Source organism: Staphylococcus borealis, from assembly GCF_001224225.1.
Lineage (GTDB): Bacteria > Bacillota > Bacilli > Staphylococcales > Staphylococcaceae > Staphylococcus > Staphylococcus borealis.
This window is the reverse complement of record NZ_CUEE01000001.1, coordinates 173,014-288,356: the sequence shown is the minus strand read 5'-3', so window position 1 is coordinate 288,356 and position 115,343 is coordinate 173,014. Positions and strand designations below refer to the sequence as shown.

Annotated in this window: 108 protein-coding genes and 2 pseudogenes (2 of these 110 only partly in view); 70 read left to right on the top strand and 40 right to left on the bottom strand. The window is 33.6% G+C overall.

Annotated features, from left to right (window positions below):
• Both AK212_RS01455 and AK212_RS01445 read left to right on the top strand, forming a co-directional pair.
• Positions 1 to 256: the final stretch of an acetylornithine deacetylase gene (locus AK212_RS01455; protein WP_053028764.1), read on the top strand. It extends 977 nt beyond the left edge of the window; the window shows 256 of its 1,233 coding nt (coding positions 978–1,233); the start codon falls outside the window, past its left edge; it ends in the stop codon at positions 254 to 256.
• A gap of 276 nt (positions 257 to 532) precedes the next feature.
• Entirely contained in the window at positions 533 to 1,672 is a 1,140-nt protein-coding gene (locus AK212_RS01445; protein WP_053028762.1) for a hypothetical protein, read from the top strand.
• A gap of 197 nt (positions 1,673 to 1,869) precedes the next feature.
• Here the strand turns inward: AK212_RS01445 and AK212_RS01440 are convergent, their stop codons facing one another.
• From AK212_RS01440 to AK212_RS01430, 3 genes are all read right to left on the bottom strand, one after another.
• On the bottom strand, positions 1,870 to 4,035 hold the full coding sequence (locus AK212_RS01440; RefSeq protein WP_053028761.1) for an RNA degradosome polyphosphate kinase: 2,166 nt from the start codon (positions 4,033 to 4,035) through the stop codon (positions 1,870 to 1,872).
• Positions 4,036 to 4,131: 96 nt separating this feature from the next.
• A complete protein-coding gene (ppx, locus tag AK212_RS01435; RefSeq protein ID WP_053028760.1) occupies positions 4,132 to 5,673 on the bottom strand; it encodes an exopolyphosphatase in 1,542 nt (513 codons plus the stop codon).
• Positions 5,674 to 5,886: 213 nt separating this feature from the next.
• Positions 5,887 to 7,431 (bottom strand): AbgT family transporter, encoded by a 1,545-nt coding sequence (locus tag AK212_RS01430; protein ID WP_053028759.1) that lies wholly within the window; start codon positions 7,429 to 7,431, stop codon positions 5,887 to 5,889.
• Between the two features lie 270 nt (positions 7,432 to 7,701).
• Here AK212_RS01430 and AK212_RS01425 point away from each other — a divergent pair, with 270 nt between their 5' ends.
• Positions 7,702 to 8,520, top strand: a complete 819-nt coding sequence (locus tag AK212_RS01425) for an SDR family oxidoreductase (protein ID WP_053028758.1) — start codon at positions 7,702 to 7,704, stop codon at positions 8,518 to 8,520.
• A 74-nt stretch (positions 8,521 to 8,594) separates the two neighbouring features.
• On the opposite strand, the gene AK212_RS01420 is transcribed toward AK212_RS01425, so the two are convergent.
• The gene (locus AK212_RS01420) at positions 8,595 to 9,671 is read right to left on the bottom strand and encodes a M42 family metallopeptidase (protein ID WP_053028757.1); all 1,077 of its coding nucleotides are present in this window, start codon (positions 9,669 to 9,671) and stop codon (positions 8,595 to 8,597) included.
• A gap of 160 nt (positions 9,672 to 9,831) precedes the next feature.
• On the opposite strand from AK212_RS01420, the gene AK212_RS01415 reads away from it, so the two are divergent.
• Positions 9,832 to 10,299, top strand: coding sequence for a YehR family lipoprotein (locus tag AK212_RS01415; RefSeq protein ID WP_231119743.1), 468 nt, complete (start codon positions 9,832 to 9,834; stop codon positions 10,297 to 10,299).
• Positions 10,300 to 10,359: 60 nt separating this feature from the next.
• Here AK212_RS01415 and AK212_RS01410 read toward each other — a convergent pair whose 3' ends face one another.
• Entirely contained in the window at positions 10,360 to 11,646 is a 1,287-nt protein-coding gene (locus AK212_RS01410) for an O-acetylhomoserine aminocarboxypropyltransferase/cysteine synthase family protein (protein ID WP_053028755.1), read from the bottom strand.
• A gap of 305 nt (positions 11,647 to 11,951) precedes the next feature.
• Positions 11,952 to 13,529, bottom strand: a complete 1,578-nt coding sequence (locus tag AK212_RS01405; protein ID WP_154392007.1) for an FMN-binding glutamate synthase family protein — start codon at positions 13,527 to 13,529, stop codon at positions 11,952 to 11,954.
• A 188-nt stretch (positions 13,530 to 13,717) separates the two neighbouring features.
• On the opposite strand from AK212_RS01405, the gene lnsB reads away from it, so the two are divergent.
• From lnsB to AK212_RS01385, 4 genes are all read left to right on the top strand, one after another.
• A complete protein-coding gene (gene lnsB / locus AK212_RS01400) occupies positions 13,718 to 14,500 on the top strand; it encodes a CPBP family lipoprotein N-acylation protein LnsB (RefSeq protein ID WP_053028754.1) in 783 nt (260 codons plus the stop codon).
• 51 nt (positions 14,501 to 14,551) lie between these two features.
• Positions 14,552 to 15,352, top strand: a complete 801-nt coding sequence (locus AK212_RS01395) for a CPBP family intramembrane glutamic endopeptidase (protein WP_053028753.1) — start codon at positions 14,552 to 14,554, stop codon at positions 15,350 to 15,352.
• A gap of 430 nt (positions 15,353 to 15,782) precedes the next feature.
• The gene (locus AK212_RS01390; protein ID WP_053028752.1) at positions 15,783 to 16,445 is read left to right on the top strand and encodes an ABC transporter ATP-binding protein; all 663 of its coding nucleotides are present in this window, start codon (positions 15,783 to 15,785) and stop codon (positions 16,443 to 16,445) included.
• Positions 16,438 to 17,223 (top strand): ABC transporter permease, encoded by a 786-nt coding sequence (locus AK212_RS01385; RefSeq protein WP_053028751.1) that lies wholly within the window; start codon positions 16,438 to 16,440, stop codon positions 17,221 to 17,223. Before AK212_RS01390 ends, AK212_RS01385 begins: the two co-directional genes overlap by 8 nt.
• A gap of 78 nt (positions 17,224 to 17,301) precedes the next feature.
• Here the strand turns inward: AK212_RS01385 and AK212_RS01380 are convergent, their stop codons facing one another.
• Positions 17,302 to 18,768 carry a sensor histidine kinase gene (locus AK212_RS01380; RefSeq protein WP_053028750.1) on the bottom strand — a complete coding sequence of 489 codons (1,467 nt, stop codon included), beginning with the start codon at positions 18,766 to 18,768 and terminating at the stop codon, positions 17,302 to 17,304.
• Positions 18,758 to 19,438, bottom strand: a complete 681-nt coding sequence (locus AK212_RS01375) for a response regulator transcription factor (protein ID WP_053028749.1) — start codon at positions 19,436 to 19,438, stop codon at positions 18,758 to 18,760. The genes AK212_RS01380 and AK212_RS01375 overlap by 11 nt, the downstream gene beginning before the upstream one ends.
• A gap of 151 nt (positions 19,439 to 19,589) precedes the next feature.
• Between AK212_RS01375 and AK212_RS01370 the strand changes: the two genes are divergently transcribed.
• Together AK212_RS01370 and AK212_RS01365 are read left to right on the top strand one after the other, a co-directional pair.
• Positions 19,590 to 19,820 (top strand): hypothetical protein, encoded by a 231-nt coding sequence (locus AK212_RS01370; protein WP_053028748.1) that lies wholly within the window; start codon positions 19,590 to 19,592, stop codon positions 19,818 to 19,820.
• 117 nt (positions 19,821 to 19,937) lie between these two features.
• On the top strand, positions 19,938 to 21,113 hold the full coding sequence (locus tag AK212_RS01365; protein ID WP_053028747.1) for an MFS transporter: 1,176 nt from the start codon (positions 19,938 to 19,940) through the stop codon (positions 21,111 to 21,113).
• A 242-nt stretch (positions 21,114 to 21,355) separates the two neighbouring features.
• Here AK212_RS01365 and AK212_RS01360 read toward each other — a convergent pair.
• Together AK212_RS01360 and AK212_RS01355 are read right to left on the bottom strand one after the other, a co-directional pair.
• A pseudogene (locus AK212_RS01360) lies at positions 21,356 to 22,708 on the bottom strand (carboxylesterase family protein).
• A 146-nt stretch (positions 22,709 to 22,854) separates the two neighbouring features.
• The gene (locus AK212_RS01355; protein WP_053028746.1) at positions 22,855 to 24,516 is read right to left on the bottom strand and encodes an APC family permease; all 1,662 of its coding nucleotides are present in this window, start codon (positions 24,514 to 24,516) and stop codon (positions 22,855 to 22,857) included.
• Positions 24,517 to 24,701: 185 nt separating this feature from the next.
• Here AK212_RS01355 and AK212_RS01350 point away from each other — a divergent pair, with 185 nt between their 5' ends.
• Positions 24,702 to 25,301, top strand: coding sequence for a YdeI/OmpD-associated family protein (locus AK212_RS01350; RefSeq protein WP_053028745.1), 600 nt, complete (start codon positions 24,702 to 24,704; stop codon positions 25,299 to 25,301).
• 173 nt (positions 25,302 to 25,474) lie between these two features.
• Here AK212_RS01350 and AK212_RS01345 read toward each other — a convergent pair whose 3' ends face one another.
• On the bottom strand, positions 25,475 to 26,518 hold the full coding sequence (locus AK212_RS01345) for a 2,3-butanediol dehydrogenase (protein ID WP_053028744.1): 1,044 nt from the start codon (positions 26,516 to 26,518) through the stop codon (positions 25,475 to 25,477).
• Positions 26,519 to 26,948: 430 nt separating this feature from the next.
• On the opposite strand from AK212_RS01345, the gene AK212_RS01340 reads away from it, so the two are divergent.
• Genes AK212_RS01340 through AK212_RS01325 form a run of 4 tightly spaced genes read left to right on the top strand, consistent with a single transcriptional unit; the run spans position 26,949 to position 30,549 of the window.
• Entirely contained in the window at positions 26,949 to 28,256 is a 1,308-nt protein-coding gene (locus tag AK212_RS01340) for a betaine/proline/choline family ABC transporter ATP-binding protein (RefSeq protein WP_053028743.1), read from the top strand.
• Positions 28,256 to 28,891: an ABC transporter permease gene (locus tag AK212_RS01335; protein WP_053028742.1), complete on the top strand. Its 636-nt coding sequence runs from the start codon at positions 28,256 to 28,258 to the stop codon at positions 28,889 to 28,891. Before AK212_RS01340 ends, AK212_RS01335 begins: the two co-directional genes overlap by 1 nt.
• 24 nt (positions 28,892 to 28,915) lie before the next feature.
• The gene (locus AK212_RS01330) at positions 28,916 to 29,863 is read left to right on the top strand and encodes an osmoprotectant ABC transporter substrate-binding protein (protein ID WP_053028741.1); all 948 of its coding nucleotides are present in this window, start codon (positions 28,916 to 28,918) and stop codon (positions 29,861 to 29,863) included.
• Positions 29,863 to 30,549 (top strand): ABC transporter permease, encoded by a 687-nt coding sequence (locus AK212_RS01325; protein WP_053028740.1) that lies wholly within the window; start codon positions 29,863 to 29,865, stop codon positions 30,547 to 30,549. The genes AK212_RS01330 and AK212_RS01325 overlap by 1 nt, the downstream gene beginning before the upstream one ends.
• A 282-nt stretch (positions 30,550 to 30,831) precedes the next feature.
• On the opposite strand, the gene lrgB is transcribed toward AK212_RS01325, so the two are convergent.
• The 4 genes from lrgB to AK212_RS01305 form a co-directional block, all read right to left on the bottom strand.
• Positions 30,832 to 31,533, bottom strand: a complete 702-nt coding sequence (gene lrgB / locus AK212_RS01320) for an antiholin-like protein LrgB (RefSeq protein ID WP_053028739.1) — start codon at positions 31,531 to 31,533, stop codon at positions 30,832 to 30,834.
• Positions 31,533 to 31,988, bottom strand: a complete 456-nt coding sequence (lrgA, locus tag AK212_RS01315) for an antiholin-like murein hydrolase modulator LrgA (protein WP_053028738.1) — start codon at positions 31,986 to 31,988, stop codon at positions 31,533 to 31,535. Before lrgA ends, lrgB begins: the two co-directional genes overlap by 1 nt.
• Before the next feature lie 275 nt (positions 31,989 to 32,263).
• Positions 32,264 to 33,031, bottom strand: coding sequence for a response regulator transcription factor LytR (locus AK212_RS01310; protein WP_053028737.1), 768 nt, complete (start codon positions 33,029 to 33,031; stop codon positions 32,264 to 32,266).
• Positions 33,032 to 34,786 (bottom strand): sensor histidine kinase, encoded by a 1,755-nt coding sequence (locus AK212_RS01305; RefSeq protein ID WP_053028736.1) that lies wholly within the window; start codon positions 34,784 to 34,786, stop codon positions 33,032 to 33,034.
• 429 nt (positions 34,787 to 35,215) lie between these two features.
• Here AK212_RS01305 and AK212_RS01300 point away from each other — a divergent pair, with 429 nt between their 5' ends.
• From AK212_RS01300 to AK212_RS01285, 4 genes are all read left to right on the top strand, one after another.
• The gene (locus AK212_RS01300) at positions 35,216 to 36,610 is read left to right on the top strand and encodes an MFS transporter (RefSeq protein ID WP_053028735.1); all 1,395 of its coding nucleotides are present in this window, start codon (positions 35,216 to 35,218) and stop codon (positions 36,608 to 36,610) included.
• 331 nt (positions 36,611 to 36,941) lie between these two features.
• Positions 36,942 to 37,874: a 2-dehydropantoate 2-reductase gene (locus AK212_RS01295; protein WP_053028734.1), complete on the top strand. Its 933-nt coding sequence runs from the start codon at positions 36,942 to 36,944 to the stop codon at positions 37,872 to 37,874.
• A gap of 276 nt (positions 37,875 to 38,150) precedes the next feature.
• Entirely contained in the window at positions 38,151 to 38,624 is a 474-nt protein-coding gene (locus AK212_RS01290; protein ID WP_053028733.1) for a DUF1440 domain-containing protein, read from the top strand.
• Between the two features lie 54 nt (positions 38,625 to 38,678).
• Positions 38,679 to 39,530, top strand: a complete 852-nt coding sequence (locus tag AK212_RS01285) for an NAD-dependent epimerase/dehydratase family protein (RefSeq protein WP_053028732.1) — start codon at positions 38,679 to 38,681, stop codon at positions 39,528 to 39,530.
• A 197-nt stretch (positions 39,531 to 39,727) separates the two neighbouring features.
• Here the strand turns inward: AK212_RS01285 and yidC are convergent, their stop codons facing one another.
• Both yidC and AK212_RS01275 read right to left on the bottom strand, forming a co-directional pair.
• Positions 39,728 to 40,561 (bottom strand): membrane protein insertase YidC, encoded by an 834-nt coding sequence (gene yidC / locus AK212_RS01280; RefSeq protein ID WP_053028731.1) that lies wholly within the window; start codon positions 40,559 to 40,561, stop codon positions 39,728 to 39,730.
• Between the two features lie 98 nt (positions 40,562 to 40,659).
• Positions 40,660 to 42,153, bottom strand: coding sequence for a serine hydrolase domain-containing protein (locus tag AK212_RS01275; protein WP_053028730.1), 1,494 nt, complete (start codon positions 42,151 to 42,153; stop codon positions 40,660 to 40,662).
• Positions 42,154 to 42,432: 279 nt separating this feature from the next.
• Between AK212_RS01275 and AK212_RS01270 the strand changes: the two genes are divergently transcribed.
• Entirely contained in the window at positions 42,433 to 44,259 is a 1,827-nt protein-coding gene (locus tag AK212_RS01270) for an APC family permease (RefSeq protein ID WP_053028729.1), read from the top strand.
• Between the two features lie 63 nt (positions 44,260 to 44,322).
• Here the strand turns inward: AK212_RS01270 and AK212_RS01265 are convergent, their stop codons facing one another.
• The gene (locus AK212_RS01265; protein ID WP_053028728.1) at positions 44,323 to 46,530 is read right to left on the bottom strand and encodes a cation:proton antiporter domain-containing protein; all 2,208 of its coding nucleotides are present in this window, start codon (positions 46,528 to 46,530) and stop codon (positions 44,323 to 44,325) included.
• Between the two features lie 333 nt (positions 46,531 to 46,863).
• Positions 46,864 to 48,264, bottom strand: coding sequence for an amino acid permease (locus tag AK212_RS01260; RefSeq protein ID WP_053028727.1), 1,401 nt, complete (start codon positions 48,262 to 48,264; stop codon positions 46,864 to 46,866).
• A gap of 309 nt (positions 48,265 to 48,573) precedes the next feature.
• Between AK212_RS01260 and AK212_RS01255 the strand changes: the two genes are divergently transcribed.
• Positions 48,574 to 49,392 (top strand): metallophosphoesterase, encoded by an 819-nt coding sequence (locus tag AK212_RS01255; protein ID WP_053028726.1) that lies wholly within the window; start codon positions 48,574 to 48,576, stop codon positions 49,390 to 49,392.
• Positions 49,393 to 49,454: 62 nt separating this feature from the next.
• Here AK212_RS01255 and AK212_RS01250 read toward each other — a convergent pair whose 3' ends face one another.
• Positions 49,455 to 50,066: a C39 family peptidase gene (locus AK212_RS01250; RefSeq protein ID WP_053028725.1), complete on the bottom strand. Its 612-nt coding sequence runs from the start codon at positions 50,064 to 50,066 to the stop codon at positions 49,455 to 49,457.
• 140 nt (positions 50,067 to 50,206) lie between these two features.
• On the opposite strand from AK212_RS01250, the gene AK212_RS01245 reads away from it, so the two are divergent.
• Positions 50,207 to 50,686, top strand: a complete 480-nt coding sequence (locus tag AK212_RS01245; protein WP_053028724.1) for a GyrI-like domain-containing protein — start codon at positions 50,207 to 50,209, stop codon at positions 50,684 to 50,686.
• Positions 50,687 to 50,957: 271 nt separating this feature from the next.
• Here the strand turns inward: AK212_RS01245 and AK212_RS01240 are convergent, their stop codons facing one another.
• The 5 genes from AK212_RS01240 to AK212_RS01220 all read right to left on the bottom strand — a co-directional run bounded on the left by AK212_RS01240 (position 50,958) and on the right by AK212_RS01220 (position 56,018).
• Complete coding sequence (locus AK212_RS01240; protein WP_244881399.1) at positions 50,958 to 51,713, bottom strand: class I SAM-dependent methyltransferase; 756 nt, start codon at positions 51,711 to 51,713, stop codon at positions 50,958 to 50,960.
• 20 nt (positions 51,714 to 51,733) lie between these two features.
• On the bottom strand, positions 51,734 to 52,402 hold the full coding sequence (gene scdA / locus AK212_RS01235; protein WP_053028722.1) for an iron-sulfur cluster repair di-iron protein ScdA: 669 nt from the start codon (positions 52,400 to 52,402) through the stop codon (positions 51,734 to 51,736).
• Positions 52,403 to 52,619: 217 nt separating this feature from the next.
• Positions 52,620 to 53,819 (bottom strand): putative multidrug effflux MFS transporter TcaB, encoded by a 1,200-nt coding sequence (gene tcaB, locus AK212_RS01230; protein WP_053028721.1) that lies wholly within the window; start codon positions 53,817 to 53,819, stop codon positions 52,620 to 52,622.
• A 235-nt stretch (positions 53,820 to 54,054) separates the two neighbouring features.
• Positions 54,055 to 54,855 (bottom strand): hypothetical protein, encoded by an 801-nt coding sequence (locus AK212_RS01225; RefSeq protein ID WP_053028720.1) that lies wholly within the window; start codon positions 54,853 to 54,855, stop codon positions 54,055 to 54,057.
• 17 nt (positions 54,856 to 54,872) lie between these two features.
• The gene (locus tag AK212_RS01220; RefSeq protein ID WP_053028719.1) at positions 54,873 to 56,018 is read right to left on the bottom strand and encodes a glycerate kinase; all 1,146 of its coding nucleotides are present in this window, start codon (positions 56,016 to 56,018) and stop codon (positions 54,873 to 54,875) included.
• Between the two features lie 138 nt (positions 56,019 to 56,156).
• Between AK212_RS01220 and AK212_RS01215 the strand changes: the two genes are divergently transcribed.
• The 3 genes from AK212_RS01215 (at position 56,157) to AK212_RS01205 (ending at position 59,130) form a co-directional block, all read left to right on the top strand.
• Positions 56,157 to 57,629, top strand: coding sequence for a hypothetical protein (locus AK212_RS01215; RefSeq protein ID WP_053028718.1), 1,473 nt, complete (start codon positions 56,157 to 56,159; stop codon positions 57,627 to 57,629).
• Between the two features lie 27 nt (positions 57,630 to 57,656).
• Positions 57,657 to 58,037, top strand: a complete 381-nt coding sequence (locus AK212_RS01210) for a GtrA family protein (protein ID WP_053028717.1) — start codon at positions 57,657 to 57,659, stop codon at positions 58,035 to 58,037.
• A gap of 211 nt (positions 58,038 to 58,248) precedes the next feature.
• Complete coding sequence (locus tag AK212_RS01205; protein WP_053028716.1) at positions 58,249 to 59,130, top strand: cation diffusion facilitator family transporter; 882 nt, start codon at positions 58,249 to 58,251, stop codon at positions 59,128 to 59,130.
• Positions 59,131 to 59,577: 447 nt separating this feature from the next.
• Here the strand turns inward: AK212_RS01205 and AK212_RS01200 are convergent, their stop codons facing one another.
• Positions 59,578 to 60,099, bottom strand: coding sequence for an aggregation-promoting factor C-terminal-like domain-containing protein (locus AK212_RS01200; protein WP_053028715.1), 522 nt, complete (start codon positions 60,097 to 60,099; stop codon positions 59,578 to 59,580).
• A 512-nt stretch (positions 60,100 to 60,611) separates the two neighbouring features.
• On the opposite strand from AK212_RS01200, the gene AK212_RS01195 reads away from it, so the two are divergent.
• On the top strand, positions 60,612 to 61,298 hold the full coding sequence (locus AK212_RS01195) for a 2,3-diphosphoglycerate-dependent phosphoglycerate mutase (RefSeq protein ID WP_011274961.1): 687 nt from the start codon (positions 60,612 to 60,614) through the stop codon (positions 61,296 to 61,298).
• A 94-nt stretch (positions 61,299 to 61,392) separates the two neighbouring features.
• On the opposite strand, the gene AK212_RS13305 is transcribed toward AK212_RS01195, so the two are convergent.
• Entirely contained in the window at positions 61,393 to 61,506 is a 114-nt protein-coding gene (locus AK212_RS13305; protein ID WP_107629047.1) for a putative metal homeostasis protein, read from the bottom strand.
• A gap of 167 nt (positions 61,507 to 61,673) precedes the next feature.
• Between AK212_RS13305 and AK212_RS01190 the strand changes: the two genes are divergently transcribed.
• The 4 genes from AK212_RS01190 to AK212_RS01175 all read left to right on the top strand — a co-directional run bounded on the left by AK212_RS01190 (position 61,674) and on the right by AK212_RS01175 (position 65,618).
• On the top strand, positions 61,674 to 63,125 hold the full coding sequence (locus AK212_RS01190) for an MDR family MFS transporter (protein ID WP_053028714.1): 1,452 nt from the start codon (positions 61,674 to 61,676) through the stop codon (positions 63,123 to 63,125).
• A 264-nt stretch (positions 63,126 to 63,389) separates the two neighbouring features.
• Positions 63,390 to 64,190 carry a transporter substrate-binding domain-containing protein gene (locus tag AK212_RS01185; protein WP_053028713.1) on the top strand — a complete coding sequence of 267 codons (801 nt, stop codon included), beginning with the start codon at positions 63,390 to 63,392 and terminating at the stop codon, positions 64,188 to 64,190.
• On the top strand, positions 64,171 to 64,890 hold the full coding sequence (locus AK212_RS01180) for an amino acid ABC transporter permease (RefSeq protein ID WP_053029051.1): 720 nt from the start codon (positions 64,171 to 64,173) through the stop codon (positions 64,888 to 64,890). Before AK212_RS01185 ends, AK212_RS01180 begins: the two co-directional genes overlap by 20 nt.
• Positions 64,887 to 65,618, top strand: a complete 732-nt coding sequence (locus tag AK212_RS01175) for an amino acid ABC transporter ATP-binding protein (protein WP_053028712.1) — start codon at positions 64,887 to 64,889, stop codon at positions 65,616 to 65,618. Before AK212_RS01180 ends, AK212_RS01175 begins: the two co-directional genes overlap by 4 nt.
• A 73-nt stretch (positions 65,619 to 65,691) precedes the next feature.
• On the opposite strand, the gene AK212_RS01170 is transcribed toward AK212_RS01175, so the two are convergent.
• Positions 65,692 to 66,936, bottom strand: coding sequence for an aminoacyltransferase (locus tag AK212_RS01170; protein ID WP_053028711.1), 1,245 nt, complete (start codon positions 66,934 to 66,936; stop codon positions 65,692 to 65,694).
• Between the two features lie 254 nt (positions 66,937 to 67,190).
• On the opposite strand from AK212_RS01170, the gene AK212_RS01165 reads away from it, so the two are divergent.
• The 19 genes and pseudogenes from AK212_RS01165 to AK212_RS01075 all read left to right on the top strand — a co-directional run bounded on the left by AK212_RS01165 (position 67,191) and on the right by AK212_RS01075 (position 87,827).
• Positions 67,191 to 67,550 (top strand): DUF4467 domain-containing protein, encoded by a 360-nt coding sequence (locus AK212_RS01165; RefSeq protein WP_053028710.1) that lies wholly within the window; start codon positions 67,191 to 67,193, stop codon positions 67,548 to 67,550.
• Positions 67,551 to 67,572: 22 nt separating this feature from the next.
• A complete protein-coding gene (locus AK212_RS01160; protein ID WP_053028709.1) occupies positions 67,573 to 68,166 on the top strand; it encodes a DsbA family protein in 594 nt (197 codons plus the stop codon).
• 384 nt (positions 68,167 to 68,550) lie between these two features.
• Entirely contained in the window at positions 68,551 to 70,101 is a 1,551-nt protein-coding gene (adcA, locus tag AK212_RS01155; RefSeq protein ID WP_053028708.1) for a zinc ABC transporter substrate-binding lipoprotein AdcA, read from the top strand.
• Between the two features lie 136 nt (positions 70,102 to 70,237).
• Positions 70,238 to 70,753 (top strand): YceI family protein, encoded by a 516-nt coding sequence (locus tag AK212_RS01150; RefSeq protein WP_053028707.1) that lies wholly within the window; start codon positions 70,238 to 70,240, stop codon positions 70,751 to 70,753.
• Positions 70,754 to 70,911: 158 nt separating this feature from the next.
• A pseudogene (locus tag AK212_RS01145) lies at positions 70,912 to 71,376 on the top strand (SRPBCC family protein); the annotation flags it as partial.
• Positions 71,377 to 71,450: 74 nt separating this feature from the next.
• A complete protein-coding gene (locus AK212_RS01140; protein WP_053028706.1) occupies positions 71,451 to 71,633 on the top strand; it encodes a hypothetical protein in 183 nt (60 codons plus the stop codon).
• Between the two features lie 142 nt (positions 71,634 to 71,775).
• Entirely contained in the window at positions 71,776 to 72,597 is an 822-nt protein-coding gene (locus AK212_RS01135) for a formate/nitrite transporter family protein (protein WP_053028705.1), read from the top strand.
• A gap of 206 nt (positions 72,598 to 72,803) precedes the next feature.
• Positions 72,804 to 73,520 carry a sirohydrochlorin chelatase gene (locus AK212_RS01130; protein WP_053028704.1) on the top strand — a complete coding sequence of 239 codons (717 nt, stop codon included), beginning with the start codon at positions 72,804 to 72,806 and terminating at the stop codon, positions 73,518 to 73,520.
• A 248-nt stretch (positions 73,521 to 73,768) separates the two neighbouring features.
• Positions 73,769 to 76,180 (top strand): nitrite reductase large subunit NirB, encoded by a 2,412-nt coding sequence (gene nirB, locus AK212_RS01125; RefSeq protein ID WP_053028703.1) that lies wholly within the window; start codon positions 73,769 to 73,771, stop codon positions 76,178 to 76,180.
• Between the two features lie 3 nt (positions 76,181 to 76,183).
• Positions 76,184 to 76,498 (top strand): nitrite reductase small subunit NirD, encoded by a 315-nt coding sequence (gene nirD, locus AK212_RS01120; RefSeq protein ID WP_011274977.1) that lies wholly within the window; start codon positions 76,184 to 76,186, stop codon positions 76,496 to 76,498.
• Positions 76,489 to 77,433, top strand: a complete 945-nt coding sequence (cobA, locus tag AK212_RS01115; RefSeq protein ID WP_053028702.1) for a uroporphyrinogen-III C-methyltransferase — start codon at positions 76,489 to 76,491, stop codon at positions 77,431 to 77,433. Before nirD ends, cobA begins: the two co-directional genes overlap by 10 nt.
• Positions 77,434 to 77,639: 206 nt before the next feature.
• Positions 77,640 to 81,323, top strand: coding sequence for a nitrate reductase subunit alpha (locus tag AK212_RS01110; protein ID WP_053028701.1), 3,684 nt, complete (start codon positions 77,640 to 77,642; stop codon positions 81,321 to 81,323).
• The gene (gene narH, locus AK212_RS01105) at positions 81,313 to 82,866 is read left to right on the top strand and encodes a nitrate reductase subunit beta (RefSeq protein ID WP_053028700.1); all 1,554 of its coding nucleotides are present in this window, start codon (positions 81,313 to 81,315) and stop codon (positions 82,864 to 82,866) included. The genes AK212_RS01110 and narH overlap by 11 nt, the downstream gene beginning before the upstream one ends.
• Positions 82,859 to 83,434, top strand: coding sequence for a nitrate reductase molybdenum cofactor assembly chaperone (gene narJ / locus AK212_RS01100; protein WP_053028699.1), 576 nt, complete (start codon positions 82,859 to 82,861; stop codon positions 83,432 to 83,434). Before narH ends, narJ begins: the two co-directional genes overlap by 8 nt.
• Positions 83,427 to 84,110, top strand: a complete 684-nt coding sequence (gene narI, locus AK212_RS01095) for a respiratory nitrate reductase subunit gamma (RefSeq protein ID WP_053028698.1) — start codon at positions 83,427 to 83,429, stop codon at positions 84,108 to 84,110. Before narJ ends, narI begins: the two co-directional genes overlap by 8 nt.
• A gap of 23 nt (positions 84,111 to 84,133) precedes the next feature.
• Positions 84,134 to 84,583: a nitrate respiration regulation accessory nitrate sensor NreA gene (gene nreA / locus AK212_RS01090; protein ID WP_053029050.1), complete on the top strand. Its 450-nt coding sequence runs from the start codon at positions 84,134 to 84,136 to the stop codon at positions 84,581 to 84,583.
• 9 nt (positions 84,584 to 84,592) lie between these two features.
• Positions 84,593 to 85,627 carry a nitrate respiration regulation sensor histidine kinase NreB gene (nreB, locus tag AK212_RS01085; RefSeq protein WP_053028697.1) on the top strand — a complete coding sequence of 345 codons (1,035 nt, stop codon included), beginning with the start codon at positions 84,593 to 84,595 and terminating at the stop codon, positions 85,625 to 85,627.
• Between the two features lie 21 nt (positions 85,628 to 85,648).
• The gene (gene nreC, locus AK212_RS01080; RefSeq protein WP_011274985.1) at positions 85,649 to 86,302 is read left to right on the top strand and encodes a nitrate respiration regulation response regulator NreC; all 654 of its coding nucleotides are present in this window, start codon (positions 85,649 to 85,651) and stop codon (positions 86,300 to 86,302) included.
• A gap of 367 nt (positions 86,303 to 86,669) precedes the next feature.
• Positions 86,670 to 87,827: a nitrate/nitrite transporter gene (locus AK212_RS01075; protein WP_053028696.1), complete on the top strand. Its 1,158-nt coding sequence runs from the start codon at positions 86,670 to 86,672 to the stop codon at positions 87,825 to 87,827.
• Between the two features lie 68 nt (positions 87,828 to 87,895).
• Here AK212_RS01075 and AK212_RS01070 read toward each other — a convergent pair whose 3' ends face one another.
• Both AK212_RS01070 and AK212_RS01065 read right to left on the bottom strand, forming a co-directional pair.
• Positions 87,896 to 88,312, bottom strand: coding sequence for an Hsp20/alpha crystallin family protein (locus tag AK212_RS01070; RefSeq protein WP_053028695.1), 417 nt, complete (start codon positions 88,310 to 88,312; stop codon positions 87,896 to 87,898).
• A 223-nt stretch (positions 88,313 to 88,535) separates the two neighbouring features.
• Positions 88,536 to 88,979: a MarR family winged helix-turn-helix transcriptional regulator gene (locus tag AK212_RS01065; RefSeq protein WP_053028694.1), complete on the bottom strand. Its 444-nt coding sequence runs from the start codon at positions 88,977 to 88,979 to the stop codon at positions 88,536 to 88,538.
• Positions 88,980 to 89,260: 281 nt separating this feature from the next.
• Between AK212_RS01065 and AK212_RS01060 the strand changes: the two genes are divergently transcribed.
• Both AK212_RS01060 and AK212_RS01055 read left to right on the top strand, forming a co-directional pair.
• Complete coding sequence (locus tag AK212_RS01060) at positions 89,261 to 89,620, top strand: DUF3139 domain-containing protein (RefSeq protein ID WP_053028693.1); 360 nt, start codon at positions 89,261 to 89,263, stop codon at positions 89,618 to 89,620.
• 162 nt (positions 89,621 to 89,782) lie between these two features.
• A complete protein-coding gene (locus AK212_RS01055) occupies positions 89,783 to 91,060 on the top strand; it encodes a cation:dicarboxylate symporter family transporter (protein WP_053028692.1) in 1,278 nt (425 codons plus the stop codon).
• Between the two features lie 151 nt (positions 91,061 to 91,211).
• On the opposite strand, the gene AK212_RS01050 is transcribed toward AK212_RS01055, so the two are convergent.
• From AK212_RS01050 to AK212_RS01030, 7 genes are all read right to left on the bottom strand, one after another.
• Positions 91,212 to 91,565, bottom strand: a complete 354-nt coding sequence (locus AK212_RS01050; RefSeq protein WP_053028691.1) for a DUF4889 domain-containing protein — start codon at positions 91,563 to 91,565, stop codon at positions 91,212 to 91,214.
• 211 nt (positions 91,566 to 91,776) lie between these two features.
• On the bottom strand, positions 91,777 to 92,205 hold the full coding sequence (locus tag AK212_RS01045) for a pyridoxamine 5'-phosphate oxidase family protein (RefSeq protein ID WP_156304915.1): 429 nt from the start codon (positions 92,203 to 92,205) through the stop codon (positions 91,777 to 91,779).
• Between the two features lie 61 nt (positions 92,206 to 92,266).
• Positions 92,267 to 94,372: an AraC family transcriptional regulator Rsp gene (gene rsp, locus AK212_RS01040; protein WP_053028689.1), complete on the bottom strand. Its 2,106-nt coding sequence runs from the start codon at positions 94,370 to 94,372 to the stop codon at positions 92,267 to 92,269.
• A 223-nt stretch (positions 94,373 to 94,595) separates the two neighbouring features.
• The gene (locus AK212_RS01035; RefSeq protein ID WP_053028688.1) at positions 94,596 to 95,816 is read right to left on the bottom strand and encodes a tyrosine-type recombinase/integrase; all 1,221 of its coding nucleotides are present in this window, start codon (positions 95,814 to 95,816) and stop codon (positions 94,596 to 94,598) included.
• Between the two features lie 723 nt (positions 95,817 to 96,539).
• Positions 96,540 to 96,707, bottom strand: coding sequence for a hypothetical protein (locus AK212_RS13555; protein ID WP_174841788.1), 168 nt, complete (start codon positions 96,705 to 96,707; stop codon positions 96,540 to 96,542).
• A 481-nt stretch (positions 96,708 to 97,188) separates the two neighbouring features.
• Positions 97,189 to 97,353: a hypothetical protein gene (locus AK212_RS13300; RefSeq protein ID WP_154392004.1), complete on the bottom strand. Its 165-nt coding sequence runs from the start codon at positions 97,351 to 97,353 to the stop codon at positions 97,189 to 97,191.
• A 13-nt stretch (positions 97,354 to 97,366) separates the two neighbouring features.
• On the bottom strand, positions 97,367 to 98,158 hold the full coding sequence (locus tag AK212_RS01030) for a helix-turn-helix domain-containing protein (protein ID WP_053028687.1): 792 nt from the start codon (positions 98,156 to 98,158) through the stop codon (positions 97,367 to 97,369).
• A gap of 135 nt (positions 98,159 to 98,293) precedes the next feature.
• Here AK212_RS01030 and AK212_RS01025 point away from each other — a divergent pair, with 135 nt between their 5' ends.
• From AK212_RS01025 to AK212_RS00960, 15 genes are all read left to right on the top strand, one after another.
• Positions 98,294 to 98,500 (top strand): helix-turn-helix transcriptional regulator, encoded by a 207-nt coding sequence (locus AK212_RS01025; protein ID WP_053028686.1) that lies wholly within the window; start codon positions 98,294 to 98,296, stop codon positions 98,498 to 98,500.
• Between the two features lie 32 nt (positions 98,501 to 98,532).
• A complete protein-coding gene (locus tag AK212_RS01020) occupies positions 98,533 to 98,805 on the top strand; it encodes a hypothetical protein (RefSeq protein WP_053028685.1) in 273 nt (90 codons plus the stop codon).
• 19 nt (positions 98,806 to 98,824) lie between these two features.
• Positions 98,825 to 98,968: a hypothetical protein gene (locus AK212_RS13550; protein ID WP_174841613.1), complete on the top strand. Its 144-nt coding sequence runs from the start codon at positions 98,825 to 98,827 to the stop codon at positions 98,966 to 98,968.
• Between the two features lie 3 nt (positions 98,969 to 98,971).
• Positions 98,972 to 99,529, top strand: a complete 558-nt coding sequence (tscA, locus tag AK212_RS01015) for a type II toxin-antitoxin system antitoxin TscA (protein WP_053028684.1) — start codon at positions 98,972 to 98,974, stop codon at positions 99,527 to 99,529.
• Positions 99,529 to 99,837, top strand: a complete 309-nt coding sequence (gene tscT, locus AK212_RS01010) for a type II toxin-antitoxin system toxin TscT (protein ID WP_053028683.1) — start codon at positions 99,529 to 99,531, stop codon at positions 99,835 to 99,837. Before tscA ends, tscT begins: the two co-directional genes overlap by 1 nt.
• 92 nt (positions 99,838 to 99,929) lie before the next feature.
• Positions 99,930 to 100,802, top strand: a complete 873-nt coding sequence (locus AK212_RS01005; protein ID WP_053028682.1) for a primase alpha helix C-terminal domain-containing protein — start codon at positions 99,930 to 99,932, stop codon at positions 100,800 to 100,802.
• 12 nt (positions 100,803 to 100,814) lie between these two features.
• Positions 100,815 to 102,284, top strand: coding sequence for a virulence-associated E family protein (locus AK212_RS01000; protein WP_053028681.1), 1,470 nt, complete (start codon positions 100,815 to 100,817; stop codon positions 102,282 to 102,284).
• Between the two features lie 290 nt (positions 102,285 to 102,574).
• On the top strand, positions 102,575 to 102,922 hold the full coding sequence (locus AK212_RS00995; protein WP_053028680.1) for a hypothetical protein: 348 nt from the start codon (positions 102,575 to 102,577) through the stop codon (positions 102,920 to 102,922).
• 4 nt (positions 102,923 to 102,926) lie between these two features.
• The gene (locus tag AK212_RS00990) at positions 102,927 to 103,571 is read left to right on the top strand and encodes a pathogenicity island protein (RefSeq protein WP_053028679.1); all 645 of its coding nucleotides are present in this window, start codon (positions 102,927 to 102,929) and stop codon (positions 103,569 to 103,571) included.
• 813 nt (positions 103,572 to 104,384) lie between these two features.
• Positions 104,385 to 104,723: a pathogenicity island protein gene (locus AK212_RS00985; RefSeq protein ID WP_411841235.1), complete on the top strand. Its 339-nt coding sequence runs from the start codon at positions 104,385 to 104,387 to the stop codon at positions 104,721 to 104,723.
• A 24-nt stretch (positions 104,724 to 104,747) separates the two neighbouring features.
• Complete coding sequence (locus AK212_RS00980; protein ID WP_053028677.1) at positions 104,748 to 105,455, top strand: hypothetical protein; 708 nt, start codon at positions 104,748 to 104,750, stop codon at positions 105,453 to 105,455.
• A gap of 60 nt (positions 105,456 to 105,515) precedes the next feature.
• Positions 105,516 to 105,977 carry a pathogenicity island protein gene (locus tag AK212_RS00975; protein ID WP_231119741.1) on the top strand — a complete coding sequence of 154 codons (462 nt, stop codon included), beginning with the start codon at positions 105,516 to 105,518 and terminating at the stop codon, positions 105,975 to 105,977.
• Positions 105,978 to 105,982: 5 nt separating this feature from the next.
• Entirely contained in the window at positions 105,983 to 106,336 is a 354-nt protein-coding gene (locus AK212_RS00970; protein ID WP_053028675.1) for a hypothetical protein, read from the top strand.
• A complete protein-coding gene (locus AK212_RS00965) occupies positions 106,329 to 106,811 on the top strand; it encodes a terminase small subunit (RefSeq protein ID WP_053028674.1) in 483 nt (160 codons plus the stop codon). The genes AK212_RS00970 and AK212_RS00965 overlap by 8 nt, the downstream gene beginning before the upstream one ends.
• On the top strand, positions 106,801 to 107,163 hold the full coding sequence (locus AK212_RS00960; RefSeq protein ID WP_053028673.1) for a hypothetical protein: 363 nt from the start codon (positions 106,801 to 106,803) through the stop codon (positions 107,161 to 107,163). The genes AK212_RS00965 and AK212_RS00960 overlap by 11 nt, the downstream gene beginning before the upstream one ends.
• A 2,200-nt stretch (positions 107,164 to 109,363) precedes the next feature.
• Here the strand turns inward: AK212_RS00960 and AK212_RS00955 are convergent.
• Positions 109,364 to 109,741: a YbgA family protein gene (locus AK212_RS00955; RefSeq protein WP_053028672.1), complete on the bottom strand. Its 378-nt coding sequence runs from the start codon at positions 109,739 to 109,741 to the stop codon at positions 109,364 to 109,366.
• A gap of 180 nt (positions 109,742 to 109,921) precedes the next feature.
• Between AK212_RS00955 and AK212_RS00950 the strand changes: the two genes are divergently transcribed.
• The gene (locus tag AK212_RS00950; protein WP_053028671.1) at positions 109,922 to 111,364 is read left to right on the top strand and encodes a sucrose-specific PTS transporter subunit IIBC; all 1,443 of its coding nucleotides are present in this window, start codon (positions 109,922 to 109,924) and stop codon (positions 111,362 to 111,364) included.
• 50 nt (positions 111,365 to 111,414) lie between these two features.
• On the opposite strand, the gene AK212_RS00945 is transcribed toward AK212_RS00950, so the two are convergent.
• Both AK212_RS00945 and AK212_RS00940 read right to left on the bottom strand, forming a co-directional pair.
• On the bottom strand, positions 111,415 to 112,356 hold the full coding sequence (locus tag AK212_RS00945; RefSeq protein WP_053028670.1) for a magnesium transporter CorA family protein: 942 nt from the start codon (positions 112,354 to 112,356) through the stop codon (positions 111,415 to 111,417).
• Between the two features lie 31 nt (positions 112,357 to 112,387).
• Entirely contained in the window at positions 112,388 to 113,002 is a 615-nt protein-coding gene (locus AK212_RS00940; RefSeq protein ID WP_053028669.1) for a TetR/AcrR family transcriptional regulator, read from the bottom strand.
• A gap of 165 nt (positions 113,003 to 113,167) precedes the next feature.
• On the opposite strand from AK212_RS00940, the gene AK212_RS00935 reads away from it, so the two are divergent.
• The 3 genes from AK212_RS00935 to AK212_RS00925 all read left to right on the top strand — a co-directional run.
• Positions 113,168 to 114,445, top strand: coding sequence for a YhgE/Pip domain-containing protein (locus AK212_RS00935; protein WP_053028668.1), 1,278 nt, complete (start codon positions 113,168 to 113,170; stop codon positions 114,443 to 114,445).
• 161 nt (positions 114,446 to 114,606) lie between these two features.
• Positions 114,607 to 115,035: a MarR family winged helix-turn-helix transcriptional regulator gene (locus AK212_RS00930; RefSeq protein ID WP_053028667.1), complete on the top strand. Its 429-nt coding sequence runs from the start codon at positions 114,607 to 114,609 to the stop codon at positions 115,033 to 115,035.
• Between the two features lie 112 nt (positions 115,036 to 115,147).
• Positions 115,148 to 115,343: the beginning of an MATE family efflux transporter gene (locus AK212_RS00925; protein WP_053028666.1), read on the top strand. It continues 1,160 nt past the right edge of the window; only the first 196 of its 1,356 coding nucleotides appear in the window; the start codon lies at positions 115,148 to 115,150; its stop codon lies off the right edge, out of view.

Below are 115,343 nucleotides of genomic sequence, written 5' to 3'. Positions count from 1 at the left end.
CAATCATCCTGGTTTTAAACAATTACAATCAGCACATCATCATGTTCATGGCACAGACTTAAAACATGGTATGAGTACGACAGTAACGGATGGTGGCTGGACTGCACACTTTGGCATTCCTACGATTTTATATGGACCTGGTAGTCTAGAAGAAGCACATAGCGTAGATGAGAAGATTGAAGCATCGGAACTTCAAACTTACAGCGATGTGCTATATCATTTCTTAAATCATTGGTACGATCATCCAGAAAAATAATAGATTTAAGATAATGTGTTTTTCTAAATTGATAAAGTACTATCTATTTTATAAAACATACTAAGATTAGCTATGAAGAAAACTATGACGATAGATTTCTTCATAGCTTTTTTTATAGTTGTAGAGAGAAGTGGACTGTACGCTCCCTTAAATTTTAAAGTATTATAATTTATATTTTGCATATAAGAGCTATTAATTTTATTTATAGACATTATATGTCTCTATCATTTGATAATTTTTAAATAAGTAAATATAAAAGTATAGGGGAAATCATGAATGGCAAATATAGATATGCAAAGTATAGATTTATTTAAAAATAAATATCGCTCTTATTCTCAAGATAAAGTTTTAAGAAATATGAATAGTGGTGATTTAGAAAATTATTTTTTGATGGTTTATAGTTTGCAAGATACAATAAATAAAGGTCAGAAAGAATATAATAAATTACTTAATGATAATGTAAATAGAAAAAATAATAGTTTGAGTGATATAGATAGTAAATATAATGACTATGTTAATAAACATGGTGTTGAAAATTATGATGAAAACTATAAATCAGTATTTTTAAACTATAATAATAGACTATTTAAAATTTTAAAATATACTAATACAATTTTTACAATTGCAAAAGTAATTGGAATATTAATTGTGTTTTTGATTTCTAAAATTTTTGTAGCAGGATTATTACCGTGGTATTTAAATATTTTAGGCATTACTTCTTTGCTTGCTGGGATTGCATGTGGTTATATATTTTCTAAGTTTTGTGATGGCTTAAAAATAAGGTTTAATAATTATATTGCCGAGAAAATAAAACCTGAAGACGAATTAAGTAGAGCAAAAGTTGAAGATCAAAAGATGATTTATACAAAAAGCCAAATTTATAAAGATTTGCATATAGAGGAACAAAAAAACCTAGTTAATGTAGAATATCAAAGAATTGATGCTGAGATTAGAAGAAAGTATGCTGCGGTATATTCTAAATTTGAAACTGAATTAAATAAGCTTTTAATATATTTACCAAATGATTTTAGAGACAATAATACGGTTTCAACTTTGTATGCTATTTTAAGTATTGGATATGGCGATGACTGGAAAGAAATAATTAATGTGTATAGAGAACAAAAAAATATGAATGAACTTAAAAATCACCTTAATGACATTCAATCAACTTTAAATTTAATGAATAAGAATATAATTGATACAAATGTGAATACAACAAATGCTATTTTGCAACAGGGTAATCAACAACAAATGTTATTAAAAGAAATAAATGTTGGAGTAAATCAATCTAATGCTAATATACAAAATTTAAATAATGACATGAATTTAGCTTATAAAAAAATCAATCAAAAACAAAAAGAAATTTATGAAGAGTTGTCAGACATGAATGCCCACAATTCATTTAAAAAATATTAAGATAAGTATGTTGAATTAACTGTTTATTAAAGAATTTTTGTAGGGATTAACTCATAATGAATAAATCTTTTTATAGATTTATTAGTCAGAGAGTTTTTCAATTCAAAATGTATAAAAAATAAAGCAGTGAAGTAATCTATAACTATAAATTACTTCACTGCTAATTTTGTATATTTATAAATAATATTATAATGACATTACTTTTTTAATGAACGACGAATACGGTTCATCCAATTTGCACGACGTTTCGATACGACGGGCATGCCTGAAGGTTGAGCTGAACGTTTTTTAAGTTCTTGGCCATATTTAATCGCTTCTTGCATTAAATAAACTTGTGAATTTAATGGTGACAAGTTATTTTCTACATAATGGTAATGACCATGTTCGTCTTGGAAACGTCCTTTTTGGTTATCAGATAATTGTAAATCCATAAAGTCAACTAAACGTTTACCAATCTCTTTATCTTCAACTGGGAATAGGATTTCTACACGTTTAATCATATTACGTGTCATTACGTCAGCTGATGATAAGTAAATACGTTCATCGCCATTATTATGGAAGTAATAAATACGAGAGTGTTCTAATAATCGACCAACGATACTTACAACTTCAATGTTTTCACTAATGCCTGGGATACCAGGTTTTAAGCAACAAATACCACGAATAATGAGTTGAATCTTCACACCGGCTTGTGATGCTTCGAATAATTTTTCGATGATTGTTTTGTCTGTTAATGAGTTCATTTTCATCATAATTTTACCGTTACCATGTTGAAGGTGACTGCTAATCTCTTTGTCGATTCGGTCGATAAAGACGTCACGAATATCAAATGGTGCAACGATTAATTTATTGTATTCTGGTTTAACAGAGTACCCACTTAAATAATTGAAGAAGTTAATTGCATCTTCTGCAATTTGTTTATTTGTAGTGATAATACCCATATCTGTATATAATTTCGCAGTTTTGTCATTATAGTTACCTGTACCCAAGTGAACGAATGACGTTAATTCGCCACCGACACGCTTAACTACTAATGCGATTTTACTATGTGTTTTCAGGTGTGTCATACCGTATATCACGTGACACCCTGCGTCTTCTAACATACGTGCCCAATGGACATTGTTTTCTTCATCGAAGCGTGCTTTTAATTCCACAAGTACGGTTACTTGTTTCCCTTTTTCTGCGGCTTCTTTCAAACTCTTAATGATAGGTGAGTCTTTACTTACACGATACAATGTTTGTTTAATTGCAATCGTATTAGGGTCATCTGCCGCTTCACGGATAAAATCAACGATCGGTTCGAAAGATTCGTACGGATGGTGGAAGAAGATGTCACGTTTCAATGCAAGTTCGTATAAATTGTTGTTTCCTAGTGAACGTGGAATTTGTGGTGAATATTTCTCATAAGTGAGATAGTTTAATTTATGAGATAAATGATCGACTAAACCAAAGATAAATGTTAAATCTAGTGGTCCATTAAGGAAATAAACATCTTGATGATCCACTTCTAATGTCTCGATAAGCCAATCAAGATCATCTGGATTAGCGGTACGACCATCAACTTCTAGACGTACTGCTGAACCACTCTTACGTTCTTTAAGGAAACGTTCAATTTCGATAAGTAAGTCTTCTGCGCCATCTTCATGAATCGTTAAATCAGCATTTCTTGTAATTCTGAAAGTAAATGTATTTAAGACTTCATAACCAGTAAATAAATAATTGATAAAGTAAGTAATTACGTCCTCAACCATCACAACATACTGTTTAGCACCTTCATTGTAAGTTAGAAATCTTGGAATAAGTGATGGTATTTGAACGATAGCTGAATTGATGGCATCTTCAGTGTCAATATCAACGAAGATGTTTAAACTTTTATTATTAAGCTTAGGAAACGGATGGTAAGCATCTATGCCGAGTGGTGTTAAGGTTGGCAAGATAGTTAATTTGAAATCTCTTTCTAATTTATCTAATATTGGTTCAGATAATTCGTTTGGTTCACACATCACAATTTCGTAATCTCGAAGTTCAGTCATTAATTCATTGTAGCGTTCATATTGCTTATCTACATATTTTTTAGCTTTTTCTTGGATAGCATCAACTTGTTCTTGTGGTGTCATTTGTGCTTTGTTTTCAGGTTTATCATATCCCATTTTAACTTGGTCTTTTAAACCAGCAACACGAACCATGAAGAATTCATCTAAGTTTGAACTAAAAATAGATATAAAGTTTAATTTTTCAAGTAGCGGATTGTTTTTATCATAGGCTTCTTGAAGTACACGATAGTTGAAATCAAGCCAACTTAATTCGCGATTGTTATAGTATTGCGGTAAGCTAATATCATTTTCTCCCAATTGAGTTTGCATTCCAAATACACCTCGTCATTTCCTCAAATATGCGTTGTTCTTTTCAATTAGTAAGTAAAAGGCATAACATCCTAACTTTAAGATAGCATACTTGTTTTAAGATTTTGTAAAGATGATAGAAACATTTCCTTTAAGTATCTTTTCAATATGTTTTTTCTGTCTATTTGCTTGATATTCTTCGGCAATAGGCTCGCCTTCTGTATAAAATACAGTTAATTGATAGTCGTCGTCGCCTTTTTTCTTTTTCTTCAATTCGACATCGACAACAAAGCTTGTTTGTGAAATGTTTAATGCGTTAATGAATTTAATAATGCCACCTAATGTTTGGATTGAATCTATTTCCTTATTGCTGAACCAATCCGTTTCTTGGCAATAGAATTTCAATAGTGATTTATTTTTAAAGCTGGCAAGTAACGCCAATTTTACTCGGTCCTTATGTGTATAGCCATTTATCATTGAGTTAGCAATGATGTAATACGTGTGTGGAGAACTTGAATCAGAATCGATGAAACTACCAAGATAGTATATATAAGCGCCTTCTTCAAAGAGACGTTGCTCATTGTCGTTAATATCTAAATCTGCGATATCAATGAGTTGTGATAATAACGATTTAGCTAGTTTGAGACGCGCTTGTGAACTAACATCTTCAATCTTGTATTCACGTGCTAAGAAATGGATGGACTCTTTACGGACGTTATGTTTATCAAAGACGTCAGGGTAGCGTTCACGAACTTGTTTCATGACATAGCCTTCACGTAGACCGTTTCTTGAGAATGTAAACTGCTTTGCGTCTACAATTTTATATAATGTTTTGAATACGGATACCGCTGGAAGGATAATATCTGCACGATCACGACTTAAACCATCAAGGTTGGTTAAATCATCACGATCGTTTTTACGAATGATATCAAAGACTTCATCGATATCTTTATTCGTCATTGTGTAGTTGTGGACACCGCCAATAGGATATGAATGCTCGGCTTGATGAATACGCGCAACATTTCGAGCGGAACCACCAACACCCACAAGCGCAACCTTTTGATCTTTAAGCCATTCTAACGATTCAAATTGTTGTGATAAGAATTTCTCCATATCTTTAATAGCACCTTTGTCATTGTGCGCTTTGTCATTGAAGAATTTTCTTTTGAGTGTCACGACACCGAAAGGGAAGCTGTGAGATTCAAAAAGTTCTTTATCTTTAAATAATGTTACTTCAGTCGAACCACCGCCGATATCAACGGATACACCATTTTCGATTTCCGTCGTATGTGTGATTGCATAGTAACCGTAGTAGGCTTCGTCCGATTCAGGTACGATTTTAATATCGATGCCTACTTCCTTTTTAACTTCCTTGACGATTTCGTCATTGTTTTTAGACTGACGAATTGCTGCTGTAGCAATCGGATGTAACTCGGTTACATTGAATTTATCTGACACAGATTTGAAACTGTGTAGTGCATCAATGAGTACTTTTATGCCGTCTTTACTCATCTTATTATCTTTAGTGAGATATTGGCTTAGACGTGCAGGGGTCTTAATGTTGAGCAATTCATTAATGCCTGTCGCTTTATTAAAGTTGAAAATAACTAATCTGATTGTGTTGGATCCAATATCTACTAAACCTATTCGTTCTTCCATCGTGTCCTCCTAAATGCCTAAAATAATGTTAATAATGAATACACTTCTATACCTTTATTTTACCGTAATATCACGCTTTGAAAAAGAGAGAGTGACATAATTATTGGTAATAAGTAAAAAATTTTGTAAGGGATTACATATAAATAAACCTTCTCAATAAATGAGAAGGTTTTTACATAGATTTGCGTTTTAATTATCACGATGTATTGCGAATTAGTGTGGAATTTTGACAGGGCCACCTGGTCCGAGTGGAATGCCAAGAAGGTACCACGCAATGACGAATAAGGTCCACACAATACCTAATGCGAAGGTGTATGGCATTAAACTCGAAAGTAGAGAACCTAGTTTCATATTTTTATCATACTTTTGCGCATAAGATAGCACCAGTGGCATATAAGGCATCATTGGTGTAATAGGGTTTGTAATAGAATCACCGACACGATAAATCATTTGTGTAAACGCTGGATGATAACCGAGTAGAATCATCATTGGTACAAAGATTGGCGCAAGAATACCCCATTTAGCAGATGCGCTTCCAATAATTAAGTTAATTAAACTACTCAATATGATAATGCCGATGATGAGCACAATCCCATTTTGATGTTGTAATAATTTAGCGCCATAGACTGACACAATAATCCCTAGATTACTCCATTGTAAAAAGGCGAGTAATTGAGCGGCAAAGAAGACGATTAATATAAATGATCCCATAGAACCAAGTGAGTCACTAATCATGCTACCTACATCTTTGGAATTCTGAATCTGTTTACTTAAAATCCCGTAAACAATCCCAGGAATTAAGAAAATAACGAGGATGACTAAGCCCACACCATTAATTAATGGAGAATCATCAATAAGACTTCCAGTTTTTGCGTTTCTTAACCAACTACTTTCTGGTAGGCAACAAATGATTAACGCTACGATGAGTATCACGAAAGACATGTTTGCCCAGAACAACGCTTTTTTCTCTGTTGGCGTAATATGTGATGATGTTTCCTCATCTTCATCGTAATCCGCTTGACTCGCATCATAGTCGCCTAAACGTGGAATAACAACCTTTGTTGTAGTGAAATAAATCACAGGAAGTACCAAGATCACACTCGCTGCAATAAAGTACCAGTTCATTGCAACATTAATCTTGACACTATCTGAAACAATCTTCGTTGCAGGTTCTGTAAATGCATAAACAAGTGCATCCTGCATACCAATTAAGAAGTTGGCACCAAATCCACCTAGTGATGACGCATAGGCCATTGCAAGACCAGCGATGGGATGATAGCCAATCTTAATAAAAATCATTGCAGCAAGTGGCGGCAAGATGACTGTTGCTGCATCGCCAGCTAAGCTGCCTAATATACCAATTAAAATAATAGTAGGTACAATGATGCGTTTTGATGCGCGATTCACAACTGAAATCATTAATTTATCAAAGTACCCTGATTTCTCAGCAGCACCGACACCAATCATTACAGCTAATACAAGACCAAGTGCAGGGAACTCTGAGAAGTTCTTAATGGCATCATTCATAATCATGGCGATACCTTCAGTACTCAGAATACTCTTTATATGTATGGTATCTCCATTTCCTGGATGCTTAACCGATACATCAAACAGAGAAACGATCCAAGTAATAACGGCTAAACCAATACACATTAAGAAAAAGAGCATGGCAGGGTCTGGTAATTTGTTACCAGCTTTTTCTACGCCATTAAGTAATTTATTAACGATAGATGTTTTTTTATTTGTTTTAGTGGTCATAAAATGGCCCCCTTTGTTCGTTAACACAAAGTATAACAAAATGTTTTTTAAAATATAGCAATTTTCAGAAATTTAAATATAAGAATTGGTTATGTATAAGATAAGTACAATAATATTAGCTTATGTATATAGAATTAAATCATGTTTTTAAGGGTAAGCGGTATCATTTTCGGAATAGGGTTTGAGTGCATTTGAAGTGTGGAAAATATATATTGAATAGATACATTTAGTTTCATTAATAAGATTGGAAAAATAGGAGTGAAGGCCTTTATGAAACGTTTAGAAAATAAAATTGCAGTGATTACAGGTGCAAGTACAGGTATAGGGCAAGCATCAGCAAAAGCATTAGCTAATGAAGGTGCTCATGTATTAGCGCTGGATATTTCAGATGAATTAGAAAAGACTGTTGAAGCAATCAATAACAATGGTGGCAAAGCGACTGCGTATAAAGTAGATATTTCAGATGATCAACAAGTTCAAGATTTTGCGGATAAAGCTAAAGCGACATATGGACGTGTAGATATTATCTTTAATAACGCAGGTGTGGATAATGGTGCAGGTCGTATTCATGAATATCCTGTAGAAGTGTTCGACAAAATCATGGCAGTGGATATGCGTGGGACATTCTTAGTAACTAAGTTCTTACTACCATTAATGATGGATCAAGGGGGTTCAATTATTAATACGGCATCATTCTCTGGTCAAGCTGCAGATTTATACCGTTCAGGTTACAATGCGGCTAAAGGGGCAGTGATTAACTTTACTAAATCGATTGCGATTGAATACGGCCGTGAAAATATTCGTGCAAATGCCATTGCACCAGGTACTATTGAGACACCATTAGTGGATAATTTAGCAGGAACGTCTGAAGATGAAGCGGGTAAAACATTCCGCGATAATCAGAAATGGGTCACTCCACTTGGTCGTTTAGGTAAACCTGAAGAAGTAGGTAAACTCGTGGCTTTCCTAGCATCTGATGATAGTTCATTTATTACAGGTGAAACAGTTCGAATTGATGGTGGTGTTATGGCTTATACTTGGCCTGGAGAGATGCTAAGTGATGATAGCTGGAAGCACTCAGTAGAATAGAAAAACATCATATTATTTAAAGGGAGAGGGACAGAATTCAAAAGAATTCTGTCCCTCTCCCTTTCCTTCGCAAATTACCATTTTATTCTGTTATAAGCATCATCGTTAAGTGAACGAACGATTTCAGTTACTAGGCGAACTGAATTTTCATAATCATCTGTGTGTAATACAGAAACATTTGAATGCATATAACGTAGCGCTACACCGATGGAAATGGTAGGAATACCCTCATTCGCTACATGGATACTACCAGCATCAGTACCGCCACCAGCAGTGGTATCCCATTGCACAGTAATGTAATGTCTCTTAGCTACTTCTTTAATATGTTGGCGTAAGCCTTGGTGGGCAACATTTGATGCGTCCATTAAAATAACGACAGGGCCATTACCTAAAGTCGTATCACTACCAAGTTGATTCATACCCGGTGTATCATAGGCCACTGCAACATCTACAGCAATAGCAAGATCAGGTTTGATTTTATTGGCAGCTACTTTAGCACCGCGTAATCCCACTTCTTCCTGTACAGTTGCGCCTGCATATAGATCAATGCCGATATGTTCATCTTTGAGACGTTTTAATACATCGACAGCAAGTGCACAACCATAACGATTGTCAAAGGCTTTAGCCGTTAAATATTTACCATTCGCAAGTTGCTCAAATTCACTGTATGGTGTAATCATGTTGCCCACTTCGATACCGTGATTTTCAGCGTCTTCTTTACTTCTTACACCAATATCTATAAACATGTCTTTAATTTGGATTGGTTTCTTACGTTCTTCAGGATCTAAGACATGTGGTGGTTTTGAGCCTATAAGACCACGAATCTCAGTACCATCATCGGTTGTGATAGTTACTTTTTGAGATAACATGACTTGATTCCACCAACCACCAATTGGTTGGAATTTAATAAATCCATTATTATCGATTTTGGTTACAATAAAGCCGATTTCATCTAAGTGACCCGCTACCATAAGTGACTTTGTACCATTGTCACTCGCTTTTTTACCAAAGATGCCACCTAAGCCATCTTCAACAATTTCATCACTCACTGGCTCTAAATAGGATTTCATCTTTGCTTTAACATTGTGTTCATAACCAGCAATGCCGTTAACATCGGTCAATGATTTTAATAATTCGATTGATTCTTTCATATGCACACACTTCCTCACGTCATTATTTACTCATATTGTAGCATGTCGGCATTTGATTTTCTGAAAAAAGTGTTTCTAATACGAATTATCTGGTAATGATATACATAATAAGATAAAGTAAATGCTATAATTTATTTGAAAATGACATAGTGGGAAGTAGATGAGTATGATGAAAAAGTGCTTTATGTTAACGATATTATTAGTGTTAAGTGTCAGTATATTAGGCGCATGTAGTAAAGAGCGTTCTAAGACTTATGAAGGGGACATGGATGGTAAGCATGTGTTAACTACATTGTCTTATAAAAAGAATAAAGTAGTTAAACAATCAACAGTAACGACATTGAAATATAATGATTTCGGTATGTCTAAGAAAGAAGCTAAGAAGATGTTTGAAGATCACCGTCAACTGAAAGATTTAAAAGGTGTATCTTATAGTTTAAAGCATAATCATGAAAAGTGGGTTGAAACAATTGATATTAACTATAAAAAAGCAGATATCAAAGCAGTCAAAAATCATTTTTCTTTAATGTCAACGTCTAAAAATGACAAAAAAGTCAATATGGAAGGCACTGTAAGAGAATTAAAAAAACTGGGCTTTAAACAAAAAAGTAATATGACAGATGAATAATGAATCAAAAAAGCTGTAACGACGATGAATGTTCAGGTCGTTACAGCTTATTTTTATGACTTAAATGATACTAAGTGCATCGTTTAAGTCGTTAATAATATCATCAGCATTTTCAGTACCAATAGATAGGCGAACCATTTCTGGAAGTACACCGGATTGTCGTTGTTCCGCTTCAGTTAATTGTTGATGTGTTGTACTTGCCGGGTGGATGACGAGTGACTTAGAGTCACCTACATTTGCAAGTAATGAGAATAGTTGTAATTTATCAACGAAGCGAGCAATATCCTCAACTGAACCATCTACTCCAAATGTAAGAATAGCACCTTGTCCTTTAGGTAGGTACTTTTTAGCTAAGCTATGATATTTGTTGTCTTTAAGGCCAGGATAGTTAACCCAAGTAACTTTAGGATGTTGCTCTAAAAATTGAGCAACTTTTAGAGCATTTTCAGAATGACGTTCCATACGTAAATGTAGTGTTTCCAAACCAATTAAAAATTCATGAACATTGTAAGGTGATACAGCTGAACCTAAGTCACGTAATAATTGAACACGTGCTTTAGTAATATATGCAGCTTCTCCGACATCATTAGTATATGAAATGCCATGATAACTTGGGTCAGGTTCGACTAATCCAGGGAATTTGCCGTTATCCCAGTTAAATTTACCACTATCTACAATAATGCCTCCTATTGACGTACCATGACCACCAATAAATTTAGTAGCTGAATGGATTACAACATCAGCACCGTGTTCGAATGGACGACATAAATAAGGAGAGGCAAATGTATTATCAATGACAAGTGGTAAACCATTATCGTGAGCAATTTTTGCTACTGCTTCGATATCTAATACATCAATGGCTGGGTTGCCGATAGTTTCGGCATAAATCGCTTTCGTTTTATCATTAATTACTTCATTAAAATTGTTAGGATCACTAGGGTCAACGAAGTGAACTTTAATGCCTAGCTTTTTAAATGTAATGTTTAATAAATTATAAGAACCACCGTATAGGTTAGATGATGCAACGATTTCTGAACCAGATTCCACAATATTGAGTAATGCAAGTGTGATAGCTGCTTGACCTGAAGAGGTCGCTAATGCACCGACACCACCCTCTAATTGGGTGATACGAGCTTCAAAGACATTCTGAGTTGGGTTCATAATTCGAGTATAAATATTACCTGGTTTAGCCAGTGAGAATAAGTCTTGGGCATGTTGTGTGTCATCAAAGACATAACTAGATGTTTGATAAATAGGGACAGCACGCGATTTAGAGAATTCATCGATTACTTGACCGGCATGAATTGTTTGTGTTTCAAATTTCCAATTTGGATGATTGTCTGTCATGAGTATTACCTCCAATTAATAGAATATTCCGATAATTTACTTTTAATTATTATACAGTACTTTAAAATGAAATCAAACTGAATTAGTAGGAATTAAGATGGGTTGGTGTAGAATTTTGAACGACTTATATATAGTACATTAGCTAAACTCAAGAATAACTAAGAAAGAAGCTGTGACATAAAGTTCTTGGATATGTAAAAAAGACAATTCCTAATTAAATAATATAGAAATTGTCTTCTTTAAGTATTTAAATGTTGTCTCTAACTATTATCACTATCTAGTTCTCATCTCGATTTGTAAACAAGTTAACTTATTAATTTCAGTTTGTAATCGACAATGTCTTCAATTGAACCATCTAAACGTTTAATTACAATGTGATCACTCGTAATGTCATTCGGACTTTGAACACCGACGGCAGCGGCGATGTTAAATAAGCCTTCGTGTAAACTTGTGATATAGTTTGTCACACGATATTGCTTCTCATTAACAATTAACGCTTTCTCTTTCTTAGGATCTGTCGTTGCAACGCCGACAGGACATGTGTTCAAGTGACATTGTTGACTCATAATACAGCCAACACTAATCATCATACCGCGAGCGATATTAACTAAATCAGCACCTAGTCCTAAGGCAATTGCTACTTTATCTGGTGTAATTAACTTACCTGAGGCAAAGATTTTCATTTTATCTCTGATTTGGTGGCGTTCTAACATTCCAGATACGATTGGAAGCGCGGTAAATAATGGAAGACCAACACCATCTTGTAATTCTTGGAACGTAGCACCGGTACCACCTTCACCACCATCAATGGTAATAAAGTCAGGATAAATGTTCATTTTAATCATTGTTTGCACGAGTGATTCAATTTCTTCCACTTTACTTACAACAATTTTAAAGCCTACAGGTTTCTGACCTAATTGGCGAAGTTTATCAACAAATTGTAATAAATCTTCAGGTGAGTCAATAAAATCGAAGCGGTTCGGTGAGTTAATCGTTTTATACGGTTCGATATTTCTAATTTTGGCAATTTCTTCTGTAACTTTATTGCCTTCCATATGACCACCACGTGTTTTGGCACCTTGCGCCAGTTTAATTTCAAAGGCTTTAACTTCTTTGTGGTGTGCTGTTTTTAGAAATTGTTCGTCACTAAAGTTACCATCTTTATCACGAACACCGAATAGACCAGGCCCAATTTGAAAGATGAGGTCGCCGCCACCTTTAAGGTGATATTCTGACAAGCCACCTTCACCGGTATTCATCCACGTGCCTGCACGAGCTAAGCCTTGTGATAATGCAGTGATTGCACGACCACCTAATGCACCATAACTCATGCCTGATTGACCAACCAGTCGTTTTACTTTAAAAGGATGTTCCAAATCATCGCCTAGAACGATGGCATTATCGTCCGTTAAGTAGTATGGATCAATGTCTGTTTGGTCACGATGTTCATCACGTTTGAATAATCGCTCGCTATCTACTTTATAGACAAATGTTGAAATCATAGCGTGATTATCAATTTGTAATTCATGACGTTGTAATGGGAACATGGTGTTACGTATGTAAAATCCATCTTGATATGCGCGTTGTGTCCCGAAACTAGACATTCGAGAATTGTATTTACCGGCTAGAACGATATTTGTGTACTGAATTCTTGAAAATGGTTTCCCCTCTGTATCATTCGCAAACAAATATTGGCGTAATTCCGGGCCAATCTTCTCTGCGAAGTAACGTACACGTCCTAGAACAGGATAATTACGTAAGACACTGTGTTGATCTTGTCCTTTATCTTTAAATAACAACACAAGTACCAAGCCGATTATTGAAAGTATGACAATAAATATCATTACGTTCACAATAAACTGCATTACTGTAAGTATAGAAATCACTATTATTTCTCCCCCTTCAAACCTTCTACAATTTAAATCATACACCAATGTAAATCTTTTACAATTTAAAATAAGAAGAAATTTACGATTTTTTAAAATTATTAATATGTTAGGTTAACAAATGGTATATGACATAGATGTATTTCGATGATAAAGTATGACTTACAAGATGTATGAGGTGACCTATGAAGAAAAGAAAAAAGGCAATCACGCATGAGGTTTCTACAAATCAATGGGGGAGTTCTCAAATAGTGAAGAAAGATTTCTTATTGATTCCTATTTACATCATGCTCCAAATTTTAGTACCTATTATTATTGTGTTTGGCGTTTTAGGTATCTATGCAATGATAACGCAAGATCCACCGCCACTTTATTTATATAATTTAACGTTAAGTATCAGTTTTGTCATTGCTCAATTTGTCGTTATCGTTTCATTTTTTGCGTTACATAAATATGATATTGCTGATGTCGCATTGAGACAGTATCGTATAGCTAAACGTCATTACATACCGTTAATCATTACAGTGACACTATTTGCACTACTACTGTTTTATGCGATTCATGTTGTAGCGCAGTATCTACCAAAGCCTATAGGTTATGATATTACACAGGCGCAACTTCGTTTAGAAGGCTTATTTAATCATCCGAGTGCAATTGTATTTACCTTTATTACTATGGTTGTGTTACAACCATTGATCCATGAATTAATTTATCGACATTTAATGATTCATGAACTTGGGAAAAGGCTAAATGTTAGTGTCGTCATTGTGTTGAGCATAGTGATTGAAGTAGGCGTACAGGTTTATGACTTTATATCCGTTATGGAAGTCATACCTTATTTCATATTATCATTAGGGGCGATCGTTATATATATGAGAACTGGCAAGAATTTAGCAGCATCATATCTGTATCATAGCTCTGTACAATTCATCTTATTTATTATTACAATGATAGAAAGATTCTTTTAAATATTGAGCATGATTAAACATACATCGTTAAAAAAAGATAAGGAGAGACATATGACTTTTGAAAATGAACATGCGCAAGAAGCATCAAAGCAAGCACCATTCAAAAATGAATTTGCATCGAAACGAATTGTGAAACGTGATTTTTGGTTAATACCAGGATATTTAATCATTAATATTGTACTGCCGTTGATATTAACGATTGTTACAATGATTATGATTATGGCGATTACAGGGCAGACATCCGAAGCGCCAATGATGAAGCAAGTGATGGGAATTAATCAAATCTTTGTTTTATTAGGGCAGTGCCTCTTATTACTATTGTTTTATTTAATGCATCGTAAGTCGCTCATCCCATTAGCAATTCAGCGCTTTAAAGATTTGAAAAAACATATCATACTAATCGTTGTTGTACTCATTGCGATGTATTTGGCACAATATATATATGGTAACTTGATAGAATTATTACCTGAGAAATATCAGTTTAGTAATACTGAAAACAATAAACAAATCGAAGAGCTCTTCAAGACAAAATGGATTTGGCCCGTATTGTTCCTAGATATTGTTATCGTAACGCCAATTGTTGAAGAATTGCTCTTTAGACATTTAATTATTCATGAACTTGGTAAGAAATTAACATACGGCGCAATGTACGTTGTTTCAGTCGTGTTATTTGCTAGTTTACATGTGTTAAGTGCATCATCTCCATTTGAAATTGGTCCATATCTTATTATGGCAATTGGATTTGTGATCGCGTATCACTACAGTGGACGGAATCTAGCAACGACGATTACGTTACATATGATTAATAACTTAATATCGTATGTTACTATCATCATTCCGCTGATTTGGTAAGTGATGCATTAAATTAGAAGTAAGATACAGTGTTTCAAGAAATGTCAACTTGAAGACACTTATCTTACTTCTTTTTTTGTTATTATAGATATAAATAATGCTCATGGGCGTGGGACAGAATTCTTTTGAATTCGTCGTCCACTCCCAGCTTGCTTTGCTTTTGGAATTTCTTAATGAAATTCTCTCTGCTGGGGCCCCGACTCCCAACTTGCTTTGCTTGTAGAATTTCTTAGTGAAATTCTCTTTGTTGGGGCCCCGCCCACCTTCGCAAGGATGACTAGAACTGAGAAAAGCTTGATTTAAGCGCCTTCTCAGTTCAGTCAGCTACTGCGAATTTGCTAATTAGCATGTTTATATTATTTATGTCCCAGACTGATTTTAATTTATTTTTAATCATAACAGTGTTTATTATGAGGAGGTTGGTAAAAGGATGTTATTAGATGTCAAACATTTATCATATAAAGCGGATAGACGTATGATACTTAAAAATATTAACTTTCAATTAGCTGAGGGAGAAGCAGTTGCCATTATTGGTCCCTCTGGTAGTGGTAAGAGCACATTTTTAAAGCAAATCAATAATTTAATTAGCCCGACGGATGGGGAACTCTATTTAAAAGGGAAGCCATTTAACGATTATCCTCCTGAAACATTACGAATGAAGATCAGTTATTTAATGCAACAGAGTCAGCTCTTTGGCGAAACCATTGGTGATAACATGTCATTTCCAGCGTTAGCGCGAGATGACCGCTTTGATAAAGACAAAGCAATGGATTTACTAAAGAAAGTGAACTTAGGTCAATATGATTTGAATTCTAAAATTGAACATCTTTCAGGCGGCGAGCGTCAGAGGATTACGATTGCCCGTCAACTCATATACCGTCCAGACATATTATTATTAGATGAATCTACAAGTGCGCTTGATACACAAAATAAGCAGACCATTGAAAATATGATTTTCGACATGGTAAAAGAAGGTGTATCCGTGTTATGGATTACACATAGTGATGATCAAAGTATGAGACATTTCCATAGACGAATTACAATTAGCGATGGTGAAATCACGAAAGAGGAGGCTTTAAATCAGAATGAGTAATACAGCGCTTTGTTTAACTGCTTTATTATTATTAATTCCCATCTTTATTTCATATAAAGAAGGATTACATATTATTAAAGATTTAGTTGTAGCTTCCATACGCGCAGTTGTACAGTTGATTATATTAGGATTTATCTTGCATTATATTTTCAAAATTGATCAAGCGTGGATATTAATGTTAGCGGTATTAGTGATTATTATTAATGCGTCATGGAATACGATTAATCGTGCTTCGCCAGTAATGCATCATGTCTTTTGGATTTCGTTTATCGCCATTTTTATTGGAACAGCGTTACCTTTAACGGCTACTGTGTTGGCAGGGGCTATCGATTTTAAAGCCAACGAAGTCATTCCAATTGGAGGCATGTTAGCGAATAATGGATTAATTGCGATTAATTTAGCGTATCAAAACTTAGACCGTGCCTTTGTGAAAGATATTACCGACATTGAATCTAAACTTACATTAGCAGCGACACCTAAATTGGCATCTAAAGCATCGATTAGAGAGAGTATACGTCTTGCAATCGTACCTACAATAGACTCGGTTAAAACATATGGTCTCGTTTCGATACCAGGTATGATGACAGGTTTAATTATTGGTGGCGTACCACCATTACAAGCGATTAAATTCCAATTACTTGTCGTGTTTATTCACACAACAGCGACAATCATGTCAGCCCTAATTGCAACTTATTTAAGCTATAATCAATTCTTTAACGTTCGTCATCAACTCGTTGCACGCAATAGCGCACTCAATGCACCTGATGATGAAGAATAGACGAAATGAGAAGTAAGGACGTAGGACAGAATTTTATTTCAATTCGTTGTCCCACGCCCTTACTTTTTTAGATAATATTTAAGAGTCATCCACCAATAATATATGGAAATGAACGCCTTGTTTAGATGGTAATAGTGTGATTGCGCCATGATGATAATTCACAGCATCTTTAATAATCGATAAACCAATACCGTGTTGTGCTTTATGCGCTTTCGATGTATACGACTGATTAAATAATGTATCTATATTTGAATGTGGTATGCCTTGACCATCGTCAACGTAATCAATCATTAACTTATTTTCAATTTTAGAAAAAGTCATATGAATGTTAGGATTGATTTCATTATGATCAATACTATTGTTGATTAAATTAATTAATAGCCGCTCGAAATACAATTTATTACCGTAAAATGTGGCGTTATCTTCTAAATAAAAGTGACATGTTATAGAATCGTAACCGATAATGTGTGTGATTCGATTGACCGTGGATTGAATCGGAAAATCTTCTTTATCTTGTTTTGTCTGGTTCGTTTCCATATCAAACGTTTGGTTCAAACTATCAATCAAATCACTCATAAATGTTGCTTTCTCCGAAATAAGTTGAACATAAGATTGCGTCTGTTTATCGGCCTGGATGAGCTTAGAATAACCATAAATAGTTGTTAGTGGCGATTTCAAATCATGAGAAATTTGGCTAATCCATTTTGATTTGTAATATGATATTTGGTTATGATAAAACTTATCAGACAACATTTGTTCATTTAATTGTGACAAAGAAGCATCCAATTCAGGATATGTACGACGATTCTTAAATCGCTTTCGCTTCGACGTAGGCTGATGCAGTTTACCTAACGATAAATTACCAATCCAGTCAATATAAAAAGATAACGGTCTTGTGAGTCGCTTCGAAATTAACATTGCCGTTAAAGCAATTAAGATGATGTTAACGATGATAAATGAGATGAACAGTAAAATATATGTGTTTTTACTATCATTGAATGCTTCGCCAAAATTATCATTCCACAATATCGTTCTTTGTCCTGGATTTCTTACAAAATGAAGTTCATTGTTTGAAACCGAATAGTTGTAACGATTGAAATCAAGTGTAGCGATACTATCAAGCAGTTGTGACGTCTTGATTTCATGACCATTTGTTATTTTAGGTTGTTCAATTTTATCTTTATAAATATAAACAAGATAGGTTCCTTCTTTTGATATAACTGAATTCGCATTATTGATATTTTTTAACAGTGTTGATTTTATGTTTGTATGACGCTTTGATTTAGGATAGAGAATGTCGCCATTTTTTCGAACAAAATATAAGTCAACATGACGCTTTTCGGCAAGTGATTTTAGATTATCATTGGGTGCTTGAGTGATGCCATACGTCTCTAAGTATGTAGGTTCAATTTCATTAATATCCCAGTAAATATTAGGCAATACTTTAAAAAATAGTATGATCACTAAGATACATGTAATAGTAAAGTTTAGAAGGACAAATATCGTCATATACTTAAGAAATTTTAATGTGAATTTATTGATCATCGCGATCTTCCTTAAACATGTAACCTTTACTACGTACAGTTTTAATCATTTTAGGTGCATTCGGCGTGGCTTCAATCTTCTTCCGTAATGTTCTAATATGGACCATTAAAGTATTATCATCCACGCCGGTATCATATCCCCAGACTTTAGCATAGAGTTGATCTTTAGTCAGTACTTGGTTTTTATTGTTAATAAGATAAGTTAATAAATTATATTCACGATTTGTCAGGTTGATCGGTTTGTCATTAACAAATACTTCCATACTGTTGAAGTTGATGGCTAAATCTTTATAATGGTACGTCGATTGATCTGTATCATTTAAATGTAAAGAAACTCTGTAGTACAACTCCATCGGATCAAATGGCTTTTTAATATAATCGACAGCCCCATGTTCAAATCCTTTATATACATCGATATTTGTTGCCTTCGCAGTCACCACGATAACGGCAGTATCCTTTAAATCAATATATTTAAGTAATTGATAACCGTCTTCAGATCTTAAGTTTAAATCCAATAATATAACCTGAAAGCTGAAATTCAATAGTTCATATTTTGCATCTTCAATATTATCGACAGACTTGATACGTTGTATCCCTTTCGTACTTAAAGATAATGTCATTAACGCATTAATATCTTTATCATCTTCAATAATGAGAACGTCGTCGTTCATGAATACCACCTCATTGTCTATCTTATACAACTTTTTAACATTTAACTATTCTGATAATGATGATTTAAGGAAAAATTAAGATTAAACTAAGTAGCATTTAATTTAAAAATTTTAGTATATAAGTAAATCAATAAGCAAAGGAGCAAATGAAATGAAAGTCATTTCCAATGTGCTTGGGTTTATCATACTTATCCTTGTTTTATTTAATATACTCAGAGTTTTAACAAGCTTAGTTGAATCATATTTTAATATGAATTTTGGTATTGATGGTGTACTACATAATCATTACGTCATTTATGGTGCGCTCGCATTACTTGCCATTTGTGCCTTTCTACAAGAACTTATCGAACATCGATACAACAATAATGAACAAACCTTTTAAAACATAGGGGAAGAAAAATATAATTGAATATTATATAATGGAACAGTTACGAAATTTGAAGAACAGTGCGTAACTGTTTTTTTATGTAGAAATAATGACATGAAAGGAGAAAGAAATATGTCTGTCATGCGTATAGCGACATTTATCATTAGTGTGTTTATTGTGGGCATGGTTGAAATGATGGTCGCTGGAATTATGAATTTAATGAGCGATGACCTAGGTGTTTCAGAAGCGATTATCGGGCAACTGGTTACACTTTACGCATTAACCTTCGCCATATGTGGACCTATACTGGTTAAATTAACGAATCGATTTCCTGCACGTCCCGTTCTTTTATGGACTTTAGTGGCCTTTGTCGTAGGGAATGGTATTATCGCCATTGCACCTAACTTTACGATTCTAGTCGTTGGACGAATATTATCTTCAGCTGCAGCATCCTTAATTATCGTTAAAGTCTTAGCATTAACGGCTATGCTGACAATACCTAAGAATAGAGGTAAGATGATTGGCGTAGTTTATACTGGATTTAGTGGGGCCAATGTCTTTGGTGTGCCAATTGGTACGATGATTGGTGACTGGGTTGGCTGGCGTTTTACGTTCGTATTTATTATTGTTATCAGTCTTATTGCCGGCTTATTAATGTTGAAATATCTTCCTACAACTACAGAACTTAATCAAGCCAATCGAATGTATAATAACGTTTCTGAAGATAATCAAGTCACATCTCATATTGTTCGACCAATTGAAATCGTTAAGTTTCTTGCGATTACATTACTTATTTTAATTGCCAATTCAGTGACATTTGTATTTATCAATCCACTTATTTTGGAAAATGGTCATACCATGGGCTATGTATCATTAGCGCTACTCGTTAATGGTGTTGCTGGCGTTGTTGGTACATCAATGGGTGGTGTACTCGCTGATAAATTAACAAGTAAACGTTGGTTAATCATTGCGTTTACTGTGTTTATTGTAGTTATGCTTGCAATTAATTTAGTATTGTCAACAACGGTGTTATTACTCGTAGCGCTCTTTATTTGGAATATCGTACAATGGAGTACTAATCCAGCAATACAAAGTGGTATCATCGAACATGTTGAAGGTGACACAAGTCAAGTGATGAGTTGGAATATGTCTTGTCTGAATGCAGGTATTGGTATAGGTGGTATTATCGGTGGCCTTGTTGTATCAAATACGAATGTAGAAGCGGTCACATTTGTTAGTGCCTTTATTGGCTTACTAGGACTTATCATCGTGCTTACATTGAAAAATGTACATTATGCTAAAAACTAAGTGTATCTTATGATTGAATATAGAAGAGGCTGAGACATAAATAATAAGATAATGCTATTTTGTGAATTCACAGTAGCTGACTGAACTGAGAAGACACTTTAAGCAAGCTGGGAGAGGCTCGAACAAAAGTAATATAATGAAGCTATTTTGCAAATTCGCAGTAGCTGACTGAACTAAGAAGGCGCTTAATACAAGCTGGGAGAGGACAGAATTTTAACAAATTCTGTCCTCTCCCTATTTTTTTAATTATTGTATATGTGTGGTTCTGTGTGATCAATTGAATAGGGTGCGTAGGGCATGGTACCTGTTGTGGCATAATGAACGATGTCATTTATCATACGTTTGCTTAATTCAATATCAGAAGTGTGCAATTTGATGTTATGCGCCTTAAGTATAGCCATCTTACCAAACCAAAAGACGACGTCTAAAATATGATAGGCACTTGCGAAATCAACATATTCAGGTCGAGCCCAATCAAATCGTATTAGCCAACGACGCGGATTCTCACGCATTTGGTGTAACAAGTTAAGTGTCGGTCTTATAAAATATAACGCTGTCACAACTTCAGCTTGTTGTTGACCCGTTTGAACATGATTAAAATCAACGTTGATATGATTCAATTTCATCACATTAACAAAACGCTGTGGCTCAAGTTTACGTGATTCATTACGGATATAACAATCACCTTCATCCTTTGTATAGCCTAACACAACAGGTTTATTAAAGTGAGTAAGTGGACGGCACATCGTTGTCTCGTTAATCGGTTGATATATTAATTCTAAGCCTTTGGATTTGCCACGTGCTTGTTCATCATATGCCATTAACTGTAGCAATGCTTGCGTGTCTAAATCGTGTATACTTTTTCCGGAGAAGTGCTGTTGGATTAAGGCATCGAAGTGTTTAGCTTTGTGCACACCTGTTTCTACGGAATCTAGCTGTAATACGCCACTTAATAACATGACTTGGTGGTAATAGTGGTCCAGTTGTGGTTGCTGCATTAAAGCTTGAATACTCATACTGCCTGCGGATTGTCCGCATAATGTGACATTGTTAGGATCGCCATCAAAGTATTCAATAAAGTGTGCAACCCATTTTAATAACGCAATTTGATCAGATAGGCCGTTATTTTTATCATACTGCGCATTAAAATAAGACCAATCTAGAAAGCCTAAGGCACCTAATCGATAGTTAAATGTAATTACAATGACATCATGTTGGGCAACAATATGTTCTGGTGTATATAATTCGGCCGAACCATGACCATTCACAAAGCCACCACCATAAAAATAAATGATAACAGGCTTCTTAGATTTACCAGACGATTGACGCCAAATATTTAAATATAAACAATCTTCATCCTGTTTGAACGTATGTTGTTTAGATGAAAAGAATGTTTCTAACTTATTGTACGGTTGTGGTGGGATGGCTCTAAAGCGCGTTGCATCAACTAACGTATCATAGCTATATCGTGGGCTAGCATGTTTGAAACGGCGATTACCAATCGGCGGCTGTGCCTAAGGTATACCTAGAAATTGTTCTATATTATGATGTGTTACCCCTTGAAAGGAACCAGTTATTGTATTAATCGTTACCACTAAATCATCACCTACACTTACGAATTAATTTAACTATACCATGACGTATGAATGTAAAAATAGATTGGGACAATGAAATTATAATTTGTGCTATATCCTATTAAAAAAACCTAAGTATGCGCACAGGCATACTTAGGATGGTCAGATTAATTATTCTGTTGTTCAGCTTCTTTTCTATCAGCTTCTTGTTGTTCAGCTTCCATTGTATCTTCTTTCATTTGTTTATTGATTTTCTTAGCGCGTTTATAATAAACACTCTTGAAGTGGCTTGTAATACCAATTCTATAAAAGACAAGTGCTAACACGATAATAACTAAGAAATCATAAGGATAATGAATAAAGTTCATACCTTTAAACTCTTTACTACCGATAAATGACATACAAGCCAATAGGATTAAGTATACGATAATCCACATACTACCGCCGATTTGCTTTTTAGTGTTTTTCCAATTCATTTTATATTCATAGAAGAAATAAATTGGTAATCCTAAAATAATGATGAAAATAACTTCGGCAGTTGTTGGCCACATTGCCCAATAAATTGCTAATGACGCAAGTACAAAGGATAATGGTGCCATCACTTTTAACATAGCGCCTCGGAATGGACGATGCAATTTAGGTCCCATTTCACGTAATGACATGACGGTTGTTGGACCTGTTAAGTAAGCGACTAATGTTGCTGTTGAAATAACGGCAGCAAGTACGCCCCAATCACGGAATAATGTAACCATGACCATACTGATGATGGCATTAAATACGATAGCTAGTCGTGGAATATTATACGTTGTGTTAATTTTACCTAAGAATTTAGGAATATGACCATTACGTTCCATCGCGTTTAATACACGACCAGTAATCGCAACGAATGATACGCCAGTTCCGAATGGTGACACAACCGCTTCGATGTATAGCAAGATAGCTAACCAGTTAATGCCTAATAGGATTGCCATATCTGCGAATGGTGAATTGAAGTTAATACCACTCCAACCGTGTTCGCTAATCATTGATTGTGGCATTGATGTAATAAATGTGCTTTGTAGTATGATGTACAAAATGGCACTTAATGTTAAAGAAATGGCAATACCACGTGCAATATTCTTTTCAGGGTTCTTAATTTCTGATCCCATATTAATGATGGTTTGGAATGCATTAAATGAGAAGATAATCCCTGATGTTGTTGTTGCCGCAAAGATAGGTGCACTACCATACGGCATAAATTCGCCTATAGAAGAACCGTAATTGCTTGTGTCGAAACCTGAAAGCATTAACATAATAATTGTTAATAACGGTACACCTAATTTGAAGAACGAAATTAAACTTGTGAATGATGTTAATAATTTAACAGACCAATAGTTTAATAATGAAAAAATAATGATAATGACGTACACAGCGAATAAACCTGTTGTACTAATTGAGCCATTATGCATTAATGCAGAAGTTGGTTTCGCCCAATCCCATGGCCATGAACTGATATATTGAACAGCAGACACAGCTTCAATAGGAATGATTGTAACTAATGATACCCAGTTTGCCCAAGCGGCAATAAAGCCTAGCAATGAACCGTGTGAATATTGAGCATAGTTACTCATACCACCAGATTGAGGGAACATTGTTCCTATTTCGATATAGTTATAAGAAATCGTTCCTATAACGATAAACCCGATAATCCAAGATAATATGGCTGCAGGACCAGCTGCAGAAGAAGCTTCCCATGCACCAAATAACCAGCCTGAACCAATTAAACTTCCTAATCCTAACAAAACAAGTTGGACCAGATTGATTTTACCTTCGTTATTATTTTGTCCCATAAATACTCCTTTATGTTATTTTAATATTCATCAAAAATGATACGTTATAATTATACGCTTATCATTTCATTAGTCAATTTATGATTTTGTAAATTTACAAATGATTGTGTTATAAATAGTTATTGGTTGACTTAAATAATATAATGATTGTATTGTTATCAAACTAACGATATGGGGTGACTAAGGTGTCAAAGAAACAATCCGATAAACAGGTGTTAGCTTTTCTTGAAAAGGAGAGTCAGTGGCAAGAAGCTTATCAATATTTAAGAAATTTAATCTTTAATGAGTCAGAATTAGAAGAAACATATAAATGGATGCATCCGACTTATACAATTAATGATAAAAATGTTATTACGATCCATGGTTTTAAGCATTATGTAGCCTTATTGTTTCATAAAGGTGCAATTTTAGAAGATAAATATAAATCGTTAATTCAGCAAACAGAGCGTGTTCAAGCAGCAAGACAATTACGTTTTGAAACATTAGATGAGATTAAACTGCGTCGAGACGAAATTTTATATTATATTGATGAAGCCATTAAAACAGAAAAAGCGGGCAAGAAAGTTGAAATGAAGAAGACAGAAGACTATGACATGCCTGAAGAATTACAACAAGCATTTAATGATGATCCAAAATTAGAAAAGGCATTTTATCAATTAACGCCTGGCAGACAACACCAGTACATGTATCACATTTCACAAGCGAAACGTAGCCAAACAAGACAAAATAGAGTTGAAAAGTATATCGACCATATTCTTGAAGGTAAAGGCATGTACGATAAATAAAAAGAGAATAAAAAAAGATCGGGACATAATGTGTTTTAAGACGACCGTCAAACGACGTCTTAAAAGTAGGATTATCGGCAGAGCCACTCACGATTCGACAAAATTTGAAAAAATTTTACTCGTCGTTCGGTTCTGCTCAAATCCTAAACACTTTTGTCCCGATTTCTCTTCAATTAGCCATTTAATTTAACTAAAATTTTAGCTTGTGATTTATCATTTACTAATTGTTCGAATCCAGATTGAACAATATGTTCTAATTCGATTTCATCTGTTACGACGCTCTTAACGTCTAAGCTTCCGTTCGCAATTAAATCAATTGTTTGTTGGAATGTAGTAGGTGAGTAAGCAATTGTAGATGTCAATTGAACACCTGAGTTAGTTAATAACATTGGGTCGAAATCAACTGCATGTGCAAAGATAGATACGATAACAACAGTACCTCTTGGACGTGTTACTTGAATTGATTGAGATAATGTTACACCAACACCAGCAACTTCAAATGTTACATCTACACCGTTGTCAGTATGTTCATTAATAAAGTCTACAGGATTTGTGTTACCAGAATTGACTACGTGAGTCGCACCGACTTCTTTCGCTTTAGCTAGGCGTTCTTCAGATAAATCAAATACAAAGATTTTACTTGCTCCAGCTGCTTTAGCCGCAACAATTGTTAATAAACCAATTGGGCCAGCACCAAATACTGCAACTGTATCTCCAAATAATAATTTACCTTCTTTAACTGCTTGAACCGCAACGGCTGTTGGTTCAACTAATGCACCTTCTTTATCTGATACGCTTTCAGGTAATGCATAGACATTCTCTTCTGGTGCATTTGTAAATTCAGCAAAGCCACCGTCAGAACCTAAACCGATAAATGAATAGCCATCATATAAATCAACGCTTTCATCTTTCTCATGTTTAGATACAGTTGGGTTAACAACGACGCGATCGCCTTTTTTATATTTTGTAACGTCTTTACCAACTTCTTCAACAACGCCTGAGAATTCATGTCCTAAAGTAACAGGTGCTTTTTGTCCAAGTAGTGGATCAGGTTTATCTGTAGAGATGAAGACTGGTCCTTCTAAGTATTCATGTAAATCAGTTCCGCAAATGCCGGCCCATGATACTTTTACTTTTACTTCGTTGTCTTTTAATTGCTTAGGTTCACGATCTTCCACGCGAACATCTTTTTGACCATACCATACTGCTGCTTTCATTATTACAACATCCCTTCAATAAATACTTATTACACCTATAGACTAATACTATTGATATTAGAATGCAATTTTGAATCCAGCTTTAAATGATTTATTTGAATAAATATGACAATTTGATGAATTTTATTGTAGGCAACTTTATTTTTAAATATTTTTTATCACAATCATGCTGGAATAAAACTTAAAAAATTGCAATTGTGAACATTTTTAATCATTTTATATAAAAAATGTTTCAAAAAATTATATAGGGTATATAAAAATTAAAGATGGAAAACGCTCGAATGATATTCCAATTGAATTTAATAAAATTTTATGAAGCAAAGGCCGTGTGGCTCTTGTTTAACTTATTACGTATTTGTTTAACAATGGGACTACTGGCCTTTTGTATTTTGAGCTTTTTTATCTTGCAACAATAGGGAGGAGCAATCTAATGACGCTAAGTATTAAGAACTTAACAAAGATTTATGCTGGCAATAAAAAAGCTGTAGATAATATTTCATTAGATATTGAATCAGGTGAATTTATTGCGTTTATTGGGACAAGTGGTAGTGGGAAAACGACTGCTTTACGAATGATCAATAGAATGATTGAAGCTACTGATGGGACAATTGAAATGAATGGCAAGAATGTTCGAAATATGAATCCAGTTGAATTACGCCGTAGCATTGGGTATGTAATTCAACAAATTGGATTGATGCCACATATGACTATACGAGAAAACATCGTGTTAGTACCAAAGTTGCTTAAATGGTCTAAAGAAAAGAAAGATGCTAAAGCGAAAGAGTTAATTAAACTTGTAGATTTACCTGAAGATTATTTAGATCGCTATCCATCTGAGTTATCAGGTGGTCAACAACAACGTATTGGTGTTGTGCGTGCATTAGCCGCTGAACAAGATATTATTTTAATGGACGAGCCTTTTGGTGCATTAGATCCGATTACGAGAGATACGTTACAAGATTTAGTTAAAGACCTTCAGAAAAAGTTAGGCAAAACATTTATCTTCGTTACACATGATATGGACGAAGCAATTAAACTTGCAGACCGAATTTGTATTATGTCTAAGGGGAAAGTTGTGCAGTATGATACACCAGATAATATTCTAAGAAATCCAGCGAATGATTTCGTAAAAGAATTTATTGGTCAAAATAGATTAATTCAAGATCGTCCAAATATGAGAACTGTTGAAGATGCAATGATTAAACCAGTCACTGTTAACGCAAATGACACATTGAATGATGCGGTCAATATTATGAGACAGAGACGTGTAGATACGATTTTTGTTGTAAATAACCATCAACATTTACTCGGATTTTTAGATATTGAAGATATTAATCAAGGCTTACGCCAACGTAAAGAATTAATCGATACGATGCAGCGTGATGTTTATAAAGTACATATTGATTCTAAATTACAAGACTCTGTACGTACGATACTTAAACGAAATGTAAGAAACGTACCGGTTGTAGATAATGATAATGCACTCATTGGTCTGATTACACGTGCAAATCTCGTTGACATTGTTTATGACTCTATTTGGGGTGAACAAGATGATGAGATGATTTTATCTGATACACATATGAATGCCGTTCAACGTGAAAATGAGTTAGGTCATATCAATAAAAAAGAACAAGCTCAAGAAAGACCTCATGACGCGACGTCTAAACAGCAAGATGTCACAGTCAGATTAGACACACATGATGTGAAGGATTCTGACCAATCAGGAGTTGATCGCTAATGCGCCAATTTTTCCAAGAATATGGAAGCCAACTCGTATCAAAAACGATTGAACACTTCTACATATCTATCATCGCCCTGTTAATTGCGATTGTAGTTGCGGTACCACTAGGCATTCTATTATCTAAGACTAAGCGTACTGCAAATGTAGTGTTAACGATTGCGGGTGTGCTTCAAACGATACCGACGTTAGCCGTATTAGCCATTATGATTCCAATCTTTGGTGTAGGTAAGACGCCAGCGATTGTCGCATTATTCATTTATGTATTATTACCCATTTTAAATAACACTGTTCTAGGTGTACAAAATATTGATAAGAATATCATACAAGCTGGAACAAGTATGGGTATGACGAAGATACAGTTAATGAAAGATGTTGAATTACCTTTAGCCTTACCACTTATCATTAGTGGGATACGTTTATCTAGTGTTTACGTTATTAGTTGGGCAACATTAGCAAGTTATGTTGGTGCAGGTGGACTAGGTGATTTAGTCTTTAACGGCTTGAATTTATATCAACCGCCAATGATTATAAGTGCTGCTATTCTAGTAACATGTCTCGCATTACTTGTAGATTTCATACTTTCTTTAATTGAAAAGTGGGCCGTGCCTAAAGGGTTAAAAGTATCTAGATAAATACAAAGGGAGGATTTTAAAATTATGAAAAAGCTTAAATTGACTTTCATACTTCTTGCAATGTCTCTCATCGTATTATCTGGATGTAGCTTACCAGGATTAGGCGATGGTGACGGGAAAGATAGTGTGAAAATTACTGCCACAGAAACAAGTGAAACGAAAATTATGGCAAACATTGAAAAGTTAATGATAGAACATTATACAAACGGCAAAATTAAACCTACAATTGTTGGTAATTTAGGATCAAGTATTATTCAACATAATGCGTTACAACGCGGAGATGTGAATATGTCTTCAGTTCGATATACAGGGACTGAATTAACAAGTGTACTGGATGCACCACCAACCAAAGATACGAAAAAAGCAATGTCAGAGTCACAAAGATTATTTAAAGAAAAATACAATCAAAAATATTATGACTCATTTGGATTTGAAAATACGTATGCATTTATGGTGACCAAAGACGTTGCTGAGAAATACAATTTAGAAAAAGTATCTGACTTAGAAAAATATAAAGATGACTTACGTCTAGGTATGGATACACAATGGATGAACCGTGCAGGTGATGGCTACCCAGCTTTCCAAAAAGAATATGGATTCAAATTTGCGAGTGCGCGTCCAATGCAAATTGGTTTAGTGTACGATGCATTAAAAAATAAAAAATTAGACGTGGCAGTTGGTTATTCAACAGATGGACGTATTGCGGCGTATGATTTAAAAATTTTAAAAGACGATCGTAAATTCTTCCCACCTTATGATGGAAGTCCATTGGCAACTGAAAAATTAATTAAAGATCATCCTGAAATTGATGAAGCATTGAAAAAATTACAGGGACAAATTAGTACGAAAGAAATGCAAAAACTAAATTATGAAGCGGATGGCAAAGGGAAAGAACCAGCCGTTATTGCAGAAGAATATGTGAAAAAACATAACTATTTTGAAGATGATAGTAAGAAAGGTGGTCAAAAATAATGAAAGGTAACTTGTTAAGCTCGCTTTATGAATACTATACCTTGAACTTTGGCTATCTCATGGAACTCTTTTTCAAGCATTTATTAATGTCTATTTATGGTGTTTTATTTGCTTGTATTATTGGTATTCCGATAGGGATTTTAATTTCAAGATATACGAAATTGTCATGGCCTATCATTACTATTGCGAATATTATTCAAACCGTACCAGCAATTGCAATGTTAGCAATACTCATGTTGGCGCTTGGATTAGGACCTAACACTGTAGTGTTTGCAGTATTCTTATATGCGTTACTTCCGATTATTAAGAATACGTACACAGGTATCACTGAAGTGGACTACAATATTAAAGATGCAGGTAAAGGCATGGGTATGACTAAAAATCAGGTTATGCGCATGATTGAGTTGCCATTGTCCTTATCCGTTATTATCGGCGGTATTCGTATTGCGCTAGTTGTAGCGATAGGTATTGTGGCCATTGGCTCATTTATTGGGGCATCAACATTAGGAGATATCATCATACGTGGTACGAACTCTACTGACGGTACTGTATATATCCTTGCAGGCGCCATTCCAATAGCATTCATCGCGATTATTATCGATTTAGGATTACGTTTCTTAGAAAAGAAACTTGATCCAACGAATAAAAATAAAAAACGCGAGAATCAAGTACAAAGTATCAATTAATGATGCTAACCACATACAGTAATACTTTGATTTCAATCATTAGAAGTATTGACGTAAGTGTGTGAACACGAAATGAACGATTTGGCCATAGCAGTTTGGAATAAACAGAAAAGGGAGTGGAACAGAAATAAAATTTTTCAAAATTTATTTCGTTGTACCACCCCGGCAAGGTTGACTAGAATTAAAAAAGCTTGTTAAAAGTGCATTTTTAATTCAGTCAACTACTGCCAATATATAAAGAAAGCCTGAGACATCGATTTTTGTCCCAGGCTTTCTTTATATCTAGAATAAGATTGACGCTAATGGTGGAACGATGACAACGATAATGACACCAACGATAACTACGGCAATACTGCCCATAGATTCTTCAGTTTCACCAAGTTCTTTAGCTGCAGCTACACCCAATGTGTGACCACTTGTACCAAGTGCTAAGCCACGTGCGATTGGATTTGATATTTTAAACCACTTAACAATTTTAGTACCTAATGCAGAAATGACAACGGCATTAAGGATGACTGCTAATGATGTTAGCTCTTTGACACCACCAATACCTTCAGATACTGGAAGGGCAATGGCTGTTGTAGCAGCCTGAGGTAACATTGAAGCACTGATTTGATCTCCTAAACGGAATACAGTAGCTACTAAGTATATTAAAATTAATGCGATTAACGTACCAATTGCGATCCCACCAAAAATTTGTAACCAATATTTTTTGAGGACATCACGTTTTTTATATAAAGGGATAGCAAAACTAATGGTTGCTGGTTCTAAGAAGAAGTTAATAATATCCCCACCAATTTTATAATGTTCATAGCTAATGCCTGTTACTTTTAAGAATACAATTCCCGCAACCATAGCTACGAATAGCGGTGCTAATAAGAAGAAACCATTCGTTTTTTTATAAAAATATTGTGCAATAACAAATGGTATTAATGAAACTAAGATACCAAAATAAGGTGTTGTTATACCTAAATGCTCTACCATTAGTTACCCTCCCCAAGTTTAGTTTGTTCGTTTTGTTCTTTAGATGGGAATAATGTTTTTGTTACGAATAATTGTGAAACAAATCCGATACATATTAGTAATAATAATGTTGAAATAATGATTAATAATAATATTAAAATTGGATGTTGGCTTAGTATTGGTAAAGAATTGATAACAGAAATTCCAGCCGGCACGAATAGGAAGCTAATGCTATTCGTTAATGCTGTACCCACATCTTCAACTTGGCCTAGTTTAACAATACCAGTGCATAATAGGATGAATAGTAAAACAAGTCCTATAACTGATGCTGGCATTGGAAATGGTATGAAACTTTCAATGATTTTCGAAATAAATAATACGATAGCAATGGTTAATGCTTGCTGAAAGAAATTATACGTTTTCGTCAACTTATGATTACTTTTGCGTGCATTACTTTGTGATTGTTCATTTGCCATATTTTAACGCTCCCTTTCTCTTTCCCTTACAAAAAGGATATTATGAAAACGTTTACTTTTGTGTCTTTTGGCAGTGACTTGCAAAAATTCGTATGTGAGTTGCATCATATTCAACTTGAAAATCAAAAGAATGCATCAACGATAAATGTATGTGATTCAAACAATAAAAAAGTATTTAACCATGGATGAAGTAAGACCTAGAACGTCATCTTGACTTCATCAGATTAAATACTAATGCTATGAATATGTTTAATAATGAATATTTTAAATTTATATTAGGCAAGTCCAATTTCATGTTTAAAGGTCTTCATAAATGAACGACTGACTTGAAATTTATCGCCTGATGACATAGTGACTTGATAAGTATAATTGAACCAATGCTCAACGCTATCAATATGCATTTTATTAATGATAGTGGCACGATGAATTTTAATAAATAGATGACTTGGTAATTTCTTTTCATAGTAATTTAGTGGTTCAGTTGTTTGATATGTGCGCTGTGTTGTATTAATGGTTGTGATACCATTGTTGACAGAAACGGCTGTGATGTCATCGATTCGAATCACGTAGATGCGTTCGTTCATTTCGATGGGTAATACCGTCTGATCACCATGATGACTGTCATCCGTTTGCAACGATGGCGTTGGAGATTCAATCGTTGTTTGACTAAATCCTTGCTTATTGGACGTCGCCTGCTTAACTTTATTTACTGCTTGTTCGATACGCTTGAGTTCAAACGGTTTAAGGATATAATCTATTGCATCGAGTTCAAAGGCTTTAACTGCGAATGTGTCATGTGCTGTTGCGAAAATAATGTGTGGGGGTTGTTTCATTTTTTTGATTTTTTGTGCTAAATCAATACCACTTTCATCCATAAGATTAATATCTAAAAAGACTAAATCATAGGTTTCAGATAAAAGTTTTTCTAATGTTTCTTCAATATTTTCTGCCTCATCAATAGCGTTAAATCCTGAGATTTCATTGAGTAAATAATGAAGCTCATTGCGAGCTAATGGTTCATCATCAACAATTAACGTCTTCACTTAAATATCCTCCTTTATAACATGTGTTGGTATATGGCAACTTACCGTCGTTCCTAGTTCGGTTGAATCAAACTGTAATCCTGATGTTGTACCGTACAATCCAATTAAACGTCTGTTTAAATTTTCTAAGGCACTCCCTGTTCCTGTCTCTGAGTCAACACTCATTTGTCCGATTAATGGTAACTTATGATCCTCAATTCCATTTCCATTATCACGAACCATTAATGTTAATACGTCGTCATCATAGTGTGCATGCACATCAATGATGTTATCTTTTCGACGATGTTTAAAGGCATGCTTAATCGCATTTTCAACCAAGATTTGAATAATGAAAGGTGGGATGAGCACATGATGACAAGCGGCATCAATGTGATATTTAATCGTAAAGCGATCAGGGAATCGAGCTTGTTCTAATGCTAAATAGGCCTCTACTTGTTGTAACTCTTTATCTAATGTAATGGTGTTATTACGAGCGCCTTGTAGATTGGATCTAAAGAATTGACTCAATTGTAATAATAACTTTCTAGCCTTTTCACTATCAATACGTACGAGTGCTGAAATCGTATTAATCGCATTAAAGAAGAAATGGGGATTAACTTGTGCTTGTAGCGACTTGATTTCAGCATCTTTTAATAGCTTACTCTGCATTTCCGCTTGTCCCAATTCTAATTGACTTGAAAAGATGTCAGCTAAACCACGTGCCAGTTGTTTCGTTGATGTCGTGTTGTCATATTCATTAGTGAAATAAAATTTTAATGTTCCAACGACTTCTTGGTTGGTCATTAAAGGGATAACGATCGCAGATTCTAAAGCACAATTCGGATTATGGCATCCGATTTCTTCTTTGGAATGGGCTTCTTTTAATTGCCCCGTTTGAATCACTTCCTTAGATAAATCGGTAATAATGGCCTTTTTAGCAACGTGATGGTCACTGGCGACACCAACATGTGTTAAAATATCCTTTCTATTTGTGATGGCGACTGCCGATACATTCATTAACTTTAAAATAATTTCAGCAACTGGACGTGCAGACTGTGCCGTTAAACCGGATCTGAAATAAGGTAAAGTTTTATTGGCTATTTCAAAGACATCATGGGTTTGAATCGCACGTGTTTGCTCTTCTTGTTTCAATGTTGAAAGGATAATGGATAAGAAGATAGCTGTCCCAATACTGTTAATCAAAATCATAGGTAATGCAATAAATTGAACAAGCGACCATGCAGCAGTTGTATCATTGGCAAAAATCAGAATACATGCCATTTGAATGGCTTCGTTTAATGCGCCAATTAATGCACCCATTAAGACAGTTGGATAAGTATAACGACGCATCGTACGGTAACCATAAAATCCCGATATGAGTGCGATAATTATAGATGAAATAAGGTAGGTATACGCATTTGCACCACCGATATAAAGGCGAAATAGCCCTGATACAATACCGACAATAATTGCTACGAAAGGACCACCAATTAAACCTGACATCCCAATTGTTAATACACGCGTATTTGCCATAGAAGCATCGTCGTTAAGGTGGTAATAAATATTACTAGATACAATATGTCCATTTTCAATTTCAATGCCAGTGAAATTTGAAGTGATAGCAAATAGGACGAATAATATAGTCAATTGCCATTGAGAACGTAATTTGTCGCGTTCGCCCATCATCGTTTTAAAGTGATTAATATTCATTAATATATAAGCAATAATAATAATTAACCCTACACGTTCAAGCAATAATATAAATAAATTAAACATTGTAAGCACCTATTCATTGTAGTTTCAGTTAAAATACTTGTTCTTTCTTTAATTATAATATGGATAATTTTAACTTAATAGTTTAAAATTAAAAGTTATAATTTATAGGTATCTAATAATTGGCTTATTGCGCTTTTGAGTATGTTGTGAAAAATAATTATTGAAAAAATTAGAGTATTTTATTAAGTCATTTCTTCTTAATTATGATAAGGTTTTCAATATAAACTAATTTCTTAAGTGAGTGTTGTATCTTTCATAAGCGAACGTCAGATGATGTAAGGTAGGATACGCATGTTAATAAATTATAGAAATAGGGAACTTATTAAATAGTGCTACATAAAATATATGACACTCAAAGAAATGATTTACGATGAGGTAAATCTACTTGAGTAGATTAGTTTTAGGGTAATTTAGGAGGAATTTTTCGAGATGGAGTCTTCAAAACAATTTAGGGGAGATAATAAATTACTAATTGGTATTATCATTGGTGTACTTACGTTCTGGTTATTTGCACAATCATTAGTTAACGTTGTACCAACGTTGCAATCATCATTTAATACAGACATGGGTACGATTAATATTGCCATTAGTTTAACAGCATTATTCTCTGGATTATTTATCGTAGGTGCAGGGGATATTGCAGACAAATTAGGTCGAGTGAAAATGACATACATTGGCTTAGCATTAAATGTTATTGGATCATTGTGTTTAATCATTGCACCTGTCGCATGGTTACTATTAGTAGGTCGTGCGTTACAAGGTTTATCTGGTGCTTTAATTATGCCGTCAACACTTGCGATTATTAATGAATATTACATAGGAAAAGAAAGACAACGCGCTGTAAGTTACTGGTCTATAGGTTCTTGGGGCGGTAGTGGTATTTGTTCATTATTTGGTGGTTTTATGGCCTCAACCATTGGTTGGCAGTGGATTTTTATTGTTTCAATTGCACTTTCAATTTTAGCCTTTTTCTTAATTAAACATACACCCGAGACTAAAGTTGAACCTAGTGAAAACGAAACTAAAGCTAAATTTGACGTGACTGGTTTAATATTATTAGTTATCACACTATTAAGTGTTAACGTAATGGTTACGCAAGCTGCAGATCGTGGATTGTTCTCACCAATGATTTTATCACTTGGCGTTGTATTTATCGTTGCAGGTATTCTATTTATCATAAGAGAATTGAAAACGGAAAATCCACTTGTTGATTTTCATATTTTCAAAAATAAAGGCTATAGTGGTGCGACATTATCAAACTTCATGTTAAATGGTGTTGCTGGTGGTACACTTATTGTTGTTAATACGTATTATCAAAGTCAATTAGGCTTTAGTTCATTACAAGCAGGATTAATCTCAATCACGTACCTTGTAGCCGTGCTTATCATGATTCGTGTCGGTGAGAAATTATTACAAAAACTAGGTGCTAAAAAGCCATTATTAGTAGGTAGTGGTTTCTCATTCTTAGGACTATTATTATTATCATTAACATTCTTACCAGATATTGCTTATATTATTTCAAGTATTATAGGTTACTTATTATTTGGTATTGGTTTAGGTACTTATGCGACACCTTCTACAGATACTGCAGTTGCGGAAGCACCTGACGACAAAGTAGGGGTGGCATCGGGATTATATAAAATGGCATCATCTTTAGGTAACGCGTTTGGTGTTGCGATGTCTAGTACTATCTTTGGATTTGGCGCATCATTCATGAATTTACAATTAGGTGGCGCCGCTGGTGTGTTATTTAATGCCGGTATTGCCTTAACTGCATTTATAGTTATCTTGATATTAGTACCGAAGAAACTTAGTACAAATTAATCGTGACAGTTCGTTTTATCAATATATTAAAGCGTTTATACTTCATTAAGATGAGTCTGGGACATAAATAATATAATAATGCTATTTAGCAAATTCACAGTAGCTGACTGAACTGAGAAGACGCTTAAATCAAGCTTTTCTCAGTTCTAGTCATCCTTGCGGGGGTGGGACGACGAATTTAAAAGAATTCTGTCCCACTCCCATCATTTTATAAATAAAATGTGATTTACGGTTAATTATCTAAAAATTATGAATATTGTGTTTATGATATTGACGCTTAATCACTAAAGTAGTATTTTAAAAACATCATTAGAAAAAGGAGTCATGACTTATGAAAATAGCAATTGCAGGTTCTGGTGCATTAGGAAGCGGATTTGGTGCGATGTTATATCGCCAAGGGTATGATGTAACATTAATCGATGGATGGGAGCCACAAGCGACAGCAGTCAAACAAGATGGGTTACATATAGATATTAATGGTGAAGCACATCATCTTAAAATGACGATGTATCCACATAATGCTATTCCACAGGATGCACAATTTGATGTTATCTTTTTATTCACTAAAGCGATGCAGTTGCAAGATATGTTGACGCACATTAAAGCACACATTCATGACAAGACGATTATGGTTTGTACGATGAATGGTTTGAAGCACGAACGTTTAATTAAGCAATATGTGAATGAAGCGCGTATCGTACGTGGTGTTACGACATGGACTGCCGGACTAGAATCTCCAGGACATACACATTTAATGGGTGCAGGGCCAGTTGAAATCGGTGCACTCGTACCTGAAGGTCAAGCTAATGTTGACGTGGTATATGACCTCTTATCACAATCAGGTCTTAACCCACATAAAAGTGAGCATTTACAACAATCTATTTGGAAGAAGATTTGTGTCAATGGAACTGCGAATGCGCTTTGTACAATTTTAGAGTGTCGCTTATCTAATTTAAATGAGAGTGATTATGCGAAACAACTTATTTATAAAATAACGCAAGAAATTGTACAAGTGGCAACGGTAGATGGTGTGCATTTAAACGGTGATGAAGTTTACCATTATCTTATCGATTTAAATGAGAAAGTAGGTCCTCATTATCCATCTATGTATCAAGACTTGATTAATAATAATCGTCTAACAGAAATTGATTATATTAATGGCGCGGTAGCTCAACTAGGTAAAGAACATCATATTGATGCCCCAGTTAACCAATTTGTAGCCAATATGGTCCATGCGAAAGAGCAACAACGACATGCCGAATAATGTGCTGTTATATACGTTTGATAATGGATAGATCAACAATTAAGGCGACGTTATGAGGTTATTTTAATATGGATATATTTTGAAGCGAGACTACGAGCGTAGGACGACAAATTGAAAGCATTTTATCCTAAGCTCCACCTCGCTTTTTTAAATCGAATCATTATATCTTTGTCATAAAAAGTGATACGCTTAACCCTTATTGAAACATGAATGATTATAAAATAGTCGTAAACGGGTAGAAGAAGATTAAGTGAATGTGAAGGAGCTGTTATTAGAATGAATCGTTCAACGCAACGTATTATCGTTACAACGATTGTAGGTGGATTACTCAGTGGTGCAGTTAAGATTGGTTGGGAAGCGCTTGTCCCACCTAGAACACCAGAACGTGAGCAAGAAACGCCACCAATGACATTATTGAATCAGCTAGGATTACCAGACTCAATAAAGAACGCAACATATCATTATAACGGCAACGATATTCCAGTAACAGTTATGGGGATTCATTATGGCTTCTCTGTAGCAAACGCGTTTGCATATGGCTTATTAGCTGAACGATTCCCAACTATTACAGCTTTAAAAGGTTCGTTATTTGGCATTGCGATTCATATTGCATTTCATGAATATCTTTTGCCTAAATTGTCATTGACGCCACAGGTTAAAGATTTACCATATGAGGAACGACTTTCAGAGCTGTTTGGTCATATCGTATGGATGAATACAATCGATATGATTAGAGATTCAAGTAAGTAGTAACATTAAGTTATTCATTTTTTAAAAAAGAGAAATAGAAAGGTGCGTATAAAAATGACTAAAATATTTATTACAGGTGCCACAGGATTAATTGGAACACGTTTAACACAACGTTTGATTGAAGAAGGCTATGAAGTAGCTGGATTTACAACATCTGAGAAGGGGAAAGCGAAATTAGAAGGATTAGGTGCCGAAGCGTATATTGGCGATATCTTAAAAGCAGATACCATTGATGCAGCAGTGGGTGACTTCCGACCGGATATTATTATTAATCAAATTACAGATTTAAAAAATGTCGACATGGCCGCAAACACGAAAGTACGTGTAGAAGGTGGTAAAAATCTAACAGACGCTGCGTTGAAGTATGATGTCAAAAAAGTGGTGGCACAAAGTATCGGCTTTATGTATGAACCTGGTGAAGGTCTTGCGACTGAAGAAACACCACTAGATAATCATTCAGATGGAGATAGAAAAATTACAGTAGACGGTGTGGTTGGACTAGAAAAAGAAACGGCACGTATGGATCACTATGTTGTACTTCGCTTTGGATGGTTATACGGACCAGGGACATGGTACGGTAAAGACGGTATGATTTATAACCAATTTAAAAACGGTGAAGTAACATTATCAGATGGTGTTACATCATTTATTCATTTAGATGATGCTGTTGAAGTATCTATTCAGGCGATGAATTTTGATAATGGTATTTATAATGTGGCAGATGACGCACCAGTAAAAGGATCAGAATTTGCAGAATGGTATGCGAAAGAAGTTGGCGTTGATCCTAAAGTCACTATCCAACCAGCACAACCATTTGAACGTGGTATTAAAAATGACAAGTTTAAAGCACAAGGTGGTACATTAATCTATAATACGTGGAAAGATGGCATGCACCCATTAAAATAAATGATGAGTAAAAGAAGGGAGTGGGACAAAAATAATATAATGAAGCTATTTTGCAAATTCGCAGTAGCTGACTGAACTGAGAAGGCGCTTAATTCAAGCTTTTCTCAGTTCTAGTCACCCTTGCGGGGGTGGGACAACGAATTTAAAAAGAATTCTGTCCCACTCCCTTGTTGTATTGATAGAATGTTTTTATTACTTTAAGCCTTATCATCGTTAGTCTTATTTTGACGTTGTTGCTCAATTTGTCGTTTAAGTTGTTCACCTGCTGCTTTACCCACTTTTGCATAATGGCTATGTGCAAAATGCATTTGAATAATTAAAAATGTTGCACTGACTGCCCAATATAAACTTAGTGCAGAAGCGGATTGTAGTGACGCATATATAATAAATAATGGTGATAGCACCATCATGACATAATAAGTGCGACGTTCTTCCTTTGGATAATGCATGGCATTGACTAGCGGTTGAATGAAATAAAGTAAGGCCGCAATAAAGGTCATAATTAAATCCGTATGCATTAAGTTAAACCATAAAAAGTGAGGGTGCTCGATAATCCCGCCACTTGTTGGATATTTAATACATGCGTATAAACCTAATAAGATTGGGATTTGAATTAATATTGGTAATGTGCCAATAAGGCTTTTGAATGGATTAATACCATAGTCGTTGTACTTTTTCATCAATAGCTTATTTGCCGCAGTACGTTCTTCTTGTGTTTCCGCGTTCTTAAGTTTATCTTGTAGTTTCTCAATTTCAGGTTTAACGACTTGCGTTTTTCCACGCATCATGTGGATATTCTTTACTTGGATAAACATCAACGGCATTAATACAAGTCGGATGAGAAGCACAATCATAATAATAGCTAATCCATAATTTTCATGGAATGTACGACCTAAGAAGTGAAGTAACATATCCATTGGCTTAACAAATATCGTATAAAAGAACCCATGTTGATCTTCTTTATGAGAATAGTCACATCCAGCCAATAATATGACGATACTCATTAAGAATAAGGAACATTTTTTTCTCATGTCTAATCTCCTATGTGCTTGAGGTCTTTAATAATCTTAGTCTTTAATACATTTAGCTTAACATATTCGCTCGTTAATCATAGCAGTTTATCGCAATTTTATGATTTTGACGCTTTTGATACTGTTATTATTTTTAAAAGTATGAAAGCATAAAGACTCGTTAATAATGTGATAACACTTAATAAACAAATTTTAGCTGATATCGGTAGCCAAGACATTATAAACTGCCAATCAGAACCATTGAGTAACAATGAAGGTAATACATGTAATAAGCCTAAAACGAATATAAAGATAACAGAAAGTATGCATATGCGATATTGAGTATTGCGGTGATTGATACGCAATTGAATTGGGCGGTGGTGAATGATGTGACGATATACACATATTAAAATGACTACCACAGCCATCCAAATAACAATTGAGATGACAGTAATCACAATTTGGTGCTGAAGAATATCATGTTGAATTGTGTCAACGTGTTGGCCCTGGCTTAATTGTGTATTTAAATGTTTCGCAAGTGTTGGAATGTGATCAGAATAAGCATTTGCGAGAATAACAATGCCATAGTCTTTCTTAGGATTTAAAATAATATAAGATGAGTAGTTCTCAAGTGTACCCGGATGATAGATAAGTGTCTCTTGATTTTGACGAGTAACAAACCAACCAGTTGCATATTTGGAATGATCATCATCATGTGTTTGTACTTTAGGTTTGTGTGTCGCTTCTACTAACGCTTTCAAATGTTTCGGTGGATGAAGTTGAAATTTTATCCAAGGTTGCAAGTCATTCGTGCTAGCCATCAAATAGGCTGACGGGTTATCACCAATGTTAAATGGTGGGTGATCCGCGTAGGCTTTGCGATGTTTAATATCGTAACCTTGTGCATCATGCGCACCTTTATGATTATTCTCTTTAGTAGAAATATGCGACATATTTAAAGGGTTGAAAATGTGTTCACGCATGTAAGTTGAATAGGGAGAGTGAGATACGTTTTGAACAATTAACCCTAAAATATTGTAGTTCATATTCGAATATTCAAATTGTTCTCCTGGTCGATGGTTTAATGAACGACCATTAATACTTTTCACAATGCCTTCTAAATCATTAGTCTTTTTAGTAATACGATCATTATTAGTTATATCTCCTGGAATCCCACTTGTTTGAGCAATTAACTGGTTAATGGTGATGTCTACCTTTTTTCCTTTATAAGTCATATGAAAATTAGGAATGTATTGACTAATGTGATCATTTAATTGAATTTTACCTTCGTTGACGAGTTGCATAATAGCGTAGCCTGTCATTGCCTTAGAATTCGAAGCAATTTCGAAACGCGTATTAGGTGTTACTTTATGTTTATTTTCGATGTTTGCATAGCCGTAGCCTTTATTAAGTAACACGTTATTATCTTTAATCATTAACACTGAAACACCCGGTATATGACCATCGTCCATCTCACTTTTAACCATGTTATCTAAATAATCTTGAGAAGTAGGACTGAACATTGAATACGTCGGTTGCCATTTTATTATAATCGAACAGATAAGTAAGATAACAATTAATACGATACTACTGAAAAGTATGGTCTTTTTCATTTTATTTCCTCTATTTTATGATTTAAGTAGCGAACAATTTACTATATTAACGACATTAGTATAGCAAGTTTTTGTTTAAATTGCTCTTAAATCTCTGTCATAGATTGTTTGCTATTTATTTTTCAAATAAATAATGGGTAAAATCCAACTAAATATTACTGTAAAATGTAACTAATATAGTAAAAAATAACATTAAAATTGTAGGGATAGCTATACTTTTCATCAAAATGGGAGTATATTTTATCCATTGAATTTGAATATAAAGAGGTAAAGAGTATTATGTTCACTCAATTTAAAAGACTTTTAATTGGTAAACCTAAAAGGAATCGCGATTTGAAGAACGAGAAAATCAGTAATTTCAAGGCTTTAGCAATACTTTCTTCTGATGCATTGTCTTCAGTAGCTTATGGTCCAGAGCAGATTTTGATTACACTAGCAGTTGTTGGTGCAGTGGCATCTTGGTATACGTTACCAATAGCATGTGGCGTATTAATATTGTTAGCGGCTTTAATCTTATCTTACCGCCAAGTCATTTATGCCTACCCTAAAGGTGGCGGGGCGTATATGGTTTCTAAGACAAACTTAGGAGAAAAATGGGGACTCGTAGCAGGAGGCTCATTACTTGTTGATTATATATTAACTGTAGCGGTAAGTATTTCTTCAGGCGCAGATGCGTTTGTAGCCGCCTTTCCATCGCTATATCATCATAAAGTATTGATTGCATGTTTACTCGTGCTATTTATTTTAATTATGAATTTACGTGGTTTGACAGAATCGGCTACAGTATTGTCATATCCAGTTTATTTATTCATTATAGGGTTAATAATTATGATTGTTGTGGGCGTTTGGAAAGTTGCAACTGGCCAAGCTGAGCCACATATGCATGCAACTGTAGGGACAGCTGTACCAGGTGTGACATTATTCTTGTTACTTAAAGCATTCTCATCAGGTGCCTCATCTTTAACCGGTGTAGAAGCCATATCTAATGCGGTAACGAATTTCAAAGATCCTGGCCCTAAAAATGCGGTTAAAACGTTAATCGCAATGGGAAGTATCCTGGCATTTCTATTAGTAAGTATTGTTGGTTTAGCCTACTGGTATGGTGTTATGCCTGAAACGGAAACAACTGTATTATCACAATTAGCAATGAACATTCTAGGACACAATGCCGGTTACTATTTTGTTCAAGCAACAACAGTAATGATTTTAGTTTTAGCAGCGAACACAGGATTTACTGCATTCCCAATGCTTGCAGCAAGTATGGCCAAAGATAAATATATGCCACGTATGTTTAGTGTGCGTGGAGATCGATTAGGCTATTCAAACTCTATTATTACTTTAGGTGTAGGGACAATTTTACTTATCATTATTTTTGATGGTAAAACTGAGAACTTGATTCCACTCTATGCTGTAGGTGTATTTATCCCGTTCACATTAGCACAATATGGTATGGTGCTTAAATGGGTCAGAGGAAGAGATAAAGGCTGGTCTCGTAAACTGATAGCCAATGCGATAGGTGGAACAATCACATTTATCGTATTTATGATTTTCTTAATCACTAAATTTAGTCATGTATGGCCAATATTAATCTTTTTACCTTTGATTGTAATTGTATTTTTACGAATCAAAGGGCATTACAAAGATATTGCTAAACAATTGAAATCAACTGCTATGGTACAAGATATGCCTATCGTTGATAAAAACTTGGCGCTTGTTCCAGTCAGCACGATTACGTCAGCCATTGATAAATCTGTATATTATGCTCAAATGATTGCTGATGATGTTATCGCAGTGCATGTTTCATTTGGTGATGAAGCAGATAAATGCTTTGCTGAAAAATGGGAACGTCATTTTCCAGATGTACGTTTAGTCATTTTGCATTCGGAATATCGAAGTGTTATTAGACCAATCTCACGCTTTATTGATAAAATTAATAAAAAAGCGAATGATAAAAATTATGTCATTACTGTTGTGGTTCCACAGTTTATTACAAAAAAATCTTGGCATAATTTCTTACACAATCAAACGAGTATTAGATTAAAAATGCATTTGTTCTATCAAAAGAATGTTATTTTAGCCACAGTACCGTTTAAATTGCATAAATAAGTTGAAAACCATAAAGAAAAGCCCATAGATAATGCGTAGCATTGACTATGGGCTTTATTAGTTTTAGTGTGCATTGCTCGCTTCGTGTGCTAAAACAATCTCATTATAGTTAATATTTTCTCTCAATTGGGTTGCAACTTCATTCGTTACTTTATTTCGAGAAATCAATTCATCTAAAATGGTACGTTGGATATATAATGCTTCAAGTTTTGCATCATGTTGTTGAAGGGTTGTAAGTTCATACGTTTCTTTGTTTTCTGCTCTTTGTTGCTTTCTATTTTTATTGTGACGTAGTGTACGTGATAAATTGTGATATTGGTTAATAATTAAACTAACTTCTAATACGTTTGAACTGTTTTGTTCTTCACGCATTTTCATAATGACATTGTGGTTTACGACACGCATTAATTGTTGAACTTTATTAAAGCTATTTGCAAATGCTTCTTTTTGAACCTTTTTAGCATTTTTCGCTTTTTCACGTTCTACTTTATACGCTTCACGTTTCGCTTTAATATCCATTTTATTCTGTTCTGTCGTTGCTTGATGTTCTTCTTTTAATAATGCACGATTTTCTTTATGAATACGGTGTGCTTCTTTTCTGGATTCTTTTCGAGCTTTAAAGCGTAACCCAATCAATTTAAAGAAGCGGTTTATCTTTCTTAATATCGACATTTCTCGATAAGATTGACTAAATTCCATAATATTGCGGTAGTCTGTTAAATCTTTTTTAGTAATTCTTTCTTTCTCGATTAAACGTTCTAACGTTCTTGTTTCTTCTTCTTCAGCGATTTCTTGCAGTCGTCGTAATTCCTTCGTATTTTTATTATCTGGTTCCATATTGATTAAGAATGATAATTCATTAAAATATTGGTTTAAAATTGGTCGATAATCCATCTGCTTTCCTTCTGAGTTTTTCGTCTTAAAGGCATCAAGAACTTGTTGAACCATAAAAATTTTGGCTGATTGATAGGACATACCTTTAAATTCTGACATTTGTTCAGAAGGTGTGATCAGTGGTAGTACCACTTGGGCGAGAATTAAGCTTGTTAAGACCATAAAGGAAGCGATAAACAATAAGTCATTACGATATATAAATTCTTGGTTACCATCCATCATATACGGAAGTGTGAGCGCCATAGATAATGAAATGGTACCGTGTATGCCACACATCGTCATGATGAAGGCATAATGCTTCCGTTTCGGTGGCCCAGCATCTTCTTCATCATCTAGGTAGGATTGAACGTTGTTCGGATAGTAAAAATCTTTAAATAACATATACACCCAAATAAATCTAAATACGTAAATGGCAAGTGCAATTAATAGAGCGGTTGTAATTAGGAATACAATGTTCTGCGGTTCGTCATGAATAATTTCCATTACGACTTCGGGAACAATATAACCTAAAACAACAAAGACGAAACCATTTAATGCATAACTAAGCGTGTTCCATATTTGGTTATAGTTCATCTGTAATTCTGTTTGGGCACGAATTAAACGATCACGTTCTAAACCGTGGATTAAACCTGCAACAACAACGGCAATAATTCCAGATGCATGAAGTTCTTCGCCAATGAAATAAACAGCAAAAGGCGTGAGTAATTGGATAAACGTTAACGTATTACTGTCTTTCATACCTTTATTGGTCGTTAGATATACTCTTAATGTCACAACTAACGTGCCAACGATGATACCAATCAATACACCTAAAATCGTTGAAACAATAAATTGACCTATCGCATCAAATGCTGAAAAGCTACCCGTTACAAGTGCGGTAACTGCAATTTTGAATGAGATAATACCTGCAGCGTCATTAAGTAATGATTCACCTTCAAGAATGGACATGGATCCTTTAGGTAAAATTTTACCTTTCGTGATTGCAGAAACTGCGACAGCATCTGTTGGGCAAAGAATGGCAGCAATTGCAAAAGCTGCTGGCATTGGTAAATCAGCCCAAATCCAATGAATAAAGAAACCGACGCCGATAACTGTAGCAAACACAAGCGCCATAGCCATTAAAATAATCGGTTTACGATATTCAAGTAACTTCGTTCTTGAAATATGTGTACCTTCCACAAATAGTAGTGGAGCGATGACTGCCATCATAAATACTTCCGATTCAAATTCAAAATGCATCGGGATGGGCAATACGAATAAGCAGACACCTAAGGCAATTTGAATAAATGCAGTGGGAATTTTAGGGAACCTATTATAAATAATAGAACTAATAATCACTGCGAATATGAATAATAAAAATGCTTCTAATAGCTCCATGAATAACTCCTTTAATAAATTGAATAATCATAGTTTACCATGTGATAGGATAAGCTACCAAAAAATGGCAGACGATTTGATAAATAGTAAATGATTTAGTGTAAGTATTTTTTTGTATACCATATTTAAGATTGTTATAAACGGAGTTTGATAATGAGGTTGTGAGCATAGGTTAACTGATAGGGATTAAGTTGAATAAGATTAGTATCATCTTATATAGCGTTTTGAAATAATAAAAGTGGAGGGAGTGGGACAGAATTCTTTTGAATTCGTCGTCCCACTCCCTCCACTTTAGTGGTTTATTGATATGGATGATTGATGGTTGAGCTTTCATTAGTAATTGATTGAATTTCGACCCTGACTACGTGTTCGTTCTGCTAAATCTTCTGCATTTGATTTATATTTTTTATAGAAGATGAACAAGAAGATAAACCATATTGGTGAAATGAAAATTGCTGCTCTAGTGTCTTCACTAAAGAATAACAGTACAAACACAAATGCAAAGAATGCAAGTACGACGTATGCACTTTTTAATCCACCAAAAAGTTTGAATTTATTTTTATGGTGTTCTTCTGGATTTTTCTTCACAAAAATAATATAAGAAATAATAATCATCGCCCATACTACTAAAAATAGTACAGTTGAAAGTGTTGTTACATAGATAAATAGTTTGATAGCATCTGGGAAAATAAAGTTTAATAACGCGGCTGCTAATAATGTTCCAGATGATACTAACATAGATAAGTATGGCACACTGTTACCATTTGTTTTACTTAAAACTTTAGGTCCTAAACCTTGTTTAGCAAGGCCAAATAGAATACGGCTGTTTGAGTAAATACCACTGTTTGTTGCTGATGCAGCTGCAGTTAGTACAACGAAGTTAACAAGTCCAGCAGCAAATGGTAAGCCGATTAAGCTAAACATGGTTACGAAAGGACTACTATTTGAATCGATTTTATTCCAAGGAATGACAGACATGATAACTAATAAACCGCCTACGTAGAATAATAGAATACGGAGTGGTACGTTGTTGATCGCTTTAGGGATGACATTTCTAGGATCTTTCGTTTCACCCGCTGTTACCCCGATAAGTTCTATACCAATAAATGAATATACTGCAATTTGGAATGCCATCAAGAATCCAAATGGCCCATTAGGGAATATACCACCATGATTTGTTAAGTTACTAAATGAAGCGTGACCATAAGAGGTTTTGAATGAGAAGAATATCATGACTAAACCTACAATAATCATCGCTATGATAGTTATAATTTTAATAATTGAGAACCAGAATTCTAACTCACCGAATAATTTTGCACCTAACATGTTAAATGAGATTAACATTAGTACGATAAATAAAACGGTGATCCAATGTGGTACTTGAGGGAACCAGAAACTAAAATATTGTCCCATAGCTGTTAAATCTGACATGCTTGAAGCAATCCATGCAAGCCAATATGTCCAGCCTATGACGAATCCTGCAAAAGGACCTATGTATTCGTTCGCAATATCTACAAATGAATTAAAGCGTGTATTACTTAATAATAATTCTCCAAGTGCGCGCATGAATGCGAACATAACCATGCCGATAATCATGTATGTTAATAAGAGGGAAGGCCCTGTTAAAGCAATTGTTTGACCTGAACCTAAGAATAATCCTGTACCAATTGCGCCCCCAATCGCAATTAATTGAATATGCCTGTTGCTTAGTTCTCTTTCCAATTGTCTAGCCATATACTTCCTCCTTAGAAAGCAGTGATGTGTTTTTAAATTTTAGTGTAAACGCTTTCTTTTATATGTAAAAAATTTGCTTTTAACAAAGTATTAAGTAAATCGCATTAGTTGTTAAATATCAGATATTAAGTGAAAACAATAATAATTGTTCACAAATGATGTAACTTTGCTAAAAGGTATTTTTATTATACGCTTAATTTAATGAAATATAAACAAATTTCTGAAAATTTAATAAACAGATTTATTTATTATTCATAATAACTATGACATAATGATTTCAATTCAAAACAAGTAAGAGGGACGACACGAATGAAGATAGGTGCAATTTCAGATTTACATATTGATCGACATCCTAAACTAGAGCCAAAGGTATATCTTGAAACACTTGTACAACTGGTTCAACAGAGGGATGTGGCATTACTATTAATTGCTGGAGATGTGTCTAATCATTTTCAGCAGAGTTATCAATTTATTCAAGATTTAAAAGCAAAATGTGGTATTCCAGTCTTATTTGTGCCAGGGAACCATGATTATTGGACTTCTGAAGCCTCGTTAACATCACCAGAAATTTATGATTTCTATGTGGATAAGCCAGAATGTTTAATTGGAAAACCGTATATTATAAATGAGAATTGGGCAGTTGTTGGTCATACGGCTTGGTATGATTATCGGTATGCGGATGACAAATTTGATTTGGAACGCATCCAAAGAGGGAAGTATTACGGTGCAACATGGCAAGATAAAGTGAAAATCGACTGGGATATTGAAGATAGAGCATTATCTAAACAGGCTGCTAACCAAATTCAACATGACTTAGAACAAGTAAAGGATAAACAGATTATTCTAATGACGCATATTGTGACGCATCCACAATTTGTTGTACCAACGCCACATCGTATTTTTGATTTCTTTAATGCATATATAGGTACGAAAGACGTTGATGCGTTTTATCAGACGTATCCTATTCGTTATAGCATTATGGGGCACGTACATTTTCGAAAGACGTTGTCCGAAGCAGGGATTACTTATATTTGTCCTTGTTTAGGGTATCAACGACAATGGCGAACAACTGACCTTATGCAAGAACTCGATGCGTCGCTAGTCACATTTGAAGTGAATGATGCATAAAAAATCAGTGAGGTTGAGATACAATTAACATTGACTCAATCTCACTTTAATAGTGGTCTATATTACACTTGAAGATAAATACATGTACGACCAGGTGCATTAAAGCTACGTTCTAATTTTTGCTTTGCAATTTTGATGACTTGAAAGCGATTAGGCACAATGGCAGGAAAGATAAAGTGTTTAAATAAGTGACTCCACAAAGGATCAATATAATAGTAGAATTGATCATCATATCCGATTAATAGTGTGATATGAATGTTGGACACTAATTCTTTCTTATGATCATCGAATTTGAAATATTTGCGGAAAGGTTTACGACCTAAATTAGTATGATACATTATAACTGGTTGGCCAGAATCGATGACAGCTTCTAGTGATGACAAATCAGTACCTGTACCGTCTACAATGCGATCGTCAATCGTTTGTAAATAAGGTACATAAGCATCAGGAAAGATTGTTTGATGATGACCAAATTTGACGAGTAAATGATGACCAACATATCCTTTATAAGGATTATTAGGATGCTTAGGCCAATGACTCATGATTTCAGTAGCTTTAATATTATGATTGTTATATTGAAGTAACATTGCTGCTGAAACACCTTCACATCCCATTACCATTGGAATTGGAAAGAGTTGGCTAATTGGTTTAATTGGTAGTATCGTTCTTTTCATCATGATTCTCCTCAAAGACAGTCTCTATTGATGTCAATCATTTAGTTTAAGTAAATTTATTATATACCTTAGTCGTCACGGCGTATATCAATACGGATTGTGTGATGATGTATTATTAATTAGAAAATGGGGGCATAGCAATGACAATGCAATACAGATTTGAACATTTAGGTGAGGTTCAACTTATAGGCGTTTTAAGAGAGTATACGACTGGTGAAGCAATGCAACAGGATATACCAGCATTTTGGCAAGAAATGAATGAAACAGGTGTGGTCAAAGCTTTAACTCAATATAGTAATCAAACTTTAACTGGCTTATTAGGCGTTATCATACCACGTGAAAATCGTATAGATTATTTTATCGGCATATCTCATGACGGTTTGAATAACAATGATTCAAATTTCGAAGCAATCAAGTTAATGTCACACAACTATGTCGTTATTGATGCGAAGGGGCGTGTTCCTGAAGCAATTAAAGCAGTGATGCCAAAAATCTATACAGAATTATTGCCTCAAGCGGCATTTAAAACGATTCAAGCACCTATGTTTGAACATTATTTACCGGGAAATACTCAAAGCCCTGACTACATTACGGAAATATGGATGCCTATAAAAGAATAGACTAGAACTAAGAGGGGCTGGGACATAAATAATATAATCATGCTAATTAGCAAATTCACAGTAGCAGACTGAACTGAGAATGCGCTTAAATCAAGCTTTTCTCAGTTCTAGTCATCTTTGCGGGCGGGGCCCCAGCAGAGAGAATTTCATTAAGAAATTCCACAAGCAAAGCAAGTTGGGAGCGGACGACGAATTTAAAAGAATTCGGTCCCACTCCCCTTCTCAGTTCTAGTCATTTGTGGCAACATAAGCCATGTAGGATTGTGTTGCTTTATTTTTTTACAGCATGAACGATATAATTCATGTTCTTTTTGTGTCTTCGCATCGTTTTAAACATAGTGAAGAACATTTTACGGTTAGATGGTTTTAACGCATTTTTAATAATAGTTAAGGTGCCAAGTAGGCCTTCATCACGCATCATACCAATTGGTGTCATTAACGACAGTGGACCGATTTGCGATTCGATATTCGAGAATCCGGCCTCTTGATAGAGTTGGTACCAGCTTTCAGGCGTTAAAGGTGTCACCTTCATATTAATGGCTTGACTCAATTCATCAATGACCGTTTCAGTATTTTGTCTATTGATAATTGCAATATCATGTGTAAGTATAACACCATTCGGCTTCAATACACGGTAATACTCTTTTAAGACCTTCTCTTTAATTGGGTAAGGTAACATTGTGAGCATTGCTTCATTAAGAATAATATCGAAGCTTTGATCTTCAAAGGGTAGTTTCATTGCATTTGCTTGCGTTAAATGAATGAGCGACTCTAAATTGTGTTTCGCCACATTTCGTTTACCGTTTTCTAATGCGGTTTTATTCAAATCGACGCCTTCAATATGGCATTGATAAGTTTGTGCTAATTCAATAGAAGTTGTACACATATTACATGCGACTTCTAAGACACGTTTATCACTTGAAAAATGCCCTTTATTAATAAGCCAATTTGTCGCAAGCACACCACCCGGACGTAAACGCTTTTTACCTAATTGTGCTAAAAACGTATGGCCAGCAATTTTAGTCACCATAATCAACACTTCCTGTCCTAACTGAATTTGTTAAAGAGTACATGATTTTCTAGATGTACATGTTCATGGGTTTCACGCTCTAAATTCTCAAGACGGTTATAGACCAATCTCCAAGTTTGACAAGCTTCACTCGGCGGTTGATATTGGTTCGTTAATTCACGCATGTCTTCTAATAATTGTCCTGTGTGCGTGTGATCATCAACTAAGCTTTGGATAATATCTGAAGCATGATCCACTTCTTCACCACGAGAAAGTTTAATTAATGCAGGGAAGTCGTGTTCATCTTCTTGAGCCATATGCTCAAGCATACCATCACGATATTGACGATATAAGTCTTGTAATTGAATTAAAAATGGATGGTTTGGCCCATGGACTTTTGCCACTTTGGTAACATAAGGAGATAAATTCTTGAACTCTTCACGCATTGTCTCGTGATAACGAGATTGTATATATTGTATGAGTGAAGGTGCATCAAGATATTTTACATTGATGTTTCCTTGATCATGTTTAGGAAGTGCATTAATTTCTTCTATTAATGTATCTGCATCTATTTTTTTGTTTTTAACTGCTTCATTTATAGTGATGTTACCGCCACAACAAAAGTCGATACCATATTTTCTAAATATATCCGCACTTAATGGCATGTCTGTAACAATGTCTGCAACGATAGATTCATTTGTAATCATTGAAATTCCTCCTTCATTTGTTTTCATTATAATCAATAAGAATGATTTTCAATTAGGGAAAATTGTATTGTCACCTATTTGTTGGAAAGTTATTGAAAAATTGTGAACAATTAGCGTGGATTTATGAATCAATTTATTTTCAAAAAAAAGAGGAAGCGGACAACGAATTCATAAAGAATGCTGTCTCACTTCCTAATTCTATGATTCTATTCAATGATTATGCTGGGTTGCGATGATTTCTAAAGTAAATAACTTGGAGTGTAATTAATACAATTGCAGTTACGATAATGACAATCATGTATGGTGTTGCATCATATTGTCCTTTGAGTCCTACTATTGGAGAGATGATTCCGCCAAGAATGAATTGGAATAGTCCTAGTAAACTAGAAGCATTACCACTTCCACCCGTACGTTCCTCCATTGCCATAGAAAAACCAAGTGGCCCAATAGATGTGACAGGGCATACGTTTAAGAAAAATGCAATCAGTAAAATCCATAACGGGCCATGCATTGATAATGTAATAACAATTAACACGACACCTATTACTTGTATTAACGTTAAGTAAATCATGAGTTTGAAACGATTAATATACTCGACTAAAAGTGCCACAATTTGGCTAACTATGATTAAGCCTACACCATTAATTGCTACCATTATACTGAATTGCTGAGGTGTCATATTGTATAGCTTTTGCGTTATGAATGGTGAAGCGGATGAAAAACTAAATAACATGACATACGTTAATCCTTGTAGCAACATTGGAATGATGAATCGTGGTTTCTTTAATAAACTTCCAAAATCTAAAAAGATGTCTTTAAAGTTTAACGATATATGTTCTGATTGATGTGTGTTCGGCATCGTCGTCACGACACCGATAAGCACAAGTAAACTTATAACGGTCAGAATGACAAAGACAATTCTCCATGAACCAAGTGTCAAAGATAGACCGCCGAGTAAAGGCATGATGATTGTAACAATACCATTAACGACCATCAGTGATGCTAGAAATTTAGCTAATAAATCACCTTGATATCTGTCTCCTGCAAAAGCCTTGGCTATAACTATAATGCCGCCTGCAGTAAAACCTTGGACAAATCGAATACATAAAAATAGCATTAAATTTGATGCAAAGATACCACTCAGTGTAGCTAGGAAGAAAATGCATAATATGATAAGACCCATTCTTTTACGGCCAAATGCATCAGATAATGGTCCGAATAAGAATTGACCTAATGCTAAACCTATCATTGCAAATGATAAGGTGAGTTGGATTTCAGATGTTGATGACCTAAATTGATGTTGTGCTTCAGGTAAAGCAGGAAGGTACATATCAATGATCATAGGTCCGAATGCAGTCATTACACCTAAGACAATAAGTAGCAATAGGGGTAATTTTGTATGTGTTGATGGTTGCATAGTGTGTCTCCTTAAAAAGTTTGCAAATTACATTATATAGGTTTTTTGTGCATTTGTAATTTACAAAATAAAAAAGGAACGAGTTAGAATTCAATTTACCTTCTATCTCGTCCCTTATAACGGTACGCATATCTTAGAAAATATGCTTTATCTATCTTCTCAATATCGTCTACGATAACGTATTTGCAATGTAGATGTAGCGTATTATGTTGTATGTGATGTATTTATGGGTTTATCACTGTGCATTTGTATCACTTGAGTTACCAAGTATACTATTTAATTTCTCTTTAATTTCATCAAATTTTGTATTCACATCATTAAGTAAGTCATTTACTTTACTTTGACTTTCGTTATTTTGTTGCGCGTTATTCGCTTCTTTCAATTTATTTACTTGATCTTGATAAAATTTAGTCAATTTAGAATCTTCGCCTGTTTGTTCACTATTTTTTAAACTATTAATATCATCTTGAATTTGTTTGATTCTTGAGTCTGTATCTACTTTGTCTTTAATGTCATTTTTGGCCTGTTCGACTTGTTGTTTAATGCTATCACTTTGATTTTCTACTTCGTTTTTATAGTCTTTAGATACTTGGTTGTCATTTGAAGTCGTATTCGTTTGTTGTTCATTACCACTATTGTGGTTAAATAGCGCTCTCGTCGCAAATATTGCTACGATAATAAGCAATATTGCAATAATAGCTATAAGCCATTTTTTGGATTTTTTATTTTTTTCATTTTCTTCTTCTAATTGTTGCTCACGTCTGAAGTCACGGTCATTATAATATCTGTTTCCATTGTCGTCATAGTCATCATTACGGCGTTCATAACGCGCTTGATCGTCATAGTCATCATGGTAGCGTTGGTCATCATTTTGATATCTAGGATCATCATCACGATAACGTGCATTGCTACGATTATACGCTTCTTGGCTTTCACGTCGCTCATGACGTGTACGTTCATCGGCACTTTGTCGATTACGCTTGCGATATTGTTCATCATATTTGTAAGAATCTTTATATTTATCTGTTCGTTTCATGCTAGTCACCTCATATTTCAAATAATTTGTTTCAGTAGTCGAGCAATATTTTCAGCAGTATGTGTCATGTTGCGCTTACCATTACTTAATAGCGATGGTAATGCTTCAGGTTGTTCAATTAAACTAAATGCGCTATCAATACCATGATTGTAAACATCCTGATACCCTTCGCCAAGACTTCCACAAATAGCTATCACTGGAATATGATGTACTTTTGCTGCTTTTGCTACCCCAATGGGTGTCTTACCAAAGACAGTTTGCGCATCCATTTTACCTTCGCCAGTAATAACAAGGTCTGCGTCTTGCACTCTTCTCGAAAAGTCCGTTTCCTTTAACACAATGTCAATGCCTTTAGAAAGTGACGCATTGAAGAATGCAAGAATACCCGTACCCAATCCTCCAGCGGCACCAGCACCTGGAATATCTTTAACATTTAGATTTAATTCTTGTTCTATCATATCATGATAGGTCGCTAGTGCGGAATCCAACTTTGGTATCATCTTAGCGTCAGCACCTTTTTGTGGACCGTAAACTTCAGTTGCACCATTAGGTCCTAGTAATGGGTTTGTTACGTCACAAGCAACCTCAAATGTAACGTCCTTCAGTCTTTGATCTAGATTTGATATGTCTATATGTGCTAGCTCAGATAAATAACCACCACCTAATTGTAAAGGTTGGTGTTGCGCATCTAGAAATTGCGCACCTAATGCACATAACATACCGCTACCACCATCATTAGTAGCACTTCCACCAATGCCTAGAATAATTTTGCTAACATGGTGATTTAGTGCATCTAATATCATTTCGCCTACACCATAAGTTGATGTAATGAGTGGGTTACGTTCGTCTTTTGATAATAAATCTAATCCAGATGATGCTGCCATTTCAATAATGGCAATTTGATCATCATCCGAGCGGGCATATGACGCTTCAATACTTCTATGCAATGGATCGTGTACAGGAATCGTATAGGTTTTAGCATTAAGCGCTTCTTTTAATGCATCTGTTGTGCCTTCACCACCATCAGCCATTGGGATAATGTCATAGTGAATCGCATCATCAAATACTGCTTTAAAACCATCTTGAATGGCTAAACCAGCTTCCTTAGCTGACATACTCTCTTTAAATGAATCAGTAGCAATGACTATTTTTTTAAGATTCATCTTCGCAAACCTCCTAGTATTGGTATAGTATAAAATAATATTTAAATGTATAATTGATAAAATAAGAATATAATATAATCGATTATGAGAGGTTGATTGTAATTTAAAATCAAACCTTCTGACATAAAGGAGTTCAACATGCATAGACTTAAACAACATGAATTTTACATCTGGATGATTGGATTAATCCTATTTTACGGATACTTAGGTTTCATTATCCCTTTACATAGTACGGATTGGTTTTGGGGGAGTACCCACGGCATACAGGTCGTTAGTAACGCATTTGAAAATTTTAATGGACGGTACATTAGCAATATATTAGAATTCGCAAGTGTTCATTCTATAGTAATGCGGACCATGTCATTTGCACTTATTTCAATCTTTATCGTGTTACTGTTATTAAAGTTATTGAATCAAATAAGTAACACAAACATTTTAATTGTCATTATGGTTTTATTATTTATTATACCCAATTCTTTATTTTCACAAAGCTATGGTAACTTTGAATTTTTTTATACGTATGTTTTTGGGTCATGTTTTTCACTATATCTATTAAGTTTTATATTGAAAGGATTACTTAAGAAAGAAGAATATAGCCGTATAGATGCGTTTATCTTTTGGGGAATATGTATATTAGGACAGTGGTTTGCTGAACCTCTAACGTTTTATAATACTGCAATATTATTGGTTGGCATCATTTACTATGCGATACGTTACCATAAACTTGACTACAGTTTGGTACTTGGATGGTTGTTGTCATTATGCGGTGCAATGATCATGTTATTAAATGAAAAATATATTTATATTTATTCAAGTGTCGAGGCGTTAAGAGGCCACTTAGATATGTTAGGGTTGACTCACAAATTTGAATCATCGCTTCTCAAAGATATTCCAAACAATTTGTTTTTTAATAATAATACGATTTTATCTTTAATCGTAATTATCATTATAATATTACTTTTAAGAAGTAGCACGTTCTCAACATGGTCTAAAAAGAAACAATTCAGTTTACAAATAGGCATGTGTGTATTACCTATCTATAAATTCGTTATATATGAACCTTTCAATGTGAAACAACTATCTGAAACACTGACGCTTGAAGTCATTCATATTGTATTGTGTCTGATATTTATGGTGAGTGTTGTCATATCATGCAAGCTCATCGTTCACACACCATACAATCGGTTGTTGGTAAATATGTCGTTGATTTCAATTCCACTAAGTGTATTACCAGTTGTATTAATTACTGAAGTTTCAGTTAGACAGTTTTATTTGGCTTATCTATTTAGTATGATAATACTCATTATTTTAATTTCAGAATTAAACTTTTTGACTTTGAAACATTATAATATTCTAAAAAGTTGTATAATTATTTTTGCAATTGTAAATATGTTTATTTTCACTGATATACACATTCGTAGTGAACAGAGACTAGAAGATGTGCACGCACAAATGAGTAACAATCAACGTCACATTAAATTATCACATTTGCCATATGAAACGTATTTATTTGAAATGACACCAGCAGATGAAGCGGATGTAACTAACTTCAAAGAGTTTCATCACATTTCAGAGAAATATTCATTTAAAATATTGCCGTTTGAAGATTAAAGAGAATGACGACAAAGGAGAATCACGATGAAGTTGACTCAAACCCACTTAGAGATTATTAAATTTATAATTGTGGGGGGGATTAATACCCTTAATTATTATATTGTGTATCTTATATTATTAAAATTATGTCATGTGAATTATATGATCAGTCACATTGTTGGTTTCTTAGTGAGTTTCGTAATTTCTTACTATTTGAATTGTTATTTTGTTTATAAAGTAACGCCAACTTTAAAGAAATTTTTAAGCTTTCCTTTAACACAAGTCATTAATATGGGAATGCAAACACTCTTACTATATGTGTTTGTTAAGTGGTTTCAATTTCCGTCTGAAATCGCACCATTTGTTGGGTTAATTATCACAATTCCAATTACGTTTATAGTTTCAAAATGGATCTTAAAAGATTAAAAAGAAGCCATTATATTTAACTATTACAACAGTGACAGCGACAGACCATAAATTGAATGATTATTAGGGGTAACAACTTAATTAATATTTAGGTTTTGCGAAAAATTTAATTCGCCTAAATATATGAAATTTATAGAAATTAAAAAACGTTGTCAATCATCTTTCGATGGTACATACTATTGATATTAAAGCATTTAAGGTGGTAGACAACATGTCTCAAAGTGAAAATCTTAAATTAGCGCAAAGAGGTGCTTATTTAAGTTTAGTAGTTTATATCATTCTATCTGTTTCTAAATATATAACAGGCTTTGTATTTGATTCAGCAGCAGTTAGAGCAGACGCTTTGAATAATATGACAGATATTATTGTATCTATTGCTGTCATTGTTGGGTTGAAAATTTCAATTAAGCCAGCAGATAAAAATCATCCTTATGGTCATTTGAAATCTGAAAATATCTCTACACTATTAGTATCATTTATTATTATGTTTGTGGGTATTCAAGTTGTGATTGAAAACGTACCTCGAATATTTACGAATGAACATCATACACCAAATGTCATTACAATTTTTGTGAGTTTAATCAGTGGACTTATTATGATTGGTGTCTTTGCAATCAATCATAGACTGGCTCAGAAGACCAAGAGTAGCTCATTAAATTCCGCGGCAAAAGATAATTTGTCAGATGGTCTTGTTAGTATAGGGACTGCGATTGGTTTAGTATTTACCCAATTCGGATTATCTATCGTCGATGTCATATTAGCGACGGTTTTAGGACTTTTAATTATTTATACAGGTTTTAGTATTTTTAAGGAGTCAATATTTGCACTGAGTGATGGTTTCAATGAGCAAGATCTTGAAGAATACCGTAATGTTGTTTTAGAAGTAGAAGACGTTAAAGACGTGAATAATCTTAAGGGACGTTACCATGGCAGTAGCATCTTTTTAGATGTAACAATTGTTGTTGATGCACATTTATCACTGCAACAGGCACATGACATTTGTGATAAAGTAGAAAATCACTTACATAGTAAAGGCATTTCTTCCGTGTACGTTCATCCCGAACCAGACACGTTAAATCAAATGATTGATTAGGGGAGTGAGACAGAATTCTTTTAAATTCGTCGTCTCTCTCCCAGCTTGCTTTGCTTGTGGAATTTCTTAATGAAATTCTCTCTGCTGGGGTTGAGGAACTTAAGTGTTTACACACTTAAGTAAGTAGTTCTAATGATTAAAATCAAAGAACTACTTTAGAGCCTTTCCCACAGGAAAGCGTCGCAACTAAAATGAGTGAATATGCATCTAAGAATTTCTTTAGAGGACTACAGGCTGAAGCTGTCGCATAAGAAGGGCCCCAACACAGAGAAACTGAGTTAATCAGTTTCTACAAGCAAAGCACGTTGGGCAAGCGAGCCAACAATACGAAGTATTGTAAATGAAGAAGCCAGTAAATGAATTTATAAAAACTCATTTACTGGCATTTTTGCTAGGAATTTTGTCCCAGCCTTTTCTTAATATATGTTCATTTATTTATATTGGCTGTTACCACCATCCGTTTGATTCACGGAAACTAATCGCAGCTTCAATAGAGCCATAGCGTTCTTTAGCATATGAAATCATGCCTTTAGTTTGAGTTTCAACTGAACCATATCCCCAAGATTGATTGGTTTGTCCTAAGCCATGATATTGTCCGTTAGACGCATTAGGATCTCCACCGGATTCAGGTAAGACAATTTTCTCCCATAGTTCTTGCGTTCCTCCAGCTGCGATAAATTGTTTATATACTGAAGATGAACTTTCATCACTAGAAGCAGTAGTATTACTAGTTGATGCAGTATTTTCTGATGAAGTATCAGTAGTATTTGAAGATGTAGTTGCTGCTGATGCTACGTTTGAATATTGACCTTGTTGTGAAGGTTGAGTGTGTTGTAACTGTGTATGTTGATTATATTGACATGATTGGTGTTGGTTGTGTGTCATTTCACTTGCGTGCGCTTGACCTGATTGCAATCCTGCGGCACCTAAAGATACCATCGTCATTAACGTAAATATTGATTTCTTCATATTAAATAATCTCCTTTAAAATTGGTTTTTGTAATGTAACTAAAAATACTAAATTTAGGCTAAGGTAATACAATATTATGAATTAACCAAAGTATTCACAGTAGCTGACTTAAATGCATAGGGACTTAAGCGAAACGATGCGCAATTTTAGTCAGCGCTTTGAATTAATAGCATTTAGTCACGGTATCCCAATATGTCTTGCTGTTGATTACGGTAGATACACTATAGCACCTTAATTGATGACATAGGTTACTACAAAATCAAAAAAACATATCAAAGATGTACTGAAGATAACGAACATGACAAAATGACGTCATTTATGGCATTCAGGGATTGAATCTTAGATATTATGAAATTTGGCGAAATAGTTTTATAATAAATGTAATAGAAAAAGAGTAAGTCACTTGTTGCAAAGCATAGGGAAGTAAATTTTAAATTAGAAGTTAGGCATTGATTGATGACATGCTAAAGGAAATCATACAATCGATCTAACGTATAGGAAGGTGTTTTACATGCCAAAATTAATTTTATGTCGTCACGGTCAAAGTGAATGGAATGCTAAAAATTTATTTACAGGTTGGGAAGATGTTCAACTATCTGAACAGGGACGTAATGAAGCCATAACATCTGGGCGTAAATTAAAAGAAAATGGCATTGAAATTGATGTAGCGTTTACTTCATTATTAACGAGAGCATTAGAAACAACTCAGTTTTTATTAGCTGAATCAGATCAAGAATGGATTCCAGTCCATAAGAGTTGGCGTTTAAATGAACGCCATTATGGTAAATTACAAGGACTTAATAAAGATGAAGCACGTAAAGAATTTGGTGAAGAGCAAGTGCATCAATGGCGACGTTCATATGATGTTAAACCACCTGCACAAACTGAAGAACAACGTGAATCTTATTTAAAAGATCGCCGTTATAGACATTTAGATCATCGTATGATGCCTTATTCAGAAAGTTTAAAAACGACATTAGAACGAGTGGTACCCATTTGGACAGATAAAATTTCTCAACATCTATTAGATGGAGAAACTGTTTTAGTCGCTGCACATGGTAATTCAATTCGTGCGTTAATTAAATATTTGGATAATGTATCTGATGAAGATATTATTGGATATGAAATTAAAACAGGTGCACCGCTCATTTACGAATTAGATGACAATTTAAATGTCATTGATCATTATTATTTATAATTCATAAATTAAAGGAGTAGTACAAGTAATGCTATGCGATAGATTACATGTGCTACTCCTTTTTAGGAGTTATTTATGGAAGAAATGGATTGTATTAAGCTGATTTACGATTGCGTTTGTGTTGTTTGATGATTTTTAATGCACGCTTGCGCGTTTTGATATTAGGACTGTTCAAATTACGACGTGCTGTTTGTAAATCTAGTTTCATATTTGATTCCTCCTTTTTAAAAGCATAAAGGAAAATAGTAAAAATGTAAATAGGAATTATTACGATTTATAAAAATAATATTAATATCGTATATGAAAATCAAAAAATGATATGTATAATAGTCAAATGGTTCTATTGAGCGCATAAATAGATAAAAGGGGAATAGTATGTCACATAAACAAAAATTAGCAATGATATTTACAATGTTACTTGGTGGATTCTTTGGATTGCTTAATGAAACATTACTTACCACAGCATTGCCGAGTATCATGAAGGATTTCAATATTGAATATTCACAAGTTCAATGGTTAACAACAGCATTCTTACTCACTAATGGTGTTGTCATTCCGTTATCTGCATTTATTATACAGCGATACTCTACGAGACAAGTCTTCTTAACTGGAATTGTCATCTTCTTCCTTGGGACGATGCTAGGTGGTTTTAGTCCGAACTTTACGATACTTTTAATTGCACGAATTATACAAGCTTTAGGCTCAGGTATTATGATGCCATTGATGATGACGACCATTCTAGATATCTTTCAACCGCATGAACGTGGTAAATATATGGGGATGTTTGGACTCGTTATAGGTCTTGCTCCAGCCATTGGACCTACATTATCTGGTTATTTAGTGGAATATTTTAATTGGCGATCATTGTTCCATGTCGTTGCCCCGATTTCAGCAATCACATTTCTGATTGCATTAAAAATTATTAAAAATGTAGGAACAACCGTTAGAACACCTATCGATCTCATTTCTATCGCATTATCAATACTAGGTTTTGGTGGATTGTTATACGGTGTAAGTTCTATTTCTAGTGATGGATGGGATGATCCGCTTGTCTTGACCACGGTTATTGGTGGCTTAATATTAGTAGGTTTGTTTATTTGGCGCCAAGAAAAACTTGATAATCCGTTATTGAGCTTTAAAGTTTTTAAGAATAAAGAGTTTGCAGTTGGATTATCGATAATGGCTGCAACCATGATTTCAATGATTGGTTCTGAAACAGTATTGCCAATGTTTGTACAAAACTTGCTAGGTCGAACACCGATTGACTCAGGACTTATCTTACTTCCAGGTGCCATTGTGATGGCCATCATGTCGATTATTTCAGGGTGGTTATATGAAACATTTGGGGCTAAAGTATTAGCGATTATAGGTATGTTTATTGTACTTGTAACGACATCGTACTTTGTAGTGATGGACGAGCATACGTCAACCATTATGTTAGCTACGATTTATGCAATTCGTATGATTGGTATCGCATTGGGCTTAATGCCAATTATGACACATACAATGAATCAACTAACACCAGAACTTAATGCACATGGTTCGTCAATGACAAATACCATTCAACAAATTGCCGGTTCAATTGGAACAGCAGGCTTGATTACGATATTAAGTACAGCAAGTAAAAACTTTCAACCGACAATGAGTGATTATCACTGTATGAATAAAACTGAAACGGCAGGACAAATACAGATTGATGCTATGCTTCATGGTTACCATTCAGGGTTTATGTTTGCTGTAATAATTACGATTATTAGTTTATTGCTTACATTTTTAATTAAAAGCAAGAAAAAAGTAAAGGCTGAAGCGAAGTTGGAAGATCAATAAGTTAATAATTTATTGCACGAAACGATAAGAGATCAAGACGAGCGTGATTTGGAAAATACTTGATATTCCAATGTAGCTTTAGGAATGTCATCCATGTCTTCCTAAAACATAAACGCTTTATGTCTTGGTCTCTTTTTATTGTCATTAATATCCAAACATTCTGAACACTTAATTAAACATAAAAATAATGTTGACTATTCCTACCTATGAGATTAGAATTAATTTATTCTGACTAATCTAATAGGAATATGGAGGACAAGGTAGATGAAAAGACTTTTATTTGTTGCTTTAGCACTTATCTTTGTGTTAGCTGCTTGTGGAAATGGAGGATCATCAGATAAAAATAGTGATTCTAAATCAAGTAGTAGCAATAGTGATAGTAAAACACTGAAAGTAGGAACTGAAGGTACATATGCACCATTCACTTTCCATAATAAACAAGACAAATTAACTGGTTACGATATTGATGTCATCAAAGCAGTTGCAAAAGAAAAAGGTTACAAACTTAAATTCAATGAAACATCATGGGATTCAATGTTTGCTGGCTTAGACGCTAAACGTTTTGATGTGATTGCTAACCAAGTAGGTGTAAATAAAGAAAGAGAGAATAAATATAAATTCTCTACACCTTACACGTATTCAAGCGCAGTTTTAGTAGTTCGTGAAAATGAAAAAGATATCAAATCATTTGATGATGTTAAAGGTAAGAAAATGGCGCAAACATTTACGTCAAACTATGGTCAATTAGCTAAAGATAAAGGCGCAGATATTACGAAAGTTGATGGCTTTAACCAAGCGATGGACTTATTATTATCAAATCGTGTTGATGGTACATTTAACGATAGCTTATCTTACTTAGACTATAAAAAACAAAAACCAAATGCTAAAATCAAAGCAATCAAAGGTAATGCAGAACAAAGTAAATCAGCATTTGCATTTAATAAAGATGTTGATGAAAAAGTTGTATCTGATTTCAATGATGGCATTAAAACATTAAAAGAAAATGGCGAATTAGCAAAAATTGGTAAGAAATGGTTCGGTGAAAATGTTTCTGAGCCTAAATAGTCAACAACAACATGCATTAGATGCGGCAGGGCAAGCATTTGGACCGATGTTGGAAGGATTATTAAAATATTCTATTCCAATTACCATTGTTACATTTATCTTAGGTTTGATCATTGCTTTATTTACAGCGTTAATGCGTATTTCAACAAGTAAAGTTTTAAAAGGTATTGCACGTGTTTATGTGTCAATTATTCGTGGTACACCAATGATCGTTCAATTATTCATTATCTTTTATGGTATTCCTGAACTAGGGCGTTTATTAACGGGTAACGCTGATGAACAATGGACATTATCATCCGTTGTATCAGCTATCATTGGTTTATCTCTTAATGTTGGTGCGTATGCATCAGAAATTATACGTGGTGGAATTATTTCGATACCTAAAGGTCAAACTGAAGCGGCCTATTCTATAGGAATGAACTATAGACAAACCATTCAAAGAATTATATTACCACAAGCGATTCGTGTTTCAATTCCAGCTTTAGGTAATACATTCTTAAGTTTAATTAAAGATACATCATTACTTGGCTTTATCTTGGTAGCAGAAATGTTCCGTAAAGCTCAAGAAGTCGCTTCTACAACTTATGAGTATTTCACAATTTATATACTTGTAGCTGTTATGTATTGGGTAGTATGTTTCATCATTTCAGTTATTCAAAGCTTCTATGAATCATATATTGAAAGAGGGTATAACTCATGATTGAATTAAGTGGTATCCATAAATCGTTCAATGATAAAGAAGTCATTAAAGGTATTGATTTAAATGTAGATAAAGGGGAAGTCGTGACACTGATTGGACGATCTGGTTCAGGTAAGACGACATTACTACGTATGATTAATGCTTTAGAAATTCCAACTGAAGGTAACGTAACGGTTAATGGTGAAAGTTACACAGCTAACAATAAAAAGTCTCAAATAAGCGTACGCAAGCAATCGGGTATGGTATTTCAAAGTTATAACCTATTTCCACATAAATCAGCATTGGAAAATGTTATGGAAGGGTTAGTGACGGTTAAGAAAATGAATAAAGCAGATGCTAAAGAAAGAGCGATGGGGTTACTTGAAAAAGTTGGTTTAACAAGTGTTAAAGATCAACGCCCACATGCGCTATCAGGTGGTCAACAACAACGTGTAGCCATTGCTAGAGCGTTAGCAATGAATCCACAAGTAATGCTATTTGACGAGCCAACATCTGCTTTAGACCCAGAATTAGTGAATGATGTCCTTAGAGTAATCAAGGAATTAGCTGATGAAGGTATGACAATGGTGATTGTAACGCATGAAATGCGATTTGCACGCCAAGTCTCAAATAAAATCGTCTTTATACATGAAGGACGTATAGGTGAACAAGGTTCTCCAGACGAGATGTTCAATCATCCAAAGACTGAAGAATTACGTCGCTTCCTAAATGTAATCAATGAAGACTAATAACAAAACACTTCCTAAAGTACATTTGAGTACTTTAGGAAGTGTTTTTTAGTTGAAATGTTTTTTATCATGCTTATTTACGATCTAAAAGTTGCATAACTCGGTATGCGAAAGGTTTGATAGGTTTGATGAAATCACCAATATATTCATACACATTCGCGTTGAATCCTTTTTTGAATTGTTGAACACCGAAGTCTTCAGCATTTTCACTAAAGTCACCAGTGATACCGTAGAAATTATAACGATCAACGTTATGTTCTTTCGCAAATTTAATCATGTCCCATTGTAAGCGATACGCACCCATGTACGCATTATATTTAGGGTTTGAGCCACTGGATAGATAATATACTTCATGGTCATTATATAAATATAAAGCAGCGGCTAGATTAAGTATTTCGCCTTCTTGGTCAATTTTATCTTTCGTTTCATTTAATTTACGTTCGTTACTATCAACTTGTTGTTGTATTTGCGTGCGCTTATTTTTATTTTTCTTAGAATTCGGATTTTCTTTCAACACTGCATCAACGTCCGCTAATTGTTGTGTTAATGTATCATGCTTTTCTTGAAGAGTAGATAAATAATCTTTTAAATCGATATAAGCAAGTTTAAGCATAGCATGGTCTTTGTATGTTTTTTGCATTTCATAAAAGTAAGGTTTGTCTCTAAATTTGAAACCATGTTTTTCTTCGGCCATTTGGGACAATTCGAAGAAAGTATCTGTTTCATCCATAGGAAGTGTTCTTACTTTTACACCCATTTCATACGTTTTTTTAATATTACGACGAGTTTGATAGTCCATTTCTTTAAGTAGTTGATCTTCTGACTTGTCTTTTAAATCTAAGATAGATAACCAACGTATTTGACTCATTGTACTGTAACCAACTGACCACCCTTGATGTTTATAACCTAGTTCTTCCAACGTTTTGATTACGGCACGATTATCATAGCTCTCCAAAATTTCTCCGTCTGCGTTACGTAAGTTCTCTAAAATATATGGATCAACTAAGACATATAGGCAATTGTGCTTTTTTAAATAGCGTGTTAATGATTTAAAGAAAAAGTGAACCAATTCAATATTACTGTAGTCCATTACCGGTCCACGATGTGTATAAAAATATTTGAATACTTTTAATGCACGCGCTTCAGTCATTAATGTAGCAGCGATAACGTTGTCACTGTCATCTTTGACACCTACAATGTGTACATCACCCTTTAATTCACTTCTATTATCAAAGTGAATTCGTGATTGCGTATAATGTGAGAAATGATTGGACGTAAATTTCTCAAATTCCCCCGATGTTAAAGTTACGAATTTCATATTCATCTACTCCTCTGTATTTTTAAGAATTATCATCTATTTTACCAAATAACTACATCTATTACACAAAATAACTAATTAAATTACATCGTACTTTAGTTGTAGATGGAAATTTATATTTAATTTATAATAATAAAAATTTTTAGAAATGTAAATTTTTATGAACTAGCGCATAATCTAAAACCATTGTATGATAGTATTTGCAACAGAAGTATAAGGTGAGATTTATAGAATTGGGCAATAGGAGTGAATGTATGAAACGTATATTAGTTATGTTAACTTTAGGTATCGTATTGCTAGCAGCATGCGGTAATGATAAATATGTAGATAAAATAGATAAAGCTGTAAAAATGCAAGATCAAAAGCAAGAACAGATGGCTAAGCATGATACAGGCGATATGGTTAAACACTTTGATAAAAAAGATGCGAATATTTATGTTTATGAAGATGGTAAGTATGTTGTTTTAGCTTATAAGCCATTAAGTAATAATGAGGAAGTTCATTACTACACATATCAATTTGATGGGAAAAAGGGAAAATATCTGGATAACTTCGATACAAAGCAATATATAGAATCACATGATGCTGATTATAAAGAAGAAAACATGAATTAATACAAAATGAAAAGGAGCATCTATGAAGAAAATCATTTCAATTATAAGCATGTTGATGGTTATCATCGTCATCATGAGTGCATGTGCTAACAATAAAGAGAAACAACCACCTAAAACAAAAAATGGGAAGATTTTAATCGTTGAGTATGGAGATTTTAAATGTCCGTACTGTAAAAAAGTTGAAGAGAACGTCATGCCGACAATAAAAAAAGACTATATTGATACGAATAAAGTCGAGTACCAATTTGTAAATGCTGGATTTCTAGATAAAGACTCTATAGTTGGTTCAAGAGCTGGCAATGCAGTACAAGAGGTTGCGCCTAATAAATACTTAACATTTCAACATAATGTATTTGCCAACCAAAAAGACGAAAATAAAAAGTGGCTGACTGAAGACTTTTTAGACAGAGAAATTGATAAATTAGATATTACAAGTCAACAGAAATCAGAAATTAAAAAACAATATAAAACTAAAAATAGTGACGCTTGGAAAAAAGCTGACGAACAAAAGAAATTAACAGAAGATAATAAAATTGACACAGTTCCAACTGTTTTTATCAATGGTAAAAAAGTAAAGGATCCATACAAAGTTAAAGAGTGGACGAAATACTTATAATGCAGAACTGAACGTGTCATAAGCATTAACACTAAAATTGATATACGCCCTTCGAAGTTAACATTGAAAAATGAAACTTTGAAGGGCGTTTTTGTCATCCGTGGCCCCAGCAAAAAGAATTTCACTCAGAAATTCCACAAGCAAAGCAAGCTGGCGTGGCCCAGCATAGAAAATCATGCTATTAGCGTGAAGTGAAGGTTTAAATTTCAAAAGCATTGATTCTAATAATGATAACCAAGTATCGAGAGATTAATATAATAAATCTATTTTAATCGATGTCATTTCTTTAAAACGATGAATAAGAAAATTAAAAAAACTATTGTAATTTTATACAAATGAAGCTATACTTTTAAATCGTAATTATTACTATTTAGGAGGAGCAATATGAAGCGATTTTTAAGTCTTACCATTTTATTATCTATAATGTTATGTGTTTTAGTAGCTTGCGGAAAAGAAGATGGTTCTAATAAGGAGTCAAAGGATGGCGATAAAATCAATGTGTCTACAACCGTTTATCCTTTACAATCTTTTATAGAACAAATAGGTGGTAATCATGTGAATGTATCATCCATTTATCCTGCTGGCTCAGACTTACATGATTATGAACCAACTCAGAAAGACATGTTAAAGGTTAATAAATCTGATTTATTCGTGTATACAGGTGACGATTTAGATCCAGTCGCTAAGAAAGTTGCAGCAACAATTAAAGATGATAAAAAGAAAGTATCATTACAAGATAAATTAGACCGTTCAACATTACTCACAGATCAGCATGAACACGGTGATGAAGAACATGCAGATTCACATGAACATCATCACCATCATCATGGCGGATATGATCCACACGTATGGTTAGATCCTGAGAAAAATAAAATCTTTGCTAAAGAAATTAAAGATCAGTTAGTAGCTAAAGATCCAAAACATAAAAATGAATATGAGAAAAATTTTAAAAAATTAGAAAAATCGTTAGATGACATTGACAATAAATTAAAAGACATTACTAAAGATAAACAAGGTAATGCTGTATTTATTTCACATGAATCTTTAGGTTATCTCGCAGATCGCTATGGCTTTGTTCAAAAGGGAATTCAAAATATGAACGCTGAAGACCCTTCTCAAAAAGCACTTACACAATTAGTTAAAGAGATTAATGATAAAAATGTTAAATACATATTATACGAAGATAATGTTGCCAATAAAGTGACTGAGACAATCAGAAAAGAAACTAACGCCAAGCCATTAAAATTCTATAATATGGAGTCACTAAATAAAGAACAATCCAAAGACACATCAATAAATTATCAAACATTAATGAACAAAAATATTGAAGCTTTAGATAAAGCATTGGATTCCAATATAAAAGTACAAGACGACAAAGTTGAACATAAGCATGACAAAGCAATTTCAGATGGTTATTTTAAAGATGAGCAAGTTAAAGATCGTGCGCTATCAGATTATGAAGGTGAATGGCAATCAGTTTATCCTTATTTAAAAAATGGTGATTTAGATGATGTTATGAAACATAAATCTGAAGAAGATAGCAGTATGACCGCAAAAGAATATAAAGCATACTATGAAAAAGGTTATAAAACTGATATTTCTAACATTCATATTGAAGGTGACAACATTACTTTTGAAAAAAATGGGAATAAGGTAACTGGGACGTATGAATATGTCGGTAAAAAAATCTTAGATTATAAGAAAGGTAATCGCGGTGTAAGATTTATTTATAAATTGACAAACAATGATACGCCATCATTACCGAAATATGTTCAGTTTAGTGATCATAATATTGCACCTAAGAAAGCTGAACATTTCCATATCTTTATGGGTGATAACAATGAAACATTACTTAAAGAAATGGATCACTGGCCAACGTACTATCCTGCTTCATTAGATAAGGATGATATCAAAGAAGAAATGTTAGCACATTAAATCATTTAAATGTGAGTCGTTTTACTTGTATTTCTAATTAAGTTGTTTTATTATACTAAGTATAATAATTATACAAACTATCGTACTGGTTTTCAGCTACGTAGTTTCATAATTTAAATATTGGAGGTATGTAAACATGGCTAATTTAAATTTAGACCCAGCACATTCAGGAGTTAACTTTTCTATTCAACACTTAGTTGTATCAAATGTTAAAGGACGTTTTAACGAATTTGACGCTAACATCTCAGGTGATTTTAACGATTTAAGTTCATTACAAGGTACGTTTACTGTTAAAGCAAATTCAATTGATACGAAAGTAGCAGATCGTGATAATCATCTTAAAAGCGCAGATTTCTTAGACGCTGAAAACTATCCAGAAATTAAATTTGAAATTACAAAAGTAGATGAAAAATCAGTTACTGGTAACTTAACAATGAAAGACCAAACACATGAAGAAACATTTGACTTAGATTATAAAGGTATTAGCTTAAACCCACTTAACGGTAAAAATACAGCTGGTTTAGTTATTACTGGTAATCTTAATCGTGAAAAATATGGTATTACATTTAACCAACAACTTGAAACTGGCGGATTCTTATTAGGCAAAGACTTACATGTTGAATTCGATTTAGAATTTCCACTTGAAGACTAATCATTCGTCACAATAAATACGACATATAAGCATAGACTCCCTTCAAAGTAGACATTGAAATCATGTGAATTTTGAAGGGAGTTTTTTTATATCTTTGTATTAAAAATAAATAACTGGTAAATTCAGAGTGAGTCATTTTTAAAAGTAGGGGGATTAACATGTCAATTCAGATCAAAGATAATAAAATTATATTTACGAGAACGTTCGAAGCACCAATTAATGAAGTGTTTGAATCGTACACAACGAAAGCGTTATTTGAGCAATGGTTCCATCCTCAAGGAGGCAAAACAAAGGTATATCGTTTTAATCCGGTTGCCGGTGGAGATGCTTTCTTTGCGATTGAAATGCCAGAACAAACAAGTTACACACTTACAGAATATAAAAAAGTCGAAAAACCGCATCACATTGAATACTTTGATTTTTTTGCTACGCCTCAAGGTGAAAAAGATACAACATTACCTGGTATGCAAATTTTCATGGATTTTACTTCAGAATCAGAGGAGCGCACGCGTGTTACGTCAACTTCAATTTTTCCAACGAAAGATGCTGCGCAACAAGCACTTGATATGGGTGTAGAAGCGGGAATGAATTCTACGTTAGACCAACTTGATGCACTATTGAAACGTAAAAAGTCAGAAGGATGTCAAAAAATCTCACTAAATTTACGTTATAATGTAGATGAAATGAGGTTGATGAAATGAAGGAAAGATATTTGAAAGTACTTGCTTTGTTTTCAGTTAGTACTTTAATCCCTACAATCCTATTAAATTCAAAAGCGATTGATAATAGTGCAATTAAATATGTGTTAAGAACTGCATTAGGCTATGGTATCTTTGCTACAGGATTGCGTTATTTATCTAGACTTAAATCACAAAAATAGTAAATCTCAAAGTGAGGTGACTTCGTGTTTACACGACACGAGCTCATCTCACTTTTTTGATGTATGAAATTTAATCTATTCATGTTTTCTTAAAAAATATATAATTGAAACATAACTTGAAAAGGATGTAGGGGGCATACATATGTTGAAGAACAATAAAACGGTTGAAGATACTCACGCAACTCGTAATATTGTAGAAGCGGCTGTTGGACAAGTTCAAACGAAAGAAATTATGGCAAAGAAAACGCCTGGACGATACGCTTTGAAAGCGATGATGTCAGGGTTTTTATTAGCAATCGTAACTGTATTCATGTTAGCAATTAAAACACAATTTGCTGGAACTAACGAAGGATTAGTTAATTTATTGGGTGCGATTGCGTTTAGTTTAGCTTTAGTTTTAATTGTATTAACCAATTCAGAATTATTGACCAGTAATTTTATGTATTTAACGGTAGGCTGGTACTATAGAGCGATTACTATTAATAAGATGCTACTCATTTTCTTATTCTGCTTTATTGGAAATATTATTGGCGGATTTATTTTATTTTTCTTAATGAAAGGGACACATATAATGACGCCCGAAATGATTGCCAGTTTAAGTAAAACAGTACATATGAAGACAGTAGAATCAACATGGCTAAATATTTTAGTTAAAGCCATCTTTTGTAACTTCTTTATTAATATTGGTATTTATGTATCTATGTTATTTAAAGAAGGATTAGCAAGAGCATTCTTTATTGCAGCAGGAGTCGTGGTGTTCGTATTTATGGGTTATGAACACGTTGTCTTTAATGCAGGCTTATATGCAGGGATGGTGTTTTATAATTTAGATGCACTTTCATGGTTAGATGTTATCAAAAATATTGTGTTTGCTTTAATTGGTAACTATATCGGTGGAGGTATCTTTATTGGTTTAGTTTATGCCTATTTGAATGGTTCACGTGATAGTTTAATTAATAAATAAGGCGGATTGGTTGAGATCAACGGCTGGGATAATGAATTCACTAGGAATTCTACCCTATGTTTGTCTCAACTTTTTTTATTAGTGACAAATTAACCAACAGACTTGACTTGATTAGTAGAAAAACATATGATTTTAATCAACATTTAAAGTTTAATGACGCATTCAATGAATTGTGATTGCACATGGATTAAAGGGGGATGACAGGATTGGTAGCTAATATTTTAGTTGCACATGGTATGAGAAAAGGTGACCAAAATCAAGCGTTAGAAGCATTTTTAGAGTCGCTCTTAAGAGATGAAACCTATCAATATGAACTCGCATTTATAGAGAGTGAAGAGAAAAGTATTGAGAATACAATAGGGCGTTTAATTCAAGCGGGAGAAACACATTTTAAAGTGGTGCCGTTATTAATTTTTTCAGCTATGCATTATATTGTAGATGTGCCGAATATACTTGCGCACATTAAACAAACACATCCACAAATACATTACGAAATTAGTGAACCACTTGGCACACACGATTTAATGGTCGATTTAGTTGAAAGACGAATTCGAGACGTTAATGTGGATGCTTCGGTAAATCATGCCATTGTTCTTATTGCACATGGTAGTTTTTCATATACGCAAGCGCATGATGAGTTGAAATCCTTTGGTAAGAAGCTAAAGCAAGACGTACCTGTCTTTTGTCGAACATTATACGGTGATATTACCTTTAGAAACGATTTAGACCAATTAGCTAAGCAGTATGAAACATTAATTGTTGTACCTATGTTTCTATATGATGGACGCCTTGTTAATAAAGTGAAACGCCTGATTTCAGAAATGGATATTCAAGGTACACTGCATATGACGCCATCTATCAACTTTGATAACATTTTAAAATTAATTATTAGTGATCGTTTAGAGCAATTAGATAATAAATAAACTCAGATTATAAGGAGTAGGACGCCATTCGTATTGAATGCATTGTCCTACTCCTATTATTTTATGTGCAAATAGCGTATTAGGGAATTCCCCGATTTTACTAATATTTGTGAATTTAATCACATTTTTAAGGAGATTTGTTATAGAATAACAGTGAAGAAACAAATGTATAAATTCAAACATTTAATAATAACAAATATTGCAAATGGCAAATAAGTAAATTTTAAGTGATAAAAGGGGCATATTTTATGACTAAACAAAAATTAGTAATGATTGGAAACGGCATGGCAGGTTTAAGAACGATCGAAGAAATTCTTGAACGTTCTGATTCACAATTTGATATCACGATTATTGGCAAAGAACCTTACCCAAATTATAACAGAATTATGTTATCAAATATATTACAAAAGAAAATGACTGTTGAAGAAACAATTATGAATCCATATGAATGGTATGAAGAAAATAACATCGAGTTAATCGTTAATGACCCAGTGGAAACAGTTGATCGTTCTGCTCAAACGGTAACAACTTCTAAAGGTATTGAAGTTAAATACGATATCTGTATTTTTGCAACTGGTTCAAGTGCATTTGTATTACCTATACCTGGTTCAGATTTACCAAGTGTAATTGGTTGGAGAACAATCGAAGATACTGAACGTATGATTGACATCGCTAAAACGAAAAAAAGAGCAGTCGTCATTGGTGGTGGATTGTTAGGACTTGAATGTGCAAGAGGTCTTATGGATCAAGGCATGGAAGTTACTGTATTACACTTAGCAGAATGGCTAATGGAAATGCAACTAGACCGTAAAGCTGGTGGTATGCTTAAAGCAGATTTAGAACGTCAAGGTATGAATATCGAGTTACAAGCAAACTCTAAAGAAATTATAGGTAAAGATGATGTTGAAGCGATTAGATTAGCAGACGGAAGAGTGATTGAGACGGATTTAGTCGTTATGGCAGTAGGTATCCGTCCATTTACGCAAGTCGCTCGAGACGCTGGCTTAGAAGTAAATAGAGGTATTGTCGTTAACGACTATTTACAAACATCAGATCCAAATATTTATGCTGTCGGTGAATGTTCAGAACATAATGGCAAAGTATACGGTTTAGTCGCACCACTTTATGAACAAGGTAAAGTATTAGCCGACTATTTAACTGGTAAAGAAACAGAAGGTTATAAAGGGTCTACAACATTCACTTCATTAAAAGTATCTGGCTGTGATTTATACAGCGCAGGACAAATTGTTGAAAATGATAATGTCCATGGGATTGAAATTTTCAATAGTGTAGATAACATTTATAAAAAAGTGTATTTAAGTGAAGGTCAAGTTGTCGGAGCAGTGTTGTACGGTGATACGGATGATGGTTCAAGATTTTATAACATGATGAAAAAACATGAATCTTTAGAAGACTATACATTGGTTTCATTATTATACAAAGGTGGCGAAGAAGCGGTAACATCAATCGCTGACATGCCAGACGATGAAACGATTTGTGGTTGTAATGGTGTCGACAAAGGTACGATTGTGAATGCAATTACTACGAAAGGTTTAACATCTGTTGACGAAGTTACAAAAGCAACTAAAGCAGGTAACTCTTGTGGTAAATGTAAAGGTCAAATTGGCGAGTTATTACAATGCACATTAGGTGATGACTTTGTAGCAGCAAAACCAACTGGTATTTGTGCATGTACAGACTTAACACGCGACCAAATTGTAACACAAATCAGAGCTAAAGGGCTTAAAACTTCTAAAGAAGTGCGTCATGTTCTCGATTTCAAAGATAAAAATGGTTGCCCTAAATGTCGACCAGCAATTAACTACTATTTAAATATGGTATATCCACATGATCACCAAGATGAAAAAGAATCACGATTCGCAAATGAACGTTACCATGCTAATATTCAAAATGATGGTACATTCTCTGTTATTCCACAAATGCGTGGTGGCGTAACAGATGCTGATCAATTGATTCGATTAGGCGAAGTTGCTAAAAAATACAACGTACCTTTAGTTAAAGTAACAGGTTCACAACGTGTTGGTTTATACGGATTGAAAAAAGAAGAATTACCTCAAGTTTGGAAAGATTTAGGTATGCGTTCAGCATCAGCCTATGGTAAGAAAACACGTTCTGTTAAAAGTTGTGTCGGTAAAGAATTCTGTCGATTTGGTACACAATATACTACACGCTTAGGTATTCGTTTAGAAAAAACATTTGAATACATCGACACACCACATAAATTTAAAATGGGTGTATCTGGTTGCCCACGTAGTTGTGTTGAATCTGGTGTTAAAGATTTCGGTGTTATTTCAGTAGAAAATGGATATCAAATTTATATTGGCGGTAACGGAGGTACAGACGTTAATGTAGGTAAATTATTAACTACTGTTGAAACTGAAGATGATGTTATCCAATTATGTGGTGCATTAATGCAATATTATCGTGAAACAGGTATTTACGCAGAAAGAACTGCACCTTGGTTAAATCGTTTAGGCTTTGAAAACGTCAAAGAAGTGTTATTAGATCCTGAACGTCAAAAAGAATTATTCGATAGAATTATGGATGCTAAAAAAGCGATTGATGGACATGGCGAACCTTGGGAAGCAATCGTTGAAGATAAAGAAGCTCAAAAAATCTTTGAAGTTGAGAGGGTGTAAACGATGAAATCTATGGAAAAAGTTAAAGTAACGACATTAGAAGAATTAACACCATTAATTGGTAAAAAAGTAATTGTTGATGGTAAAGAAATTGGCATTTTCTTAACTGAAAGTGGAGACATTCACGCAATTAATAATATTTGTCCTCATAAACAAGGGCCTTTATCAGAAGGAACAGTGAGTGGTGACTATGTTTATTGCCCATTACATGATCAAAAAGTTGATTTAAGAAGTGGAGAAGTCCAAGAACCAGATACGGGATGTGTTGAAACATATCAAGTGGAAGTCATTGATGGAGACGTATATGTATGTCTATAAATGAGAAGGCAAAGGTATATTTGATTGGTGCGGGTCCTGGGAACCCCAACCTTTTAACTAAAAAAGCAGAGCGATGCATTAAGAAAGCAGACGTTATTCTGTATGATCGTTTAGTTAATCCGCTTATCCTACAATATGCACCAGCTGACGCTGAAATCATTGATGTCGGTAAAAAACCTTATGCGAAACATATACAGCAAGATGAAATCAATTTGAAAATCGTTGAGGCTGCAAAACAATATCAAACGGTGATACGTCTTAAAGGTGGCGATCCAGCGATATTTGGTCGTGTTACTGAAGAAGTGAATACTTTAAAAGACTATGGCATTGACTACGAAATTGTTCCTGGTGTCACTTCAGCAAGTGCAGCTGTTGCAACAATGGATTTAGGTTTGACATTACGATCAGTAGCACCAAGTGTTACGTTCTCGACAGGCCATTTCAAAGATTCAATCAATCAAGAAACGGATATTCGTAATCTCATTAATGGTGGTACGTTAGCTATCTACATGGGAATTAAGCGATTAGGTCATATTATCAAACAAATTACTGCGTATACAACTGAAGATTATTCGATTGCAATTGTCTTTAATGCAACGTGTTATAACCAACGTGTTATTATTGGTAAATTGAGTACAATTGAACATCAATTACAACAACATGAACTTGAAGGTGAACCAGGTATCTGTATATTAGGCGCGATTGTTGATCATATCGATAAAGCACACGTCGTGTCACAAGAACATGAACGCAATGTTGATGATACATTATATGTGATAAAAGGTTCTAAAGAAGATGCTTTATTAAAAGCAGAAGAAATGTCAGAAACAGGTTATCGCTGTTTAATAGACGTTGATGAAAGTTGCCATCCAACACAACAACATTTACATCAACAAATTATCAATGACAATAAAATTAAATATATTAATTGTTAAGTCATCCTTGCAGGCGTGGTACTACAAATTCTTAGAGAGTTAAGTACCACTGCCTGCTTTTTTATTTTTTAGGGATTCCCCCATTCAAATTAGGACATTCCCTAATACCTATCATATGTGAAAAATTGTACAATCATTATAAATTCAAAAGTAAAACGGCAAATCGGAATAAGTTAGTACCTTTAACGGTAGGAGGATTCATATAGATGGGAAAATTTGGATTAAACTTTTTCAAACCAACTGAAAAATTTAATGGAAACTGGTCAGTTCTTGAGAGCAAAAGTAGAGAATGGGAAAAAATGTACCGTGAAAGATGGAGTCACGATAAAGTAGTTCGAACTACACATGGTGTTAACTGTACAGGATCATGTTCATGGAAAGTATTCGTAAAAAATGGTGTGATCACATGGGAGAACCAACAAATTGATTATCCAAGTTGTGGTCCTGATATGCCAGAATTTGAACCGCGTGGTTGTCCTCGTGGTGCATCATTTTCTTGGTATGAATATAGTCCACTTCGTGTGAAATATCCATACATTAGAGGGAAATTATTAGATTTATGGACGACTGCATTAGAAGAAAATAATGGTAACCGCATTGCAGCGTGGGCATCTATTGTTGAAGATGAAGAGAAAGCGAAAATGTATAAACAAGCACGTGGTAAAGGTGGCCATGTTCGTGCTAACTGGAAAGATGTAACAGACATCATCGCTGCACAAATTTTGTATACCATTAAAAAGGATGGTCCAGACCGAATTGCTGGATTCACACCTATTCCAGCGATGTCAATGATTAGTTACGCAGCAGGTGCGAGATTTATTAATTTACTTGGTGGAGAAATGCTAAGCTTCTATGATTGGTATGCCGATCTACCACCTGCGTCACCTCAAATTTGGGGTGAACAAACAGACGTACCTGAATCAAGTGACTGGTACAATGCTGCTTATATTATTATGTGGGGCTCAAATGTACCACTTACACGTACACCGGATGCACACTTTATGACAGAAGTAAGATACAAAGGAACTAAAGTGGTTTCTGTAGCACCAGACTACGCAGAAAATGTTAAATTTGCAGATAACTGGTTAGCACCTAATCCAGGTACAGATGCAGCGGTAGCACAAGCGATGACACACGTTATCTTACAAGAATATTATCAAGATAATCCGAGTGATATGTTCATTAATTATTCTAAACAATATTCAGATATGCCTTTTGTCATTATGTTAGATGAAGACGACAATGGTTATAAAGCAGGGCGATTTTTACGTGCAAGTGATTTAGGTATGGAAAGTGAAAATAGCGAATGGAAACCGGTCATTCACGATATCAATAGTCGTCAATTTGTAGTACCTAATGGCACAATGGGTCAACGCTGGGAAGAAGGCAAGAAGTGGAACTTAAAATTAGAAAATGAAGATGGTTCTAAGATTGATCCAGCAATGTCTATGGCGGAAGACACATATGAAATCAAAACGATTCAATTCCCTTACTTTGATAGTCAAGGTGATGGCATCTTTGAAAGACCGATTGCAGCTAGAAAAGTCACATTAGCTAACGGCAAAGAAGTGTATGTTGCGACGGTATATGACTTGATGACAAGTCAATATGGTATTAAACGATTTAACCATGAATTAGAAGCAACATCTTATGATGATGCAGAATCAAAATATACACCAGCATGGCAACAACGTGTAACAGGTATTAAACCAGAATTAGTGACACAAGTAGCAAGAGAGTTTGCGCAAAATGCTATTGATACAGAAGGGCGCTCAATGATTATCATGGGTGCGGGTATTAACCACTGGTTCAACTCAGATACGATTTATCGCGCGATTTTAAATCTAGTTCTATTATGTGGCTGTCAAGGTGTGAACGGTGGTGGCTGGGCACACTACGTTGGACAAGAAAAATGTCGACCAATTGAAGGATGGAATACTGTAGCCTTTGCTAAAGACTGGCAAGGACCACCACGTTTACAAAATGGTACAAGTTGGTTCTATTTTGCAACGGACCAATGGAAATACGAAGAATCTAATGTTGATAAATTGAAATCACCACTCGCAAATAATATTAAACATCAACATCCAGCTGATTATAATGTTACGGCAGCGAGATTAGGTTGGTTACCATCTTACCCTCAATTCAATAAAAACAGTCTATTATTCGGGGAAGAAGCCAAAGATGAGGGTGATGATTCAAATGAAGCCATTTTAAATAAAGCGATAGAATCTGTGAAAAATAAAGAAACGCAATTTGCGATTGAAGATCCAGATTTAAGAAAGAACTATCCAAAAACATTATTTGTTTGGCGTTCAAATTTAATTTCAAGTTCTGCTAAAGGACAAGAATACTTTATGAAACATTTATTAGGTACACGTTCAGGATTAATGGCTGAACCTAATGAAGAAGATAAACCAGAAGAAATTAAATGGCGTGAAGATACAGAAGGTAAATTAGATTTACTAGTATCGTTGGATTTCAGAATGACTGCGACACCATTGTACTCAGATATCGTCTTACCAGCAGCAACATGGTATGAAAAACATGACTTATCATCAACAGACATGCATCCATTCATTCATCCATTTAATCCAGCTATTGATCCATTATGGGAATCACGTTCAGACTGGGATATTTATAAAACATTAAGTAAAGCTGTTTCTGAAATGGCAAAAGATTATTTACCAGGTACATTTAAAGATGTTGTAACGACACCACTTGGACATGACTCTAAACAAGAGTTGGGTTCTGAATACGGTATCGTTAAAGACTGGTCTAAAGGTGAAGTTGAAGCTGTTCCAGGTAAAACAATGCCAAACTTCGCAGTTGTAGAAAGAGATTACACTAAAATTTACGATAAATATGTAACTTTAGGTCCACTACTTGAAAAAGGAAAAGTTGGTGCACACGGCGTAAGCTTTAGTGTTAAAGACGAATATGAAGAACTTAAAAGTATGGTAGGTACTTGGAATGATGAAGATGCTGAATCAGTTAGAACGAATCGTCCACGTATCGATACAGCTAGAAAAGTAGCAGATGCCATTTTGAATATATCTTCAGCGACAAATGGTAAATTATCACAAAAATCATATGAAGATTTAGAAAATCAAACAGGTATGGAATTGAAAGATATTTCAAAAGAACGTGCATCAGAAAAGATTTCATTCTTAAATATTACGTCACAACCACGTGAAGTAATACCAACAGCTGTGTTCCCTGGTTCAAATAAAAATGGACGTAGATATTCACCATTTACAACCAATATTGAACGTCTTGTACCATTTAGAACACTCACAGGTAGACAAAGTTATTATATCGATCACGAAGTGTTCCAACAATTTGGTGAAAGCTTACCAGTATACAAACCAACGTTACCACCAATGGTATTTGGTACGAGAGATAAGCAAGTTAAAGGTGGACAAGATGCATTAGTATTACGTTATTTAACACCTCATGGTAAATGGAATATTCACTCAACATATCAAGATAATGAACGTATGTTGACATTATTTAGAGGTGGCCCAGTCGTTTGGTTATCTAATGAAGATGCTGAAGAGCATGGCATCAATGATAATGATTGGTTAGAAGTATACAACAGAAACGGTGTTGTAACTGCAAGAGCTGTCACATCACACCGTATGCCAAAAGGCACAATGTTCATGTACCACGCACAAGATAAACATATTGAAACACCAGGGTCAGAAATTACAGATACACGCGGTGGTTCACACAACGCACCAACAAGAATTCACTTAAAACCTACCCAACTTGTAGGTGGATATGCACAAATTAGCTATCACTTTAACTATTATGGACCAATTGGAAATCAACGTGACGTATACGTAGCAGTGAGAAAGATGAAGGAGGTAAATTGGCTTGAAGATTAAAGCGCAAATTGCAATGGTGTTAAATTTAGATAAATGCATAGGTTGCCACACTTGCAGCGTAACATGTAAGAACACTTGGACGAACCGTCCAGGTGCGGAATACATGTGGTTCAACAACGTAGAAACAAAACCAGGTGTCGGATATCCGAAACGATGGGAAGACCAAGAACATTATAAAGGTGGTTGGGTCTTAAATAAAAAAGGAAAATTAGAACTTAAATCTGGTAGTCGTTGGACAAAAATGGCGTTAGGTAAAATCTTTTACAACCCAGATATGCCACTGATTAAAGACTATTATGAACCATGGACATATAACTATGAACATTTAACAACTGCTAAAGAAGGTAAACATTCACCAGTGGCTAAAGCACACTCATTGATCTCTGGCGAAAAACTTAATCTCGAATGGGGACCTAACTGGGAAGATGACTTAGCTGGCGCACATATTACTGGTCCAGAAGATCCAAATATCCAAAAAATCGAAGAAGATATTAAATTCCAATTTGATGAAACGTTCATGATGTATTTACCTCGTCTATGTGAACACTGCTTAAACCCTAGTTGCGTTGCGTCATGTCCTTCAGGTGCCATGTATAAACGTGATGAAGACGGTATCGTTTTAGTTGACCAAGATGCATGTCGTGGTTGGCGCTATTGTATGACAGGCTGTCCTTATAAAAAAGTTTACTTCAACTGGAAAACAAATAAAGCAGAAAAATGTACATTCTGTTTCCCAAGAATTGAAGCGGGACTACCAACTGTTTGTTCGGAAACATGTACAGGTAGAATGAGATATTTAGGTGTCTTATTATATGATGCTGATAGAGTTCATGAAGCAGCTTCAGCTGAAAATGAACAAGATTTATATGAAAAACAATTAGATATTTTCTTAAATCCATTCGATGAAGCTGTGATTGAACAAGCTGAAAAAGATGGTATTAGCTATGAATGGATTGAAGCAGCACAAAACTCACCAGTCTATAAATTAGCAATCGAATATAAATTAGCATTTCCTTTACACCCAGAATTTAGAACAATGCCTATGGTTTGGTATTGCCCACCATTGAGCCCAATCATGAGCTATTTCGAAGGTAAAAATGCTGGTCAAAATCCAGATATGATTTTCCCAGCAATTGAAGAAATGCGTTTACCAATCGAATACTTAGCAAATCTATTTACCGCTGGTGATGTTCAACCTGTTAAGGAATCACTACAAAAGATGGCAATGATGAGAAGCTACATGCGTTCACAAGTTACAGGTAAAGAATTTGATACATCGAAATTAGAAAGACTTGGATTATCTGAAATTCAAACTAAAGATATGTATCGATTATTAGGTTTAGCGAAATATGAAGACCGCTTTGTTGTACCAACATCTCATAAAGAAACTTATTTAGATACGTATCATGCACAAGGTAGTCAAGGTTACGGTGGCGAGTACTTTGGTGATAATTGTGAGGGCTGTGGTGTTCCAGTAGGTTCAGGAAAAACAGGACAAGAAATTTATAATGAGAATTTCTATGGAGGTATTTTCCGTGATTAATTTACAACAATTTCATTATTATCAAGAAAGCTTTGGCTATATTGCACAGCAACTTAATTTTCCTGAGAAACTTACGTTCCATCCAAAAACATTTGAAGAAACGATTGAGCCATCACATCCTGGTTACGATGATTTAGTAAAATATAGAGAAATTATGCATCAATTCACACTATCAGAAATTAAAGCGATTTATACAGATACATTTGATTTCAATAAAAAATCACCACTCTATATGACTTATAACAAATTTGATACACAAAAAGAGCGTGGCCAAATGTTAGCCAAACTTAAAGTGTTATATGAAATGTTTGGTTTGAAAATGGTAGATAATGAGTTATCTGATTATTTACCGTTGATGTTGCAATTCTTGCATGTAGCAACATGGCAAAACGATCCACGTGCTGAAGGAAATATTGAATTGGTTATTATGATTATTGAAGATGGTACGTATGAAATGGCCAATCAATTAGCGCAAGACAACAATCCTTATGCTTACGTGATACGTGCGTTAAGAAATACATTGAAAGCTTGCTTAGAAATTCCAAATGAGGTGACATCTCATGCTTAGTCAATTTTTATGGATTATCTTTCCTTATTTGTGTGTAGCCATCTTTATTGTTGGCCACATTGCACGTTATAAATATGATCAGTTCTCATGGACTGCGAAATCTAGTGAATTCCTAGAAAAGAAACAATTAAAATGGGGTAGCTTATTATTCCATTTAGGTATCATTCCAGTATTTTTTGGTCACGTCGTAGGACTTGCGATACCAGCCAAATGGATTGATGGCCTAGGCGTTAGTGAAGAAATGTATCATTTTGGTGCTGTATACATTGGTAGTATCTTTGGTATAATGACGTTTATTGGTATGTTACTCTTAACAGCACGACGTATTACAATTAAAAATGTTAGAAAGCTAAGTTCAGCATCTGATATTTTTGTCAATTTTTTATTAATATTAATTATTTTCATGGGTTGTTATTCAACATTAGTTACGAATGCGGTGGTAAGTGACTTTGATTATCGTCAAACGATATCTATCTGGTTTAGACACTTATTTACTTTCTCACCTGATGCAAGCTTAATGACAGATGTGCCATTATCATTTAAAATTCACATCTTACTAGGATTTACAATTTTAGCTTGCTGGCCATTCACACGTTTAGTACATGTATGGAGTGTGCCACTATCGTATACTAATCGCAGATATATTGTTTATCGTAAACATAAAACACGTTCATGAGTATGAGAGGAGATTCAAATGTGATTACGACCACTCCAGTTTTTAAGAAACAGGATTTCCAACAACAATTGAATGATCTAAGGGTTAACGAAGGCTACGATTTTGCAGGTGTAGCATTATATGAACACCATAATAGTTCAGCGCCTATTAAATGGCATTATGTCTCAGGCAATACGAATCAACGTTATAAAATGATTATCTTACGTAAAGGCCGTGGCTTAGCGGGTATGGTTATGAAGACTGGTAAACGAATGATTATTGACGACGTTGCTTCAAGTTTATCACCTGAAGATAAGATTAAATATCCTATTTTAATTGCTGAAGACTTGACAGCAATGGTTGCGATTCCATTATGTTACAATAATCAAGTATATGGCGTCTTACTCTTAGGTCAAAGAGATGGTAAGGCGTTACCTGATTATGAAACGTTGGATATTCATGGTAAGCTATGGACATTTTCAGAAGAAATGTAGGTGATCCTAATGTTGGATGTTTATAATCTCGATTTAGAGAACTTACTAAAAAAATATTATGAAAAAACGAACGAAAAAATCGTCTTTGTGAATAAAGATGGTAAAGTTATTGCCATGAATGATGCTGCTGAAGAAATCATTTCAAAGGACAATAACTACAGTGCTATGACGAATGCAATATGTAATCGTTGTGAAGGTTACTCTAATGAATTTGCATTACAAAGTTGTATTAATTGTTATTTAGATACAACAAAGCCGAATGATATGAACTTCCAAGTGTTCATGAAGACTGTGGACAATAAGATTCAACCTTTTACAGCGTCTTATCAATGTATTGATGAAGAGGCTCAAATCTATGCCTTTACATTACAAGACATATCACCACAAATTCAGCGTCAAGAAAAAATGTATCAACGTCAAATGTTACGTAAAACGATTGCCGCACAAGAGAACGAAAGAAAACGTATTTCTAGAGAACTACATGACAGTGTTGTTCAAGAAATGTTAAATGTAGATGTTGAGTTGAGATTGTTAAAATATCAACAAGATATGTCACAACTGATTGAGAAATCTGAGCACATTGAAGTTTTAATGTCTAATTTAATTAATGATATTCGAAACATGTCAGTTGAACTAAGACCTTCATCACTCGATGATTTAGGATTGGAAGCGGCTTTTAAATCGTATTTCAAGCAATTAGAACAAAATTATGGATTTAACGTTGTGTATCAATCAAATATTCAAAATCAACGTTTCGATAGTGAAATTGAAACCGTCGTTTATCGAGTGGTTCAAGAGGCAATATTTAATGCATTGAAGTATGCTGGCGTATATGAAGTAGATGTGTCTGTCCAACAAACGCCAGAGGGTCTTATCGCAGAAGTGATTGATAGAGGTAATGGTTTTGATCCTAATTTGAAACCACAAGGCACTGGGTTAGGATTATATGGTATGAACGAAAGAGCAGAACTTGTCAAAGGGTCAGTGAACATTGAAACGCACATTGGCAAGGGGACAATTATAACGTTAGAAGTACCAGTTTAAAGTAAGTTAGGGGAATATAAAGTGAAGATTGTAATCGCAGACGATCACGCAGTCGTTAGAACAGGATTTTCAATGATATTAAACTTTCAAGAAGATATGGAAGTTGTTGCAACCGCTGCTGATGGGGGAGAGGCTTATCAGAAAGTGATGGAACATAAACCAGATGTCTTAATTATGGATTTAAGTATGCCACCTGGTGAATCTGGTTTAATAGCGACAAGTAAGATATCAGAAAGCTTTCCAGAAACTAAAATCTTAATATTAACGATGTATGATGATGAAGAATATCTGTTCCACGTTCTTCGTAATGGCGCTAAAGGCTATATTTTAAAGAATGCACCTGACGAACAGTTATTGTTAGCAGTTCGCACAGTTTATAAAGGTGAAACCTATGTAGATATGAAGTTGACGACATCGTTAGTTAATGAATTTGTGAATCATAAGCATTCAGATGACGTATCTACGAATGATCCTTTTAAAATTTTATCTAAAAGAGAACTAGAAATCTTACCGCTCATTGCTAAGGGGTATGGCAATAAAGATATTGCCGAAAAGTTGTTTGTGTCGGTTAAAACGGTCGAAGCACATAAGACACATATTATGACGAAACTTGATTTAAAATCTAAGCCTGAGTTAGTTGAATATGCATTGAAAAAGAAATTGTTGGATTTTTAATTACATTTACATCTCTAAAAATGAATGTGTTATAGATAAAAACATCATTTAAGCTACATGGTAAATGCGCAGTAGCTGACTGAATTGAGAAGGTTCTTAAATTAAGTCGTTCTCAAATCTAATCATCCTTGAGAGGCTAGGAAGACGAATTCGAGAAGAATTCTATCCTGGCCTCTTTATTTATGTTCATTTTGGGATAGAAAATATAGGGGGATTCCCCGGCAGTATAAGGGAATGTCCTTATGTTCATTTTTTCACAAATCTACTAAAATTTAAATGTAATCAGTAATGTGATTGAAATATAAATTTTTGACCTCTTTTATATAACAATTACTGATAAAGAAAATGAAATGATGAAGGTGAAAAAATGTATAAGACAAAAGGTGGCTTTCAACTTACATTACAAACGTTAAGTCTTGTAGTAGGATTCATGGCGTGGAGTATCATTTCTCCATTAATGCCGTATATCTCACAAGATATTAAAGTTAATCCTGGTCAGTTATCAATTATACTGGCAATTCCGGTTATATTAGGTTCAATACTACGCGTACCATTTGGCTATTTAACGAATGTTATCGGCGCAAAATGGGTATTCTTCTGTAGTTTTGTCGTTCTATTATTCCCAATATTCTTTTTAGGACAAGCACAAACACCAGGCATGTTAATGCTATCAGGATTCTTTTTAGGTGTTGGTGGCGCGATTTTCTCAGTCGGTGTAACGTCTGTACCAAAATATTTCTCAAAAGATAAAGTAGGACTTGCGAATGGTATTTATGGTATGGGTAACATTGGTACAGCAGTATCATCATTCTTAGCACCACCGATTGCAGGTATTATTGGTTGGCAAACAACAGTAAGAAGCTATTTGATTATCATTGCTATTTTTGCCATTTTAATGTTCATTTTTGGTGATAAAAATGAACCAAAAGTGAAAGTACCTTTAGCATCTCAATTTAAAAAATTATCATCAAATTACAAATTATATTATTTAAGTTTATGGTATTTTATTACATTTGGTGCTTTTGTAGCATTTGGATTATTCTTACCTAACTACTTAGTAAATAATTTTGGTATTGATAAAGTAGATGCAGGGATTCGATCAGGTGTATTTATAGCTTTAGCTACATTCTTGAGACCGGTCGGAGGGATTCTTGGAGATAAGTTTAATGCGGTTAAAGTACAAATGATTGACTTTATTGTTATGGTTATAGGTGCCGTTATTTTAGGCATTTCAAGTCATATTGCATTATTTACGATTGGTTGTTTAACAATCAGTATCTGTGCAGGTTTAGGTAATGGTTTAATATTTAAACTCGTGCCTTCATACTTTGCAAATGAATCTGGTGCAGCTAATGGTATTGTTTCAATGATGGGTGGTTTAGGCGGATTCTTCCCACCACTAGTGATTACTTACGTAACAGGATTAACAGGTTCAAGTCATTTAGCGTTTATTCTTTTAGCAATATTTGGTGTCTTGGCATTTATTACAATGGGACACTTATATAAAAAAGAATACGCAAAATAAGTTTATACATTCATAAGAGCAATACAAGACTAATGATAGCTTTGTATTGCTCTTTAATATATCATTGATTATTCTACTGTAATTGTAGTTGACTGATCTTGTGCACTTACTTCTTTAGGTAAAGTAACGACTAAAATGCCATCTTCATAGCTTGCTTTAATTTGTGATTTATCAATATCATTAAATTCGAAATGTCTGACTAGCTCGCCACTTGCACGTTCATTTAATTGGACGCTACCTGTTTGTTCTGATACATGCTTTTGTACTTTAATTGTTAGTGCAGAATGCTCAAATTTAAGTTCAATTTCTGATTTATTAACGCCTGGTAATTCAGCTTCTAATACATATTGGCTTGATTGATTATAAATATTTGTTGGGAAGCTTTTTGATGAAAATTGATTGAATACTTGTTCTCCTAAATCACGAAATACATCTTTTGGGTTATTTTTAAAAATGGATTGATCGAAAAAATCTCTATTATTCATACGATTGTCTCTCCTTTATTTAAGTAAGCATAGTATAGTTGTAAAATGCTACTTTTAAAGTACATTATAGTAACAGAGACGATGAACGTAAAGCGAAAGGTATTATAGAACAGGAGAAGAAGATAGTGGTGTGGAATAAGAAATACATGGCAAAAGTTCTATTATGTATAAAGCCTAGTCATTGCGATAAATAAGTCGTTCATGCTTTTGCCATGATTAAATATTAGTTAGCTATATAGTCGAAGTTTTTTGAAATAACATGTTTTAAGCTATTAACGAGCTCTTCGTTTTCTTCATGTGTAATATCAAAATCATCAAAGACTTGGTCAGAGATAGCTTCCAACGTTGGTTTAATATTAATACCATTTTCAGTGAGGGTAATTTGAAGATTTCGTTCATCTTCTTTTTCACGCATACGTTGTACATAGCCTTTTTTCTCTAATTTCTTTAAGAGAGGTGTAAGTGTTCCAGAATCTAAAAAGACACGATGTCCAAGTGATTTAATATTTATTTTTTCATCATTTTCGATAGCCATGATGACCATAAAGCTTGTATATGTTAAATCATGCTTTTTTAAATAGTGAGTATATTTTTTTATGACTTCTTTAGAAGTAACATATAATAAAAAACATAATTGATTACTTAAATAACTGTCCTTTACATACATATATTTCCCCCCTTAACTTATTTAAAGATAGTATGAACTAAAAGTATTGTCAAGCCCGTTATCATAGTATTCTATGGACTTTTCAAGTCATTTAAACGTTATTTCAAAGTACATCTACATAAAGGGTGTAAGTGTAGATTTATTTTGAATTAGAGATAAATTGTTAGGCTATTTTGTTACAGAAATATAGAAATACTTTAAAATTTTCTAACTATCATTCATAATAATTTAGATAGTGATTAAATATGTTGAGACTAGGTTGTGTGCAAAGGAGTTTCAAAATGAGTAAAAAACAAAAATGGATTAGAATTTGTATTATTTTAGCTATTTCATTAGTAGTAGCAATCGCTTTCTTTTTTGCAATGAAAACATATCAAGGCCACAGAAACATTAAAACGGTTGATAGTTATTTAGAGCAAAGGAATTTAACTGATAAAATTAAATCAGAGGAGACACTTTATAGTGCCAAAAAAGGTGTTTATTACAAAGAAGTTGTATTTAAAGATGAACCGCATATGACTTATGTCATTCAACCAATTGGTACGCGTAAAGGTATCTTTGCAGAGGGCTTTGATACTGAAACTAAAAAAAGTATTAAAGATGCGAAATATAATGATTTCGATCAAAATTTTAAACCATAGCATTTGATTATAAAGCTGTATTTAGACGTTATGACACTGTCTATGTACAGTTTTTTTGTGCTATTGGATGCGTGTGTGGTAGCGTGAGCTATTAAAAATTTTATATCCCAATTTATAATTATCTGATATAATTAAGCGATGTCAGATGAAGGGGGTTCCAACATGGCTCTGTTCAAGAGAAAAATTAGTTTGCCGATGCAAGTTATCATCGCATTGGTACTAGGTGTAGTTGTAGGTTTATTATTATTTGGACAAGATAACATAGCAAATTATATTAAACCTTTCGGTGACGTTTTCTTAAATTTAATTAAAATGATCATCATCCCAATTGTATTCTGTGCTTTAGCATTATCTATTTCTAACTTAGGGGATTCAAAGAAGATAGGTAGCTATGGATGGAAAGCAATTCTTTACTTTGAAATTATAACGACAATCGCAATTGCTTTAGGACTTGTTATTGGTAATTTATTCAAACCAGGTGCTGGTTTAGATCCAACGAAATTACCTAAAGGCGATATTTCTAAATATCAATCATCTGCATCAGCTGCAGAACAATCTACATATGGCAATCACTTTATTGATACCATTGTAAACATTGTACCAACAAACATATTTGAAGCATTAACTAAAGGTGAATTATTACCAATCATCTTCTTCGCAGTATTCTTTGGTTTAGGATTAGCTGCAATCGGTGAAAAAGCAGATCCTGTAAAAGGTTTCTTAAACGGAACACTTGAAGCAGTTTTCTGGATGATTAATAAAATTTTAAAATTAGCACCAATTGGTGTATTTGCATTTATTTGTACAACAGTAATGACGTTTGGAGCAGCTGCTTTAATTCCGTTATTAAAATTAGTACTTGTAGTTGTGTTCGCAATGGTATTCTTTGTTATCATCGTTCTTGGTATTGTAGCAAGAATGTGCGGTATAAGTATCTTCTCAATTATTAAAATTTTGAAAGATGAATTATTATTAGCCTTCTCTACTTCTAGTTCAGAAGCAGTATTACCAGTTATGATGAAGAAAATGGAAAGATTCGGGGCACCTAAAGATGTCACATCTTTCGTTATTCCAATTGGTTACTCATTTAACCTTGATGGATCAGCGCTATACCAATCTATCGCAGCGTTATTCGTTGCACAAATGTATGGCATCCATTTATCGATTTCAGAGCAAATTATCTTAATGGTAACGTTGATGGTTGCCTCTAAAGGTATGGCTGGGGTACCAGGCGTTTCAATCGTAGTATTATTAACGACATTAGGTGCGATGGGCTTACCAGCACAAGGTCTTGCATTAATTATCGGTGTAGACCGTTTATTAGACATGGTTCGTACATGTGTAAACGTAATAGGTAATGCATTATCAGCTATTGTTATCTCTAAATGGGAAAAGGTTTATGACAAAGAACAAGGTAAAAAGTATTTACAATCAATTTAAAAAAAGAAATCTGACATTTTTTGTACCGAGCGAATGCGTTCGGTACTTTTTTTCTACTTGAAAGCATCAATGATTTGTATTGGAGCACAACTATTGCATAAAAAAACTGCCAACGAAGCAATGTGCTTCATTGACAGTCATCTATGATCATTTACATACCTTTCATATCATGCATTTCATGAATTTTCATCATTAATCCATGTGGTACATCATCATGATCAACTTTAGATACTCTTGAGAATTTATCTGATCCTTTTTCTTTAACTAAAAATACAAAGTCGCCTTTTTTGACATTCGCTTTGCTATCAGAAGGTAATTCGATATTCTTTTCAACTTTTTCAGTTTGTTCATTGACCATTTTATCAATTGTATGGTCATTCTTCATATAACCATAATAGGTTTCTTTTTGACCACCCGTCATCATCATAACCACTAAAACAATACATACAATAAGCATGATAGCAATCAGTGCAATACCAATACCTAAACCCTTTTTATTTTTCATGTTATAGACTCCTTTAAAAAGTTCTATCTCTTTTATACAGAAAATAGTATTAAATTGCAATAAAATAATAAACGATATTAAATTGAACACGCAATGAATCATATCAATGACACAAAGATGTTGAATTAATAAAATTGACAAAAAAAGAGCGGAACGGAATTCATTTTGGAATTCATCGTCCCACGCTCAAATTCATAATACACTTTTTAAATTACACAGTAATCGTTACAGGCGTATCGACATCGTCATCGTTCATTAATGTTATCGTTTTAGGAACTACTTTAAGTACACATAATTTAGGATCTTCTTTTGAGTCAAAGAAAGTCTTATCTTGTCTTTCCCATAACCAGTCAATCACTTTTTGATCTTCCACGACTTCAATATTAGCTTCTATTTCAACAAAACTATTATTTGTTGTTTCATTGTAACCTAACAAAATATATGCGCTAGGATTATGTTTAATCTCTTCAACTTTAGTGCTTTCAGTACTTGTTTTCGTATATAAAGTTAATTCGTCATTATAAAAGACCATGTAACGACTGTTTGGTTTATTATTGTAAGCAGTAGACAATACACCAACTTTAGAAGTGTCTAACACTTTTTCAATTGCTTGAATCGCTTGTTGTTGTTCCACAATCATCATCTCCTTAGTTTACATATATCCTAAATGACGTATGTCTAAACTCATATCAGCGTGAATACTATGAAGGTTTAATACAAATATATTTAACTTCGTCATGTTTAAGTGTTACTTGAAATGCTGCATAATCCTTTTCTTGGATTAATAATTCTGTTTTAGGATGGTTGCATTGATCTAGTTGTTGAATGATATCTTTTTCAATATACACATCACGTTTATCTTGAGGAATTAAATGCTGTATTGAGCCGTGTTCATTATTAAGTGTATTGACTATGAAGAGTGTATTTTCTTTAAAATCATTTTCAAAAATATAATGCTGTTGACTATCTGATAAATAGCGATCATTAATTTTGTTGAAAAGTATCAAATGATAATCACCATCTTTATAGCACATTAAATAATTGTTGGCGATTTGAAACGACTCATTACTAAATGTAGCGACAAAACGATATAAATGCATGATAGGTAGCAGACTACCATGACTATTAAATAAGGAAATATACATTGGATCAGTTTCTATTAATTTGTAACACACTCCGCCACCATGTCTCATTAATTGATACAAATGACAAACGATATCTGATAATTGAAGTGACTGTGTACCATTATTGGTGTATTTGAAACATTTCAATGATAAATTACTATAAATAAATTGCGTGGAAGGGATATTCGATCCTTCTATGAAACGTAAATAATTTTCGAAGTGTGTAGATGAATGAGTGAAGCCGCGTTGTTTATCAATTAACACATTTTTGGTATCGATATTTTCAATATCTACAAAATAAAAATCAAAATTCATACGGTGCATAATATCATAGGTTTCTTGTAATGAACCTGTTTGTCTTAATAAACCGTCCACCATCAAACTAAATTTGATAGCGCGGTTTTTATTTTTAAGTTTAAGGTGTGCAAGGTGAATGTCATGGACAGACATTGTTTCAGTATCAAATACAAGCATAAATTTCACTAATTTTTTATTCCATTTATAATCTCGGTTATTTTGTAAGAAAATCATAATCAATTGATATATCATCTTAAATTCTTGATTGTTTTTAATTGTCACTGCCAGTCTAATATTTTTTTCGAATAATTTTTCAAAGCAACGATTTAATAAATTTAAATTTGTATGCCGGCCTACCATGTCGCTGACATCATTAATTAAGATTGCTGGTCTAGGTAAATAGGATAAATCAATATCAAAGTAATCATTAAATACAAATTGAAAGAGTTCATTGATGTTTTGAAAATCAATAAAAGCAGTAGAAAATTGAGTTTGGTCTTTCGGGTTGTAATGGGCCATATTGATTTGTGTTGTTTCTGTCGTTAAGTAATCGGTAAATTCAAATTGTGAAATTAAATTTAAAAATGATTGACTGACTGAACTACGTATTGCGATTGAAGGTAATGGTTCTAATTGATTTAACTTTGTACGAAATTGCTTAGGACTCACATCAAGATGTTTTTTAAATTGGTTAGTGAAATTGGTGTGGCTACTAAAACCTGACAATTCAGAAATGGTTGTAATGGAATGATTCGTTGTCATTAATAAACGGACGGATTGATTAACTTTTAAACTCGTATAATAATCTTTGAAATTGACATTCAACAAGCGTGCAAATAGATTAGAACAATACGATTCTGAAATCAGTGCATGTTGTGCGATATCGATTAGAGATAAATGAGATGTAATGTTGTCATTAATATATAGAACGATGTTAGATAATAATTGATTATCAATGGACATGGTTGGTACATATAATGTTGCATTTCTCACTACAGCTTCCTTATATAATGTGCGGATAATTTTAGACATTGTCTCACTATCTTGTGCTTCTTCGTTTGAATAATTAGAAACACACTGCAAAATTTGAGATTTTATAAAATGATTTGACTGTAATAAATGCCGATCAAAATAACAGTTAAAGAAATCGTTATCTTCTATATAGAAATAAGCGATAGGTATCTTTAACTCAATTAAATCATTAGCATGATTGATATTATAGAAATCCCCTTGGTTGACGATGGCAATATGATTATGGATTTCTGTCTTGCTGCCATTGATAGTCATCGTCAATTCATTTGTTAAAGAAAAATATAAAATCACATAATTAATATTACGTAATGGGGCGGTTGATAAATGTTCATGTAATCGAAGGGAATTACTCATATTTGTTGTTCTCCTAGCTTTTTATATTTATGTGCTAAACAATACGACTCAATTGAATTGTGAATAATAAAAGTAATTATAACTTAGAATTATACAAACATTAATATATCAAGGTTTGTGGAGTTATTTGAGTTAGGGTAGCAGAAATAAAGGGCATAAAAAGGGCGTTTTGTGGAAGTTTTAGCAATTTTAATAAAAAATACGCCTATAATGAAGACGTATTTCAACCAATATTTACATTTTCTAATTTATTCATCATATCTTGTGCCATCTTATCAGTTACATGAGTGTATATCTCTAAAGTTGTTTTATAGTCTGAATGTCCTACACGATCTTGTATAGCTTTTATATTTATTCCTAATTGTGCTAGTGTTGATATATGAGTGTGTCTGAGTGTATGTGATGTCACTTTTTTGTCTATCGAACTCATTTTAACAGCTTCTCTAATTGCGTTGTTGATAGGTGTAACTGGTATAGGGCTACCAACAGTATTAGTGAATATAAAGCCTCTATCCCTATAATTATTGTTCCATTGACTATTCTTTTTATTTTGCAACATGATGGACTTTAATAATTTAACACTTTGGGAAGTTAAACCAATTGTTCTATTACTTTTGCTTGTCTTAGTCGTTTCTTTAAGTCCAAAAGTATTTGTAACTGGATCATGAACATAATTTAAAGTACCATCTATAACTAGCGTCTTGTTTTCTATATCAATATTTTCTTTTTTAATAGCTAATAGCTCACCGATACGCATCCCATTATTGCATTGAAACTCCACTATATTTTTAATCATTTTCATATTGTGTCTACCATTGACGGTGACGCTTTGCTCAGCCAACTTGTCAAAACACTGTAATAACTCTTTGACTTCATAAGGCTCAAGATAATTATTTTTCTTTGCCTGTAATTGTTCTCTAGTTTGTGCTTTCTTAGGTATCTCAACCCTATCTAATACTGATGATAAATCTAGGTCGTAATGCTTTAGCATATATTTGAATATGAAACGAACAATTCCCATTAACGATTGAACATAGCTATAACTATATTTATCTGCCCATTTATTGATAATGTCTTGTAGATATATATGATTAACATTACTTATTAGAATATCGTCATCAATATCCGATTTAAACGTATATATCACTCTTTTTCTTAAGTTGACCGTCGTCATCTTTACGCCAGATGAACGCTTATAACTTTCAAACCACTCATCACATGCAGCATGAAAAGTTAGCGTCTTAAGTGTAGTAGGCGTCTTGTCATTTAGCTTTGCCTCTATACGCTCATTTAAGCGTTTCTGAGCCTCTTTCTGTGATTGTTTACCGTTCTTATTGAGCACAACGCTAGTACGTCGCCATTTGTTAGTGAGTGGATCTTTGTACTTCTCATAATAGCGATATTTAGTTTCACCGTGTTTATTAGTAAATTTCTCATGCCACATATGATCACCTCCAAAAATTTTAAAAAAGTACGTGGGACACCCTAGTATTAAGTATTTGTTCTATTAACATTGAGTTCTAATCGATTAGGAAGATGTTTATTTAAGTACTATACTCCATCTAAAGTGATTTTATTTTGCAATTTAAAATTCTCAAATATATTCTCCTTAATAAAATTTTTGTCTTCTATTTAAAGTTATATAGCAATATTAAGATGATTATTATACATATACCATACAATATACTCCAGATAGAATAAGTTTTTGTAATGATGCTACCATCTGTTTTTATAAACATATAAACGTTATATAAGAACAATATTAAGCATATGCACCATAAAATCATAAGACAGCTTATAACGAAAATCACTTTTTATGCCTCCCGTATATTTAGAGCATTAAGATGATGCTAATTAAAATGGTCCAATTCATAAACACTTAATGGTTCAAGTGCAGTTATTCAAATATTGTAATGTTACATTAAACTCCTAAATAGTTTGAAGATATATAATTTATAAGATAGCCCATCAAACAAAGTACACCGATGGCTAATATAAGAACCGAAAAAGTCCTACAATTATTCTTATAATATAAACCCTCGTTTTGTGCTAAAAAGAAACTTAATACATATAATATGATGCTGATTAAAAATAAAATTATGATAAATATTAGCATTACACCCTCCTATTAATTGATTTCAGTTGATCAGAAATGTTTTTTTAGAACCTATTTATCTAATTGTTTCGCAACTTCTTCTAATGTGTATCTAATTTCTTTTAAAGTATGATTTTCTGAAAATGTATAATTAAAAGTTTTTCCTTTATTTGTTTTTGCAGTAACAGTATATAAATCACTATCATATTCATAATTTATTTTATAGTTTAAAATTTCCATAATATAACCCCTTTTTAATTTGGAAAATTCATAACATTATTGTGCAGTAGTATTTTTATAACCTTGTATTACAGATTGCTTGTAGTCATCATATGATTGTCCAGGTTCAACGAACATTCCCGGACCTCCTCCAATATGTTGATACTTATCTGGGTTTCGAGCATAATCTTCAGAGAATGCCTTTTGTCTTTGATACTGTTCATAGCTAGGTGTGTTTGGGTCTTGTTGCTGATTGGATTGATTAGATTGTGATTGTTGATTACTTTGGCCATTATATTGTTGTTGTTGATTAGATGTTGTTTGTTGCTTTGAATTAACGTCATTAGTTTGATTAGATTGAGCCTTTTGATTATTCTGAGTTTGTTGAGTAGGTTGTTCGTTAGTATGTGATTGCTCACTATTCTGTGGTTCTTCATTATATGAATTATCTTGAGAACTTGCTTTCTGATTAGTATTCTTATCTCCTTTGTGAGACTTTTCCTCAGATTTTTTTTTTATCTTTCTTATCTTTATTTTTATCCTTATTAGGATCGTTAGACTTCATACCTGATTTTGTATCTTCATCTTTATTAGAAGTGTCGTCTTGAGTGCTGCATGCACCTAATATTAATGTGCTGGTTAGTAATACGCCGAACATCTTTTTCATTTGTATATCTCCTTTAATCCTCGTTTAAGATTATTTTTCCATCTTTAATTTTAATTTTTAATTTATCTAGATCGTTAAAAATCCCCTGATACTCTTCACGGTTTATAAAATCTGCTAATTTTTCACTTATTTCTTTATCTTTATATACATCACGTTTCATAGAAATTTCTTTTATATTGGTTTTAGTATCATCAATTTGTAATAATAAGTTTTCAAAATAAATTTTAGGATAATCGAGAGCGAGTTGTATAAGTAATTGATATATAAATTCCGTTAAATAAATTTGTACATGTAATTTCTCAAATTTTTCATTCAATAAAATATACGCACCGTTTATATAAAAAGTGTAGTTTTCGTTAGAAATCAAAGAATACATTTTATCCAACATATTATCAAAACTAATGTCTTCATTATTTAAAAATAGACTTAAAAGTTCGCCTGTTTTTTCGTTATTAGAATTATATGTAGAATAGTATAAATAATGTCTTAAAAAATGAGCAAGATTTTCTTTTATATTTTTTGCCATTTCTTCAGTATTTATTTTTTTCTCTATATCTAGATATGAAAATTCATCGCCATATAATAAGTAATTAGTAGAAACTCCTCCTATATTAGCTATTTCCTTCAGACGTTTAGCACTAGGAATTGAGATTCCTTTTTCCCATCTGCTAACTATACTGTCTGAAATTGTTTTTTTTTCGTCTAAGTTCTCTGATATTAATTCACCGAATTCTCTTAAATTTTTACTTTTATCTAAACGGATATTTTTAATTTTTTTACCCACTTCAGTTTTATCAATATCCATCTTTTCACTCCTTTTTTAACTAGGGAACAATCACAAACTTTCGTAAACCGACGTAAAAATATTGCTTTTATTTTTGTCCTCTGTTATTATTATACATACAGACGAGTTCCGACGTCTAGGAGGAGGTGGATTTTAATGAACAAAGTTCTAGGCTACAGAAAAATGTTAGGAAAAACTCAATCTCAAATGGCTAGAGAATTTAACATTTCAGAACAATCTTATAGAAATAAGGAAAAAGGTAAAACAGATTTTAAAAAATCTGAAATGATAAAATTCAAATCTTTACTTATAGATAAGGGATTGATAAACATTACTCTGGATGATATTTTTTTTAATCAATGACCGACGCAAAACTACGCGGAAGGAGTGGGTTTATGTCATATACTAAATTACAGGATTTACCAACTAAAGAAAATACTGCACTTGAAGAAAAACAAATCGTATTCCCAGTTAAATACGCAAAGCCAAAATTATTAAGCGAATTATTTAATTGCAGCTATTCAACAATTCGACGATTAATTATTTCATATGATGAAGATAATTTAGGTATAGAGAGTATGTATCTTGATATTAGTAGCACACTGACACTGGTAAACGTGGAAAAGTTTGAACGATTTCTACAACGCAAACACAAAAAATATTTATAAGAAAATGGAGGTGATAAACATGATGAAATTCACGTTTAATATATTGGTTCTTTCAATAATCTCATTCATAAGTGGTTGGTTACTAGGTGTACATGTAGCGTTTGCTATTTATCTATTAGGCAGCACTATAGCACTATTAAATTATGAAAACTTGGAGGCGTAAAAGATGGAACAAGAACAAAAAGACGTTATACAAGATATTTATAATACATTGGAATCTGTTTCTAAAGATGAAAGAACAGAATATAACCACACTGTTAGAAATGGCAAAAATGAATGGATTGAACCCGTGAATCGTGAGAAGCACTTACAAACATTGATCGAGTGGACTCTAGAGCAAATAGAAAATAATTTTGATTTTGAAGAGGAGAACGGAAAAATGAATAAAAAAATTGAAGCAGTAAATATTAATGATTTGAAAGTAGATTATAGCTATCGCTCATCAGATAATCCTAGTGCAGATGGTATTGTTGAAAATTTCGAACGCCTTGCAATTGGATATATCACAGTTAGTGTGAGAGAAGATGGGCTATATATCATTGATGGTATTCGTCGAGTCGAAGCACTTAAACAATTAGGTTATGTAGAGTGTCCTGCTGAAATGTTATACGGCTTAACTGTTGAAGATGAGGCACGAATTTTTGTTAATATGAATAAGTTTCATGATGAATATGATGAAGAGTTTGAAGTATATCCAGATATTGAAGTGGAGGACGCAGAATAATGAATTTTGAAATTAAAGATTTATTTAGTGATTTGGAAGTATTGAAAGATAGATTTGAGGATTTAAAGGATAATCACGGTTGGCATTTTGATGACTATTACCCTTATGAAACCAACCATGTTTTAACTAAAGATGAAACAATTAGAGATGGTTGTACCTACCACGAGAGACGTATTCACAATGATCAGATGTTTGGTTTGTTACGTCTTTATACACAACAGTTTGACGATATTCTTAAAAAATTTCATGAAATAGAAAAAGCGTCATCTGATATGAATAGTTTGGCGACTAAATCAGATAACGCATAATATACAAAATTTATAAAACACAAGAGCAATAAGAAAATACTCCATTTGTATTATAACATCTTTGCTCTTGTTTTAATACTAGGAGTGAGAAAATGGAATTTCAAAAAGTTAAATTGAATAACGATTTTAAAATTCATATAGTTCAATATAAAAATTTATATTCAAATTCTTTTAATAGTTCGGATTTTTATCGTTGGTCAGATTGGTTGAATAAACTCCAGATTCCAATGATTAACGATGATAAATATAACCGTGGTTTGTGCGTATATGGTGATTTTGAAGATATTGAGAAAGATAATCAAATTATTAGCAAATATCGTAGTGATGACACTTTATTAAACCGAAGTGCTATTACATTAGATTATGATGAAATTAAAGATTTTAGAAGTTTGTTCGAATCATTTAAAGCCAAATTAGAACATGTAGCGTGGGCATTTCATACAACATATTCATATACTGCTGATAAGCCACGTATACGTCTTATAGTACCTTTAAATGCGCCAGTGAGTGCGACTGATTATCGCAAGTATTCAAATGGATTAGCAAAGTACATTAACTATCCAGTAGATGAAGCCAGTTTTGTACCGTCACAAGCTATGGCTTTACCAGTAAAGAAGTCAAAAGATTCAATTTACATTTTTAAATATAATGATGCACCAGCAATTACAGTTGAAGAATTAAACAAGATGGTTGTCAACGATGAACCAATAACCGTTGATTACTCAAATCAATTTCAAAAGCGTGACAGTGCGTATTGGCGTGAAATTGCATTCGGTGTAGGTGAAGGTGAACGCAACCAAACATTAGCATCTTTAACAGGGTACTTATTACGTCGTTATGTGGACGCTAATCTTGTTTACGGATTGGTAAGTGCTTGGGCTACGACCTGCACTCCACCTATTGATCAAAATGAAGTCAATAGAACATTTAAAAGTATTTTGAAAAAAGATAGTAAAAACAAATAGGGAGGTCTTTATTTGGAAGATGTAAGCAACGAAGAAGTATTTGAGTTGATCGAAGAAAATAATCGTATTACCAATAATGATAATTGGCGTAGTCAATTAAGACGATCAGCGACAACACAAGCGCTTAAAAAAACTACTTCAAATGCAGAGCTAATCATGGGGAATGATGAAAGTTTAAAGGGATTAGTACAGTTTGACTCCTTTGAAAAAATCACTAAATTAAAACGTCTACCGTATTGGCGTACTAAAGATGATACTAATTATTATTGGGCTGATATTGATACGACACATGTAATTTCGCATATTGATAGATACTATAATGTGCAATTTAGTCGTGACATTATGGATAGCGTTATTGAAAAAGAAGCCTACCATAATAAATTCCATCCGATTAAGTCGATGATTGAATCTAAAAGTTGGGACGGAATAAAACGCATTGAAACATTGTTCATCGATTATTTAGGCGCAGAAGACACACATTACAATAGAGAAGTCACTAAAAAATGGATGATGGGTGCAGTTGCTAGAATTTATCAACCAGGTATCAAATACGATTCCATGATTATTTTATATGGTGGACAGGGAGACGGAAAATCTACAACAATCAGTAAATTGGGGGGACACTGGTATAACCAAAGTATTAAAGCGTTTAAAGGTGATGAAACTTATAAAAAATTACAAGGCTCATGGTTATGTGAGATTGAAGAGCTATCAGCATTTCAAAAGTCTACTATTGAAGATATTAAAAGTTTTATTAGTGCAATTGTAGATATTTATAGGGCTTCATATGGTAAACGTACCGAACGACATCCCCGACAATGTGTTTTTATTGGTACAACAAATGATTATGAACTTTTAAAAGATCAAACAGGCAATCGCCGTTTCTTTCCTATTACGACAGATAAAAATAAAGCGATTAAGAGTCCGTTTGATGATCTAACTCAAGATATTGTACAGCAAATGTTCGCTGAAGCTAAGGTTTATTTTGATGAAAATCCAACTGATAAAGCGTTGCTATTAGATAAGGAAGCAAATGAAATAGCATTAAAAGTCCAAGAAGAGCATTCAGAAAAGGACGCTTTAATCGGTGAAATCGAAGAGTTTCTTGAGAGACCTATTCCGTCAGACTATTGGTATAGAACGTTAGAAGAAAAAAGAGTGTCTGCACACGATGTTATAGATCAAGATTATATTAAATTATACGGTGACGGCAAATTAATTGAGTTGCCAAATACAAAACCAGGTGCGTATGTATGGCGTGACAAAGTATGTAGTATGGAAATTTGGAAAGTAATGATGAAACGTGATGACCAACCACAAAAACATAATTTAAGAAAAATTGATAAAGCGTTGAGAAATACAAGATATTGTGGACAAGTAAAATCACGTCATAGATTTGGTGAAAGTATAGGAAGGCAATATGGATTTCAAATAGATTTATCCCCTCATTATCAAGATTTAAAAAATGAAAACCAACATTAACGGGACAATGGGACGGCGATAGGACAGTAATGGGACATGTTTAAACCATTGTAGCAGTAAATGCCATGCTATAAGTGTCCCTTTGTCCTACTAGTTTTAACTTGAAGTTTTATAAAAATATAAAGTAAGAACACAAAATATATGTAAGTGTCTCCCTTAAGTAATGGGACAGTAGGACAAAGAAACTGAACCCTTTGGGAGAGTAAGGTTTGATAAGTGTACTAACAGTGTCCCATAAATAGTCAATAACAGGACTTTGGGACACCTACTCAACTTTTTAGGAGGAAGAAATGAATAAAACTCAAATAAAATCGGAAATTTTAGATTATATAAAAACACATGATGGCACAACTTTTGTAGAAATAGAAAATTTGTTTGAAGAAAAACACTTTAAATATAAAGGTGATGGAGCTTATACAAGTGGAGAACATCCTAACGTGATATTTTGGATTGGATGGAATCAAGATGCGTTTAATATTATTGCTGAGCTTAAACGTGATGAATTTATTGAGATGGATATTTGCTCACCAATTATTTACATGGTTGACGGAAAGGGTTTGAATTTACCGATAGTGAAATCAAAAAATATAAAAACAGACCATTGGCTACCAGTGTCATTTAAAATTAAGGGAGTGTAAATATATGAACGTTGAAATTATAGCAAATGAATTTGAAACTAGAGCAGCAACATTATTAAGATATTTTACTGGGCTACATGAAAGTAGTCATAAAATGCCTATCGCATTTAAGATATACAATGATCCATTTAATATTGTGTATCTAATAAGCAAAGGTAAGATGTACGCTCATGTAATGATAAAAGATTGTGAAGTGAGAAAATCTTTTGAGATTGCCTCAGTAAAGCATGCTGAGAAGCTCATAGAAAGCATTGAGGGGCATTATACTGGTTATGATTTACACGATGGCACACATGATACTATAAGCGATATGATGGCTAGTTTCATGTTTGATAATGATTATTTCATGTACGGACTAGAAACCTTTGCAGAAAGTAATAACAGTGACATGTTTGACTATATAAGTAGAGATTTCAATATAGATGAACTTGAAGGCGTTCAATCTAGTAATGCTGATGTTATAGGTAACATGGAGATGTTGTATCAGTTAGCTACTGGAATTAATGAACCTGCACCAGAATTAGTTGAGGGGTTGAAAATCATTACTGAGTTTATCCAGAATGAGAAGGCGAATAGAAAAGACTACTTAGCGTTAGAACTTAAATTAAAAGGCTTGAAGAACTCTTATTATAACGAAGTGAAAGCATAAAATGTATAGGTCATGCACTTTAATAGGTGTATGGCTTTTTTTATGAGAAAAGGGCGAGGTGGTCATTTTATAGTAAGTAGATAGTAATTTTGATTTCTATAAAAGTTATGACTCTCCAATTTTGGAGTGTCCTTTAATACATCTGAAATGATCATCAGAGCCCAAATTTGGTTTTTGTTCCAATACTATTAAATGATTAGCAGGGGCCAAATTTGGACTTTGCAAAAACCCTAAAGATTTCTCGTAGATAAAATAAAAAATATAATGTTCAAGGTTTGTACAAGGTAGGTAAAATGGTGCGATTTTAGATAGGTGCAAAAATTATGTTGTAAAAAATGGGAAGGTTTTGGGAAGGTAGTAAAAAAATAATATGCAAGGTTTATGCAAGGCAAGCGAATTTTCAAAATTTATAAAATGCCTCTATATCAACATTTTTAACTCATATCAATAATAAGGTTATGTAAAGGTTAGCAACTTTGAAAAACCAAAGATATTAATAAAATTAAAACTAACAAAAGCTAAACGTCCAGAATGTTATAAGGATCAAAGTCACATTTTAAAAGAACATATGTTTGTTGTTAGTGTCTTGTAATTAATATAACAAAATGCAAATAAACGCTAATTTATCAATGGTTAAAGTAGATTATAAGAAAATGTTAAATAAGATTAATATGGGAACGTAAGTTTGCTTTTCGAGTGTAAATTTAGTATAATAAAGGTAGTAAGAATTCGCTTTTCAAAGTAAAAACTACTCCTTTTTACATTTTTATTACGTGGTAACGTCCATCGAGAGAAAAAATGGAGGTTATAACCGTGAAAGTAATTGAAAAAGAAATAACAAAGGTACCAAACGAATATTTAAGGATTTATGAAACTATTCAAAACTCAAAAGATAAGTATATAACTAAGTCCAAGATACTTAACTTAATGGGGTATGAATCCAACTCAACTAATGAAAGATGGTTAAGAAATGCTATTAGTAAGCTGATTGATGATTATGGTTACCCTATTGGGTGCAGCTATAAAAAGCACGAACGTGGTCACTATATCATCACCACTGAGAAAGAAAAGCAGCAAGCAATGCAAAATCTTAAGAAGTTAGCAGACGGTAGTATGAGACGCTATGAGGCTTTAAAACGTATCGAATTATAAAATTAAAACGAAAGAGGTTTATATATGTACAATACAAACGCAACCAAAACGGGAAGTGCCTACGACGTACTTTTTAATGATCGAAAATATAAAGATTTATTGGATAAAGTAGATGAGTTTTTAGAAGAAACATTCATTATGTATCAACGTGGTTATAGATTAGATGCGATTGATGAGAAACAAAAACCAAAAGTGACACAGATTGAAAATGAATTTAAGCAATTTGCTAGTGATAAGATTAAGAATATTGAAAATCGTTTAGAAGAAATTGAAAAGGAATCGACAACTGAAAATATTTCGAACCCACAAGCTGAATTAATTAATAGACAAAATTTAAAAGCTCGACTTTCTTTTTACGATAACTCAGAAATCATTGATTATGTCAGAAATGCCGACCCTAAAGAGATAGGAGTATATGAATTAAGTTTATTACAAAATATTTATGAGAATCGTTTTTCTGAAAATGAGCAAGGGCAAATTTCAGGTACTTTCACACAATTAAAACAAGCAGTATTACACCCGTATGAGAATAATGAAGAATATAACGATTTAGCATATCAATATAATATTTTAAGACAAATTGGTATGGATAACAGGGGTTCAGTCATTAACAAAGATAAAGATGGTTACGTTGTTATCAAACCATTGGCAGACAGATATAACGAGCAATTAAAATATGCTAAAGCTAAAAAAGATGGCGCAAGAGAGCAAGCCTACGCTTATAGACAATAAAACATTACTCATATGCCTATCCTTTATTGGGTAGGCTCATTCTATATAATGGGGGTATCATTGTGGACAAAAAACATTAGTGCGCCGTATCAACAAACAAAAATCTCAGAATATGAGTTATTGACCAAGTACAATCCAAAGTATATCAATTCTAAAATTAAATTGGCCCAGTCACATATAAGCGAAATGTACCACTTAAGCACTTCGATAACGACATGTGACAATATTATGGGAGTGATTTCTGTCTCATATCCAGCTGATAAACTTGTGATATGGATTTGTGAAAAGAAAGCTGATTTGAAACGATTTAAAAATGATTCATCGGTACGCCTATCCTTATTAAAGCAGGTGCTAAATACCTATACAAAAGAAGAGCAACAACAGGTGGTTAGATACATGCAATCAAATGGCCGTATTAAGGTGTATGAGCTCATTGAACGATTACAGGTAGATTTATACAATGTTTATCTTAACAAGCCTATAACAAAGACTAGTAAGCCACAACAAGCTATGGTGGTGTAGTTTCTATGGCTCAACCAGATAAGGAAAAACTTAAAACATTCATATTAAACTATCATAATTACGTGAATGATGTTGAGCCAGAGGTTTCTGCTGATGATTTCTTTATGTTGAATGATGAGGAAGAAATATATTCTACACAAACTACACATACTGATGACCATATTTATATGAATGAGTTAGAAATATTAGTAGAGCGTGTTTGTACCCATAGAGAATTGATTTTGTTTTTACTTTTGCGCAGTGGTAGATCCACCAAAGATATAGCGCAAATTTTTGAATTATCTGTAACCAGAATCAATCAACTTACTAATCAATTAATAGATAAAATTATAGAAAATAAGGAGTGGTTAAATGGATAAACTAACGCCCAAACAAGAGCGATTTGCGAATGAGTGTATTAAGACACTCAACGTTACGCAAAGCGCTATAAAGGCAGGATATAGCCCTAATAGTGCACATGTAACGGGGAGTAGATTGCTGCGCAAAGAGAAAGTGGACGAATATATTAAAAGTAAGAAAGATGAGATTATGGACGACACCATTTTGTCTGCCAAAGAAATATTGTATCTACTTACGAAATCGGCTATTGGTGATGAGACAGAGACTAAAGAGGTTGTAGTTAAGAAAGGGACATTCGAACGTAATCCAGACACTGGACGTATGAATCTTGTATATAATGAGCATGTGGAAAAGGTAGACGTACCTATTAAGCCTAGTGATCGTTTAAAAGCACGTGACTTATTAGGTCGTTATCACAGTATATTTACAGATAAAGTAGATGTGAATATGGTTACTCCTATTTTTGTAGATGATATAGGTACCGATGAAACTTGAAAGATACGATATTAAGAAGCTAGAGAGTTATATACAAGATATAGAACATTATCGCAAAGAGATGAGAATTTTAAAGTTTGAAATACTACAAAGAACTACAAGTGAAGCTGCTAATGACGGAATGAAACGAAAATATGAAAAGTTATGCAACATTGTAGAGGGTGTAGATCAACTCATAGAGGAAGCAGATAAGGAAACAAAAGAGATTATACGTTTAAGATATTGGGATTGTCCTATTGGGTGCTATTTATGGCAAGATATAGCCGATTATTACGGTATGAGTAAAACGTCAATTTTACGCAGACGTGACGCTATTATTAGACGTTTAGCAGTGCTTATAGGCTATGTGTAGAACTGATAAAACTAAAACTTTAAAATAGGGAAGTGGTGTAACCAGTCCAAATATGGATAGTGAGAGAAATATTGTAAATTCATCTTTACACACTAATAAAAACTTTTAACAATTATTTAATAGACATTATCTATAAAAAAAGAGATAATAATTTCCAGAGGCTAATATAAAGCTTCAGCTGTCCTATAGAGTTTATTACACAAACCCCTTAGCTATACGTGGATATGTAATGGTTAAAAGAGGCTTAACCTTAATGGTTGGTCTCTTTTATATATACAAAAAACCTCATTAATCAATTGACTAATGAGGAGAGTTTATTTTATGAGCTTAGTTTAATATACCCATGCTTAAATTAATATAAACATGTTTATATTGTTATTCTGTGATTATTCATGACGAAACACATTTTTAAAGACGCTGAGAGACGTATTCTAATGCAGCGAGAAATAAGAATACGTACAAATAATATTGATCGTTGCAAATACAAGAGTGGAATTTCACGTGTAAAATCACTATATGTCATCAAATATTAATAGTAGAAAAACAATAATGAATATGTAATAATTAACGTATGAGGTTACCTTTGTAATAGACTTTTCTTACATTATATCCTTTGCGTCTATTGATACAATTCATTCTTACTTAGGTAATCTCTAACTTTGTTAAGTATACGGCATAAGACTCGAGGGGCTGAAGGCCCCTTTTTTTATACTATGAATATTGACTATGATGGTGAGTGTACATTAACTGAAATATAAAAAATAAGTTTTTAAATATATGGTTATGTGGTAAACTAAATATATGTTGAATTCCCTTCAACATATAGAAATGTTTTAACACAAGCATTTCTCAAACTTTTCCTTTTATTGAGGCAAATCCTAGCGATTGCCTCAATTTTTATGTTATGATTTACTTACTCTCGAAAAGAGAGAGCGTGTTTTAGATTAGTATCTTTAGATACTATTGTAAGTCAACGATATCATTTTGAAAACATTCTCCCCTGAAAGATGTTTTCGAACCCCTTTCGCCACATCTTAATTGATGTGGTTTTTTTAGTTTTAATGAACTGCAAATAGCATAATATTTAAAAGTAAATATATTTTAAAACAGAGGGCGAAAAAAGGGCGGATTATTGAAATAAAGGGCAATGCTATGGATAATCATTTTTCAAAAATCAAACTAAATATACTTATATATCAATGTTTTGAAAGGGTGTAGAACACATTGATATTGTGATGTAATAATAAAAGTAATTATAAATTAAAAGTAAGAAAAAATTAATAACTAAAAATAAAAAAATTTCGCTACTATCTTGTGAAAGCGATAAAAATTTTCTCTTAGAAGCAACTTAATTAAAAGATTGAAAATATAGCGTCGCTTATTTGGAAAATTTTAATAGCGTAGAACAACTTAATTTAAGGCATACTATATATAGATTTCGCGATAGCTTTAATTAAATACCATTCTCATTGATTTAGTTAATAATTACGAAATCATATATTTATTAATTCTGTATCAACATCATGACATCACAACATAAAATATTGATACATCAAGATAAGCTTATAATTAAATGATTGAGATTAAAATCTGCCATCACATTCATGTTAATGATGCATATACAATCAACAACTTAAACTTATCACTTCTATATGACGTTAAGACACAACATCATGAAATTTCCATCCTACACAATTGAAGTTTATTATAACTTTATAGGTCATATAGAAGTTTTGCTCATGAACAGCACGATTAAACAACAAGACCGAATACGAGCACGAATAAGTGAAATAACAGTCAGACATCACAACTTAGATTTATACATCATAGAATAAGAAATGTATATGTGTCATTAGCACAGGTATTAGCAGTAGCATGCTAGTGTATATTATTAAGGAGCCTAACTCCCCCCAATTACTAAATCACTAATGCATAAGCAACAGTTTTTATATCTATTTTCCTTAAATATACAGATTTAATTATAAGTGAAACCATCAAGAATAATATTTTACAGAAAAACAGAATTAATTTTAAAAAAAGTTGGGACAACATTTACGTCGTCTCAACTTTTTTTATAGAATTAAGAACACAACAAACGTGTTTTGAACTATAGCCGAATGACACATGATCATGCCTAGTTAACGGTATGGGTAAAAAGTTTGAAATGCTATGTAACGCAAGTCAAGCTAAACATGAATCGCTATGCTTCTATATTAAGAAGCGTACTATTTTGTAAGTAGGACACATGATATTTATCGGCTAAATGTTTTAAAAATATTAACAAATCAGTGCTCTGAATGATGTCTTGATTAAAATCAGCTTTAAGCTTGGCTGCGCGCTCTTTTTCAAGGTCATTTGCTTTATGTTTGAAATATCCCCACATATGGTCATAAGCATTTATAATCGTTCCATGTGTTGGTGTTGTGTTAAGTGCGTCATCAATTGCCTGCTGAACGTCTGATAAAGTAGGGGACTGTTTAAGCAGTTCGCGAATAGCATTATAATGTTGTTGACTGTGGTATAACACATTATATTTTTCTTCGCGCCATAATTTTTCGATATAGCCACGTTCTTTCATCAAATATCGCCTCGCTTACTAAATGTTGTATCGTCATTTATTTCGTTCCCGAAAGTTTATATCATGAACCTTAAATATGAACAAATGGTGAAAATAAAAAAGCGTATTGCGTTATTTTTTGGAACCGGTTACAATTAAATTAATAAATAGAACCGGTTCCATTCAATAGGAGGGAAAGTAATGAACTATAAAAAGTCAGCTGAAGATATTCTTGAGGCTATAGGCGGTGAAGACAATTTAGATGCAATGGCGCACTGCGCTACAAGATTAAGACTTGTGCTCAACGATGAAAGTAAGGTAGATGAAGATGCTTTATCAAACATGGATGTTGTTAAAGGAACATTCTCAACGGGTGGTCAATACCAAATTATCATTGGTTCAGGCACGGTTAATAAGGTGTTTAATGAACTTGAACATATAACAGGTAAAGAAGCTTCAACAACGTCAGATGTAAAAGATAAATCAACGCAAAATATGAATCCATTACAGCGATTCGTGAAGATGCTCTCAGATATTTTTGTTCCTATTATTCCAGCCATTGTAGCTGGTGGGTTATTAATGGGGATTAATAATATATTAACTGCACCTGATCTCTTTTATGATCATCAATCGTTGATAGATGTTCATAGTCAATTTGCCGGCTTAGCAGATATGATTAATATTTTTGCGAATGCGCCGTTTACGCTGTTACCTATACTAATTGGATTTAGTGCAGCGAAACGCTTCGGAGGTAACCCTTTCTTGGGTGCAGCACTAGGTATGATTCTCGTACATCCATCATTAATGAGTGCTTATGATTTTCCTAAAGCTGTAGAAGCGGGTAAAGCCATTCCACATTGGGACTTGTTTGGTCTACATATTAATCAAGTCGGTTATCAAGGACAAGTATTACCAATGTTGGTGGCTGCCTATATTTTAGCTACGATTGAAAAAGGATTACGAAAAGTGATTCCTACAGTATTAGATAATTTATTAACACCGTTATTATCTATATTAGTAACAGCCTTTTTAACATTCTTATTTGTAGGTCCAATAACTAGACAACTTGGGTATTGGTTATCAGATGGCTTAACATGGTTATATGACTTTGGTGGTGCCATTGGTGGATTTATCTTTGGTCTATTCTATGCACCAATTGTTATTACAGGTATGCATCATAGTTTTATTGCTGTAGAGACAACGTTAATTGCTGATCAAGCGAAAACAGGTGGATCATTTATCTTCCCAATCGCAACAATGTCTAACGTGGCACAAGGTGGTGCGGCACTCGCAGCATTTATCATCATTAAAAATAATAAAAAGTTAAAAGGTGTTGCCTCAGCAGCAGGTGTTTCAGCATTGTTAGGAATTACAGAACCAGCTATGTTTGGTGTGAATCTTAAATTAAGATATCCATTTATTGGCGCAATTATTGGTTCTGCTATAGGCTCGGCTTATATTTCATTCTTTAAAGTTAAAGCCATCGCTTTAGGTACAGCAGGATTACCAGGGTTTATTTCAATTAATCCAGCACACGCAGGGTGGTTACATTACTTTGTTGGTATGCTGATTGCCTTTATTGTATCTGTAGCGATAACATTTATTTTATCCCGACGAAACGCTTATCGAACTACCGCTGAATAAATAACAAAACCGGTCTTCTGAATGTCTCAGAAGACCGGTTTTTTGTGTTGTTATAATTTTTGTTTTCGCCATAAGAAGATACTCACAATTGTAACAAGGATAAGTGAAATACCTACAATAAATAGCCATGATGTATAGCTTTTTTCATCGAGTGGAAGTGGGACATTCATCCCGAAGAAACTAAAGACAAGCGTTGGTAAAGTGAGTAATACTGTAAAGAGCGTAAGTGTCTTCATAATATTATTCATTTCGTTTGATAATAATGAAGAATATGACGTTGTGATACTCTCCAGAATTCCCGTATATAATTCTGTCGTTTCAATCGCTTGGTTGTTCTCAATCACTAAATCTTCCAATAAATCCTCGTCTTCATCAAAGCGTTTGATGGCAGGTAATCGGAATAATTTTTTAATGATAGTGTCATTACCTTTTAAAGCGGCAAGGAAGTAAACCAAACTTTTTTCAACTTCCATTAATTTATATAATTGTTTGTTTGTAATGTTATTTTTTAACTCACGTTCAATTCGGATTCGTGATTTATTTAACAGTCGTAAATTTCTGTTGTAGTGGTTTGAAATTGTTAATAAGATATCCAATGCAAAACGACTATGGAAATTTAAATTTACATTATCTTGTCGCGTATAATTTTCTAAAAATTCATTTTCAGCGTCACAGATTGTTAAAATGAGTCCTTTTCCAATAACAATACCTAATGGAATGGTAACGAATGATAAGACGCGACGATTGGTTGAACTGACGATGGGTAAGTCAATAATGATAAGTGAGTAACCTGTGTCATCATCATATTCGATACGTGCACTTTCATCCGCATCTAATGGATCTCGGATAAAATCTTCAGGTAAGTTATACGTTTCTATTAATTGTTCAATTTCTTCTCTATCAGGTTCTACAACATTAATCCATGATGCAGAGTGGTCTAAAGTCGTTTCAACGATGTCATTGTTTGTTGAATGTTTATATGCAGTTAGCATGGTTAATGATTCCTTTCATATTCATTTAGTCTCAGTTGGATTGAGTACGTTCATAATGATTTTGGATCATAATACGTAGCGGCCCATTATAAATGATATTAAAAATATGTTTGGTTAACTCATTTACAGAGAGTCGATGATCATCCTGTACCCAATATTTGATAATTGAAATGGTAGCACCTGAAACATAACTGTGAAAATACATTTCGGGAATACCATCAATCTCATGATTAATACTAATATATTTTTGCATATTTTCTTTCATTAAGGAATGAATTTTTTCTTCAAGTCTACTTTTACGTTCAAGTTGAAGAATCGTATGATAAAACTCCATGTTATCAGAGATATGTTGTAATACCTTAGTCAAAACATTATTTATAAAATCTTCAGCGGTATTTTCTGGTGAACTAACATCGAGTTGATTAAATTGAGTCGATGTCCAAATTTGGGATATACATTCATCTTCCATATCAGTTAATAACATGTATTTATCTTCATAATGTAAGTAAAATGTACCACGATTAATATCTGCTTGATCTGAAATATCTTGAACAGTAATTTTGTCGAGGTCTTTACGTTTTAAAAGGTCAGTAAAAGCACGCTTAATTGCTGACTTCGTCTTTCGTATTCTCCTATCTTCTTTCATAAAATATCGACCTCCTAATAATAAATAGACAAAAATGTACAATCTGTTCAATAACATACGGTATTTGAATAATTGATTATTGTTTATTTTTGACTATCTCATTATAATTTACAAAGTATTAAATATTCAACACATTGTTCAATAAATTGTAGGAGGTTAGATTTCATGAATATTTTTAAAAGCAAACTATTATGGCTTGCACCTATTGCAGCGATATTATTATTAGTTATTTTCTCTTTGGCATTTTATCCAGCGTTTAATCCAAAACCAAAACAATTGCCAATAGCCGTTGTAAACAATGATAAAGGTGTAGACATTCAAGGTAATAAAGTAAATATCGGGAAAAAAATTGAAGATAAATTAATGGATAGTGATTCTGATACAGTTAAATGGGTTAAAGTTGATAAAGAATCAGATATTAAAAAAGGTCTTAAAGATGAAAAATACTATGGAGTAGCTATTTTTAATAAAGACTTTTCTAAAAATGCAATGAGTAAAACACAAAAAGTAGTGATGGATAGTAAAAAGGCAGAAATGAAAGAAAAAGTTGAATCAGGTGAAATGCCTGCAGCTGCCGTTCAACAAATGCAACAAAAAATGGGTAACCAAAAAGTTGATGTGAAACAAGCAACATTTAAAACGATTGTAAATAAAGGTGCAAGCATGCAAGCAGCTACGATTACTGGTAATGTGCTTGATGGCATGGGGGATAACTTGAATAAACAAATTACATCACAAAGTCTTAGCACATTAGAAAAACAAGATGTAAAAGTGAACGCATCAGATATTAAAGGTATCACTAACCCTGTTAAAGTGGATAATCAAGAGTTAAATAAAGTTAAAGACCATCAAGGTGGCGGTAATGCACCGTTCTTAATGTTCATGCCAGTATGGATGGGATCACTTGTAACATCTGTATTATTATTCTTTGCTTTCAGAACAAGTAATAACTTTAAAATTCAACACAGAATTATCGCATCATTAGGCCAAATGTTATTAGCTGTCATCACAGCATTTGCTGCAAGTTTCACTTATGTGTACTTTATGTATGGTGTATTAGGATTTGATTTCAATCATACAAATCGAGTAGCACTCTTCTTAGCTATTTCAATACTTGGATTTATCGGATTAATTCTAGGTATTATGGTCTGGTTAGGAATGAAATCTATTCCAATCTTTGTCATTTTAATGTTCTTTAGTATGCAATTAGTCACATTACCTAAAGAAATGCTACCTAAAGCATATCAAGGTTGGGTTTATAAAATTGATCCATTCACACATTATACAAATACCCTTAGAGAAATTATTTACATGGGTAGTCATATTGAAATGAATGCAACGATGTGGATGATGATAGGATTTATTATTTTTGGTGCAGTTTCTAGTTTAACTGCAGCTATCGTAAGAAAACATAGTAATAAACGTACTGAAATTCCATCATAGGAATGGAGTTATTTGCCTCAAATTTGGCATGAACGTGCTAAATTTGAGGCTTTTTTTGAAAATAAAAATAAACTGAAAATTTAAACTTTAATATATCGGTTGACTATGATAAGAATCGGCGTATTATATTCGTTAGACATCTAACGAAATGGAGTGAGACGATGGAGGCTACCTATCAATATTTAGTCAGAATGTTGGCGCATGAGATGAAACATTACGCTGATCGGAAACTAGATGAGTATAATGTCACACAAGAACAAAGTCATACGTTAGGTTATATCTACAGACATAAAGACCAAGGCATAACACAAAATGAATTATTAAAGACATTTAAACGAAAAGGGTCAACGGTAAGTTCAATACTTAAAGGTCTGGAGAATAAAGGACTTATTTATAGGATGGTAGATCCTGAGGATTCCAGACGTAAGAATTTGAAATTAACTAAAGAAGGAACGCAACTGGTTGAATCTTTTGTCAGCATCTTCGACGATATTGAAAGTATACTTGTCAAAGATTTTGATGAGAATGAAAAGCAACAACTTAAAAGCTTATTTGAACGCATGCTGAATAATATTAAAACAGAAAATTGATTATTAAAGCTAGCTGAAATTTAAAGTAATGATGGAATAGCAGCTAGCAATTATTTTGGAAATATAGTTAGATATCTAATTATTAGATATCTAATATAAGGAGATTATGGAAATGAAAGACGAACAATTATTTTACTTTGAGAAAGCATCTATATTTAAAGCGATGATGCATTTCTCATTACCGATGATGATAGGCTCATTATTAAGTGTGATTTACGGTATCTTAAATGTATACTTTATTGGCTTTTTAGATAATAGCCATATGATTTCAGCGATATCTTTAACATTGCCTATATTCGCAGTACTCA

Excerpts from the sequence above, each read along its gene's own strand:
- AK212_RS01445 (WP_053028762.1), top strand. The coding sequence starts at position 533 with ATGGCAAATATAGATATGCAAAGTATAGATTTATTTAAAAATAAATAT.
- AK212_RS01440 (WP_053028761.1), bottom strand. The coding sequence starts at position 4,035 with ATGCAAACTCAATTGGGAGAAAATGATATTAGCTTACCGCAATACTAT.
- ppx (WP_053028760.1), bottom strand. The coding sequence starts at position 5,673 with ATGGAAGAACGAATAGGTTTAGTAGATATTGGATCCAACACAATCAGA.
- AK212_RS01430 (WP_053028759.1), bottom strand. The coding sequence starts at position 7,431 with ATGACCACTAAAACAAATAAAAAAACATCTATCGTTAATAAATTACTT.
- AK212_RS01425 (WP_053028758.1), top strand. The coding sequence starts at position 7,702 with ATGAAACGTTTAGAAAATAAAATTGCAGTGATTACAGGTGCAAGTACA.
- AK212_RS01420 (WP_053028757.1), bottom strand. The coding sequence starts at position 9,671 with ATGAAAGAATCAATCGAATTATTAAAATCATTGACCGATGTTAACGGC.
- AK212_RS01415 (WP_231119743.1), top strand. The coding sequence starts at position 9,832 with ATGAGTATGATGAAAAAGTGCTTTATGTTAACGATATTATTAGTGTTA.
- AK212_RS01410 (WP_053028755.1), bottom strand. The coding sequence starts at position 11,646 with ATGACAGACAATCATCCAAATTGGAAATTTGAAACACAAACAATTCAT.
- lnsB (WP_053028754.1), top strand. The coding sequence starts at position 13,718 with ATGAAGAAAAGAAAAAAGGCAATCACGCATGAGGTTTCTACAAATCAA.
- AK212_RS01395 (WP_053028753.1), top strand. The coding sequence starts at position 14,552 with ATGACTTTTGAAAATGAACATGCGCAAGAAGCATCAAAGCAAGCACCA.
- AK212_RS01390 (WP_053028752.1), top strand. The coding sequence starts at position 15,783 with ATGTTATTAGATGTCAAACATTTATCATATAAAGCGGATAGACGTATG.
- AK212_RS01385 (WP_053028751.1), top strand. The coding sequence starts at position 16,438 with ATGAGTAATACAGCGCTTTGTTTAACTGCTTTATTATTATTAATTCCC.
- AK212_RS01380 (WP_053028750.1), bottom strand. The coding sequence starts at position 18,768 with ATGATCAATAAATTCACATTAAAATTTCTTAAGTATATGACGATATTT.
- AK212_RS01375 (WP_053028749.1), bottom strand. The coding sequence starts at position 19,438 with ATGAACGACGACGTTCTCATTATTGAAGATGATAAAGATATTAATGCG.
- AK212_RS01370 (WP_053028748.1), top strand. The coding sequence starts at position 19,590 with ATGAAAGTCATTTCCAATGTGCTTGGGTTTATCATACTTATCCTTGTT.
- AK212_RS01365 (WP_053028747.1), top strand. The coding sequence starts at position 19,938 with ATGTCTGTCATGCGTATAGCGACATTTATCATTAGTGTGTTTATTGTG.
- AK212_RS01355 (WP_053028746.1), bottom strand. The coding sequence starts at position 24,516 with ATGGGACAAAATAATAACGAAGGTAAAATCAATCTGGTCCAACTTGTT.
- AK212_RS01345 (WP_053028744.1), bottom strand. The coding sequence starts at position 26,518 with ATGAAAGCAGCAGTATGGTATGGTCAAAAAGATGTTCGCGTGGAAGAT.
- AK212_RS01340 (WP_053028743.1), top strand. The coding sequence starts at position 26,949 with ATGACGCTAAGTATTAAGAACTTAACAAAGATTTATGCTGGCAATAAA.
- AK212_RS01335 (WP_053028742.1), top strand. The coding sequence starts at position 28,256 with ATGCGCCAATTTTTCCAAGAATATGGAAGCCAACTCGTATCAAAAACG.
- AK212_RS01330 (WP_053028741.1), top strand. The coding sequence starts at position 28,916 with ATGAAAAAGCTTAAATTGACTTTCATACTTCTTGCAATGTCTCTCATC.
- AK212_RS01325 (WP_053028740.1), top strand. The coding sequence starts at position 29,863 with ATGAAAGGTAACTTGTTAAGCTCGCTTTATGAATACTATACCTTGAAC.
- lrgB (WP_053028739.1), bottom strand. The coding sequence starts at position 31,533 with ATGGTAGAGCATTTAGGTATAACAACACCTTATTTTGGTATCTTAGTT.
- lrgA (WP_053028738.1), bottom strand. The coding sequence starts at position 31,988 with ATGGCAAATGAACAATCACAAAGTAATGCACGCAAAAGTAATCATAAG.
- AK212_RS01305 (WP_053028736.1), bottom strand. The coding sequence starts at position 34,786 with ATGTTTAATTTATTTATATTATTGCTTGAACGTGTAGGGTTAATTATT.
- AK212_RS01300 (WP_053028735.1), top strand. The coding sequence starts at position 35,216 with ATGGAGTCTTCAAAACAATTTAGGGGAGATAATAAATTACTAATTGGT.
- AK212_RS01295 (WP_053028734.1), top strand. The coding sequence starts at position 36,942 with ATGAAAATAGCAATTGCAGGTTCTGGTGCATTAGGAAGCGGATTTGGT.
- AK212_RS01290 (WP_053028733.1), top strand. The coding sequence starts at position 38,151 with ATGAATCGTTCAACGCAACGTATTATCGTTACAACGATTGTAGGTGGA.
- AK212_RS01285 (WP_053028732.1), top strand. The coding sequence starts at position 38,679 with ATGACTAAAATATTTATTACAGGTGCCACAGGATTAATTGGAACACGT.
- yidC (WP_053028731.1), bottom strand. The coding sequence starts at position 40,561 with ATGAGAAAAAAATGTTCCTTATTCTTAATGAGTATCGTCATATTATTG.
- AK212_RS01275 (WP_053028730.1), bottom strand. The coding sequence starts at position 42,153 with ATGAAAAAGACCATACTTTTCAGTAGTATCGTATTAATTGTTATCTTA.
- AK212_RS01270 (WP_053028729.1), top strand. The coding sequence starts at position 42,433 with ATGTTCACTCAATTTAAAAGACTTTTAATTGGTAAACCTAAAAGGAAT.
- AK212_RS01265 (WP_053028728.1), bottom strand. The coding sequence starts at position 46,530 with ATGGAGCTATTAGAAGCATTTTTATTATTCATATTCGCAGTGATTATT.
- AK212_RS01260 (WP_053028727.1), bottom strand. The coding sequence starts at position 48,264 with ATGGCTAGACAATTGGAAAGAGAACTAAGCAACAGGCATATTCAATTA.
- AK212_RS01255 (WP_053028726.1), top strand. The coding sequence starts at position 48,574 with ATGAAGATAGGTGCAATTTCAGATTTACATATTGATCGACATCCTAAA.
- AK212_RS01250 (WP_053028725.1), bottom strand. The coding sequence starts at position 50,066 with ATGAAAAGAACGATACTACCAATTAAACCAATTAGCCAACTCTTTCCA.
- AK212_RS01245 (WP_053028724.1), top strand. The coding sequence starts at position 50,207 with ATGACAATGCAATACAGATTTGAACATTTAGGTGAGGTTCAACTTATA.
- scdA (WP_053028722.1), bottom strand. The coding sequence starts at position 52,402 with ATGATTACAAATGAATCTATCGTTGCAGACATTGTTACAGACATGCCA.
- tcaB (WP_053028721.1), bottom strand. The coding sequence starts at position 53,819 with ATGCAACCATCAACACATACAAAATTACCCCTATTGCTACTTATTGTC.
- AK212_RS01225 (WP_053028720.1), bottom strand. The coding sequence starts at position 54,855 with ATGAAACGAACAGATAAATATAAAGATTCTTACAAATATGATGAACAA.
- AK212_RS01220 (WP_053028719.1), bottom strand. The coding sequence starts at position 56,018 with ATGAATCTTAAAAAAATAGTCATTGCTACTGATTCATTTAAAGAGAGT.
- AK212_RS01215 (WP_053028718.1), top strand. The coding sequence starts at position 56,157 with ATGCATAGACTTAAACAACATGAATTTTACATCTGGATGATTGGATTA.
- AK212_RS01210 (WP_053028717.1), top strand. The coding sequence starts at position 57,657 with ATGAAGTTGACTCAAACCCACTTAGAGATTATTAAATTTATAATTGTG.
- AK212_RS01205 (WP_053028716.1), top strand. The coding sequence starts at position 58,249 with ATGTCTCAAAGTGAAAATCTTAAATTAGCGCAAAGAGGTGCTTATTTA.
- AK212_RS01200 (WP_053028715.1), bottom strand. The coding sequence starts at position 60,099 with ATGAAGAAATCAATATTTACGTTAATGACGATGGTATCTTTAGGTGCC.
- AK212_RS01195 (WP_011274961.1), top strand. The coding sequence starts at position 60,612 with ATGCCAAAATTAATTTTATGTCGTCACGGTCAAAGTGAATGGAATGCT.
- AK212_RS13305 (WP_107629047.1), bottom strand. The coding sequence starts at position 61,506 with ATGAAACTAGATTTACAAACAGCACGTCGTAATTTGAACAGTCCTAAT.
- AK212_RS01190 (WP_053028714.1), top strand. The coding sequence starts at position 61,674 with ATGTCACATAAACAAAAATTAGCAATGATATTTACAATGTTACTTGGT.
- AK212_RS01185 (WP_053028713.1), top strand. The coding sequence starts at position 63,390 with ATGAAAAGACTTTTATTTGTTGCTTTAGCACTTATCTTTGTGTTAGCT.
- AK212_RS01180 (WP_053029051.1), top strand. The coding sequence starts at position 64,171 with ATGTTTCTGAGCCTAAATAGTCAACAACAACATGCATTAGATGCGGCA.
- AK212_RS01175 (WP_053028712.1), top strand. The coding sequence starts at position 64,887 with ATGATTGAATTAAGTGGTATCCATAAATCGTTCAATGATAAAGAAGTC.
- AK212_RS01170 (WP_053028711.1), bottom strand. The coding sequence starts at position 66,936 with ATGAAATTCGTAACTTTAACATCGGGGGAATTTGAGAAATTTACGTCC.
- AK212_RS01165 (WP_053028710.1), top strand. The coding sequence starts at position 67,191 with ATGAAACGTATATTAGTTATGTTAACTTTAGGTATCGTATTGCTAGCA.
- AK212_RS01160 (WP_053028709.1), top strand. The coding sequence starts at position 67,573 with ATGAAGAAAATCATTTCAATTATAAGCATGTTGATGGTTATCATCGTC.
- adcA (WP_053028708.1), top strand. The coding sequence starts at position 68,551 with ATGAAGCGATTTTTAAGTCTTACCATTTTATTATCTATAATGTTATGT.
- AK212_RS01150 (WP_053028707.1), top strand. The coding sequence starts at position 70,238 with ATGGCTAATTTAAATTTAGACCCAGCACATTCAGGAGTTAACTTTTCT.
- AK212_RS01140 (WP_053028706.1), top strand. The coding sequence starts at position 71,451 with ATGAAGGAAAGATATTTGAAAGTACTTGCTTTGTTTTCAGTTAGTACT.
- AK212_RS01135 (WP_053028705.1), top strand. The coding sequence starts at position 71,776 with ATGTTGAAGAACAATAAAACGGTTGAAGATACTCACGCAACTCGTAAT.
- nirB (WP_053028703.1), top strand. The coding sequence starts at position 73,769 with ATGACTAAACAAAAATTAGTAATGATTGGAAACGGCATGGCAGGTTTA.
- nirD (WP_011274977.1), top strand. The coding sequence starts at position 76,184 with ATGAAATCTATGGAAAAAGTTAAAGTAACGACATTAGAAGAATTAACA.
- cobA (WP_053028702.1), top strand. The coding sequence starts at position 76,489 with ATGTCTATAAATGAGAAGGCAAAGGTATATTTGATTGGTGCGGGTCCT.
- AK212_RS01110 (WP_053028701.1), top strand. The coding sequence starts at position 77,640 with ATGGGAAAATTTGGATTAAACTTTTTCAAACCAACTGAAAAATTTAAT.
- narI (WP_053028698.1), top strand. The coding sequence starts at position 83,427 with ATGCTTAGTCAATTTTTATGGATTATCTTTCCTTATTTGTGTGTAGCC.
- nreB (WP_053028697.1), top strand. The coding sequence starts at position 84,593 with ATGTTGGATGTTTATAATCTCGATTTAGAGAACTTACTAAAAAAATAT.
- AK212_RS01075 (WP_053028696.1), top strand. The coding sequence starts at position 86,670 with ATGTATAAGACAAAAGGTGGCTTTCAACTTACATTACAAACGTTAAGT.
- AK212_RS01070 (WP_053028695.1), bottom strand. The coding sequence starts at position 88,312 with ATGAATAATAGAGATTTTTTCGATCAATCCATTTTTAAAAATAACCCA.
- AK212_RS01065 (WP_053028694.1), bottom strand. The coding sequence starts at position 88,979 with ATGTATGTAAAGGACAGTTATTTAAGTAATCAATTATGTTTTTTATTA.
- AK212_RS01060 (WP_053028693.1), top strand. The coding sequence starts at position 89,261 with ATGAGTAAAAAACAAAAATGGATTAGAATTTGTATTATTTTAGCTATT.
- AK212_RS01055 (WP_053028692.1), top strand. The coding sequence starts at position 89,783 with ATGGCTCTGTTCAAGAGAAAAATTAGTTTGCCGATGCAAGTTATCATC.
- AK212_RS01050 (WP_053028691.1), bottom strand. The coding sequence starts at position 91,565 with ATGAAAAATAAAAAGGGTTTAGGTATTGGTATTGCACTGATTGCTATC.
- AK212_RS01045 (WP_156304915.1), bottom strand. The coding sequence starts at position 92,205 with ATGATTGTGGAACAACAACAAGCGATTCAAGCAATTGAAAAAGTGTTA.
- rsp (WP_053028689.1), bottom strand. The coding sequence starts at position 94,372 with ATGAGTAATTCCCTTCGATTACATGAACATTTATCAACCGCCCCATTA.
- AK212_RS01035 (WP_053028688.1), bottom strand. The coding sequence starts at position 95,816 with ATGTGGCATGAGAAATTTACTAATAAACACGGTGAAACTAAATATCGC.
- AK212_RS13555 (WP_174841788.1), bottom strand. The coding sequence starts at position 96,707 with ATGGAAATTTTAAACTATAAAATAAATTATGAATATGATAGTGATTTA.
- AK212_RS13300 (WP_154392004.1), bottom strand. The coding sequence starts at position 97,353 with ATGAAAAAGATGTTCGGCGTATTACTAACCAGCACATTAATATTAGGT.
- AK212_RS01030 (WP_053028687.1), bottom strand. The coding sequence starts at position 98,158 with ATGGATATTGATAAAACTGAAGTGGGTAAAAAAATTAAAAATATCCGT.
- AK212_RS01025 (WP_053028686.1), top strand. The coding sequence starts at position 98,294 with ATGAACAAAGTTCTAGGCTACAGAAAAATGTTAGGAAAAACTCAATCT.
- AK212_RS01020 (WP_053028685.1), top strand. The coding sequence starts at position 98,533 with ATGTCATATACTAAATTACAGGATTTACCAACTAAAGAAAATACTGCA.
- AK212_RS13550 (WP_174841613.1), top strand. The coding sequence starts at position 98,825 with ATGATGAAATTCACGTTTAATATATTGGTTCTTTCAATAATCTCATTC.
- tscA (WP_053028684.1), top strand. The coding sequence starts at position 98,972 with ATGGAACAAGAACAAAAAGACGTTATACAAGATATTTATAATACATTG.
- tscT (WP_053028683.1), top strand. The coding sequence starts at position 99,529 with ATGAATTTTGAAATTAAAGATTTATTTAGTGATTTGGAAGTATTGAAA.
- AK212_RS01005 (WP_053028682.1), top strand. The coding sequence starts at position 99,930 with ATGGAATTTCAAAAAGTTAAATTGAATAACGATTTTAAAATTCATATA.
- AK212_RS00995 (WP_053028680.1), top strand. The coding sequence starts at position 102,575 with ATGAATAAAACTCAAATAAAATCGGAAATTTTAGATTATATAAAAACA.
- AK212_RS00990 (WP_053028679.1), top strand. The coding sequence starts at position 102,927 with ATGAACGTTGAAATTATAGCAAATGAATTTGAAACTAGAGCAGCAACA.
- AK212_RS00980 (WP_053028677.1), top strand. The coding sequence starts at position 104,748 with ATGTACAATACAAACGCAACCAAAACGGGAAGTGCCTACGACGTACTT.
- AK212_RS00970 (WP_053028675.1), top strand. The coding sequence starts at position 105,983 with ATGGCTCAACCAGATAAGGAAAAACTTAAAACATTCATATTAAACTAT.
- AK212_RS00965 (WP_053028674.1), top strand. The coding sequence starts at position 106,329 with ATGGATAAACTAACGCCCAAACAAGAGCGATTTGCGAATGAGTGTATT.
- AK212_RS00960 (WP_053028673.1), top strand. The coding sequence starts at position 106,801 with ATGAAACTTGAAAGATACGATATTAAGAAGCTAGAGAGTTATATACAA.
- AK212_RS00955 (WP_053028672.1), bottom strand. The coding sequence starts at position 109,741 with ATGAAAGAACGTGGCTATATCGAAAAATTATGGCGCGAAGAAAAATAT.
- AK212_RS00950 (WP_053028671.1), top strand. The coding sequence starts at position 109,922 with ATGAACTATAAAAAGTCAGCTGAAGATATTCTTGAGGCTATAGGCGGT.
- AK212_RS00945 (WP_053028670.1), bottom strand. The coding sequence starts at position 112,356 with ATGCTAACTGCATATAAACATTCAACAAACAATGACATCGTTGAAACG.
- AK212_RS00940 (WP_053028669.1), bottom strand. The coding sequence starts at position 113,002 with ATGAAAGAAGATAGGAGAATACGAAAGACGAAGTCAGCAATTAAGCGT.
- AK212_RS00935 (WP_053028668.1), top strand. The coding sequence starts at position 113,168 with ATGAATATTTTTAAAAGCAAACTATTATGGCTTGCACCTATTGCAGCG.
- AK212_RS00930 (WP_053028667.1), top strand. The coding sequence starts at position 114,607 with ATGGAGGCTACCTATCAATATTTAGTCAGAATGTTGGCGCATGAGATG.